This is a genomic window from Streptomyces sp. NBC_00285, assembly GCF_036174265.1.
Taxonomy (GTDB): Bacteria; Actinomycetota; Actinomycetes; order Streptomycetales; family Streptomycetaceae; genus Streptomyces.
Genome location: NZ_CP108055.1, coordinates 5,652,731 through 5,768,073, shown reverse-complemented (window position 1 = coordinate 5,768,073; position 115,343 = coordinate 5,652,731). Strand labels below are relative to the sequence as shown.

Sequence of the window (115,343 nt, the reverse complement as noted above, 5' to 3'; positions counted from 1 at the left end):
CACCCGGGGCGCGCCCCGGTGCGGGACGAGCATGGACGCGGACTTGTCGCCGAGCAGGAACTCCATCCGGCGGTACATCGCCGACTGGAAGCCGGAGCCCTCGCCGAGGGCACTGCGATACGAGTTGAACTGCGCCGGGGTCAGCTGGCCGAGCGGCTTCCAGGAGGCGGTCAGCGCCTCCAGCTCCCGCACGGAACGCTTCAGCGCGGCGACCGCGGTGGGCACGTCGTCGGAGCGCAGCGCACCCGCCGCGGTCTCCCACTCGTGGACGATGACGGTGAACCACAACTCCATCACCTGGGTCGTGACCAGGAAGACCATCTCTCCGGGATCGTCGGAGAGGGTGTGCTGGAGGTGGGTGAGCACGTCCGCCTTGACGTAGTCCTCGTACGGCGTCGTGCCTTGGAAGTCGAGATGCGGGGTCTCGGGCTCCTGCGGTTCCTGAGCCTCATGGGACGACATCGCTGTCTCCTGCATTACTCCGGGTAGCGGTCCGCCCCTGCCGTTGTCGGCAGGACGCCCCGGTCCCCGCGGCAAATCCTCTTCGATGGTCCCGCGAAAACGCAAGGCCCGCCCGGTCACATCGGACGGACCTCACATCACGGCCTCAGGACCGGGGCGGTCAGCCCAGCGTCTGGGCCGCCTCCGGAGAGGAGTCCTTCAGGAACTGCGTGCAGCGCTCGTACTCCGCCTGCTCGCCGATGGCTCCGGCGGCCCGGGCGAGGCCGTGCAGGGCACGCAGGAAGCCGCGGTTCGGCTCGTGCTCCCACGGGACCGGCCCGTGGCCCTTCCAGCCGCTGCGGCGCAGCGAGTCCAGGCCGCGGTGATAGCCCGTGCGGGCATAGGCGTACGACTCCACGACGCTGCCCCGCTCGAACGCCTGGTCGGCCAGCTGGGCCCAGGCCAGCGAGGAGGTCGGGTACTTCGCGGCGACATCCGCGGGCGCGGTGCCGTTCGCCAGGAGCTCACGGGGCTCCGGGTCGTCGGGCAGGTGGGTCGGGGGCGGGCCCCCGAGAAGGTTCTCGTGAATCGACATGGGTCCAGTTTCCCTCGCGGACGGCAGTGTTTGTTCCGCGGGCCGGTGGGGGCCGACTACGACACCCCCCGCCCGCACCCGCTCAGGGGCGCGGGGAACGGCGCGACCAGCCCCCCACGCACCCGCACCCGCCGTCGCACCCGCCGTCGCCCTCGCCCTACGACAACCGCTTCCGCACCGGCGCCCCCTCCAGCGGCGGCGCCATCACCGCCCCGTGCGTCCGGCACTCCGGCCGTCGGCACCCGGGCGGCAGCGGCCGTACGGTCGCGAAGGCCACCGCCGCCCCCACCACCAGCACCCCCGCACACACCGTCATCGCCCGCCCGAAGGCGTCGTCGAAAGCCGAAGCCGACCGGTACGCCTCCTCGCCCATCCCCGTGACCAGCGGCAACGCGGCCACCGCGATCAGTCCCGCCGCCCGTGCCGCCGCGTTGTTGATCCCACTCGCCAGCCCCGCCCGAGAGGCGTCCACCGCCCCCAGCACGGTCGCCGTCAGCGGCGCGACCAGCGTCACCAGGCCCGCCCCGAGGACCAGCAGCGCGGGCACCACGTCGACGGGATACGACGCCCCCGGCCCGACCCGCAGCATCAGCAGCATCCCGGCGGCGCACAGCAGCGGCCCGACGGTGAGCGGGATCCGGGGGCCGATCCGGTCGGCCAGCGCGCCCGAGCGGGCGGAGAACAGCAGCATCAGCACGGTCGTCGGCAGCAGGGCCGTACCCGCCTGCAGCGCCGAGTAGCCGACCACGACCTGGAGCTGGAGCACGGCGAGGAAGAAGAAGCCGCCGAGGGCCGCGTACACGCACAGCGTGACGACGTTGACCGCCGCGAACTGCCGGGACGCGAAGATCGCGGGCGGCATCAACGGATCGGGCCGCCGCTTCTCCACCGCCACGAAGGCCACCCCGGCGGCCACGCCCGCGACCGCCGTGACCGCGACGAGAAGGGAACCGGAACGGGCCTCGATCAGCGCGTACGTCACCAGCGCGAGCGCCAGCGCGCCCAGCACCGCGCCGAGCACGTCGAAACGCCCGTGGTCCGCGCGACCGTCCGCAGACTCCGGCACATGCCGTACGGCGATCGGCACGCACAGCAGCGCCAGCGGGACGTTCAGCAGGAACACCCACCGCCAGCCCGGCCCGTCCACCAGCCAGCCGCCCACGAAGGGCCCGACCGCAGCCCCGACGCCGCCGAACCCGGACCACAGGCCCACGGCACGGCCCCGGTCGTCGGGATGGAAGGAGGACTGGATCAACGCCAGCGACCCCGGCGTCAGCAGGGCGCCGCCCACCCCCTGGAGGGCCCGGGCGGCGATGAGGACACCGGCGTTCGGGGCGAGACCGCACAGCAGGGAGGCCGCCGCGAACCAGACGACCCCGACCACGAACACCTTGCGACGGCCGTACCGGTCCCCGAGGGAACCGCCGAGCAGGATCAGCCCGGCCAGCGTCAGCATGTACGCGTTGACCGTCCACTGCAGCGCGCCGAGGTCCGCGTCCAGGTCACGGCCGATGCGCGGCAGGGCGACGTTGACGACGGTCGAGTCCAGCAGGGCCATGCTGGAGCCGAGGACGGTGGTGAGGAGGATCCACTTGCCTTGCGGTGAGGCGATCCGGACATCGGGCATGCCCCAGATATACAGCGAGCCCGGTGCCGTGGCACCGGGCTCGCCGAAAACGCGGGAACCAGCGGGAACTACTTGATCCGCGTACCCGCCGAGCGCAGGTTCTGCGTGGCCTCCACGACACGGGCGGCCATCGAGGCCTCCCCGAGCTTGCCCCAGGTCCGCGGGTCGTAGGTCTTCTTCGAGCCGACCTCGCCGTCGACCTTCAGGACACCGTCGTAGTTGCGGAACATGTGGTCGGCGACCGGACGCGTGAAGGCGTACTGCGTGTCGGTGTCGATGTTCATCTTGACGACGCCGTTCTCCAGCGCGGTGCGGATCTCCTCCTCCGTGGAGCCGGAGCCGCCGTGGAAGACGAAGTCGAACGGCTGGGAACCGGCCGGCTTGCCGAACTTGGCGGCCACGCCGTCGTTCAGCTCCTTCAGCAGGTCGGGGCGCAGGACGACGTTGCCCGGCTTGTACACACCGTGGACGTTGCCGAAGGAGGCGGCCAGCAGGTAGCGGCCCTTGTCACCGAGACCGAGCGCCTCCGCGGTACGGATCGCGTCGTCGACCGTCGTGTACAGGGAGTCGTTGATCTCGTGCGTGACACCGTCCTCCTCGCCGCCGGTCGGGGTGATCTCGACCTCGAGGATGATCTTCGCGGCGCGGGCGCGCTCCAGGAGCTCCTGGCCGATGGAGAGGTTGTCGGCGAGGGTCTCCGCCGAGCCGTCCCACATGTGGGACTGGAACAGCGGGTTGCCACCGGCCTTCACGCGCTCCTCGGACACGGCGATCAGCGGGCGTACGTACCCGTCGAGCTTGTCCTTGGGGCAGTGGTCGGTGTGCAGGGCGACGGTGACCGGGTACTTCTGGGCGACGATGTGCGCGAACTCGGCGAGGGCCACGGAACCCGTGACCATCTCCTTGCTGTACTGACCGCCCAGGAACTCGGCGCCGCCGGTCGAGATCTGGATGATGCCGTCGCTCTCGGCCTCCGCGAAGCCGCGCAGCGCAGCGTGCAGGGTCTGGGTCGAGGTCACGTTGATGGCCGGGTAGGCGAACCTGCCTGCCTTCGCCCGGTCGAGCATCTCGTTGTAGACCTCGGGGGTTGCGATCGGCATGTGTCCGCTCCTTGGGTGTGCGGGTTGGCGTACGGCGTGCTTACGGCCCTGACCTAGACCTTGTGGGGGGCGACATCATCGTCGGCCCCATCTTTCCAGACTCGGCCGGATGGTCCATCCTGCGGTCAGTCCAGGCCCAGCTCGTCCTTGGAGAACGCGAAGCGGTACGGCACTCCCGCACCCTGCTCGATCTTCTCCGCGGCGCCGGTCGCCCGGTCGACGATCGTCGCGACGGCGACGACCTCGGCGCCGGCCTCGCGCACGGCCGCGACCGCTTCGAGCGGGGAGCCCCCGGTGGTGGAGGTGTCCTCGACGACCACGACCCGGCGGCCCGCGATGTCGGGGCCCTCCACGCGCCGCTGCATGCCGTGTGCCTTGGCGGCCTTGCGGACGACGAAGGCGTCCAGGTGCTTACCCCGCGCGGCGGCCGCGTGCAGCATGGCGCCGGCGACCGGGTCGGCGCCCATGGTCAGCCCGCCCACCGCGTCGAACTCCAGGTCCGCGGTCAGGTCGAGGAGCACCTGCCCGACCAGCGGGGCGGCCGCGCCGTCGAGGGTGACGCGGCGCAGGTCGACGTAGTAGTCGGCCTCCAGGCCCGACGACAGGGTCACCTTGCCGTGCACCACGGCCTTGTCCTTGATCTGCTGCAGCAGCTCGCCGCGTACGTCCGTCATGACGGTCAGCTTAGAGGTGGCGCCAAGTCCACGTGGTGGCGGCTTCCAGCGGCTCCAGCGGGGTGACCAGGCGCGGGAGCGTGTTCAGGCCGTTGGGCGGCCCGGTCTGGGGCTCCACGCAGACGGCGGCCTCCTGCTCGTCGTACACCACGACCCACTCCTCGCGGCTGGCGACCTTCAGCTCCAGCCGGCCGGGCCAGGTGAGCGTGACGTCGACGCCGCCGGGCATGCCGAAGCAGTCGTCCCAGGGGCTGGGCCCGGGGTCGATCCGGTTGCCGGTGGGCAGGTGGTCGTCGCCGCGCTCCTCCTGCCAGGCGGCGGTGAAGTCGAGCCGCACGGGTTCGCCGCCGTCGAGGGTGCGGTTGAACCACGGGTGCCAGCCGATCTGGGCCGGGAACGAGGAGTCGTACGTCTCCACGGACATCGTGAGCGTCAGGGTGTCCTCGGTGAGGGCGACGACCTGGGTGACACGGCCGGGGTAGGGCCAGGGGTCGACGAGGTCGTACGTGAGGACCGCGGAGTCGCTCCCGCTGCGGGCGACGGTCCACGCGCCGTCGCGTGCCGTGCCGTGGATGGCGTGCGGCGGGGAGTTGAGGGGCATCTGACGTACCGTCGCGCCGTCGCGGAAACGGCCGTCCCTGGTACGGCCGCACCAGGGGACCATCGGGAAGCAGCCGAAACGGTCGCCCTGGCGCAGGAGTTGGGTGCCGTCGACCTTCAGGCCGCCGATTCGTCCGCCGTTCTCCGGCTGCACGATGACTTCCGCGGTGCCCGCGGTCAGCGTGATGTGTTCATGGCTCACGGGACGACCCTATGCCGTCACCGTGCGGTCCGGAGGGGCTGGTCGCGCCCGCGCCGGCGGGGGGGTGCCGCTCAACGGCGTTTGCGCAGGGCCCTTCCCACCACGATCGCCGAGGCCAGCACCACTGCGGCCGCCGGGGCCGCCCAGCGCAGAGCCGCTCCTGAGGCCACCGTCTGGGGGGCGGGGACGGGGGCGTAGCGGCCCCTCGGGGGCGCGTGGTCGACCTCTTCCGCGCTGCGGCCGATCATCGTGCGCCGGGCGTGGGCCGCCTCGGCCGGGGGGCCGACCGGCTCGGTGAAGTCCTCGATGAGCGGCACCGGGGGTTCCTCGGGAATCTCCACGACCTCGGGAGTCTCCAGGGGCTCGGGAGTTTCTACGGCCTCCGGTGTCTCCACGGCCTCAGGAGCCTCCGTCTCCCCCGAAGCCCCCGGGGTCTCTTCCTCCCCCTCGGCCAGCGCCTCCGCGAAACGGTTCAGCAGGCGTACGACCGCGGCGCCCACCGCGTCCTGGGGGAGTTCCGTGACGCGGCCGTCCGCCGTCGCCGTGGCGTCGAAGGCCAGGGTCGCGCCGCCGTCGGCGTCCCGCGGGCGGAGGGTGAGAGTGAGTTTGACGGAGCCGGTGCCGCGGGCCTCAGTGGCGTCCGCCTCGACGGCGTAGGAGCCGTCGTCGTGGCCCAGGACGCGGACCGCGCCCCGGTAGGTGACGGAGTGGCTGCCGACCCGCACCTTCAGGCGCCCGGTGCCGGGTTCCGCGCCGGCGTCCTGCTGGAACCCGGGAACCGCCCGGGCGACCCTGACGGGATCTCCCAGGGCCTCCCTCAGCCGCTCGACCGGAACCGGAACGAACACCTCATGCTCCATGGTTGCCGAGCCTACCCAGGGGCGACGGTCGCGCACCCCCGTTGGTGGAAAGTGACCGCGCCCTTCGGTGTCAGTAGCGCGGATGAACCAACGTCGATGCCACCAGGCCGCTGACCCTCGTCGCCTGCGCCGCCCGCCGCGCCGCCCGCAGTGATTCCTCCGTCAGGGTCGTCGGCCGCGGCTCGCGGGGATCGAGGCCGAGTGCCGGGCGCGCCGACTGCGACGCCAGCACGAAGCCCCAGTCGTCCGGGGCGCGGGACGCGCCGGCCGTGCGGTCGGGGCCCGCGGCGAAGCCGGAGTCCCGGCCGCGGACCCGGTAGGGGGTGGTGAGGAAGCCCGCCGCACGCATCGTCGCCTCCACGGTCCAGAAGGCCCGGGGGCGGGAGGAGACCGGCCCCGCGTGCACGACGAGACGCCCGTCGGGGGCCAGGACGCGGCGGACCAGGCCGTAGAACTCCTGCGAGTACAGCTTGGTGCTCGCGGTGATGCCGGGGTCGGGGAGATCGGCGATCACCACGTCGTACGACGGCACGGGCGGCGCCGTCCACAGTCGGCGGAACGCGTCGTCGGTGGTCACATGGACGCGTGCGTCGCCGAGGACATGGCCGTTGAGCCGGGAGAGTGCCGGGTCGCTGCGGGCCAGGTCCACCACCGCGGGGTCGAGCTCGACGATGTCGACCCGCCGTACACCGGGATACCGCAGCACCTCGCGGGCGGCGAGGCCGTCGCCGCCGCCGAGGACGAGCACGCGCGCGTGGGGGCCGTTCATCGCGGGGTGGACCAGTGCCTCGTGGTAGCGGTGTTCGTCGCGGCCGCTGACGCGCAGACGGCCGTCGAGGAAGAGGCCGAGGGGACGGCCGTGGGTGCCGCCGGTGAGGACGACCTCCTGGACGCCGGTCTGGAGGGCCACGCGCACGTCGTTGCCGTAGACCTCCTCCCGCGCGGCCCGTTCGAAGTCGTCGACGAGGACGGCGGCGGTGGCGAGGACGCCGAGCACGGCGAGGTTGGCGCACACCAGCAGCCAACGGGCGCGGCGGGTCAGGTCGCGGCGGAACAGACCGAGGACGAGAGCGGCGCCCGCGGCCACGTTGACCGTGCCGGTGAGCATCGCGCCGGTCAACTGGCCGAACTGCGGCAGCAGCAGGAAGGGAAAGGCCAGGCCGCCGACGAGCGCGCCGACGTAGTCCGCGGCGAACAGGTCGGCCACCGCGCCGCCCGCGTCCTGGCGGCGGATGCGCTGGATCAGCTCCATCAACAGGGGGACCTCGGCGCCGATGAGCAGGCCGATGGCGAGGGAGAAGGCGACCAGGAGCCAGCGCGGGCCGCTGGCCCACAGGCCGCCCCAGTCGCCGGTCCACGCGAAGACGGCGTACAGCGCCATCGCGCTGCATCCGCCGACCAGGGCGAGCAGCGCCTCCAGCACGCCGAACGCGGCCGCCGCCCGCCGGCGCAGCCCCTTGGCGGCGAGTGAGCCGATGCCCATCGCGAAAACCATGACGGACAGCACGACGGAGGCCTGGGTGACGGAGTCGCCGATCAAGTACGAGGCGAGGGCGACCAGTTCGAGTTCGTACACCAGTCCGCAGGCCGCGCAGACGAACACACAGGCGAGGACGAGGAACCGGCCCGTACTGGGGCGGACCGGCAGCCGCGCAGGCCCGGCCCACGACGGCGGAGCGCCGGGAGGGGCGGGGGCGTGCGGCTCGATCACGCTGCGACGTTACGTCACTGAAGAGTCACGATTCGTCACCCACACGTGTGGAACTCCGGGTCAACCACGCCCCGCTGGTTTACCTCAACGAGCCGATGGCGCCCCCGCCGTGACCCGGGCCCCGACCCTCGTCCGGGTCGCCACCAGGTGCCCGTCCTGCGGATACGCGTGCCAGGTCCGCCATTGCACCTGGCCGTCGTACCGCTGGGCCAGCATCGCCGTGAACGCGTGCGGACTGCCGGGGAAGACCCCGGCCAGCCCGTTCGGATGATCACAGACGAGCGCCAGCAACTCCTGTGCCCGCCCGGCGAACTGGCCCGGTGACAGTGCCTCCACGCGCGCGGCGAACTCGTACTCCCAGTCGCCCACCCGCTTGGCCACGCCCAGCGGCAGTGGGGTACTGCTGCCGGCGATGCACGCCACCGTCTCCGAACAGGTGCCCCGCTCCTCCTCCAGGAGTACCTGGTGGGACGCGCCGAGGAGTCTCAACTGAAGCTTGGCCCGGCCGAGTTCGAGGTCGAGCGTGGCGAGGGCGGGCAGCGGCTCGCGCCCCAGGGCCCAGGCGAGGTCGGCCGCGCGCGTGTCGGTGTACGAGGTGTTCAGGGTCGTGAGCATGGATCGGCTCCGCTAGCACGCAAAGAAAGGGTGGTGTGGGGTTCCAGCACGCCCGGGCGACGGTGGGGGGATCTGCCCGGTCAGCCCAGTCGGGAGGTCAGGAGGTGTCCGTAGGACGTCCGAGGGGCTGTGTTGGTGATTTAGAGGGAATCATGAACAGTGACGCCACCACAGCGTTTTTACCCAACTTCGTGGGGTTTCCATCCCTCCGTGGGCTCCCCAGCTCAACTGTTCAACCACGGCGCGCGCCACGGCGGGCGGCGCGTATGCCGGAGCGCGGGAGCACCGGAGTGAAAAAGCGACAAGCGGGGGCGTGGATCCCGACCCAGGTCCGGACTCACGCCCCCGCTTTTCCCCGCCCCCGTCTGCGGATGCGGTTCCCCCTGACGGAGCTCAGCTGCCCCGTGTCAGCTGCCTCCCCCGCATCCGCCCCCACCGCCGCAGGACGACCCGCCACCACAGGACGACCCACCGCCGCAGGAGTGCCCGCCACCACAGGAGTGCGAGTGGCCGCCGTGATGTCCGCCGGAGTCCCCGCTGGAGGTGCTGCACGAGGAGGCGGCCCCGGCCGACCCGGCCACCCACCAACTGTCGCTGCTGCTGCCGCTTCCCCTGCTGCCGTGCCGCTTGCCGAGCATGTTCGCCCTGACGGGCCTGCGGGCCTTACGGCCGGCGGCCGCGAGTCCCGCCACCGTCAGAACGGCGATCACGGCCAGAGCCAGGATGATGCCGATACCCATGGCGCCACCCTCCTTCCAAGTCCCCCGAAGCGACCCCCCGTGGGCGCCTCGCCGGTTGCGTGAGCTGGAGATGCCCTTCCGTCTCACGGGCCAAAGCAGAGTTGAGGAACTCCAGAGCTTGGGCGCAGGATGACCGGCATGACCTCCAGCGCGCGTCCCCTGCTCAACCGCCGTCTCGCCGAGTTCGGGACGACCATCTTCGCCGAGATGTCCGCCCTGGCACTGCGGACCGGTTCGATCAACCTGGGCCAGGGTTTTCCCGACACGGACGGTCCCGAGGAGATCAGGGAGGCGGCCGTGCGGGCGTTGCGTGACGGGCGCGGCAACCAGTACCCGCCGGGTCCGGGCGTCCCGGAGCTGCGCACGGCCGTCGCCGCGCACCAGGAGCGCCGTTACGGCCTGTCCTACGACTCCGACGCCGAGGTCCTCGTCACGGCGGGCGCCACGGAGGCCATCGCCGCCGCGTTGCTGGCCCTGGTCGAGCCCGGCGACGAGGTCGTCGCGTTCGAGCCGTACTACGACTCCTACGCGGCCTGCATCGCGATGGCGGGCGGCACCAGGGTCCCCGTGACCCTGCGCCCGCACGAGGGCTCGTTCCGCCTCGACCTCGACGAGCTGCGCGCCGCCGTCACCGACCGGACCCGGCTCCTCCTGATCAACACCCCGCACAACCCGACCGGCACGGTCCTCACCCGCGAGGAGCTGACCGCGATCGCCGAGCTGGCCGTGGAGCGGGACCTGCTGGTGATCACCGACGAGGTGTACGAGCACCTGGTCTTCGACGACGCCGAACACCTCCCCCTCGCGACCTTCCCGGGGATGCGGGAGCGCACGGTCTCGATCGGTTCCGCCGGCAAGACCTTCTCCTTCACGGGCTGGAAGGTCGGCTGGGTGACGGCGGCACCCGCGCTGGTCTCGGCGGTCCGCTCGGCGAAGCAGTTCCTGACGTACGTGGCGTCGGGGCCCTTCCAGTACGCGGTGGCGGAGGCCCTGGCTCTCCCGGACACGTACTTCGAGGCGTTCCGCGCCGACATGCTGGCCAAGCGGGACCTGCTGGCAAGCGGCCTGACGCAGGCCGGCTTCAAGGTCTTCAGGCCCGCCGGCACGTACTTCATCACCACCGACATCCGCCCCCTCGGCGAGACCGACGGCTTCGCCTTCTGCCGAGCCCTCCCGGAACGAGCCGGCGTCGTCGCCATCCCGAACGCGGTCTTCTACGACCACAAGGACGCCGGCGCCCCCTACGTACGCTTCGCCTTCTGCAAGCGCACGGAGATCCTGACGGACGCGGCGGACCGACTCCGCAAGGCCTTCGCGCGCTGACCGCTGCCCTGAAGGAACCGGTCGTCGCATTCCTCTGTGAGCACGACCGTCCCGAAGGCCGCCGAGGGGGCCTGACCGAAGAGTCAGGCCCCTGGAACCTGGAACACTCAGGTGTCGCAGACGGTGGAGCGATGCCCGACGTGTACGGCCCACACCACCAGCTCGCCGTTGTCGATTGTGTAGATCACGCGGTGGTCGCCCACCCGTAGACGGCGCCGGTCGGGCTGGGAGACGAGAGCCGTGGTGTTGAACCCCAGCGGGTCGCTCTCCAACTCGATCCATCGACTCGACACCGGAGTTCCACGGTCCCGCAGACACCACCGCGTGATGCTCGCTTATGACTTGTTTCTTATGCAATGTGCTGATGTGACCCATGCCAGCACGCAGGCCCGCCCCCACGTCGGCACTCTCGCGCGGCCCGGCACCCACGGCCGCACCACCCCCTGGTACCCCCTCGCGGCGGCGCTCGGCCTCTTCGCCGCCGCCCGGCTCACCGGGCTCGCCGTGCTCGCGGTCACCGCCTGGGCCACCGGCCACGGGCCGCTCACCTTGCTCGGGCGGTCCTGGGACTCACGGTGGTACCTGGGGATCGCCGCACACGGTTACGTCCGTACGGTGCACGTCCGGCCGGGTCTCGTCTTCGACGATCTGGCGTTCTTCCCGCTGTACCCGACTCTGGTCCGGGCCGTGACGGCGACGACCACGCTGAGCGGTGGCGCGGCCGGCCTGCTGGTGTCGTGGACCGCGGCCGCGGTGGCCGCCGCCGGCATCCACGCGGTGGCCCTGCGCCTGCACGGACGGGCCGTGGCCGTCGCCGTGGTCCTCCTCTGGGGCCTGCTGCCGCACTCGGTGGTGCTGTCGCTGGCGTACACGGAACCGGTACTGACCGCCTTCGCCGCCTGGTCGTTGTACGCCGTGCTGAGCGGCCGCTGGGTGTGGGCGGGGACTCTCGCCGCCCTCGCCGGGCTGTCCCGGCCCAACGGCTTCGCGGTCGCGGCGGCGGTCCTCGTCACGGCGGCCCACGAGATCGTGAGGCGGCGCGGAAAAGTTACCCACAGGCTGTGGACGGGCGTGGCGCTCGCCCCGCTCGGCTGGCTCGGGTACGTGCTGTGGGTCGGTCATCGCAAGGGCGACCTGCTGGGCGGCTACTTCGAGGTGCAGCGCCGGTGGGGCTCCCGCTTCGACCTCGGCCGGGGCTCGCTGGGATTCGTCCGGCATCTGGTGCTGCAGAGCGACCGTCTCGTCTTCCCGATGGCGATACTGCTGGTCGCCGCCGCCGTACTCCTGTACGCCCTGCTGATCGCCGACCGTGCTCCGCTCCCCCTGCTGGTCTACAGCGGGGTCCTCCTGCTGGTCGCGCTCGGCGGCTCGGGGTTCTTCGCCTCCAAGCCCCGCTTCCTGCTGCCCGCCTTCCCGCTGCTGCTGCCTCTGGCGCGGGCGCTGGTGCGGACGGCGAGAGCCCGGCCCTGGCACGCGGCCGTGGTGGCCGGTGCCCTGGCCGGGCTCTCGTTCGCCTACGGGGCGTATCTGGTCGTGATCGCCCACACGCCCCTGTAGCGCAGGTCCTGCCGCCTACTCGTCGCCCTCGGGCTGCTCAGGCTGTTCGGCGTCGCTGACGTTCTCCTCGATGCCGAGCGTCTCGACGAGCCACTTGTCGAACTCGATGGCGGCCCGCACCCAGCTGACGGTCGAGGAGACGAAGTGCTCCAGGCTGACGCCGGTGCCGATCAGCATCTGTGCTTCGCCGATCAGGCGGACGGTGCCGTCGTCGTGGGTGTGGCTGTAGACCTTGGGCCACAGGGTGCGCCGGTTCCAGTCGTCGATGGACTCCAGCAGCAGAGGCTTCTCGTCGATCTTGTGGGGCCGGTCGTAGAACGTCCGCACCGAGAAGACCTGCTGGTCACCCTCGCCACGGAACATGAAATACGTACGGAACTGCTCCCACGGCGCCGCGAGGTCTCCCTCGTCGTCGACGACGTACTTCAGCTCCATCTGGTCGAGGAGCTGCTTCACAAGATCCTGATCCGGGACGACGGGGCCCGCCGGTCCTTGCTGCGGCTCGGGCTGGCCCCCGAAGTTCGGAATCGAGGACGGGTCGATGGTCACCGTGAATTTCCCTTCGTACGGATTCCGCCATCCTCCCCCATCCGGGGAGGGGGGTGGCAAGCCCCGGCCGACCCTGTCCTCCCAGGGCTGACATGATCCGGTCAGCCACGGAAACAGGTACCGAGGAAGCGGGGAGCACATGACGGACACCCAGACCGGAACGGCGGCGGAGCAGACCGTGCGGGGCAGGACCAGATGGGGCGTGTTGGCGGCCATCCTGGCCGTGCCGACCCTGGTGGTGGCGGGGCTGATCGCGCTGCTGGTCGCCTGGCTGTTCACGGACGACTCGGTCGACTCGGGCTTCCGGTCCGTCTCATGCGCGAAGGCGCTGTCCTACGGCGGGGCGCAGCTGCCGGACGGGGCGTACGACACCGCCTGCAGCCAGCAGGCCGGCCAGAAACCCCGGTACGAGGTCCTCTTCCGCATGCCGCGCGACGGGGTCCGCGACTGGCTGACGGCCACCTACCCGGACGCGACGGCGCTGCGGGCCGATCAGTGCCGCAGCGGGATCAGCCAGTGCCTGACCCCGGATCCGGCCGCCGCGCAGGGCGCCTCCGTACAGGTGGAGATCACCGACAACGGGAAGAACTGGTCCGATGTGCGGTTCGTGGCGTCCGCACCGTGACCCGTGACCGGCGGTGACGGCCGTGACGAGGGGGGCGGTGCCCCCACTCGTCACCGTCCCCTCGTCGCAACCCCCCTCAGAGCGTCTTGCCGGTGGCCGGTCCCACGATCAGGCCGTCACCGAAGGTGTCCACCCGGACCGTGTCGCCGTCCTTGACCTCGCCGGACAGGATCTCCTTGGCTAGCCGGTCGCCGATGGCGGTCTGGACGAGGCGCCGCAGCGGGCGGGCGCCGTAGGCCGGGTCCATGCCCTCGTCGGCGAGCCAGGCCAGGGCCTCCTCGCTGATCTCCAGGGTGAGCCGGCGTTCCGCGAGGCGCTTGGCCAGCCGGTCGATCTGGAGGCGGGCGATCCGGCCGAGCTCGTCCTTGTTGAGGGCCGAGAAGACGACCAGGTCGTCGAGCCGGTTGAGGAACTCCGGCTTGAAAGAGGCCCGCACGACCTCCAGTACCTGCTCCTTCTTCTCCGCCTCGCTGGTGATCGGGTCGACGAGGAACTGGCTGCCCAGGTTGGAGGTCAGCACCAGGATGGCGTTGCGGAAGTCGACCGTACGGCCCTGACCGTCCGTCAGCCGCCCGTCGTCCAGCACCTGGAGCAGAATGTCGAAGACCTCCGGGTGGGCCTTCTCGACCTCGTCGAGGAGCACCACGCTGTACGGCCGCCTGCGCACCGCCTCGGTCAGCTGGCCGCCCTCCTCGTAGCCGATATAGCCGGGAGGCGCGCCGACGAGCCGGGAGACGCTGTGCTTCTCGCCGTACTCCGACATGTCGATGCGGACCATCGCCCGCTCGTCGTCGAAGAGGAAGTCGGCGAGGGCCTTGGCGAGTTCGGTCTTGCCTACGCCGGTGGGGCCGAGGAAGAGGAAGGATCCGGTGGGACGGTCCGGGTCGGCGATCCCGGCCCTGGTGCGCCGTACGGCATCGGACACGGCCTGCACGGCCTCCGTCTGCCCGATCAGGCGACGGCCCAACTCGTCCTCCATGCGCAGGAGTTTCTGCGTCTCGCCCTCCAGCAGGCGGCCCGCGGGGATGCCGGTCCAGGCGGCGACGGTGTCGGCGATGTCGTCGGGGCCGACCTCCTCCTTGACCATGGTGTCCTTGGAGGCCTCCTCCTCGGCCTGGGAGGCTTCCTCCAAGTCCCGTTCCAGGGTGGGGATCTCGCCGTAGAGCAGCTTGCTGGCGGTGTCGAAGTCGCCGTCGCGCTGAGCCCGTTCGGCCGTGCCGCGCAGTTCGTCGAGCTTCTCCTTCAGCTCACCGACGCGGTTGAGGGACTCCTTCTCCTTCTCCCAGCGGGCGGTGAGGCCGCGCAGCTCCTCCTCCCGGTCGGCGAGGTCGCGGCGCAGTCGCTCCAGGCGTTCGCGGGAGGCGGGGTCGGTCTCCTTCTCCAGCGCGAGCTCCTCCATCTTCAACCGGTCGACTCCGCGCTGGAGTTCGTCGATCTCGACGGGCGAGGAGTCGATCTCCATGCGGAGGCGGGAGGCCGCCTCGTCGACGAGGTCGATGGCCTTGTCGGGCAGGAAGCGGGAGGTGATGTACCGGTCGGAGAGGGCCGCCGCGGCCACCAGCGCGCTGTCGGCGATGACGACCTTGTGGTGGGCCTCGTAGCGTCCCTTGAGCCCGCGCAGGATGGCGATGGTGTCCTCGACGGTCGGCTCGGCGACCAGGACCTGCTGGAAGCGGCGCTCCAGGGCGGGGTCCTTCTCGACCCGCTCGCGGTACTCGTCGAGGGTGGTGGCGCCGACCATGCGCAGTTCGCCGCGGGCGAGCATGGGCTTGAGCATGTTGCCGGCGTCCATGGCGGAGTCGCCTCCGGCGCCGGCGCCCACGACGGTGTGCAGTTCGTCGATGAAGGTGATGATCTGGCCGTCGGAGTTCTTGATCTCGGCGAGGACGGTCTTGAGCCGCTCCTCGAACTCACCCCGGTACTTCGCGCCCGCGATCATGGCTCCGATGTCGAGCGCGACGAGCCGCTTGTCCTTGAGCGACTCGGGCACGTCCCCCTTGACGATCCGCTGGGCGAGCCCCTCGACGACGGCGGTCTTGCCGACGCCGGGCTCGCCGATGAGGACGGGGTTGTTCTTCGTGCGGCGGCTGAGCACCTGCACGACGCGGCGGATCTCCTGGTCCCGGCCGATGACGGGGTCGAGCTTGCCCTCGCGCGCGGCGGCCGTGAAGTCGGTGCCGAACTTCTCCAGCGCCTTGTACTGCCCCTCGGGGTCGGCGGTGGTCACCCTGCGCCCTCCTCGGGCCTTCTGGAAGGCGTCCACCAGCTTTTTCGCGGTGACGCCCTGCTGTGTCAGCACGTCCGCCGCCGGCCCGCCCTTGGCGGCGATGCCGATGAGCAGGTGCTCGGTGGAGAGGTACTCGTCACCCAGGTCCCCGGCGCGGGCCTGTGCCTCCGCGATGACGGAGAGCAGGTCGCGGTTGGGCTGCGGGGGCGCGACGGTGGAGCCGGTCACGCTGGGCAGCCCGGCGAGCGCCTTCTCGGCCCCGGCGCGGACGGCGGCCTGGTCGGCGTCGACGGCGGCGAGCAGGTCGGTGATGTTGGCGTTGTCCTGCCCCTGGAGCAGAGCGAGGAGCAGGTGGGCGGGGGTGAGATCGGCGTGCCCCCCGGTCACGGCACGGTTGCTGGCCGCGTTGATCGCGTCCCGGCTCCGGTTGGTCAGCTCGGCATCCACGTTCGCGTACTCCTCCTCGGTCTCGGCTCGCCCTGTCTGACTCAGTCAGCGTATACAAAGTTGAGTCTATTCCACTCAAGGCGATCCCCGGGAGGGCTGAGGGACTAGCTTCCCGGTATGACCTCCTACGCCCAGGATCCGGGTGCCCCGGACGCGCCGTTCCTCAGCTTCTGGCGGGAACGGCATCTGTGCACGCTGACCACACCCCGCCCGGACGGCGGCCCGCACGTGGTACCCGTCGGGGTGACCTACGACCCCGAGGCCGGTCTCGCCCGGGTGATCGCGAGCCGGACGAGCGCGAAGGTACGGCACGTGCTGGCGGCCGGCGAGGGCGGGGCGGCGGTGGCGGTGTGCCAGGTGGCGGGGCCGCGGTGGGCGACGCTGGAGGGGCGGGCGTACGTCCGTGACGAACCGGAGCGGGTCGCGGAGGCGGAGCGGCGGTACGCCGAGCGCTACGAGCGGACGCCGTCACCGAACCCGTTGCGGGTGGTCATCGAGATCTCGCTGACCGGGGCGATGGGGCGCCCTTGAGCCGCGACCCGATCACCCCATGGCGGTAAATGTCGCCCAAAACTGCAGCGGCGTCACCGTGTTCAGGTCACGGTGACGCCGCTGCGGGGGGAAGCACCTGCGCGATCTGTTACGTCGGGGGAATCGCGTCAGGCACTGCGGGGGGTGGCTGAGATGGTCCGGGGGGTGGGGGTTTCCGGTTCCACCAGCCGATGGTCTCGTTGGTCCAGGTTCACAAAGATCATTCCGTACCGGATGGCACACCGGACAGGCTGCGGCGCCCCCCGAGGCCGCCGCAGACACCGGTACGCCCGCACGTCCTCGTCGTCGTCCCGCGTGACGACCACCGGTTCACCGAAGACCGTCACCATCAACGAGTCACCGGTGTGGGGGATCGCGGTGACCAGATCGATGAAGTGCCAGCCGGATCGGTAGGCGGTGGCCATCTCCCTGCGAAAGGAGCGGTCGTCAGGTGGAGTAGTCATGTCAGTCCCAGACGGTGTCAGCAGGGAATGCCTGCACCTCTTCGCCGACAACCACGGTGTCCGCAGCCTCGGCACCGCCTGCTCTGTGAACGTCGCCCTTCACGCCGGAGAGGCCGGCCAGTGCGCCGAAGGCCACAACGGTAGAGAAGGCGGCGACAAGCACCGAGCGAAGCATTTTGTTACGCATAGTCGGCTTCGTCCTCACTTGAAGGTCCCCTCTTCCCCCGTCGAGTAAGACGATGGCTCATTCGGGCACATCATGGCCACACGAACGGTGCATCATGTTCCTGCATGTTCAGGACCCTGGGGGGTGGAAATTTGGTATCGAATGGGACTAACGCGACACATCCCCACGCGGTGACCGAACTGTGTGACGAAGGCGGCCGTCTTTACGCCACCGCGCTGCGCACAGGACGGGTCTCCCGTGGGGACGCGGAGTCGATTCCCTGCCTGCTGGAGTTCGCTCTGCTGCACCCCGACCCGGACGACGCGAACTGGATGCTTCCGGTTCCGCCTTCGGTCGCGCTGGCTCAGCGGCTCAATCCCCTCGAACACGAGATCACCGAGCGCAGACGGCTGTCGATCGAGCTCGCGGACTCCTTCGAGCCGTTCATGGCGCTCAGCGCTCAGCAGATGGCGCCGGCGCACTCGATCACGGTTCTGGAGGGGCTCGACCGGATCAACGCCGCGCTCGACCTGGCGACGTCCCAGTGCCAGTCCGAGGTGCTCACCGTCCAGCCGAGCCGCGGCCGCCGCCCCGACAATCGGCTCATCGAGGGGCTGGAGCGCGACCGGACTCTCATAGACCGGGGCGTCCGGATCCGGACGCTGTACCAGCACGTCGCCCGGTACAGCCCCGAGCGGCTGGCCTACATGGAACAGTTCGCCGACGGGAAGGTGGAGTACCGCACGATCGACGAGCTGGTGGAGCGGCTCATCATCTGCGACGAGACCGTGGCCTTCATACCCGTCCGGGACGACCGGCAGGTCGCGCTGGAGCTCCGGCACCCGGGACTGGTCAGCTACCTGACCAAGGTCTTCGAGTTCATGTGGAGCCGGGCGGTCCCGCTGAGCGCCGGCGCTCCCTACGAGACCGCGCCGGACGGCATCACCGACATCCAGCACTCCATTGCCAAGCTCCTCGTCGAGGGGCACGTGGACGAGGCGATCGCCCGGCGGCTGGGCATGAACGTGCGCACCTGCCGCGCCCACATCGCCAAGCTCGCGACGGCCCTGGGCAGCGGCAGCCGCGCTCAGCTCGGCTTCCTCATCGCCCAGTCGGGGATCCTCGACCAGGGGCACGCGGCGGCGCAGGGGGACGGGCACCCGTGAGGGAGGCCTGGACATACGCACCCGCGCGCCGCGCGAAAAGCGGCGGCCGGGTGCCGGGGACGCGGACGGACCCCGCCACGAGGAGCGGCCGACGGCGATGAGCGGGCCACGGCCGGGAAACGCCGCCTGCGGCCCGGGCGCAGCCGCCCCCTCGGCCACCGCCGACCAGCCGTCCGTCGGCGCCCTGAGCCGCACGAGGGGGCGATGCCGGGGTGTGCCGCCGCGGCGGGCGGCCGCCGCACAGCGGAACCAGGAGTCCTTGAGCGGGAGGGAGTGACCGGGTGAACCCGGTGCCACATCCGGAGCACGGCGTGGAGAACCTGTGCGCGGCAGGGACGGAGCTGTACGCGCGCGCCCTGCGCGAGGGGTACGTGCTCGGCGTCGAAGCCGGCGCGGCGCCCTGCCTGCTCGACTTCGGGCTCCTGCATCCCGCCGTCACGGACCCGGACCGGCTGGAACCGGTCGCCCCGGTCGTCGCCCTGCACCGCATGCTGCGGATCGCGGAGGAGCGTGTCGCGGAGGAACGGCGGCGTGAGGCCCTGCTGGCCGAGACGTTCGAGCCCCTCATGCGGATCGAGGGCCGTCGCACGGGAGCCGAGGACTCGTCGATGATCAGCGTCCTCAGCGGGATCGACCTCATCGGCCGGGTCATCGGCCAGGCCGTGGCCGCCGGCTCCGAGCTGCTGTCCATCCAGCCGAACACCAGCGACAGACACGCCCAGCCGCCCCCGTCCGTGCATGTGGAGGCGTTCGACCGCGACCAGGACCTGCTGGCCCGGGGCGGCCGTATCCGCACGCTCTACCAGCACACCCTGCGCCACGCGCCCAGCGTCGTGGCCCGCTACGAGCGCCTGCACGGCGACGTGGAGGCCCGGTCCCTGGACGAGGTGACGGAACGCCTGATCATCGTGGACCGGACCGTGGCCTTCATCCCCGCCAACAAGGACCGCAGCCTCGCCCTGGAGGTGCGCCACCCGGCCCTGACCACCTTCTTCGTCACGACCTTCGACCGGCTGTGGCGGCTGGCCACCCCGATGCACCCCGAGGCCGTGCACCAGCCCACCCGCAACGGCATCACCCCCCGCCAACAAGCCATCGCCGCCCTCCTCGTCGAGGGCCACACCGACGCCGTGATCGCCGACCGGCTCGGCATGAACATCCGCACCGCCCGCGTCCACATCGCCAAACTCGCCGCCACCCTCGGCAGCGAGAGCCGCGCCCAGCTCGGCTACCTCATCGCGCAGTCCGGGATTCTTGACCGGGGAGCGTGACGGAGGGGACGGAGGCCGGGCTGCGGTCCAGGCCCACCTGCGCTATCCGGACGCCCAGCTGGGTACGGCTGGCCGCCCCCAGCGTCTCCGACAGCCGCGCGATGTGGGCCCGGCAGGTGCGCACGCTTATCCCCAGGCGCTCCGCGATCACCGCGTCCTGGTGGCCCTCCGCGAGCAGGGCCGCGATGGACTGTTCGCGATGGGAGATGCCCTCGATGCCGGTGTCGGGAAGGGGGGCCGTCAGCGGGATCGCCAGGCGCCACAGCCGCTCGAAGACCGTCACCAGGTACTCCACCAGCGCCGGGTGCCGCAGCTCCAGCGCGAGGGTGCGGTCGGCGTTCGCGGGGACGAAGGCGACCGTGCGGTCGAAGAGGATCAGCCGGTCGATGACCTCGTCGAGGGTGCGGGCCTGGACCGAACCGCCCATCAGTTCAAGGTAGTTGAGCAGTCCCTGGCCGTGCCGTGCCACATGTGTGTAGAGGTCCCGCATGCGTACGCCCCGGCCGCGCAGCGCCAGCGCCCGGTGCAGGCCCTCGGTCAGCTCGTGCTCGGGGCGGATGCCGCCGGGCTGCACGGTGAGGACCTCGGTCGTGCACGCCTCGGTCGCCTCGTCCATCGCGGCCTGGATCCGGGAGAGGCCGTCCAGGACGCGGATCGCGGTGCCCTCGCCGGCGCCCGCGACGACACTGGGCCCGAGCCCGGCGAACCGCTCCACCGCGGCGACCACCGCCCCGACCCGTCGCTGGCTCGCGCTGACGTCGTCGTAGACCCCGCGCAGCAGCCGGGTCATGACCTCCTGCGGTGCCGTCGGCACCAGCCAGTCCATGTCGTCGGGGTCCGGGTGCAGCAGGGCCAGCTCCAGCAGGCAGGGCACCGGTTCGGCGTCGGAGCGCGGCACCCGGCCGCGCCGTACCGCCCGGGAGTACACGTGGTCCCCGGCTTCGCACAGCCGGTCAGCGCCGTGTGGATGGTCGTCCGCCGTGTACCCGGCCATTGCCCATCCCACCCCCGGTTCCAGCGTCTGCCGCCCTCTTGCACTGCTTCCCGCAGGGGCGTCGAAGTTCCCTGGGCTCCGCAACTATGCGCGGCCCGGACGGGCTCCGCAACACGGCTCCTGGAGCCAGGATCCCGGAAAGCTGCCGGTATGCACCACTACATCCCGGCCACCCCTCGCCCGGCCGCACCGAGCCGCGCCCCCCGTACGGCCGGGGCCGGCCCCGTGCGGAACAACCCGCTCCGCGTGTCAACTCCCGGAAACCACGCAGTGATCACCCCGTTACGTGCCGCACTTAACGTCAGGTCATGGCGGACATATTTGACGCATACGCGTTGGCCGACGCGTGGGACGAGATGTTCGAGCGGCCGGGTGAGGTCAGGACCGCCTACGAGCCGGTGCTGGCCGCACTCCAGCCGATCGAACCGAGTGAACTCAGGTTCCGGGCCGACCAGATGGCACGGGCGTTCACCGACAGGGGTGTGACCTACGCCTTCGCGGGCGAGGAGCGGCCCTGGCCGCTGGACCTGGTGCCGAGGATCCTCGACGCTCTCGAATGGGATCTCATCCAACGGGGAGTCGCTCAGCGGGTCAGGGCCCTGGAGGCCTACCTCGCCGACGCCTACGGTCACGCCCGGGCCTTCGAGGACGGCGTGGTGCCCTGGCGGCTGCTCCTGAGCTCCCCGCACTTCCACCGGGCCGCCCACGGGATCGAACCGGTCAACTCCGTGCGCATCCATGTCGCCGGCATCGACCTCGTACGCGACGAACAGGGCGACTTCCGGGTCCTGGAGGACAACGTCCGTGTTCCCAGCGGCGTGTCGTACGTCATCGAGAACCGGCGCGCGATGACCCGCGTCTTCCCGTCCCTGTTCGCCGAACAGCATGTGGTCCCCGTCGACGGATACGCGCAGAAGCTGCTCGCGGCCCTGCGCGCCGCCGCCCCCGACGGAGTGAAGGATCCCCGGGTCGTCGTCCTCACCCCCGGGCCCAGCAACGCCGCCTACTTCGAACACGCGCTGCTGGCCCGGCTGATGGGCGTACAGCTGGTCGAGGGGCACGACCTGGTGTGCCGCACCAACCGGGTGTGGATGCGGACCACGCGCGGCGAGGTGCCCGTCCATGTCGTATACCGGCGCCTGGACGACGACTTCCTCGATCCGCTGCACTTCCGGCCCGACTCGGTGATCGGCTGCCCGGGCATCATGAGCGCGGCCACGGCGGGCCACGTCACCCTCGCCAACGCGGTCGGCAACGGCATCGCGGACGACAAGCTGCTCTACACCTACGTCCCGGACCTGATCCGCTACTACCTCTCCGAGGAACCGATTCTTCCCAACGTGGAGTCCTTCCGGCCCGACGAGCCGGGGCAGTTGGAGGCCGTCCTGGACCAGATCGACCAGCTCGTCGTGAAACCCGTCGACGGATCCGGCGGCCAGGGCATCGTCATCGGGCCCAAGGCCGACCGCGAGACCCTGGAACGCACCCGGAAAGCGGTCAGGGCCGACCCCCGCGGCTTCATCGCCCAGCGCCCGGTCGCCCTGTCCACCTCCCCCACCCTCGCGGGTGACCACATGGCACCCCGCCACATCGACCTGCGCCCCTTCGCCGTCAACGACGGCAACGACATCTGGGTGCTGCCCGGCGGCCTGACCCGGGTCGCCCTCCAGGAGGGCAACCTGATCGTCAACTCCAGCCAGGGCGGCGGCTCCAAGGACACCTGGGTGCTCGCCGAGGGCCCCGCCGAGCCGCCCACGCCCGCGAACGGGACCGCCCGCTTCGACATCGCCCCACGTCAGCACGGTCCAGACGGCACCCCCACCGTCGCGCAGGAAGGGGCGCAGCAGCAGTGAACGACGTGATCCTCTCCCGGATAGCCGAGGCACTCATCTGGACCGGCCGGTACGTCGAGCGGGCGGACGCCACGGGCCGGATCCTCGACGCCTACCTCCACCGGATGCTGGAGGACCCCTGGCGCGACCAGGACGTGGCCTGCCGGTCGCTGTACGCGATCCTCGGCGTCGACGCGGGCGGCACCCGCGTGGACATGCAGCAGGTCCTCGACCAGCTCGCCTTCGACGCCCGCTCGACCTGCTCCATCGAGGGCGCGCTCGGCGCGGCCCGGCTCAACGCGCGCAGTGCCCGTGAGGCGGTCTCCTCGGAGATGTGGGAGTGCCTGAACTCCACCTGGCACGCCCTCGCCGACCAGCGCCTCGCGGCCCGCCGTACGGGCCCCTACGCCTATCTGGAGCTCGTACGGCGCCGCTCGGCGCTCTTCTTCGGGCTCACCGACTCCACCATGAGCCGCGACGACAGCTGGCGTTTCGTGGTGCTCGGCCGGAGCCTGGAACGGGTGGACATGACCGTGCGGCTGCTGTCGGTCCGGGTCCTGGACGCGGACCACGCGCCCGACTGGCCGACCCTGCTGAGCGCTTCGGGCGCCGACGAGGCGTACGCACGCGTGTACAGCGGTTTCGGCGACACCCCGCGCGTGGCCGAGTTCCTGCTCCTGGACCGGGACTTCCCGCGCTCCGCGCTGCACGCGCTGACCACGGCCGAGGAGTGCCTGACCGCGCTCGGCCGCCCCCGCCAGGACCCCGCGCGCCGCCCGATCGGCCGGATGCGCACCCGTCTCGAATACCTCGACCTGCACGCCCTGGAGGATCAACTCCCCCTTCTGCTGGGTGACCTGCAGACCGCCTGCATGGCCTCCGCGGAGGCGGTCGCGGAGCGGTTCTTCCCGTACCAGGGGCCCGTCGAGTGGGCCCAGGAAGGAGCGTGAGCATGACCAGCCGCCTCCGGATCAATCACGTCACGAACGTCTCGTACGCCCAGCCCGCGGCCTCGTCCCACAACGAGGTCCGCATGACCCCGCTGACGCTGCCCGCCCAGACCACCCTGGACGCCCGGGTCACCGTCAGCCCGGCGACGCCCACCTGGTCGTACTGGGACTACTGGGGCACCCAGGTCACCGCCTTCGACCTGACGGACCCGCACGGCCATCTCACCATCACCGCCTCCAGCCTGGTCGAGACGTCCCGTCCGGAACCGCTGCCGGCCCCGCCCACCTGGGACGAGGTGGCCGAACGCATCGCGCGGACCCGCCTGTTGGAGTTCGCCGGCCCGACGGGCCGTACGACGGTCCCGCCGAAGCTGGTCAAGAAGGCCCGGAAGGCTGCGGCCGGCCTCGACCCGCACGAGACGGCGGTCGCGGTGTCGGAGCTGGTCGCCGACCGGGTGACGTACCTGCCCGGCGCGACCAGCGTGAACACCTCGCCCGCGGAGGCCTGGGAGCAGGGCGCCGGCGTCTGCCAGGACATCACCCATCTCACCATCGCCCTGCTGCGCGGCGCCGGCCTCCCGGCCCGCTATGTCTCCGGCTACCTCCACCCGGAACGCGACGCCGAACTCCACCGGCCCGTCGCCGGGGAGAGCCACGCCTGGATCGAGTACTGGGCGGGCGACTGGTGCGCCTACGACCCCACCAACCGGGTCCGGGCCGACGAGTCCCACGTGGTGGTGGCACGGGGGCGCGACTACGACGACGTGACGCCGCACAAGGGCATCTACCGGGGCGTGCCGGGAGGACCGCCGGAGGTGACGGTGGAGTTCACGCGGGTGGCCTGACCGGGACTGCGGAGGGGCTCCGGGGTCCCCCTCCGCCCCGGCGGGGCTACTTCAGGCCCGCCGCCGCGCAGGCGCTCTTGTACTCCGCGGTGCAGATGTCCTTGATCGTGTAGATGCCGTCCTTGACGACCGTGCTCTTGATGTTGTCCTTCGTCAGGGCGACGACCTGGACGAGCTGCGCCGGGATGTCCTTGTTCGTGGGGCTGTCGACGCTGTCCGTGGCGAGCGCGTCGAACTGGATCGACTTGCCCTGGATCTTCATCACGGCCATCTCGGCGGCGGCCTCGGCCTCGCCCGGGTACGGCTTGTAGACGCTCATGTACTGCTCGCCCGAGAGGATCCGCTGCACCGCGGGCAGCTCCGCGTCCTGGCCGGTGATCGGCGGGAGGCTGGTCATGCCCGCGGCCTCCATCGCCTGGATGGCGGCGCCGGCCATGGCGTCGTTGGCGGAGTAGACGGCCTTGATGTTGCCCTTGCCGAGCGCGCTGATCGCCCGGGACATGTCCTTCTGGGCGATCTCCGGCTTCCAGCCGTCCACGTCGTACGACTCGGCGATCGTCACCTTGCCGTTGAGCTCGGACATCGCACCCGCCTTGAACTGTCCGGCGTTCGGGTCGGACGGCGAGCCGTTGATCATGACGATCTTGTCGGAGGTGTCGATGTTCGAGCCGATCGCCTCGACGAGGGAGCGGCCCTGCACCTCACCGACGAGTTCGTTGTCGAAGGAGACGTACGCGTCGATCGGACCCTCGGCGAGCCGGTCGTAGGCGATGACCGGGATGCCCGCGTCCTTGGCCTTCTTCACCATGCCCGCGATGGCGTGCGAGTCCACCGCGTCCAGCAGGATCACGTCGACCTTCTCGTCGATCATCTGCTGCATCTGCGTGGCCTGCTTCTTGGCGCTGGCCTCGCCGTTGGCGTAGATGGTCTTGCCCTGCTTGTTCGTGAGCTGGGCGACCTTCTTCTGGATGATCGGGTAGTCGAACTCCTCGTAACGGGTGTTCGTCTTCTCCGGCATCAGCACACCCACGGTGACGTCGTTGCCCTTGGTCGGGCTCGCCTCGCTCCCGCTCGCGGCGCCGAGCGCCCCGCAGGCGGCCAGCGAGAAGGTCATCGTGGACGCTGCCACGGCTATGGCGATACGACGCATGGGGCTGCTCACTTCTGGTGCTTTAAGGACGTGGGCGCGGCGTTGCGGCCCATGTGACTGAAAAGCCAACGCGGCGGCGCCCACCGACGTCAAGCGGAATCACTTAACGAGTGCGCAACGCCACTCTCCGCCGATGGTGTGAAGAATTGGCACGAACACTAGTACAACCAACTTCACACCTCGCGAGTCGTGATCACGGCAGCCCCACAACTGCTGCTCCCCGTACGACCAGAGGACCGAATGAAGTCAGCCAGACGCACGGCCCCGGCGACAGCCGCCGCCGTCGTGCTCGCCACCGCCGGCAGCCTGCTCGCCGTGACGACGGCCCCCGCCTCTGCGGCGGTGTCGTGCGCCTCCCCGGTGTTCAAGCGTCAGTTCTTCGCGAACACGTCCTTCTCCGGCACCCCGAAGAAGACCGACTGCGACAACGCGGTCGACGAGAGCTGGAGCGGCGCCCCCGCCTCCGGCCTCCCGAAGGACAACTTCGGCGTCCGCTGGACCGTGACCCGCGACTTCGGCTCCGGCGGCCCCTTCGCGCTCAGCGCCACCGGCCTGGACGGCATCCGCGTCTACGTCGACGGCGTCCGCAAGATCGACCTGTGGAAGAACGTCTCGGCGACGGTCAAGAAGACCGCCAACGTGACGATCCCCTCCGGCAAGCACACCCTGCGCATCGACTACGCCAACTGGACCGGCGCCGCCAAGGCCAAGGTCACGTACACGCCCCGCACCACCGCCGACGTCGACAAGGTCAAGCCCCTCGTCCCGACCGGCACTTCGGTGACGTACGACCAGCCCACCGGCAAGGCGAAACTGACCTGGGCGAAGAACAAGGAGATGGACCTCGCCGGGTACAAGGTCTACCGGCGGCTCAAGGGCACCTCCTTCCCGGCCACTCCGCTCACGACGACCACCTCGACCTCGTACACCGACACCCCGCCGCCGACCGGCGCCACATACTACTACGAGGTCCGCGCCCGCGACAAGGCCGGCAACACCTCGGGCGGCACCGCCGACCAGCCCGTCACCACCGCGGACACGACTCCGCCCGCGGCGCCGTTCCTGGAGATGGACGCGTGTCCGGTGGACCAGCCCTACGCGGCCCCGGAGCTCGTCACGACCTCGGAGAACGCCGCCGACATCGCCCTCTACGAGATGCAGCGGCTCGACCCCGTCAGCCGCACCTGGGCCACCGTGTACACCGGGACCAAGGGGGCGATCTGCGACACCGGTTACGCCGCCGACGGCAGCAAGGTCACCTATCGCGGCCGGGCCCGGGACGCCGTCGGGAACTGGTCCGCGTACTCGGCGGCCACCACCTTCTCCACGTCCGACCTGACACCGCCCGCCACCGCCGCCGACGCGCGCGTCGAGTACCGGTCGGGCGTTCCGCACGTGGTGTGGTCGGCCGTCGACGGGGCGGCCTCGTACCAGGTCCTCCAGTACGACCGGGCGACCGGCGGCTGGCTCGACGCGCTGCCCCGCGCCGCGGGTGGCAACACCCCGGCCACCACCACGGGGACCGACACCGTGCCGCGCCAGCTGCTCGCGGTCGCCGACGGCTACCGGTACGCGGTGCGCTCGGTGGACGCCAAGGGCAACGCGGCCGCCCCGGTGGAGGTCACGCTGACGATGGCCGACCGGCCCGAGGCGATCGCGCCGTTCAGCACCACCGCGAGCAGGTTCGACGAGGGGGTGATGATCGAGTGGAGCAGCGCCGATCCGTGGACCTTCGGCGAGGACAAGCCCCTGCTCACCTACCGGATCATCCGCACCGACAAGGCGACCGGCGAGAGCAGCGTGGTGGCCGCCTGCAAGCCCAACAGCTCGCAGGACCTGCCGCTGACGGACCCGGAGACGTACTGGACCTGGAACACCGGCGACGCCCCCGACTACGCCGGTGCCCGGCAGATCAACGGCGTCTGCTGGGACGTCTCCGGTGCCTCCGAGACGACGTACGACTACACGGTCGTGACGATCGACCCGTACGGCCATGAGTCGCAGCCCGGCCCCGCCGCCACCGCGACCACGCCGGACACCGAGCGCCCCGCCCCGGTGGAGAACCTGGCCGCCGAGCAGATCCCGCTCGGTGTGCGCCTGACCTGGACACCGCCCGCCGACGACGACGTCACGGGCTACAAGGTGTGGCAGGGCGTCACGGACCCGGAGACCGGCGAGACGGTCTGGGACCAGAACTGCTGGACGGGCGACTCCCTGGCCGACACCGAGATCCTCTGCCCGACGGTCCCCGACGGCGCCACGCACACCTACAAGGTGGCCGCCACGGACGGCTCCCCCTTGATCCACTCGTACGACGGCCCCGAGGCCTTCCACCCCGCCGAGCTCTCCGTCACCCTGCCCGACACCCGGCCGCCGGGCTGGACGGGGACCGAGATCCGTGAGGACCAGTACCCGGAGCTGTACGTCGGCTGCTCGGAGAGCTCCGGCCTCGGCGACTGCGGCCGGTTCGCGAGCTACCGTGTGGAGCGCTGGGACCCGGCTTCGGCCGCCTATGTCACCCTCACCGAGGGCACGATGTACGACGCCGTGTTCTTCATGGACAGGACGGTCCACGAGGACGCGCTGGGCCTGTACTACTACCGCGTCGTCCGTCTGGACGCCGCCGGCGCCGAGGCCGCGACCACGCCGATCGCGTACGGCGTCTGGGACTCCTGGATCTGAGCCCGCACGGACGGAAGAAGGGGCCCGGAGAATCCTCCGGGCCCCTTCTCCTCTGCTGCGCCTAGTCCTTCGCCTTCTTCGGTCGCCACACCACCAGCGCGCTGGTGTGCTGGACCTCCTGGTACGGCACCAGGTCGCGGCGGTACGACGCGTGCACCGCCGCCTCACGCTGCTGGATGGCCGCGGCCGCGCCCTCGACGGCGGCCTGCAGTTCGGCCACCCTCGACTGGAGTGCCACGACCTGGTTCTCCAGCTCGATGATGCGCTTGATGCCGGCGAGGTTGATGCCCTCGTCCTGCGACAACGCCTGCACCTGGCGGAGCAGTTCGATGTCGCGGGCCGAGTAGCGGCGGCCCCGCCCGGCGGTGCGGTCGGGAGAGACCAGGCCGAGACGGTCGTACTGACGCAGGGTCTGCGGGTGCAGGCCAGAGAGCTGGGCCGCCACCGAGATGACGTAGACCGGGGTCTCCTGCGTCAGTTCGTACGGATTGCGTCGACGGCCGTCCATCTCGAATCAAGCTCCCTTCGCGGCCTGGAACAGCTCCGCCCGCGGATCCTCACCCGCGGTCGCCTCGCGATACGCCTCCAGCGCGTCACGAGCCTTCCCCGACAGCTCGGTCGGGACACTCACCTCGACGGTGACCAGCAGATCGCCCCGGGTGCCGTCCTTGCGGACCGCGCCCTTGCCCCGCGCCCGCATGGTGCGGCCGTTGGGGGTGCCCGGCGGCAGCTTCAGCGTCACCGCCGGTCCGCCGAGCGTCGGGACCCTGACCTCGCCGCCGAGCGCCGCCTCCGTGAAGGTCACCGGGACGGTCACCGTGAGGTTGTCGTCCTTGCGGCCGAAGACGGGGTGGGCGTCGACGTGCACCGTGACGTACAGGTCGCCCGCGGGTCCGCCGCGCTCGCCCGGGGCGCCCTTGCCGCGCAGCCGGATCCGCTGGTTGTCGGAGACGCCCGCCGGGATGCGGACCTGCATGGTCCGCGAGGACTTGGCGCGCCCGGAGCCCTTGCAGATCTCGCAGGGGTTCTCCGCCATCAGACCGCGGCCCTTGCAGTCCGGGCACGGGTCGGTCAGCGAGAAGCCGCCGCCCGAGCCGCGGGCCACCTGTCCGGTGCCGACGCACGTCGGGCAAACGCGCGGGTTGCCGTTGGCGTCGCCGGTGCCCGAGCAGGCCTTGCAGGGAGACTGCGAGGACATCCTGAGCGGGACCGTCGCGCCCTCGATCGCCTCGGTGAAGCTGAGGGTGACCTCGGTGTCGATGTCCTGGCCGCGCCGGGGCTGCACCCGCGTGGTGCCGGAGCTGCCGCGGTTGAACAGGCCCCCGAAGACGTCTCCGATTCCGCCGCCGAAGCCGCCGGCGCCCTGGCTCCCGCCCTGGGCGCCGCCTCCGAAGAGGTCGCCCAGGTCGAAGTTGAAGGAGCCGCCCGCGCCGCCCTGCGCCGGACGGAAGCCGCCGTTGCCGAAGAGGGCGCGGGCCTCGTCGTACTCCTTGCGCTTCTTGGGGTCACCGAGGACGTCGTTCGCCTCGGAGATCTCCTTGAAGCGCTCCTCGGCCTTGGCGTTGCCCTTGTTGGCGTCCGGGTGGAACTCGCGGGCGAGCTTCCGGTACGCCTTCTTGATCTCGGCCTCGGTGGCGTCCTTGGGGACGCCGAGGACCTTGTAGTAGTCCTTCTCGATGAAGTCCTTGGTGCTCATCCCCGACGCGCCCCCTTTCCGGTTTTGGTGTTCGGATCACTTTCTACGACGTCAGCCCTCCTCAGGGCCGTTGTCCTTGTCGTCGCCGGCCTCGGAACCGTCCTCGGCCTTGCCCGTCTGCGCACCCGGCTGCGGTTCGGCGACGGCCACCCGCGCGGGGCGGATGGTGCGTTCGCCGATGCGATACCCGGGCTGGAGGATCGCCACGCACGTCGTCTCGGTGACGTCCGGCGCGTAGCTGTGCATCAGGGCTTCGTGGATCGTCGGGTCGAAGGGCTCGCCCTCCTTGCCGAACTGCTGCAGGCCCATCTTCGCCGCGACGGTCTCCAGCGACTCCGCGACGGACTTGAACCCGCCGAGAAGTTCACCGTGTTCGCGCGCGCGGCCGATGTCGTCGAGCGTGGGCATGAGCTCGGTCAGGAGGTTCGCGATGGCGACCTCCTTGACCGCGACCCGGTCCCGCTCGACCCGGCGGCGGTAGTTCTGGAACTCGGCCTGGAGCCGCTGGAGGTCCGCGGTGCGCTCTTCGAGCGCCTTGCGCACCTGGTCCAGCTGGGCCGTCAGACCTGCGATCTGGGCACTTGCGTCCCCGGCCGGGGCCGCCCCTTCCTGCGGGGCGGCCTTCGGTTCGGCGTCGTCGGTGGCGCCGGAGGGGACGTCGGGCTTCTCGTCGAAGCCCGGGGTCTCCTCCGTCACGCGGCACCGTCCTTGCGCTCGTCGTCCACGATCTCGGCGTCCACGACGTCGTCGTCCGCCTTGGGCGCCTCGGCCCCGGCCTCGTCACCGGCGGCCTGGGCGGACTGGGCGTCGGCGTACATGGCCTGGCCGACCTTCTGGGAGACCGCGGCGACCTTCTCGGTGGCGGTGCGGATCTCGGCGGCGTCCTCGCCCTTGAGCGCGGCCTTCAGCTCCTCGACGGCGGACTCGACCTCGGTCTTGATCTCGCCGGGGACCTTGTCCTCGTTGTCCTTGAGGAACTTCTCCGTCTGGTAGACGAGCTGCTCGCCCTGGTTGCGGGCCTCGGCGGCCTCGCGGCGGCGGTGGTCCTCGTCCGCGTACTGCTCGGCCTCCTGGCGCATCCGGTCGACCTCGTCCTTCGGCAGCGAGGAGCCGCCGGTGACGGTCATCTTCTGCTCCTTGCCCGTGCCCAGGTCCTTCGCGGTCACGTGCATGATGCCGTTGGCGTCGATGTCGAAGGCGACCTCGATCTGCGGGACACCGCGCGGGGCCGGCGGCAGACCGGTCAGCTCGAACATCCCGAGCTTCTTGTTGTACGCCGCGATCTCGCGCTCGCCCTGGTAGACCTGGATCTGCACGGACGGCTGGTTGTCCTCGGCCGTCGTGAAGATCTCGGACCGCTTGGTCGGGATCGTGGTGTTGCGCTCGATGAGCTTGGTCATGATGCCGCCCTTGGTCTCGATACCGAGGGACAGCGGGGTCACGTCGAGGAGCAGGACGTCCTTGACCTCACCCTTGAGCACACCGGCCTGCAGGGCGGCGCCGATGGCGACGACCTCGTCCGGGTTGACGCCCTTGTTGGCGTCCTTGCCGCCGGTGAGCTCGCGCACGAGCTCGGCGACGGCGGGCATACGGGTGGAGCCACCGACGAGGACGACGTGGTCGATCTCGTTGATGGAGACGCCGGCGTCCTTCATGACGTTGAAGAACGGGGTCTTGCAGCGCTCCAGGAGGTCCGCGGTCAGCTGCTGGAACTGGGCGCGGGTGAGCTTCTCGTCCAGGTGCAGCGGGCCCTCGGCGGAGGCCGTGATGTAGGGCAGGTTGATCGAGGTCTCGGTGGAGCTCGACAGCTCGATCTTGGCCTTCTCGGCGGCCTCACGGAGGCGCTGGAGGGCCATCTTGTCCTTGGCGAGGTCCACGCCGTGACCGGACTTGAACTGCTGCACCAGGTAGTCGACGACGCGCTGGTCCCAGTCGTCACCACCGAGGTGGTTGTCACCGTTGGTGGCCTTCACCTCGACGACGCCGTCGCCGATCTCCAGGAGCGACACGTCGAAGGTGCCGCCACCGAGGTCGAAGACGAGGATCGTCTGGTCGTCCTTGTCGAGGCCGTACGCGAGCGCGGCCGCGGTGGGCTCGTTGACGATGCGCAGGACGTTCAGGCCGGCGATCTCGCCGGCCTCCTTCGTCGCCTGGCGCTCGGAGTCGTTGAAGTACGCCGGGACGGTGATGACCGCGTCGGTCACCTTCTCGCCCAGGTAGGACTCGGCGTCCCGCTTCAGCTTCTGCAGGATGAACGCGGACATCTGCTGCGGGTTGAACGGCTTGCCGTCCAGCTCCGTCTTCCAGTCCGTGCCCATGTGACGCTTCACGGACCTGATGGTCCGGTCCACGTTCGTGACCGCCTGGCGCTTGGCCACCTCGCCGACGAGCACTTCACCGTTCTTGGCGAAGGCGACGACGGACGGCGTGGTCCTGGCACCCTCGGCGTTGGTGATGACGGTGGGCTCGCCGCCCTCCAGAACGCTGACGACGGAGTTAGTTGTGCCCAGGTCGATGCCGACCGCACGTGCCATGGTGATTTCCTCCAGCTGACTTGAGTGGAACAGGCTCAAGTGTGCACGACGTCCGCGGCTCGGTCAACAGACCTGAGTCACCGAGACTCAACTCTTATCCGTTCCTTACACGCAAGCTGGCTCTGACCTGGGTGTTCGCAACGCGCCGGGAGTCGAACCGAGCGTCGGCAGGGAGGCCGGGCCGGGGGATGTGCGGCTTGACGCGGAGCAATCCGAGCACGAAGACCAGCATTCCCGCGTCCACCCACCACACTGCGCTCCCCGCGATCCACCCCAGATGCGCGAGGACCCCGACGAGTACCCCGGAGAACGCCGCCGCACCGAGCACGACGGTCGCCCCCTGCGGGGTGAGCCCGAGGCGGCGCAGCCGGTGCGCGAGATGGTCGGGACCACCGCGCAGCAGCGGCCGCCGGGTCAGGACCACGAGCAGGACGTCCGCCGCCACGACCGCCGTCAGCGCGAACAACTCCCCCGCGCCGGAGCCGAGTTCCTGTCCCGCGCGGGTCGTCACGGCCGCCGACGCGAGCACGAACCCGGTGAACAGCGCCCCGCACGCGCCGAGTCCCGCCCGCGCGGGATGCCAGTTGTGCATCAGGAACCCGGTCAGCGCGGCGGCCAGCACGCTCAGCAGCACGGCGAGCCCGTCCATCACCTCGGCCGCCGCACAGGCCCCCACCCCGAAGGCGGTGACGACCCCGACGGTCCCGGCGAGCCCGTCGGCATGGTCCAGCGCCTTGAACCCGAGGGCGACGAAGACGATCCAGCCGACGGCGAGGAGTCCGGCGAGCACGCCAGTCTCCTCGTACGGCACCACACAGGCCGCCGCCATGGCCGTACCGCCGACGAGAAACCGCGCCTTCACCCGCCGCACGTCGGCGACGAGCCCGAGGAGGGCCACCGCGCCCCCCGCGACGAGCAGCGCGCCGACGTCGGGTTCGAGTGGTGTGACGCCTCTCCAGTCCCCGACGACCGCCACAAGACAGGTGGCCGTCACCACCGCCACCCCGCCCGACAGCGGCACGGGCCGCCGCCGACGCCGGCAGACGATCCCGAGGCGCAGGGCGGGCAGCCGCAGCAGCCCGGCGAGTACGGCGGCGAGGAGCAGGGCGGAGGTGGCAGCGAGAATCCCATAGAGCACAAAGCCAAATTAGCGCCGTATGTACCAATTCAGCACGAATAACACGATCGGGTTTTAAGGTAACCCTCAGCGATTCAGATCACCCCGCGTCCGGTTACAGTGCGGCGGAGGATAGGGGTACTCTCGGACAGACGTAAGTTACCGCTTAGTAATCTCGCTCGAAGTACCCTCGCAGGCCCGAGGAGCCCCCAAATGCAACTCGCCGCGATCATCGTGTCGCTGGTTCTGATCGTGGTCGGCGTGGCCCTGTTCGCCCGCGCCCTCCTCCAGATCTACACCTTCATGCGGCTCGGCCAGGACGTGCCCGCGGGCACCCGCACCGACGAGCCCGGCCGGCGCACCGTCACCGTGGCCAGGGAGTTCCTCGGCCACACGAGGATGAACCGCTGGGGCGTCGTAGGTGTCGCGCACTGGTTCGTGGCGGTGGGCTTCTTCTCGTTGCTGCTGACGATCGTCAACGCCGTCGGGCAGCTGTTCCAGGCCGACTGGCTGCTGCCGGTCATCGGCGAGTGGGCGCCGTACAACGTCTTCGTCGAGTTCATCGGCACGATGACGGTGCTCGGCATCCTGGTGCTGATCGCGATCCGCCAGCTGAGCCACCCGCGCAAGCCGGGCCGCAAGTCCCGCTTCGCCGGCTCCAACTTCGGCCAGGCGTACTTCGTCGAGGCCGTCATCCTCATCGTCGGCGTCTGCATCTTCATGCTGCACGCCCTTGAGGGCGCCCAGCACCATGTGGACTCCTACGAGGCCTCGTTCTTCATCTCGTACCCGGTGATCTCGGCGCTGGAGCACCTCGACGTCTCCACGCTCCAGAACCTCACCTACTTCTTCGCCGGCCTGAAGATCGCGACCTCGTTCATCTGGATGATCACGGTCGCCCTGAAGACCGACATGGGCGTCGCCTGGCACCGCTTCCTGGCCTTCCCGAACATCTGGTTCAAGCGCAACGCGGACGGCGCGACCTCGCTCGGCGCCCTGCTCCCGATGACGAGCGGCGGCAAGCCGATCGACTTCACCGACCCCGGTGACGACGACGTCTTCGGCGTCTCCCAGGTCGAGCAGTTCTCCTGGAAGGGCCTGCTCGACTTCTCCACCTGCACCGAGTGCGGCCGCTGCCAGTCGCAGTGCCCCGCCTGGAACACCGGCAAGCCGCTCTCCCCCAAGCTCCTGATCATGTCGCTGCGCGACCACGCCCACGCCAAGGCGCCGTACCTGCTCGCGGGTGGCGGCAAGTCGATGGAGGGCGAGGAGAAGGCGTCCGAGGAGGCCCTCAAGGATGTTCCGGCCGCCGCTCTCGCCGAGGCCGAGCGCCCGCTGATCGGCACGCTCGAAGAGAACGGCGTCATCGACCCGGACGTCCTGTGGTCCTGCACCACCTGCGGCGCCTGCGTGGAGCAGTGCCCGGTGGACATCGAGCACGTCGACCACATCGTCGACATGCGCCGCTACCAGGTGATGATCGAGAGCGCGTTCCCGTCCGAGGCGGGCACGATGCTCAAGAACCTGGAGAAGAAGGGCAACCCTTGGGGCCTGGCGAAGAAGCAGCGCCTCGAGTGGCTCAAGGAGCTCGACTTCGAGGTGCCGGTCGTCGGCCAGGACATCGAGGACCTCACCGAGGTCGAGTACCTGTACTGGGTCGGCTGCGCGGGCGCGTTGGAAGACCGCGCGAAGAAGACCACCAAGGCCTTCGCCGAACTCCTCCACATCGCGGGCGTCAAGTTCGCGATCATGGGCGGCGACGAGAAGTGCACCGGCGACTCCGCCCGCCGCCTCGGCAACGAGCCCCTGTTCCAGGAGCTCGGCATGGAGAACGTCATGGCACTGAACATGGCGTTCGGCGAGGAACTGGACGACGACGGCAAGGTCGTGGCCGAGTCCGCGAAGCCGAAGTCGGCCAAGAAGATCGTCGCGACCTGCCCGCACTGCCTCAACACGATCGGCAACGAGTACCCGCAGCTCGGCGGCGACTACGAGGTCATCCACCACACCCAGCTGCTCCAGCACCTCGTCGACGAGGGCAAGCTGGTCCCGGTCACGCCGGTCGAGGGCATCATCACCTACCACGACCCCTGCTACCTGGGCCGCCACAACAAGATCTACACGCCCCCGCGCGACATCATCGCCAGCGTCCCGGGGCTGCGTAACGAGGAGATGCACCGCCACAAGGAGCGCGGCTTCTGCTGTGGCGCCGGTGGCGCGCGGATGTGGATGGAGGAGCGGATCGGCAAGCGCATCAACAACGAGCGTGTCGACGAAGCTCTCTCGGTGAACCCGGACATCGTGTCGACTGCCTGCCCGTTCTGCCTGGTGATGCTCACGGACTCCGTGAATGGCAAGAAGAACGACGGCAAGGCCAAGGAGTCCATCCAGGTCGTCGACGTCGCCCAGCTCCTGTTGCAGTCCGTGAAGACCCCGGCCGAGGACGAGCCCCCGGCGGGCGAGGCGGAGACGGAGAACGAGGCGGAGCCGCAGCCGGTGAAGTAGGCGGCGAAGCAGGCGGTTTTCCGCAGGTGTGTCGAGGTGCCCCCGGTCTGGGAAGGGCCGGGGGCACCTCTGCGTTCGGAAATACGTGGCGGTCCCGAAGATTCGGCGCAGCCGGGCCAGCTCGTGCCGGTCGCGTTCCGACGGCTCGTATCCCTGAGGGAGTCGACCTGCTGCTCGGCGCGGAGACCCGGCACGGGCCCGCCGTGGCTGGTCCCCGTCACCAGCCACGAGACGGGGTGGACGCACGGGCGCTCCGAATCGGGCGAGGCCTGGAGCGCCGAGCCGCCGTCGGCGAAGACCAGGGGGTGCGGGTCGGCCTCCCGTCCGGGCGGTGACCACGAACCGGACCGGCCGCCGGTCCAGGCTCTCGACGAACCCGCCCCCTGGTGGTCCCGGGCCCGCTCGCCGATCAGGGCGTCGATCCCCCGGCCGCCACCGCTCCAGACCTCGCCCTCCGCCCTCCGCAGCAAGCCGAGGCCGTGCACCACGTCGTCGGCCGACATCATCCGCCGCAGGTACGAGGTGCCGCCTTCAGTCGGCGACTGATGAAAACCTTACCGAACTCACGTACAACCATTACCTGTCGGCGCGGGTCTCATGATCGCCGACCGCCGTGTGTGCTTCCCCGTACGACCGGTGGTCCGCTCCCATCGACTGGGGAGGCCCGTGAGACGCGGGCGTCCCCGCGTGCCGCAGGAGAACACCGCATGCGCCAGTACCTCAGGCCGACTCTCGCGACGGCCGTCACGGTCGCTCTGTCAGGTGGTCTGCTCACGTTCGTGGCAGCCACGCCGGCGACGGCCGCGAGCGGCCAGTACACGGCCGACTTCAACGGCGACGGCTACAAGGACGCCGTCGCCACCGCGCCCCAGGCCGCCGTCGGCGGCACCTGGTGGGCGGGCGCCGTCGGCATCGTCTACGGCTCGGCGGCCGGCGTCGGCCGGGCCGCGTCCGTCAGCCAGAACACCGCCGGTGTGCCCGGCGCCGCCGAGGACTACGACACCTTCGGCGAGGCGGTGGCGGTCGGCGACCTCAACAAGGACGGGTACAGCGACCTGGTGGTCGGCGTCCCGAACGAGACGGTCGGCAACGACGTGGAGGGCGGTACCGTCGTGATCGTCTGGGGCTCCTCCAGCGGTCTGAAGGGCGCGACCACCGTCCAGGACCCGGCCCCCGGCAAGCACGACCGCTGGGGACAGGCCCTGGCCGTCGGCGACTTCACCGGCGACGGCAGGCCCGACCTCGCCGTCGGCTCCACCGGCACCACGCAGTACATCGTCAAGGGCGGCTTCACCAAGGCAGGTGCGACCGGCGCGAAGCTCACCTACACGACCTCCTGGACCGGCAGCAAGGGCGTCACCCGCCTCACCTCCGGCAAGGTGAACACCGACGCCAAGGCGGACCTGGTCATCGGCGGCAGCGTCACGACCGGCTCCGAGAACCACCTCGACCACAACTACCTCTACCTCGGCACGAGTTCGGTCCCGTCGAAGAAGACGAAGCTGCCGTACGGCACCCAGACCGCCCTCGCCGACCTCGACAAGGACGGCTACGGCGACGTCGTCACCGGGTGGACGCAGACCGAGACCGGCGGCTCGCTGGAGGGCAACGGAGCGGCGATCGTGTCGTACCTCACCTCAACGGGCGCCGTCTCCTCCTCGCTGCAGCTCCCCTGGCCCGGCATCCCGTCCGTCGGTGACATCAACGGCGACGGCCGCAAGGACCTCGTGCTCGGCGACCCTGACTACTCCGCGGAGGCGGCCGTGGCCGGCGCGGTGCACCTGTACTACGGCACCGCCTCCGGTCTCGCAACGGACGCCGTGACGCTCACGCAGGACAGCGCGGGGGTCCCCGGTGCCGCCGAGACGAACGACTTCTTCGGGGAGGGCGTCCTGCTCGCCGACCTCACCAAGGACGGCAAGGCGGACCTGCTGGCCGGGGCGAACGGCGAGAACGACGCGGACGGCCTCGTCACCCTTCTGAAGGGATCCGCCTCGGGCCTCATCACGTCCGGCGTGAAGACCTACGGCCCGAGCGCGTTCGGTATCCCGACGGCGGACGACCCGCGGCTGGGCTCGATCCTGGCGGGCTGAGCGGCGGTCGTACGCCACCGGCCGGGGATGCCCGCCGGGCATCCCCGCATGCCGCGGGAGACCCCGCGCGCACGCCCTCACCACGGCCACCGCCGCCGCATCCACAGGCGCAGGCGGACTTCAACGGCTACGGCTACGGCGAGCCGGCTATCGGCGTCGTCTCCGAGGACCTCGCCACGACCGGGGACGCGGGCGCGACGACCCTGCTGGACTCGGTCAGGACGCCGGTCGACCCCGCGGACGCGGCGGAGTCGGAGAACGAACCGGAGCCGGAACCGGTGAAGTAGCTTCCCCACGCCCCGAACCCGAACCGCACCCCCGACCCCCACACGGGCCGGGGGTGCGGCCGTATCCGGAGCCCTACGCCACCACCGGCTCAGCGCGCGGCCGGAACCGGTGAAGCACTTCCCTACCACCGGAACGGCACCCCAACCCCGGGGGCCCACCCGCACCCCGAGCGGCGTCAGCGTGCGCGGCCGCCCGGTGAAGCACTTCCCTACGCCCCGAACGCCACCCCCGCCTCCACACACAAGCCCGGGAGTGCACCGGTACCCGGAGCCCTACGCCACCCCCACCCCCGCAGCCCGCCGCAGCACCGCCGCCCCGAGCGGGGTCAGGGTGTGCAGGACCGTCGGGCCGATCTGCTGGCTGGTTGTCAGGCCGGCGTCCCGCAGCACCGTGGCGTGCCGGCTGGCGGCGGAGAGGGAGACCCCCGCGGCCTGCGCGAGCTCCCCCGTGGTCAGGCCGTCCGCGACGCACCGCAGGACCCGCGCCCGCGTGCCGCCGAGCAGCGCGCGCAGGGGCACCGCGTCATCGGGGAGCGCGTCCTCGGGCACCGTCGGACGGCTCAGCGGATAGGAAAGGGTGGGCGGGAGATCGGGGTTGGCCAGGGCGACCGGCGTCCCCCACGAGAAGTACGTCGGCACGAGCCGGAGCCCACGGCCCCGGAGGTGGAGGTCACGGTCCGTCCGGTAGTCCACCTCCAGGACGGGCCTGCGCCAGCGCACCCGCGGTCCGAGGTTCGACAGCAGCCCCTCCACCCCGTCGGCCAGCAGTACGCGCGCGAGCAGACCCCGGTGCGCGACGATCCCGCTGTCCATGCGCTCGCCGAAGGGGGCCACGGCGACCGCGTGGAAGCGGCTGATCAGCTCGGTGAGTTCCCCGCGCTCCTCCTGCTGCACCAGCCGCGGGGCCCAGGCGGGCGGGGCGTGGAACCGGTGGAGCAGCTGCAGCTCGGTGAGGATCTCCCGGCGGGGGAGGCGCAGGATGCCGTCGAGGCCCGCGTCCAGTCCGTCCTCGGACTCCGCCGGTGTCAGGAAGTCGGGCAGGTAGGGCCCGAGGGGGTACAGGGCGAACAGCACCTCCCGCACGGGCCTGGCCAGTCCCGCCGCGTGCAGGCCGGCACGCGTCGTGCGGTACCAGGCGGCGAACTGCCCACGGCCGCCGCGCGACTGGAGCCGGTGGAGGGTCGAGAGCACTTCCCACATCGGATCCGGCTCCCTGGCGACGCGGACCCGGGCGAGATCGACTTCGGTGAAGTGAATACGGAGCACGTGATTCCCCCCGCGGATCTCCACATTTGCGCTGTGCCGCAAGAGTGTGTCGCCGCTGACGAGTCCCTGCCAAGGTTCCGCCAGGCCAACTGGTCACAGTGGCCCGAATCCGACGGTCCGCCGTCACCCGAACCAGGAGGAACTGCCGTGACTTCGAAGAGATCCAGGCTGGCCGCCTGCACGATCGGCGCCCTGACGGCCGGCGTCCTCGCGCTGAGCGCCACACCGGCGTCGGCGAGCGGGTCGTACAGCGGGCTGGCCTACGTCTACGGCGGCGGCGTCTTCGCCGACGACTGGGACAACGAGGGCATCGTGGACACCAGCCACAACAAGCAGTCCAACGCGACCTGCCTGTGGCAGAAGATCCTGTGGGCCGACGGCGAGCTCGCCGCATCCGGCATCGACGGTGACTTCGGGAGCAACACCGCGGCCGCGACCGCGAGGTGGCAGACCAAGTTCCAGGTGCCCAGCGACGGTTCGGCCGGAAAGCAGACCTGGACCGCGGCCGGCAACTGGCTGCGCAACTCCAGTTGGCTACCGGACGGCAGCACCGTGGCCCACTACATCGGCACCAGCTATTCCCTGGATCTCAGCCGCGACAGCGACGGCTACTACCACTTCACCGACGGCGACGGCAGCGGCCGCATCGCGGGCTACAACTACCGCACCTGCAGCTAGAGATCGACCGGCGGCCGTGCGTGCACAGGACCACTCCTCTCGCGCACGGCCGGCACCGCCCAGGACTGTCGCCCCGCCTCGAACATGTGCATGATTGACCGGTTGTTGTCAATGATGCCGACGAGGTGAACGGTGCGCGCGCACAGAGGTGTTGTGGGTACGGCGGCCCTTTGCGGCACCCTTCTCCTGGCCGCCTGCGGCCCCACGCAACAAGCCGGTTCCCCGGACCGCGGCCCGCTCCGGATCGCCGATGCCCCGGCCCATCTGCCCGTCCCCCGCGGCAAGGGCAGCAAGGTCCCGGACGACTTCAACGGCGACGGCCACCGCGACCTCCTCCTCGGCGACCTGGTCAAGGCCCAGGCCCACGCCGACGACCCCGGCATCGGCATCGTCTACGGCGGCGCACGCGGACTCGTCCCGGGCGCCCGGCAGTTGGTCACCGCGAAGGGACAGGGCGCGGCGACCGAGGGCCAACTCCCCGCGGTCTTCGACGCGGAGGCCACCTGCGACCTGGACGGCGACGGCTTCACGGACCTCGTCGTCTCCACCGACCCGCCCTTCGACGGCCAGGGCCGACCGCCGGTCCCGCTCCAGATCCTCTTCGGTTCCCCGACAGGCCTGACGGGCAAGGCAGTTCACCTCACCGTCCCGTCCGTCGCCCGCGCCGGCAACGACTGGCCCGACCAGCCGGTCTGCGGCGACTTCGACGGAGACGGCGCGAAGGACCTGGTCCTGCACGCGACCGGCGGCAAACTCACCTACCTGCGCGGCCCGTTCACGAAGAAGGGCGCCCCGAAGGCGGCCGGCGCCCCGCTCCGGTCACCGGGCGAGGTCCCCACGGGCCCGGCCGCCGACGTCGACCGCGACGGCTACGACGACCTCGTCGTCCGTACGGCCCAGGGCACCGGCCCCTCCGCAGTGGTCCTGGGCGGCCCGGCGGGCCCGACCCGCACCGGAACCGTCCTGCCGTCCGGAATCGATGTGGCGCTGGGAGCCTTCGGCAAGGGCCGCGCCCTGGACGCGGCGGTCGGCGCCATGGGCGGAACGTCTCTGCGCTACGACCTTCCCACCGCCGTACGCGGAACCCTGGACGCGGCGGGCTCGGTCCTCGACGCCGCCGACTTCGACGGCGACGGCCTGTCCGAACTGGTCTCCAGCGGATCGCGCCTGCGGATCTTCCGGGGCCGCACGGCAGGCCCCTCCCCGAAGGCCATGGTGACCGTCGAACCCACCGCCACCGGCACCACCCGCGTCCTCACGGTCGCCGACTTCGACGGCGACGGCCGCGCCGACCTGGCGATCCGGACGTACCGCGGCGAGACGAAGGACACCGTCGCGGTCTACCCGGGCGCGAGGAAAGGCCTGGTCGCGGCGGAGCCGTCGGTCACCTTCTCGACCTCGGTGTTTCTGACCACATGAGCGCTCCCCGTCAGGCCTCTCGGCTCCTCTCGGGGGTCCCTCCGGGGTCCCTTAGGGGTTGCCAACCGCTGCGGGATTCATCTGCGTCTCTCAACTTTCATCGCGTTTTGTCTTGCGCGGGGGGTGTTGGGCCCGCCATGCGTCGAGCTGGTCGGCGGGCCAGAGGAGAGTGCGGCCGATGCGGGTGGGCTGGGGGAAGCCGTCGAGGCGGCGGGCGAAGGTGTAGACCGACTCGGTTTTCACGCCCAGTCGCTCGGCGGCCTGTTCGGTGCTGAGGAAGCCATCGATGTTCATAGTGACTATGATATGCATGCTAGGTTATTCACAGTCACTGCGAACAGGGGAGGTCGGGGTGAAGAAGTTCCAGGCGCAGCCCGGTTTCGTGGTGCAGGCGTACAAGTTCGCACTGGACCCGAACGCCACCCAGGAAACCGCCCTGCGTTCGCACTGCGGCGCGGCACGCGCCTCCTACAACTGGGCTGTCGGCTGGGTGTCAGCATCATGGTGGCAGCGCCGCGCCGAGCAGTCGTACGGCATCGGCGAGGCCGGGCTGACGCAGTGGCGGCCGTGGTCGCTGCCGTCGCTGCGCAAGGAGTTCAACCAGGTCAAGCGCACCGATCCGAGGTTTGCCTCCTGGTGGGAGGAGAACTCGAAGGAGGCCTACAACACCGGCCTGGCCAACGCCGCTGCCGCGTTCGACAACTACGCGAAGTCGAAGCAGGGCAAGCGCAGGGGCAAGAGCAAGGGCAAGCAGGTCGGGATGCCCCGCTTCAAGTCGAAGCGGAAGGCACGCCTGTCCTGCCGATTCACCACCGGCGTGATCCGAGTCGACGCGGACGGACGCCATGTCACGCTGCCCCGCCTCGGCACGATCCGCGTCCACGAGCCCACCGCCAAGCTCCTCGGCCGCGTCCAAGCCGGGACAGCCCGCATCCTGTCCGCCACCGTGCGGCACGAGCGGGGCCGCTGGTTCGTGTCCTTCCAGACCGAGGTGAAGCACGAGATCCACCGCGTCGCCCGCCCCGGTGTCGCGGTCGGCATCGACCTCGGGATCAAGACACTCGCGGTCATGGCCGACAGCACCGGGGAGATCCGTCAGGCACCCAATCCCCGACACCTCGACAGCGCCCTCAAGCAACTCCGCCGGGCCTCCCGCGCCGTGTCCCGCCGCCAGGGCCCCGACCGCAGGACCGGACAGAAAGCGTCGAAGCGCTGGGAGCGGGCCAACGCTACCCGCAACAAGGTCCACCATCGGGTCGCGAACCTCCGCGCCGACGCCCTGCACAAACTGACCACCGCCGTGACGGCCGAGTACGGCACGGTCGTGGTCGAAGACCTCAACGTCGCCGGAATGCTCCGCAACCGGCGCCTGGCCCGGCACATCGCCGACGCCGGGTTCGGCGAGATCCGCCGCCAGCTCACCTACAAGACCCGCCGGAACGGTTGCCGCATCGTGGTCGCCGACCGCTGGTTCCCCTCCTCGAAGACCTGTTCCGGGTGCGGCGCGGTGAAAGCCAAACTGCCGCTGCACGTCCGGACCTATGAATGCGACACCTGCGGCCTGGTCATCGACCGGGACGACAACGCCGCACTCAACCTCGCCACACTCGCGGCAGCCGCAACAACTGGTACCGGAGTGGCCGGAGACCAGGACACCCCCAAGGTGTCGAAGCCTCGTGGAGCCGACCACAAGACCCGCACCACCCTCCCCCGCCGCAAGACGGGGACGGGGCGGGCAGGTGGCGCAACCCTGCCGCACCAGCGGCAGACAGAAGCGAGAGACCGTACTCAAACCGCAGCCCTCACGCTCTGGTGACGAGACGGACCATCCGGGCCGAAACGCCCGGATTACTGAGAGCTGTTGAGGCTCCCAGCAACGGATGTCACAGCTCGGCAGCAAAGCCGTCCCCGAAACGCCCGGCCCCGCACGTAGCTCTCCGGGACCAGGTACGTTCGAAGACGTGGCTGGATTCAGGATCGGACGCGGCCGGGACAACGGCGCTCCTCATACGCGACCGCAACAACCTCCGTACGGGCAGCAGGCGCCCCAGGGACAGCCGTACGGCTACCCCCCCGCGCCCCCGCAGCCCCAGCCCTACGGCGCTGCAGGCGCCCAGGGCCAGTGGACCCAGGGCGGTGGTGGGGGCTACGACGAGCCGGAGTACTTCGGCGCCGGCGCGGGTGCCCCGCACCCACAGGGCGCCCCGGACCCGTACGCGGCCGACAACCCGGGCCACACCCAGGCCTTCTCGGTCGGCGAGGACCCCTACAACCCGGGCGGCACCTACCGGGCGGGCTCGACTCCGGCGCCCCCGGCAGGCCCCCGGCTGCACTGGAAGGCCCTGCTGAGGGGAATCTTCATCTCCCCCAACCAGACCTTCCTCCAGATGCGGGACTACTCGATGTGGGGCCCGGCCCTCGTCGTCACCTTCCTCTACGGCCTGCTCGCGGTCTTCGGCTTCGAGGGCGCCCGAGAGGACGCGATCAGCGCCACCCTCTCGAACGCGATCCCGATCGTCCTCACGACGGCCGTCGCCATGGCACTGTCCGCCTTCGTCCTCGGCGTCGTCACCCACGCCCTGGCCCGCCAGCTCGGCGGCGACGGCGCATGGCAGCCCACGGTCGGTCTCTCCATGCTGATCATGTCCCTCACGGACGCCCCCCGCCTGGTCGTCGCCATGTTCGCCGGCGGCGACGCGTCCTTCGTCCAAATCCTCGGCTGGGCCACCTGGGTGGCCGCGGGCGTCCTCCTGACCCTCATGGTCAAGGCGTCACACGACCTCCCCTGGCCCAAGGCACTGGGCGCGTCGGCGATCCAGCTGATCGCACTGCTGTCGATCGTGAAGCTGGGGACGTTCTAGGGTCTGCAAGCCCCTGATCCCCTAACTCAGAGTAAGAGATCCCGCGAGCACTAATCGGACAAATGGGTGACTTACCCCCACGCCTCACCCATATCGCTACCGAGAGTCAGTTAATGTGACCGCTCCCGCACCCTCTGCAAGGAGCGCTCAGTGTTCGCTGGATCTCGTTCTGGTAGGAGCTGGAGAAGCGTGCTCGCGGCCGCTCTCCTGGCCGCCCTGTTCGCCGCGATCCTCCCGGGATCGGCGGTCGCCGACGGGGGCGACGGCAGTACCCCGGATCACTGGGGCGTGATCGCCCGCAACACGATCGGCTCCCCCGTGGCCGAACTGCGCAACGGCCCGTACGTCTCGGGCGTACCGGCCTCCGTCGCGAAACCGCCGTTCGGGCGGGGGAGCCTCGGTATCGAGGTGGCGAACAACTCCACCACGCTCACCCCGCCGAGCGAGAAGGTCGACTTCGGCAACGAGGTGGACTTCGTCGGCAACCGGATCCTGACGCTCCGTCAGGTCGGCTTCCGCGTCTTCCAGACGGGTGAGAACGTCGTCTACGGCGGCGCGACGAACATGCCGAACATCAGGTTCGAGATCGACCCGAACGTGCCGTCGGCCCCCAACGACAACTACTCCACTCTGGTGTGGGTACCGCCGGGGATCTCGGCCGTCAACGCCAACCGGTGGAGCCCCTACCTCGACGCCACCACGACCGGCACCTGGTACCTCACGGGCGGCGAGACGGCGTGCACCTCGTCGTCACCGTGCACCTTCACCCAGCTGCGGACCTCGTTCACCAGCGTCAGCGCGACACCGACGGTGTTCTCGGTCGCGGTGGGCAAGGGCCGCGACAACATGTGGGTCGGCGCGATCGACGGCCTCCGGCTCAACGGCCGCATCTACGACTTCGAGCGGGACGGCGTGCGGCGTCTGCGCGCGAGCTGAAACGGTGCCACGCGCAAGGCGGGTACGCCACCGGACCGGAAGACCTCCGTGCAGGTCGCGACGGTGTCCCCCGCCTTGCGCACCACGACACCCCGCGCCCACTCGGTCAGACCGCTTCCCTGTTCACCTTGGGCGCCCCGCCCGACTTGTGATGGGAGCCGGGGCGAGTGGTGGGTAGGCGCGAGTGAGATCATCACGTGTGGCGCTGATTAAGTACATGACAAAGACCAGAGATGAGCGATGGTGGATACAAGGTCTCGGGCTCATGGCCGGAGCGGCGTGGGCTGGCTTCCGCGCTTCGAGTAACGGACGACCGCTACTACTGAGGGTGGGACTTGGCGTAGCGGCGATCTGCTTCCTGGCTGGAACTGCAGGACTCATCATCGGCCAAATTCGGGCAGCCAGGCGAGGCCGCGGAGGTTCCTCGGATGACACTGCCGCAGGCGAGTCGCAGGAGCCTTGATCGATGCCGGTTCGAGGGGGCCGCGAAGCCTGCCACTCTCGTGCCAGAACGGACGGGGACTCACTGGGAACCGGGGTTCGCAAGGGTGAGCCCGCCAGGCTCTGCCCAAGCTAGGGAATCCGCAGGTCAAGCCTATGATCGCCCAACCTCGCTCCTAAAGTGGTGGGTCTATTCGTCCGCCTGACCCACATCGAACAGGCCACCAATGAGGCGGCTACCCCTGAACGGGAAGATCAGGATGGGTTGCCAGAAAGATCATGTAGGTGATTGCCGCTGCCGCCCCCAAGAGGGACAACGCGCCACCCACTACAGCTCGCGTCCTGTTCGCTCGCCCCGACTTTGATGCGCGGTACTCGACAAAGGCCCGCACCAGGCCAACGAGCGCCAGAGGCAGCGCGATGAAGCTGACCAGTATCCAAAACGGACAGCAGAACCAGCACGCCAAGGACGCTCCGCCGAACCCGACCGCAAGCTCTGCTTTCTCTTGCGTCTCGTCCGGGGTGCCAACAGAAATCATGGGCCGATCCAAGCAGAGCCCTTCCTGGCGTACAGCAGGGAGGTACAGCAACCGTCGCGACCCGAGTCGACCGTCAGCAGCCACATCCGATCGTGTGACCAGCCGAGCAGACCTCAGGGACCGTCGTGCCCATAGTTCGCATCGAGATGGTCACCGGTTCGGGAAGCCACCGGCGGTGGTCAAGAACCGTCCTGGCGATGCCACGTTGGTCGTCGGCGGTCGAGCCTGGCCATCACTTGCTCTGAAGGCCAGATCAGGTACCGCACGACCACGTTGTGGACTACGTACCAACCGGGGTTCACCCAGCCACGCTCCTTGTCCACAAGCCCTGGGCCTCCGTTGCTGTAGACGTACCGCAAGTAGCAGCGGAGGAGAGGGCCGCCAGCCACGAGAAGGATCGGAGCGAGCGCAATGCCGCCGACCGTAGCGCAGAGACGAGCTGTCCAGGAGGTCACAACGCCAATCCGCATGGCCGCATCCTGGCATCACGCCATTGCCGGCGGAAGCGGACCCGACGAGAGAGCGGCTACGAGCGGTCATCACACCCGCAGGTCAGAGCGCTTCCTTCGACGGAGTGATCGGCTCGCCCGACTTACGTACTACAGGCAGAACGCTCCACGGAAAGTTGATCCAGTCGTCCGTGCGCTTCCAGACGTACTCGCACTTCACCAGGGACTGGGACTTCTCGTAGATGACCGCGGAGCGGACCTCGGCGACGGCGTCGAGGCAGAAGTCGCGCACCAGCTTGAGCGTCTTGCCGGTGTCGGCGACGTCGTCGGTGATGAGGACCTTCTTGTCGGAGAAGTCGATGGTGTTGGGGACGGGGGCCAGCATGACCGGCATCTCCAGGGTGGTCCCCACGCCGGTGTAGAACTCCACGTTCACGAGGTGGATGTTCTTGCAGTCGAGGGCGTACGCGAGACCGCCGGCGACGAAGACACCGCCGCGCGCGATGGAGAGAACGACGTCGGGCTCGTACCCGTCGTCAGCGATGGTCTGCGCGAGTTCGCGGACGGCGGTGCCGAACGCCTCGTAGGTGAGGTTCTCCCGTACGGCGCTCACACCTGGGTCCGGTGGAAGCTCAGGAAGGAGCGGGAGGCCGTGGGGCCGCGCTGGCCCTGGTAGCGGGAGCCGTAGCGCTCACTGCCGTAGGGGAACTCGGCCGGCGAGGAGAGCCGGAACAGGCACAGCTGGCCGATCTTCATGCCCGGCCAGAGCTTGATGGGGAGCGTGGCGAGGTTCGACAGCTCCAGGGTCACGTGCCCGCTGAACCCGGGGTCGATGAAGCCGGCGGTGGAGTGGGTGACGAGCCCGAGCCGGCCGAGGGAGGACTTGCCCTCCAGGCGCGAGGCGAGATCGTCGGGGAGGCTGATGACCTCGTACGTCGAAGCGAGGACGAACTCGCCGGGGTGGAGGATGAACGGCTCGTCACCCTCCGGCTCCACGAGCCGGGTCAGGTCGGCCTGCTCCACGGAGGGGTCGATGTGGGGGTACCGGTGGTTCTCGAACACCCGGAAGAAGCGGTCGAGGCGTACGTCGACGCTGGACGGCTGCACCATGGATTCGTCGTATGGATCGATCCGCACTCGCCCGGCATCGATCTCGGCCCGGATGTCCTTGTCTGAGAGAAGCACGCCCCGAGGATACGCAAGGCGCGCGGACCGACCACAATCGGACGGACCCGCGCGCCTGGTACCGATCTTTCAGTGCTTCTCCAAGGTCACCTGAACGACACTGCGAAGCCGCGCACAGCGAGGACACCGGACGAGTCGTCCGGGACCCAGGCGCTCGGCCTGCTGCATCGGAAACGAAGCGGTGCTGAACACGTGCCCATCGGCACAACGGACGACGGTGCGCTCCATCAAGTCCTAGAGTCCCTTCCCCAAGAGCCGCGTCGGGCTGCTGCTCACCCGACGACAAAAGGCACATTACGGGATGGACGGGGCGAGCTTCCAGGCGACCCTCCGGTCCCGCCCGGACCCTCTTCCCCGCCTCCACCGTACGCCCCAACTCCCGTCCCCCGCAGCCCCGTCCCACCTCCGGGAACGCACACAGGCCCCACGGCTTCAGCGCCGGGAGCCTGGGATGATGTAGGGTGACATTGCATTTCAGCACCGGTCCGACCGGCGCTCACGCGGGTGTAGTTTAGTGGTAGAACATCAGCTTCCCAAGCTGAGAGTGCGAGTTCGATTCTCGTCACCCGCTCCAGGAGAAACCCCCAGGTCGATGACCCGGGGGTTCTTTGTTGTCTAGTCCATTTTTGTGGGTGGCGCACCCTCAGCAACCGGGCCCCAGATTCTCTGCTTCTGTAGGCGCCACCGAGGGGAGCCGTCTGGACAAGTCACCTCGCCTGTCCGACCGAACTGCCATGCTTCCTGGATGGCCAGTAGGAACAAAGGACGGCGAGAGCGGCCCGCCGTACCCGTGCGCCGAGGCGATCCGACCAGTGGCCCCGCCGAACCCCTGTGGACGCAGACACGATCGGGGGCACGAGCCGGTCGCGGGTTTCACTACCAGGATGCCGTCGGAGCATGGCTGTGCGGCCGGGTCCTGTCCGGCCAGCTCGTCATCGATCGCATTGTCCCGGAGGGGTTTGAAGATCTCTCTTGTGAGGGCCCAACATCCTGGCATGTCCAAGTAAAATCACGTCAGGAACGGGTAGGTGATTTCACCGCTGTCGATGTGGCTGGGCACCTCGTCACCATGGCCAAGGCGCATGCCAGGCGGGCAGCGGCGGGAGTGACCGATCGCGCGATCCTCATTCTCGAACGGCCAGTGGCAGGAGAGCTGTTCACTCACTGGGATCGTCCGTTGAGCGCTCTCCCAACAGGCCATCCCGTGCTGCGGGAATTCGCCACGAAAGGTGCGCACGCCGGTCTGAACAGGGACGAGATCGACACCTGGTGCGAGGCTGTCAGCCTTTACGTGCTGCCATGGGGCGCCGCAGCAGAAGAAACCCGGGCCGCAGTGGTACAGCGCTTCGGGCTGCTTCCTGTGGCCGCCGAACCTATTGTGCTGGCCCTACGTGACAAGGTGGCAGGCAAAGCGGATGCCAACGCAGAGGCAAGTCTGGGCGAGGCAGCCGGGCTCGCTCGAACGAGCATCGAGCGCATCGCTCAGGAGGTCATGGAAACCATCGATCGCGAGTCACTGGAAGAGGCCCTGTCGTCAGGTGCCTGCGAGCCGGTGGACTTCGACCGACCTCTTCTGCCAACCGGCTTCTACGAAGGCATCGACGTGCAGCCCGGCCACATCGCAGCCGGCCTGCCCGCACCCAGGAAGGCTCTGACCGGCCAGGTGGTGACGGCGATTGACCGCGAAGAGAGCATCCTCATTGTCGGCCCGTCAGGAGTGGGCAAGTCGACTGTCATGTGGACGGCCGCCTACGTGACCAGGCATGTGCTCTGGTATCGGATCAGGCGTCTCCGAGACGGGGACATCGCCGCGTTGGTGCGGCTGGCAAGAGCACTGCAACCCTCGACACGCTCGCCGGTCGGATTCCTGGTGGACGGCATCGGAATCGGCTCGGCCGAGGCTTGGGACGCCCTTCAGCGAGAACTCGCCCCGATTCCCGGAGTCCTGCTGTTGGGTTCTGTCCGCAGTGAGGACTTGCTGCCCCTGCGGAGCCGGGCCAGGTGTACGCAGATCGCGGTGACACTTGACGAGGACGTCGCGAAGGAGATCCACACCGGGCTGACCGCCTCCGGTGCCACGACGACACCGCACTGGCGGGAGGCATACGAGGCAGCCGACGGTCTGACTCTGGAGTTCACTCACCTTCTCACCAAAGGAAGGCGGCTCTCGGACGTTCTGTCGGAGCAGGTCGACCGGCGGGTAGTCGAAGAACGACAGACAGAAGTCGACATTCTGGCCAGGATCTCGGTGGCCCATCGATGGGGCACCGATCTGCCGGTACGGGCGCTCCAGCGACAACTCGGCATTGAGGACGTGGAACTCCGCGCCGCGCTCTCGCGTCTGGTCCACGAGCACCTCGTTCACGAGCGGCTCGGGCACCTGTCCGGACTCCACCAACTGCGCTCGGGCAGATTGGCGGACGCCGTACACGCGGTACCGCCACCCGTACTCGACGAGACCGTCATCGCGGTCATGCGGATGCTGACGGACGAACAACTCCAGCCGTTCGCGGCCGGCGTCCTCACGGACTGCCCCGAGCTCGATTCCGTCGTACTGGACCAGATTGTCGTCGAAGTTGGGCAAAGGCACGGAACGACTGCGGTCATCGGTGTCCTCCAGGCGCTCCGGCTGGTCGATTTCACTCGTTGCGCCACCGACTGGAAGCAGATCCTCGACCGGCATCAAGTAGCGCTCGCACACCGTCGAACCCTTCTGCAGTTCGCGCTGCTCGACGGGGATCCACTGCCCAACCTGCAACCCGAGATCGCGGCGGCCACAGCCGAGATCCGCGCGTACCTTCCGCTGAGCTCGCCGCTGCGCGACACCCTGGTGGAACGGCTCGGGACGGCCCAGTTGGCCCAACTTCTCGCCCAGTGCACGGAACCGACCGAGACACAGAGGGTCCTGGCCGTCCTGACAGGAACAGACCTGGATCTTACGAACTGGGCTCCAACACTCGCGGATTCTCCGTTCGGCCGACTGCTGACCGGTTCATCGATTGAGTCGCTGGGGGACCTTCTCACAGCGGCGCGAGCCGTGTCGTTGGATCTGGCGAACAGCCTGCTGGAACTCGTGGGCGGAGAGGAGGCTGTTCTGACGAGACTGAGAGCCCACTTTCCGTGGTTGTACGAGGTATCCGTCGTAGAGCGGGAAGGCCGACAGGTTGCGTACGCCCGTCTTCTGCACGTGTCCGATCGGGCTCAGCCGGAGGCGGAACAAGCGATCCGGACCTTCGGGCGGATCCTGCTGCGCTGCCTCCCTCACTGCGAGAGCGTGGACGTTCAGAGCCTTCTGCCCGGTGGCATTCCCCAAACCTTCGGTGACTTCACAGCTGGGATCAGCCGTCTGGAGCGTCAGTACGATCGCTCACCCACCCAGGTGGCATGGACTCGCGCGCAGAGCCTGATCGCCACCACCCTGGCCGGCACCACTGACCGGACCAGCAGGACCGTTGCGGCAAGCGCCCTGCTCCCCGAGCTGTACAAGTACTTGATTGATCTGACCCGAGTCTGGCTCACCGGACGCAGCCAGCCCCGGGACGTCGCCTTGCTTAAGACGGTGCAGGCCGACCTGTACAAGCAGGCCACCGCGCTGACACTGCCCATGGACAATACCCACCTGTCCTCGCTGCCTGCCGATGACGCGGTCCCGGGTGGCGGAGCGGACCACTTGCAATCGCTCGCACACGGGATCGCGGACAATCTGACACGACGGATCTTCGATCCCGAGGAGTACAGATCACTCGCCGGGTACGTCCGAGACTCGCTGAGGAATAGCGCGTTGGGCGTGCGGGACCAGGAGCAATGGCACCTCGTCGACCAAGAACCGCCAGCTGTCCTGGACCAGTTGACGAAGGCTCTCACCGACCTTCACGCCGTTCTCGCTGAGCTTACGTGGGGCACCCTCGGCCTACAGGCCATCAGGACCGCGGCACGATCAGGGCCGTCCGGCGTCGCTCTCGCCCGGGCCGCGGACGTTGCCCGCACCGCCGCCGACGCCAGAGCGCCCGCCGCACAGCAACAGCTCCAAGCCGACGCTGAGGCCGAGGGACTCTCCGTTCAGCTCTTCACCCGCCCTCCCGCCGATCCGAACGCGATGGAATGGCCAGCTGTTGAGTCGGCGGTGGGCGTGTACCTCGATGACGTCATCGGATGGTCAGCGGCGGTGGACGAACTAAGCGCCTTGATGCACCACGATTATGTGTCGCAGGGATACCGGGGACCCGTCCTCCTCATGCCACTCATCGACGGCAGACCGGTCCGCCTCCTGACCCAGCAGCTCCAGACCACATTGTGGCCGGGAGTCGACCTCTTCGACACCTGGAGTGCGGCCCTCCCTGAGGCCCACCCGACCCCGCTCACCAACGCGGTCATCGACGCCCATCAGGCTCTCCAATGCCTCTCTGGTCTGGCGCACCTGGCGACCTTGCGGGATATCGCTCCACTGCACCAGAGCGTCGCCGACGAAGCCGCGACGCTATTCCAGGAGACACATCGCATCATCACGGAACTCCGTCCCGGAGACCTGGTCATCAGTAAGATCGTGGACTTCCTCGGCACCCTGACCCTCCGGGTGCAGAGCGAAATCGACACGGGCACAGCGGTCCGAGACCCGGGCGTACCGAATCTCGCCGTCGCCATTGCTGAAGGCGCCACCGGCCAACCGACTGACGACTTCCAGGAGATGGAATTCCTGATCATGGTCGCCCTGCAGTGGGACCTCTCCCCCGAACGTGCGGCACAGCTCCTTACCGCAGCCCATGGCTAAGGCACCGGTGTCGGTCGACGAGAACACCCACCCTGCTCTGCCGCAGAGTCTGATCTTCATCGAGGCGAGGCAGTGAACAGCCCGGTACGGACGAACCAATACGCGGGCCGCTGTGCCCGGTGCGGCGCAGACGTCCCGGCAGAGGCCGGGGTGCTGCTCCGAAGTGTGTGGGGTGGCTGGGTGACCTATCACCCAGCTCACGCGGCGACACCCGATCCGGACGGCACCACGTCTGACTCGTCCGCGATGCGCCCCAATCAGAGAGAGGGGGAGTGCGAGACCTGCGGCTCGGTCGTTCCGGCCGGGCTGGGGGTGCTCGTGAACACCGGCTTCGGTGGGTGGGACGTCTACCACCGTGAACACGTCCGTGAGCCTGCTCCGCCACCACGCCAGCACCATCCGGGCTGGCACCGACGCCGCCTCATGGCCCTGGACATCGCGACCACGGGCAACCGTTACGGTGTCGACCGCATTCTCGGCGCGGCGGTACGCACCACTGACGGAAGGAATCGGTTCTGGCTCATCGATCCCGGCCCCGGCCCGTTGTCCGTCACGCCTCGTAAGAATCACGGCATTTCAGTGGAGCATGCCCGTGCCCACGGAACGCCTGCCATCGAGGCTCTGGAGGAATTGACGACTGTGCTTGTGGGGCAGTTGGCAACCAAGGAACCGATGGTGGTCTGGTATGCCCAATTCGTGCTGACCACGTTGGAGAGTGAACTGCTCCGGCACGGACTCACACCACTGTCCGATCGCTTGGCCAACGGCATGTCACCGATCTGCGACCCACTCGTTCTGGACCGGCACGCCGAGCCCTTCCGCTCCGGCGGACGCGCCCTGGAAACGGTCGCCAAGTGGTACGGCATCCCGCATGAACGCCCGGGTGACCCCTCCTTCGACGCCGAAACCACGCTCGTCCTCGCGCAGGTCATCGCGGCCTGCCACCCCGCCGTAGGCCGCTTGTCCCGCCCCGCGCTCCACCGGGAACAGGTCCGCTGGCACGAGCAGTACGTGCAGGAGGCTGAGGCTCGGCGTCCTAGCAGGGACAGGGATCGTCGTTGGCCTTTGGAGACGGTTCGGGCGCTGGACTGGAAGGAGCACGATCTCGTCTGACGCACGGCATCAGTGATCATACGGAGGCGTACGAGTTCGACGTCCCAACTCTGCTGCGCTTTCATTCACGGGACCGGATGCCGGCCGCCACGCGCACGCTGTGGCGTGGGTCGCGGGCAAGGAGTTCCAGTACGGCTCTCGCCGTTTCGGATCGCTTGGGGTCAGTCTGAGCAGCTGCTTCGGCCAGTGTCTGACGGACTCTGTGCTCACTGTCCTTGGCCAGGCGCATCACGGTATCCCGGTAGCGATCGGGATGCCGTAGGCACAGCACCGCGCAGGCTTGACGCACATTGATATGCCGGTGTGCCGCCAGAAGGTCGGCGTCGACATCAGTGGTGATGCCTTCCGAAGGTCGGCTGAGCGCGACTGCCGCAGCATGAAGGTGAGCGGTGTCCTCGCTGGAGAGCAGACCGATGGCCTGCCCGCGAACCCATGCATGTTCTTCGGGGGTTGTGGCCGACGCGGCTGCCAGAAGTAGAGCTTCTCCTCGCAGAGACGCCGAGCCCCCAGAGATCTTGAAAGAGCTAAGCGGGTGAGGGGTGCCGGTCAGCTGGTCGTCCAGGTGACTGCCGTCCTGGTCGCCGACCGCAAAGCCCTTCGCTGTACCGAACACCTGTCGCTGGACGTCGACGGGCAGGTCGGCCACCAGATTACGGATGCCGATGAGCGCGTCCTTCCTGGTTGTGGCCACTTCACGTACGTCATTCGCGATGCTCATGAGCTTGTCGAGGCATTCCGCGCGATTCTCCTCGCCAAGCTTGCCTGCCAGGTAGGAATCGGAGACCAACCTGGTTCCGAGCTCCGCTACGCCAGGTATCGGTTCGGGGTGTTGAAGAATGCGGGTCCGTGCCTGCTCCGCTCGTTCGCGCACCGCGACGTGGTCGGGGTCGATCAGAGCCCGTGCGACGTCGGCCAAGTAGAGGCCGTTGTCGTCGAGGCGGCCGACTCTCGCCCGGAGCCGGATGAGGTCGTCCTCAGCCAGTCCGCCCGGGACAACGGAGCCTGCTCGGGGTTCCGTTTCCGCTTGCCGCGCTTGCAGAAGGCTGATCACCTCCTCATCCACGACGAGTTCAAGCGCCTTATGCGCCCTTCCGTCTGCCAGATCGAAGAGTCTGGTCAGAGCTGTCATCGCGATGGCCCCATGGGTTCTGGCGATGGCTACGCAGGCGGACGCATGGCAATCGTCCGAGTGGTGGTACTGGTTGGGCCCCCGTGGGACATCAGGTGCCAAAAGATCGAGAACAGCGAGAGCTTGTTCCCGTGTTCCCCGTGCCGCGAGGACGCAGGCGCTGCGGGTGGCCTGATGTGCGAGGTTGCGGAAGGGGGAATCCGCCACTTCGCCCGCTCTGGCCCGTTGAGCCAGAGCAGTCAACTCGCCGAGCAGATCACCAGCCGTCTCGTCGGCGATCAGGTCCGCCTGCGCCTCAACGATCGTGGTGCGGCAATGGAGTACCCACCAGGGAGCATCGGAGAGGGGGCCGAGTGGCAACGTGAGGTCGCCAACGGCAGTAGCGAGTTCCTTGAGCTTCTTCGTCCTTCCCGCGCGTTGGTAGTACTGGGCGGCAAGGGATGATTCGTGACTCTCTCGATACAAGTCCCCCAGAAAATCAAGTGCCTCGAACTCGCTGCCCCAGTCTCCAGTGGTCACCGCGTCGGTAAGCCAGCGTCGGGCGGACAGGACCGCCTCGACGGGTTTGCCGTTCACCTTGGCCGACAGAGCCTGTTCCCGGAATGAGCGCACGCGGTCAAGCAGACGTCCCGTACCGGTTGCGCGGAGCGCCTGCGCGAGCCGATGCTCGTCATCGATGAGCGAGGTCAGAGGACCGTACTGGGCGTTCACTGCCCGGATCGCGTAGAGCCAGTCCGCGGCATCCTCGGTCATCCCGGCATGGATGGCGTCGTAGACCGCATCGCGCCAGGTCTCGACTGCCTCCTCCGCTCGGCCCTCAAGGGCGCAGAGCCTGGCTTCGCGTGCGTTGATCAAAGCTGCCTGTCGACCGGACACCCGGTGATGCCGCGCCAGCCGCTTGAGCTCCGTGCGCTCGGCGAGGTCGTACTCGGCGCGCACCAAACGCAACCGGATGACAGCGTCCTCGGCGACCCGTCTGATCAGCTCCGTGTCCGCTCGGGAGATGGCTGTAGTGATGAGCCCGTCCAGGTTTTCGAGTCGGTCCGGGTCCAATGCCAGCAGATGTTCGGCGAACATCAGCACCAGCAACGGCTGGTAAACCGGCTCTTCCGCAGCAGGTGCCTCCAACGCGGCACGCATTGCAACGAAATGACCGAGAGGATGGAGGATGCTCTTGACGGCGGCACCGACCAATTGGAGGTGACGTTGCGCGAGTGCTGTCTGCGTCCACCCGGACACCTTCTCGTCGGCGGTCAGTTGTTCGATACGGCGCAACAGTCTCGGGGGTTCGTCGCGATCCCCGAAGTGCAGTGCGACGACCGCGAGATGCGCAGCCAAATCGAGGGCTTCATCAACGAGTTGGGCGTCCACCAGTGCGTCGAGTTGCTTGCCTCGCATGGTGACCGCATGACCGCGAAAACCGGCGTCGTCGAGCCGTTCGGCCAGTTCGCCGTACAGTCGGGCGGACTCCTTCGGCGCGGTCGCTCGGTGGGCGTCCGCTCGTCGCAGAATCGGAGCCACGTCGTTGGTCTGCAGCGGGCCGACAAGGATCCTCTCCGCCTGCTCCTGCCGATCGGGCAGTGGTACGGGAACTCCTTGTGGGGGAGCGCCCGTACAGAATGTCGTCGCCGTCTCGCGGGTCCAGAATCGGGTGACCACATCGCCTTGGAAACGCAGGTACTCATTGATCTGCTCGGATCCCCACAGGTCCAGCTCGAGGTCGGAGTGTGCGTCCTGGAGTCTGGCAAGTTCATCAACGACCTGAGTGGGCTGTGTGGTGGCCGAGGTGGCAATGATTAGATGGTGCGCGTCGAAGGGGCGCCTACCACGTGTGAAAGTCTCCACGGCTGCTCGCAGGTCGCCAGCAGTGAATGTCTGATAGTCCTTGCACTGGACAACGGTGTAGTTGCCGTCCGGCTCACGGCCGGCAAGGTCGATGCCGTGCTGCGCCTGCCCCTGCGTGCCGTAGCGGCGAAACTTCACACCTCTCAGACCGAGCACGCCGCGTGACAGTGCCAGGACGAGCTTCTCGAAACGATCCCAGCCGATGTGCAGATCAAGGTCCTCGCCCGGTGGGACGTTGTCTGAGGCGCCAGGCTCGGGCGTAGCGCTGAGATTGGGATCCGCGGTCCACGGCTCCCACGGGTCTTCTCCACCGGCGGATACAGCTCGTTGCGAGGTAGTGTCGATCACGCCTCAATATTACATCGCGACCGTGCATAAATTCCTTCAGACCAAAGAACTCACCCTCCATAGCGACTTCCCGTAGCGCTCGGTACATGGCACTTGAGGGTTGATCGCCAACTTACCTTTCTCATTCCGGCCGAAGCATCAAGTTGATCACCGGGGAGTCCCGTGGCGTGACGCCAACTGTGCTGGGTGTATCAGAGATTGCGAGGCTCGACAGTTGCGTGCGCACCTCTATTCATCTGTCTTACTCGGATGCCCAAGCAAGAGCTGTCGTGAGAAACTCGGATTACTTAGCTCTGTTATTTGCATGTATCTCGTGACGGGATCCTGCAAACCGCGAGCGTAGCCAGATGCTCGACGGTATCCGAATAACCGACACCTTCTTGCGGCAGCTCATCTTCACCGTATGAGTCTGCAAAGGGCCCCTTCCAACGGTCCAATCGAACCTTCGCGATCGTCCAGCAGGGCGGCCTGCTGCCGGCCCCGCACGGCGGCGAACTGGTCGGCCCGGCCTTCTCGGGCGGATGGCCTGCACAGGGACGGACGCGACACTGCTGGAGGGGCTCGTGGTGAACGCCGATCTGATACGGGACCTCGGCAGGCCGGACCGGCACGATGCAGCAGCAGCCGCGTTGGTGACGCTCGGCGCCGTCGGGGTGGAGCAGTTGGTGCGGGAGGTGATGGACGCGGAGTCTCCGGTGGACTGGCGGCCGATCACCGCCGTACTCGGGCAGATCGGGGACGCGGGGTTCGAAGGTCTGCTCCAGGGGCTCGTCTCCGCGTCCACCGAGGAGTCCCGCAAGCGAGTCGGCTTCGCGTTCGCCAGGCTCGGTGTGGCCGTTCTCGACCGTTACGCCGCGGCCCTCGCCCATCCCGTGCCGCTCGTGCGCCGTCAGGCAGTCCGTGGGATCGAGCACTGCGGCGAGGCCGGCCGGTCCGCCGCCGCCCTGGTGCCGCTGCTCGGCGACCCGGACCAGGAGGTCGCCAGGCAGGCCCAGGACACCCTGATCCGCACCGGCGGCGAGCACGTGATTCCGCTGCTCCGGCGCGTCCGGGAACGGGGAGCGGGCCGCCAGCGGGCGCGGGCGTTGACCGTACTCGCCGAACTCGGTGGCGAAGCGGCTCTGTCGCGCGCCGACACTGCCGCGATCGAGCGACTCATCCGCATCAAGCTCCCGGAGGATCGCCCCGAACCGCTGTGGGCCTGCTGGAACCACTGGATGGCCGTCCCCGGCGGAGACCAGGCCGGGATCATGCGCACCCTCGGTCTGAGCAACCCACGACCGGTGACCTTCGCGCTCGGCAACGACATCGTCGACGGCGACGGCTGCGACACGGACGAACACACCGGCTACGAACGGGTCTTCGTCACCCCCGAACTCGCCGGCTGGACCCTCGTCCTCGGCGCCTGGTGCGACCCGCACGGCCAGGAGCGCCGCGAGGACGTGCTGCGCCTGTGCACCGAGCTCAGTGGCCGCTACGGCCGGGCACAGGCGTACTACTACGGCGGCCAGGGCGACAGCTCCGCCTGGCTCGTGGCCGAGCACGGCACGGTGATCCGGCGGTACGGCGAACCCGGCGAAGCGGAGGACGAGTTGCTGACCATCGGGGAGCCGCTGCCGTACGAACGAACACGCCGTACGGAACTGGGTCTGCACCCCGACTGGGACGCCGCACAGGAGAGCGAGGACGACGAGGACGAGTGGCGGTGGACCGCACACGACCTCGCCCCGGACATCGCTCGTTCCCTCGGCGCCGCGATCCCTCTCGACCTCGCTGCGGACACACCGTCACGCGGCACCGGCGTCATCGCCCTGACTACGTACGGCGTCGCCCATGGCGTACCGGCGGGCGCCTACCGCATCTGAGCCACGGCGGCGAGTATCGCCGATGCTCCGTACTCGACAAGCACTGCCTTCGATGTGCTCCCGCAACGGCACCCTTCCGGCCGGTGCTCGCTTCCCGTGCTCGGCCGCTCGCCGACCACCTCGAAGCGATCTGCACGTCTCGGAGTCGACGGCGTGCCCATAGCGTGCCCTTAAGACCGGTAAACCACGGTCGACAGCGGTGCGAACCCGGCACTCCCAGGCGCCGCACTACATGATATACGCCCAGGTCAGAAGCCATCTCGCTGGCCAAGCGCCGTCGCTTCCCAAGCTGAGAGTGCGAGTTCGATTCTCGTCACCCGCTCCAGAATTTGCCCCCAGGTCAGCGGCCTGGGGGTTACTTGTTGTCTAGTCCAATTCGAGGGTGGCGTGCCCTCCGCGTGCCCTAAGTGCAGGTGAGAGGCGCCGCCGGAGTCTCCTTGGGCTCGATTTTCGAGGCACCGCGAACTCCTGACCCGCGCGCAGCGCGAAGGTCTGCTCGCCCCCGACGCGGACCTGGAGTGGACAGGGCAGGTGTACTACGCCCTCATGAACGAAGCCCTCAACCGGCCCGGCGCCGATCAGGACCCAGCCGCGTACGACCCGGACGCGCTGGTCGCACTCGTCACCGGCACAATCCTGCACGGCGCAGGACCGCACGACTGAGCCGGTTCACCCGGTTCGTGGTACGGGACGGGTCTCATCCCAGCAGTACCAGGCTCGGCTCACACGGCACCCGGCGAGCAGGCCGGCCGAGCCCCCCGTGGACGGCAATCGTTCATGCCTCACGGGCACTCTGCTGGGATGCCGCGGCTTCACGGAGTTGGGCACGTACCTCCGCGTCGATGCCGTGAGCAAGCCTGCGCTGGTGCTTCACCGTCGAATGCTGGTAGATCAACTGGGCCTTCTCCGAGGACTGGCCGGCGCGGACCATGAGGTCCTTCAGCTTGGCGCCGGTGTCGGCGGCCATGGTGACGGCGGCAGGCGGCTTCAGGCGGCGTCGATCAGGGCCAGGTCCATCGGTACGAGCGTGGTCGACGCCAACAGGGCCCGGATCAGGTGGTCGTTGAGCGCGTTGCCCACCGGCTCGCCGAGCTCCTCGCGGGTCAGCCAGGGCACCCCGTCGCGGGACAGCCGGGTGCGCACGCCGTTGACCAGGTGCTCGACGCGCTTGTCCGTCCAGCCCGCGTGCGGCTGCGATTCGGCGAGTTCGGCGGCGGTCTGCCGCCAGGTCAGCGGCTGTGGCCGGGGTTCGTGCAGCAGGTAGCGCCGGCCGAGGACGACGAGGGCGAGCTTCTCCTGTTCGGTGAGCGCCCATACCCGGGGCGGACGGGTGACGTCCTCGTGCCGGGGCTGCGGCCGGTCGCCCTCGGGGCCGGTGACGAAGACCTCCAGCAGGTGCTCGCGCCCGTGGGAACCACCGACGAAGAGCGGGGTGTAGCCGGTGTCGAGCGGCAGTGACTCCTCGTCCCGGAACAGCAGCCGGGCCCCCGCACAACGGATCGGCAGCCGCCCGGAGTTGCTCACCCACCAGTGGCCGTCCCGGTGCGTGAGCGTGCCCTGGTGGCGGCTGACCTGGGGGTCGTCCTCGCCGAGGCAGACATGCACCTCGGGGCGGTTGCGGCCGAACAGGACCTCGCGGCCCTCCCCCGGCCCCAACGTCATACCGCCGGTCAGCGCGAGCACGAAGACGGTGCCGGGCAGCCGTGCGGACGCGCCCCGGGCGAGGCTCCCATGGGTGGCGGGCAACCGCCTGGCGCCTGTGCCGTCGGGAGTCACCGGCTCCGTCATGTCACGCCTCCGGCAGTCGCTTCGCGATGTTCCGCACGATGACGGCCGCGAACTCCGCCGCGCTGTCGCACAGTTGCCGGTCCGACTGCGGCGCGTACACGGTCAGCTGGACCAGTTCGGTCGTACGGTCGCCGACGGAGTTCGTGTACGTACGGTGCGGCGTCCGTACGGTGCAGCTGTCGGCCTCGGCCTCGGCCGCCACGTAGTAGCTCCGCCTCCCGGCGACGTCCACCGCCGTTCCGTCATCGGCGTCCAGCGAGTTGTCCCGGCTGAACTGGATCTCCACCTCACGTGTGCCGTCATCGCTCGACCAGTCGCAGGACCAGGAACCGAAGCCTCGGTCCCGGTTGTCCGCCTCGACGCCGGGAAGCCGCTTGAGCGCGGTGGCGTCGAGCAGGGTGCAGGTGTCCAGCAGGGCCAGGGAGTTCGCGGCCGGCGACGACGAACGCCGGGGCACCGGGCCGTCGGCCAGCACGCCGACCACGCGGTCGGTGGCGGCGTCGGCCATCTGGCACGGGTCGGGCGCCACTTCGGCGAGCTGCTTCCCGATGACGCGGATCTGCTTGCCGTCGGCGGTCAGGACGGCCCGCTCGCAGGTCCTCCCGTCCCGTTTGATGTTCACGACCGTGAGACCGCCGGCGAGGTGGGTGGATGCGATGTTGTCGAAGTCGTCCCGGTCCGAGTCGAGGTTGACCTGGACGTCCGCGTTCTCGTCACCGCTGTTGTTGCGCACCAGGACGTCGCAGCGGTCGAACTCCCCGTAGTCCGGGTCGAGTACGGCGGCGCCGAAGCGGCTCAGCGAGGCGGCGTCGAGCAGGCCGCAGGGGTCCGCCGTGCGCTCGTCGCCGATGGCACCGGCCTGCGCCGTGGCCGAGGGTTTCGCATCGGTCGCGCCCTTACGGCCGTCCTCGTCTCCCTCGTTCTTCGAGGACCACGGGCCGAAGACGACCAGCCCGGCCGTGATCGCGCCCGCCGCGGCCAGCGCCACCGCGGCGATGGCCAACCGGCGTCTGCGTAGGGGCTGTTGCGGCTGCGGCACGAAGGGCGTGGAGTCCTGCGCTCGGCGGACGAGTCGACGCAGCCGGAGGGTGGGGGACGTGACGTCCCGCATACGGCTGTCGTGCAGCTGCTCCGCTATGTGCGGGGGCGGTGGTGCGGCGCGCGTCAGCAGCTTCTGCGCCCGGGCCGCGTCGGGCCGGCGCCGGGGCTCCACCTCCAGCAGGGCGGTGAGCGGCTCCGCCAGCGGGCCGGTCCGGTGCGCGGGCTCGATGTGTCCCTCGACGGCCCGGGCCAGGTAGGCCATGGGGTGTTCGACCTCGCCGTACGGCGACCGGCCCTCGACCGCCATGTACAGGGAGGCGCCCAGGGAGAACACGTCGGACTTCTCGCCCGCGGGCAGCCCCTTGGCCAACTCCGGGGCCAGATACCGGGGTTTTCCGCCCACACTGCCCGTCCCGCTGTGGGTGACGTCGCTCCACAGGGCCCGCGAGATCCCGAAGTCGGTCAGTCTCGCGACGCCTTCGTCGGTGACGAGGATGTTCTCCGGTGTCACATCGCCGTGCACCACGCCCTCGTGGTGGGACTTCGCCAGCGCGGCCGCGATCTGGCAGCCGATCGACCCGGCCGCCTCGGGCGTGAGCGGACCGCTCTCCGTCAGGATCTGCGCGAGGCTGCGCGAGGGGACGTACTCCATGATGATCCAGCAGGTGGCACCCTCGTCGACGAAGTCGAAGACGCCCACGATGTTCGGGTGGTGCAGCCGCCCGGCGTTGCGCGCCTCGCCCATGAGCCGTCGCGCGGCCCGATCGTCGTCCAGGCGTGCGCACTTGACCGCGACCCGTCGTTCGAGCCGCTCGTCCCAGGCCAGCCAGACGACGCCCATCCCGCCTCTGCCGATGGGCTCCCGCAAGAGGTACCGGCCGGCGATCCTGTCCCCGGCCTCCGGCGTCACCAGCACCGCCCCACTCCTCGCCCCACCGCCGACGGTCCTGCCAGACGACGGAGTGTACTCAGCCCGCACCTGGCGGTGATCTCTTTCACCGGACTTCGGGCGGACCCTCCCACAACCCCCACAGCACGGCCGGTTCACGGTCCGCCCGGGACCCCTCCCGGGAACGGCGCCGCACCATGCGCGCACCAGACCTGTTCGTGACCGAGACCGGGGGAGATCAGGATGAGCGACCCGACGTACGCCCTGCCCACCATGCCGAGTTCCGCGCCCGACGAGCCCAGGGCGCCCGACCCGATGGCCGTCGCCCTGGGCAATGCCTCGCTGCTCGGTGTCGGCTATCTGATGCTGCGGCGGCGCGGGCTCGCCCTCGCCGCCGTGGCCGGCACGACCGTGCTCGTGTGGCGGCTGGTCACGACCACCTCGCCGTCGTACGAGGTGGCCTTGCTCGGGTGGTGGGCGGCCGTCGTCGCCCATGGGTGGTTCCTGGCACGCGGAGGCGGCGGCAGCCGGGGGGCCGTGCGCAGACAGCGTCTGGTCGCGCTCGGCATCACGCTGCCGGTGCTGCTGGCGGTGGGGCTGCTGCGCTTCGACGCGTCCAGGATCGGCCGGAGCGTCACCGAGGCACGCGAGAGCGGCGACTGCGCACGGGTGTCGGACGCCCAGGACCGCGTGTGGTTCGGGCCCCGCCTCGCCGACGCCCCGCTCACCGCCCGCGGTGACGAGGCCGTGGCGGCGTGCGACCGGCTGCGGACGGCCGGGGCCGAGCTGAGCACGGCGCTGACGGGCGACACCGAAGCCCTGACGGAAGGCTTCGACACACTCGCTTCCGTACTGGCCGAGGACGGCAACGAGAAGACGGCCGAAGCGACCTTGAACGGATTCCTCGGCGGGCTGCCCGCCAAGGACCCCTGCGACACCGCGACCGTCACCGACTGGCTCCGCGACCGGAAGTGGAGCCACGACCTACTGGAACGGACCGCCGACGCCGCCGGGAGGACCGAGCCCGCGGCACTCGTCGGGTGCGGTGACGACCTCCTGGCGGACGGCGACTGGGAGGAGGCGCGCACGGACTACGACCGTCTGCTCAGCCGGTATCCCGGCAGCGGCCTCGCGGACCGGGCCCGGAAGGGAGCCAGGAAGGCCACGCTGAGCATCGAGTTGGCGAACGTCCGCGGCCTGCTCCATTCGGAGACCGGTACACAGCCCGAGTACTGCTCGAACCCGGCGCAGTACAGCGGTGCCAAGCCCATGGGCAAGGGCACCAACCCCGCGCTGTTCTATACCTCCGACCAGTACGGCACCACGTCCGACTACCCGAAGCGGTTCCCCGGCTCCTGGAAGGCGGGGGATGCCACCGACGCGGTGCTGGTGGTCTGCATGGGTGAGGGCGCCTCCGGGGATTCCGTCGAGACCTGCCCGTACCGGAGCGAGTCCACCGACAACGTCGGGTACGTGAGCTTCCACAAGATCGAGATCCCGGTGAAGGTCTACGAGCTGCGCACCGGCAGACTGGTCGCCAACCGCAAGATCCAGATCAGCGGTACGAGCTGCCCCGCGACCATCTACACCGCGGAGACCACGGTCTCGGTGTACGTCGACCCCTCCAAGTCCGATGTACGGTCCGCCTTCCGCCCGCTGGTCGTCCGGTGAGCGGCGGCGCGGAGCGTGGCCTCGGCGGGATCATCGCCGGGCGGTACCGGCTCCAGGAGCGGCTGGGTTCCGGCGGTGGCGGACATGTGTGGCTGGCCGAGGACGAGGACCTCCAGGTCCGGGTCGCGGTCAAGGAGATCGCCGTTCCGTACGAGTCGGACGGACCCGGCGACGACCCTGTCCACCGCGGGCGCAGGGAGGCGCTGAAGGCGGCGCAGCTGCGCGAGCACCCGAACGTGATCACGGTGTACGACGTGGTGGAGGCCGACGACCGCCCGTGGATCGTGATGGAGTACCTGCCCGGCACCCGGGATCTGCGGGCCGTGGTGGAGGACCGCGGGCCGCTGCCGAGCGAGGAGGTGGCCGGGATCGGGGCGGCCACCCTCGACGCGCTGTCCGCCGGGCACCGGCTGGGCATCATCCACCGGGACGTGAAGCCCTCCAACGTCCTGTTGGCGCCGGACCCGTCCGGCGCCGCCGATCGACGGGTCCTGCTCACGGACTACGGCATCTCGCTGTGGCCCCGGGAGACCCGGGTCACCCGGAGCGGCATGGTGGTGGGCACCCCGGGCTACCTGGCGCCGGAGCGACTGTCCGGCGGCGAAGCGACGGAGGCGACCGACCTGTTCTCGATCGGTGCCACTCTCTACTTCGCCGTCGAGGGCGCCTCCCCCTTCGAGCGGGACACGCTCGACGCCTCCCTCATGGCGGCGCTGACCGCGGAACCCGCCGTACCTCAGCGGGCGAGCGACCCGCTGAGCCGCGTGATCATGGGGCTGCTGGCCAAGGATCCGGCGGAGCGGATGGGGGTGGAGCGAGCGCGTGAGCTGCTCGCGGAGGCCGGGGGAACAGGGAGAACCGGGGGAACCGGGACTCCCCGTACGCCGCTGCCCGCGCTTCCCGGAACCGCCGGGGAGAGGGCCGACTCCACCGCCGGTTCCGGGGCCGACTCCACCGCCGGTTCCGGGGCCGATTCCGCCGCCGCGACCGGCTCCGGGAGCGCCTCGGGCGGCACCGCTCGTCGAGTGCCCGGCCGCCGAACGTCCGTACTGCTGACGCTCGTTGCCGTGCTGACGGCGGCCGGCGGATTCGCACTGGGCGCCACCACGTACTCAGCGGAGAGGACCGGGGCGAAGGCTCCGAAGGCCGGCACGAAGGTGGGCGCGAGCCCTTCCCCGACCGTCACCCGCAACGCGTACCCGTACAGCCTGCAGGCGGGGCTGCGCGACGAACTCACGCCGGGACAGTGCGTCGACGCCGACTGGAAGGAGGGGGAGTTCAAGGGGTTGCCCAAGGTGAAGCTCGTCGACTGCTACGACGACGATCCCGAGGGCCAGGTCATCACGACCGTCACAGCCGACGGTGCGCGGGCGGCCCGGGACGAGTGCACCCGGCGCACCGCCAAGCTCCGGGCCACCATGGCCGACCCGGTGCTGTACGTCCTCACGCCCGGCACCGGGCAGAGCGAACCGCCGCCCTCGGCCTGCCTGCTCTTCCTGAAGCACGCCACCGCGGGCGGGCCGCTCGGCGACTTCCGCAAGTTCGGCAACAAGCTGTCCGTCACGCAGCTGAGCCCGGGTGACTGCATCGACTCCGCGAAGGACGAGGACGGCACGTACACCACCACCCTGGTGAACTGCGACGGGCCGCACTCCGAGCAGATGGTGGGCTGGGTCTGGGCCTCGGGCGACGGCTCCAGGGACAGCGTCGACACGAACGACCTCTGCGACGAGAAATACGGCGTCAACTGGGCCCGCGGCCGGGGACACGAGATGTGGGGCTGGTACTCCTCGAACGAGGAGTGGGACGCCGGGTACCGGTGGGTGCTGTGCAGCGTGGCCCGGGAGGACGGGAAGAAACTCCCCGGCGGAACGCTGAAGTCGGCGTACTGACTCACCCGAAAGATCACCGGCGCCATCGAAGCCGCCTGACGGGACTCGGGGGCCGGAACTCTTCCAACCGGCCCCCGACCGCTCATGGTTGCTGCCCGACGTCCTTCACCGAGGTCGGCCCCAATTGCTTGGCACTGGCGTACGCCGGCATCGTCATGGGCTTGTCGAACAGGAAGAACGACTGGTTCGTGCCAACCGTGAACTCCATGTACGCGCCCGTCGTGGCGTCGAAACCGTAGTAGGCGTTGCAGGTGGAACCCGACGAATACGTGCCGTCCATGCCGGGCTGCGCGAGGACTGCGACGCCGTTGGAGGAGGACTCCACCCTCTCCGTCGGAGTGAGCATCTTGCAGCGCGGAACCGGCAGGCCCTTCATGATGAAGTACCCGTACTCGCCGTTGGCGTTCTGGATGTAGACGTACGAGAGTTTGCCCCGCTTCCCCCACGTCCTGATCCACTGGTTGATCGCTTCGCGGGTCGGCGAGTACTCCATGCGGCCCGCCGGCTGCTGGGCCACGAGGTGGTCGTAGTTGTCCTGCTTGGCCTTGTTCTCCTTGTCCTGGCTGGAGTCGGTGCAGGACGTCAGGGCAAGGCCCACAACGAGCGCGACTACGGTGGCCAGGGCCATGCGTGCGAACTTCTTCATGCGGTGCTGCCCTCTTCCCGGAATGAGATGGGATCAGTTGGTGCACGTGGTGCGCTCGGCGGTGGCATCCAGCCGGTACGGCAGGTCCTTGTCGCGGAAGGGTGCGCGGTGCTCCTGGGCGGCCTTCGAGTTGTAGGCGTTGACCGACTCGATCCGCATGGCCTTCAGAGCGGTGATCGACTGATCGATCTGCGTCGTGCGGGTGTCCGAAGCGGCCACCCGCTCCTCCTGGAGCGCTTGGATCGTCCCTTCGGCGTTCTGCACGGCCTCGCACAGATCGAAGAACTCCTCGTACGTGGCCTGACGGAACTCGCCCGAGCCGACGGTGTTCTGGCGCTTGTCCGCCTCACCGCGGAAGTGGGCGGTGATCCACTCCGCGCCGCCGAAGGCGAACACCCCGATCACGTACAACACCGCCAGGCCGATGACCCCGCTGACGGCCCAAGCCGCCAACCGTGCACCCTCGCGTACCTGCCCCACGGTCATCCCCCTTCACCGGTGTCTCCAGCACACACCGCATCGGTAATGAAGACCGGGCGGGCTTGCGCGTACCGGACCTGAATCGTTGGTTGCACGCGAGGCACTTGACTCCGATGGAGGCCGGTCGTGGGTGCTGCCCGCAGCTGATGTCCGATGCTAGGACGAGCATCCGGGACCGGTCCCGCGAGCCGTCCACCTGCGCAGCGCACGACGCCGGAGCACAGCTCCCGCTGCCGTCGCTCGCCCCCTCCCGCCTCGGCGGGAACGCCCGCGCTGCGAACACCGGTCCGAAGCGCTCCCATTCGACGGTCGGACAACCGGCTGGTAGCCGCGGAAGTCGCCCGACCGGCGCAAAAGGTCGCATGCGCGATGACGTGTTCCGACCATCACGATGCCCGGAAACAGCGACGGCTCTTCCGGCCCGCCCGCGGCTTCTCCTGCTCCGCCCCGAAGGCCGTGCCCACAGCGTGCCCGTGAGGGCGGACAACTACGGTCAGCAGCGGTGCTTTGCGGTGGTGGCGGCCAAGAACGCCGGGGCCCGTGACCGCTGCCGCCGGGATGTTGCGAAGCGGCTCACACCCCGTCTGAGCAGGTCGCATGTTGTCTGAGCGTGCACCCCACGCATGGGCAAAGTTTCCCGGGCCGTGGGGCAAGAAACGCAAAAATCGGCTTCAATAATGCGCAGATCGAGTGCATTTGCCCCGGAGGAGACGTCCACTGAGTGGCGGGACTCCACCGGCCCACCAGCGGACCACAGGAGCGACATGAGTGAAATCGTAGGATAGGTTCGCTTTTGCGGCGCGAGCGCCGTCGTCAACGAGTCGTACTCCTTCGTCTGCACGCGTTGCGGGCACGGCTGGGAGCCGGCCTTCGAGATGACCACACCGAGGTCGACAGCGTCGCCGGCCACGATTTCGTGCTCAACGTGGCGCACGGGCGAGTCGTACTGCCGCTGCTGAGCCGCCCCGCGTGCCAGAACTGCGACGGGCACGTCGTGCGCATCATGCGGGCCGGGCAGATCTGCTCGGTGCTCAGTGTCTCCTGTCAGCACAAGGTGCCCCCGGCCGGATCAATGGAGGTACCGGTGGCGGCGGCCGAGGGACAGCCCGACGGGCCGACCCGGGCGCAAGGCGAGGCGCGCCCACCTGAGCCACCTCTTCCCGTACTGCCCGGACAGCCCGGTGTGGACCGGTGCCGACCCGCGCTCAAGAAAGAGAACCGGATGACCGCCACCGAGCACGGGAATCTGCCCTCCCCCTTGACCACTTTCGTGGGCAGGCGGCAAGAGATCGCCGAGATCCGCCGCCTGCTCCGGACACGGCGGTTGGTGACGCTCACCGGCATGGGCGGTGTGGGCAAGACACGGCTGGCACTGGAGGTGTCCGCCGCGGCCCGGGAGTCGTTCCCGGACGGGGTCTGGCTGGTGGACCTCGCCCCGGTGAGCGGCCCCTCAGCGGTGATAGCCAGGGCGGCCGGCGCGCTGCGGGTGCCCGACCTGGACCGTCTCACCGGCTACCTGGCCGGACGGCGAGCCCTGCTGGTGCTCGACAACTGTGAGCACCTGATCGACGCCTGCGCCGAACTGGCCACCACGCTCCTGGCAGCCGCTCCCGGACTGAGCATCCTCGCCACCAGCCGTCACATCCTGGACGTCCGGGGCGAGCAGATGTTCGCCGTCGCGCCGCTTCCGGAGGCCGAGGCGGTGGAGCTCCTGCTGGACCGTGCCACCGCCGTCCGGCCGGACTTCCGGGTCGATGAGGCCGACCGGCCGGGGCTCTCCCGCCTGTGCGCGGACCTGGACGGGCTGCCACTGGCGATCGAGCTGGCCGCGTCCCGGCTGCGCACGCTGTCCGTCGGGCAGCTCACAGAACGGCTGGAGAACCGCTTCGCGCTGCTCACCGGCGCCAGCCGGACGGCCCCGGTCCACCACCGCACCCTGCGCGGGGTGATCGACTGGAGCCACGAGCTGTGCACCCCGGCCGAGCGGCTGCTGTGGGACCGCCTGACGGTCTTCGCAGGCGGCTTCAGCCTGGAGGCCGCCGAAAGCGTCTGCTCCGGCGACGGCATCAACGAGGCCGAGGTGCTGGACCTCCTCGACCGGCTGGTCGCCCAGTCCGTCGTCCTGACCTGCGCAGTCGACGGTCTGCCGCGCTACCGGCTGCTGTCCACCATCCGGGAGTACGGCCGGGAGCGGCTCAGGGAGTCCGGCGAGCAGGACGAACTGCGCCGCCGCCACCGCGACTTCTTCCTCGCCCTCGCTCAACGCGTGGACCAGAGCTGGTACGGGCCCGGCCAGTCCGAGAAGCTGGCCCGACTGCGCGCCGAGCACGCCAATCTGCTGGCCGCCCTGGACTACGACGGCGATCCGCGGGCCCGGTTCGCCCTGGCCGCCTCGCTGTGCTGGCACTGGTCCACCGGCGGCTTCCTCAGCGAGGGGCGCCGCCAGTTCGAGCGGGCGTTCGCCGCCTCGCGCGAGCCCAGCCCCGAGCGTGCCCGCGCGCTCCTCGCCGCCGCCTGGGTGGCGCAGACGCAAGGCGACCTGGCGACGGCCGACGGCTGGCTGGACGAGGCCGACGCGCTGGGCGAGTCGTTGGGTGACGCTTGGGTGCGGAACAGGGCGAGCGGACTGCGCGGCGTCTCGGCGCACTACCGGGGGCAGTTCGAGGAGGCCATCCGCCGGTACGAGAATGCCTTGTCCGCCGCGACGGCGCTGGGTGACGAGCACGAGGCGACCACCTGGCGGCTCGCGCTGGTCAGCGGCCAGACGTACGCCGGCGATCCCCGGGCGACGGAGACCGGCGAACGCGTCGTCGCCGCCTCCGAGGCGAGCGGCGAGCGGTGGGGCCGGGCCCTGACTCTGATGGCCCTGGGCCACGACGCCTGGGCCCGCGGTGACCGAGAGAGGACCAAGACCCTGGTCAGGGCTGCGCTGGAGAGCATGCGGGGTTTCGACGACCACGCGATGGTCGCCACGATGCTGGGGCTGCTCGCCTGGGCCACCGCCGAAGGCGGCACCCACGAGCGGGCCGCCCGGCTGCTTGGTACGGCGGACGTCCTGTGGCGCGACGCGGGCAGCTCGCTCTCCGCGTTCGGGCCGCAGATGGCCGAGCAGCACGCGCGGTGCGAACGGGCCGTCATCGACGCGCTGGGCGAGGCGGCATACACGAAGGCCTTCGCCGAAGGCAGGGCGCACGACACCCCCGGCCGGGCCGTCGACTTCGCCCTGACCGCCGAATCCGACGGTGGCACCGAGCCCGAGGAGAGCACCCCGCCCGTCCCTGCGGAGCCCGGCCACCAGGTGCGGGCCGCCGACGACCAGCGGCCCGGCATGTTCCGATTCGGCGACGTGGTCTACTGCACCGCGTCGCTGGAGGTGTACCGGAGTGGGGAACGCCTCCACCTGACCACGACCGAGCTGAAGCTGTGGCGCGAGTTCGCCGCCTCTCCCGGCACGGTGCTCACCCGGGAGATCCTGCTGGAGCGGGTCTGGGACCACGCCTGGGTCGGCGACACCCACGTGGTGGACGTCCAGGTGATGCGGCTGCGCGCCAAGATCGGCCGAGAGCGGATCGAGACGGTCCGCGGCTTCGGCTACAAGCTACGCACCTGAGCCGTGGACGGCCGTCACCGCCCGGCTGCCGCCATGCGCCGCCCAGGTGGTGAGCGGCCTCGAAGGCGCCGGGACGGGCACGATGCCTTCGCCCGGCAGCGCTCTCTGCCCAGACCCGGCCGGTATCCGTCGGCCGGCGTCCTGCGCCGGACCCTCGCCCAGGAACTGCCGCGTATCGCGGACATGCCGCACGACCCACCGCGGAGATGCTGCCCGGCCACGAACCGGAAAGGCCGCACCCGGAATCCCTGGGTGAGCCGGCCCTGCAAAGGGCTCGCAGCCCGATCGACAACGAGGGGAGGGCCGAGCAGGGCTCGGCCCTCCCGTCCGTTGGCGTCAGTGACGGCCCATGTAGTGGAAGCTGCCGTAGTGGTCGTCCGTCCAGAACACGTCGCCGGTCCGGATGTTCCGGACGATCCGGTTGGCGTCGCGCCTGGGGATGGCGGAGTTCACCTGCTGGTGGTACACGGTCGTGTTGTGATGTGGTGTTCGCCGAGGACGCCTCCACCGTCCACACCGGCAGCGCGCCGCGGGCGATGGCCGCTCTGCGGAACCTGGCCATCGGCAGACTGCGGCGCTGGGAGCGGACAACATCGCCAAGACCACCCGAGCGATCCGGGACGCACCCGAACACGCCATCTGGATCTGGGGCATCACCGACAGCCCGCTTCTACCGGGAACTTGAAGCCGCCCTGACCGGGGTCAGGGCGGTGGCGTGGTGTTCGCCTTTGCCGGCGTCCAGGCCGAGGAAAGCGCCGATTTCGCTGATGTCGATCACGTGCACTCTCCGGTCGTACCCGTCCCGGCCTCACCTGCGGCACCAGCTGCCGGCATCCACATTACGAAGAGCCTCCCAAGTCCCAGAAGAACCGGTGGTCATGCCCCTAGTCAGCGGTCTGCCAGCGCCCGGCACCGGTGACACCACCCCCAGATCATGATCGACAGGGGGGAGCAGTCATGCCGGGCCCGGAGGCCGGGAACCCCATTGCGGGGCCGAGGAAGACGGCGATGGGGGGCGGTACTACTTCCGCAGGGGTCTTTCGTGCCGTGCGTGTGTCGACTGTCTCGCAGTGTCGGGCAGGAGGTTGTCCACACCAATCGGCAGGGGATAGCTGGACAATTGCTCGGATGTGAGGATTTGCCGTAAGCCGCCGAACACGGCGGAACGGCAAGTGAAAGAGAATCCGATCAGCATGAAGAACCTCGTTGTCAAGAGCAGGCGTGCGTTCGCCGTGGGCTTCGTCGCCTCCACGCTCGCCCTGGGAATAGGTGTCGCCGCCCCCGGTGTCGCCTCCGCGCAGCCGGCGCCGGTCGGGGGTAGTGCCCAGCACACCCAGAATCCGCCGAGCAACATGGAATTGGGCATCGACTTCTGGGAGAATATGGGATGGCCGAACTGGCGCAACCTCGGTGACCGGGAGTGGATCGAGGCGGCCCACTGGACTGACAGCAACGGGGTTACCCACTCCGACTTCGTCTTCACCGGCGGCCGGTTCTACGACCGCGACCAGGGCCTCATCAACTTCATGAACGGCCCGGACGCCCCCAGCTCCAGCCATGGGTACACGGGGACCTTCCAGGAGTACAACACGACCATCTACGACCGTCAGCGGGACGACGTGGTTCCCCGGCGTGACGCCAACCGGATCGTCAGGGCGATCGGTACCGGCGACCTGTTCTGGACCAACGACCACTACTCGACGTTCCACTACGCGGGACGGAGCTAGCACATCTGAAGGGGGTGTGACCGCCGCACGGCGGTCACACCCCCTTCAGCTGCGTCTACGCGTTGTGGTCACGCGGCGTGGCGGTGCCCCTGAGCGTGGCGGGAAGCGGTGAGGAACTCGCGTTCCAGACCGGTCAGCTCGTCGGGTTCCTGACAGCTGAGGAAAAGGCTTTCCGCGATGGCGAGGCGCTTGCCGCGATAGAGGTCGCACTCGTCGTGACCGAGCTCCTGCCAGGCTCCCGCCGCCTCGGTCAGATACCGGTGGTGCAGCAGGCGCTCGCGGTCCTCCTCCAGCCACCGACGCAGCCTGGGAGACTCGCTGATCACGGCGTCGTGGGTGAGCTCCGCGGAGTTCTCGCCGAGTGTGACGAGCCGGGCGCCGACCAGCGTGTTCAGCACCGGCCGCGTCTCCCGGTCCTCGAACGCGCGCAGCTCGGACGGCCGCACCGGCCGGCGCACGTAGGAGCGGTTCTCGTCGGGGGCGACAAAACGGCGCAGCACCCTGCGCGCGGTGAGCCGCTGCCGGGCGCACAGCCGGTCGAACATTTCCTCCGCGGTGGTGGCGAGGGAGCCTTGCACCCCGCCCGTCTCCTCGTAGTCGGTCAGGGTGAGCACCCGGCCGCGTCGGCGGCACCAGACGCGCAGCAACGCGTCCGAGAGCATGGGCAGCATGGTGGGCTGCCCGAGGAAGTCGTCGATCAGCCGGGCCGTGAGATCACGTTCCACGGCGAGCCCGGCAGCCGCCGCCGGGCGGACGATCGCCTCGCGCAGCTCCGCCGACGTCATCCCCGGCATCCGCACGGTGCAGTCGGTCAGTGCGTCGAGCCAGGGTGTCCGACGCGGGCACCACCACAGGAAGTCCGGCCTGAGGTTGAGGACCACCCTCAGCCGCGATTCCGGTCGCCGCGCGGCCACCAGCAGCTCGACGAACCGCAGCCGCTCGTCCAGGTCCGGCACCGGCGTGCCCAGCTCGTGGGACTCGTCGACGACGATCCAGCGTTCCGGGTCGTCGGCGCCGGGCGACAGCAGCTGCTCGTACGTGGTCGCCGGCCGCGGTCCCGGCGTGATCAGGTGGACGGTGACCGGGTGTCCGGCGCACCGCGCGGCATCTCGCAGGACCGGCAGCAGGCCGGCGCGCAGCAGCGAGGACTTCCCGCTGCCCGACGGTCCGGACAGCGCGGCGAACCGCTTCGTGCGTATGAGGTCGAGCAGGCTGTCCACCACACGGTCGCGCCCGAAGAACAGGTGCCGCTGCTCACTCTCGAACCGCTCCAGCCCCCGGTAGGGCGACAGGGCGACGTCGTCGTCCCGGAACGCGGCCGACTCCTCGGCGGCCCGCGACCACCGTTGCTGCCATTCGTCCGGATTCCCGCCACAGGCCCGGGCGAAGGCCACGACCACGGCCAGGGACGGCAGCCGGTCGCCCGCGGCGGCCTGGGCCAGCGCGGTGGGGGAGTAGTGGGCACGGCACGCCATCGAACGGTAGGTGGGGCTGCCGGCGTCGCTCCGCAGCGCACGCAGTTCGCTCGCGAAGCGCTGAACGGGACCTTCGCCGGGATCCAGCGGTTTCTCGGGACGACCCATCTTTCCTTCTCTGCCTGGGCACGCGCCCTGCACGGGGATGCGCCTCGGCCGGGACGCACGTTGCCCGGGGGCGCATGTCCGACGCTGCCGGTACCGGCCGGACGGAACAATGGGGGCCGCTTAGAGTGGGTATGTACGCCGCCAGGATGGGTATTGGCGCACGGCAGCAGTGTCCGTGGAGGACAGTGACGGGATGGCCGGGACGGCTGACCAGTGTGGTGCTGCGGGCTTCGGACGGGGTTTCGCGTTCGTCGGACGCCGCCACGAACTCGATCGGCTGCTCAACGCCGTTCGGCGGCCACCAGCTGTGGTGATGGTGAAGGGGGCCCAGTTTCGCCAGGGCGGCAGGGAGGATGGAGCGGCAGGCACGGGACCTCGATGTGATCAGCTGGCGTAGACACCCTGATGATCACCGGTCTCGTGCCTGTGCTGTTGCTGCGTCAACTCCCGCTCAACGCGGACGATCCACCCAATCCCGGAACTTGCAACCGCCCTGGCTCAGGACAGCACGCTTGCCGTTGGCGGACTTCTCGGAGAAAGGAGACACAGTTCACTCCTGTTGTTGTGAGACGGGTTCCAGACCTTGTGTCCCGGCGGCGTACTCGACGCCGGACGACGTGGTCGCGGGTTGTTCCTCGGAGCAGCGTTTGTTCACCGACCGCAGACGGCCGGGAAACCCTGCTCGTTGGCTCATTCCGGTTCCCGGGGCCATTCGCCCCGGTGCCACCAAGAAACCGGTCGTCCATGGCAATGGCCTCACAGCCGGATCACAGCTGTCCGACAGACGGAAATGACACCCGACTGTGAGAAAGTCCGCCCAAGTGGCCACCGGCGAACCCACGGTCTGTGCCGCTCGCGGTCGGTGAACACGTCGCACAAACACCACAGGCACACACCAGCCCCGTGACCTGCGGTGTCAGGATGAAGACCAAGAGTGGCCTGTATGACCGCCACTGACCGATCTCTCCAGAGCTACGGATCAGAAGGCATAACCTGTTGAGCGGTGAGGTCGTCCGCACGGTAAAGGCCGCGACCCGGGGTGCGACAAGGGTCGGCTGCCTCGCCACTCAGAGCCGTGCCAGATCCGTGCCAGGTGGAGCGGGGAGCCGCCGGGAATGGCGGGTAGTGAACGCCGACGTTGAAGCAGTCCCGCACAGTCGTCCGCAGGTCAGGCGCCCAGCAGGCCCAAAACACCTCAGCTTCCCAAGCTGAGAGTGCGAGTTCGATTCTCGTCACCCGCTCTTCTTGAGCCCCAGGTCAGCGACCTGGGGCTTGTCTGTTGGCGGGGACTTTCCGGCGGAGACCTGTCTGAAGACGCACGAAGATCGGGCACGTGGAGGGCACGAGTTCTCGGTGGCCATGGCAGGCTCACCGTTTCGGACCCCGAAAGGTGCCATGGACCTGCGATTTCGCTGTGCCCGCCCCATCGGCCACGTCAGTGAGCCCTCAGCTTGTCCGTCCCCTCGGAGAGACGGATGGCGTTTACGGACGCCGCAGCCCTACCGATTGCCGAACTCCTGCCCAGCAGGCAGGACTTCGCCGAGCACGCCATAGCGGAAAGCGACGGATCGGGCGGCACCCGGGCGATGCTCCGTGTTCTCCGGCATGACGACATGGTCCGCCATCCTCGCCTGACGCAGGCACGGTGGAAACCTCTCAGGCGATGTCGTGGATGTTGTGCTCGGTCAGGTCGGATGCGTGCCGGGCAATGGCGCGGTAGTCGGCATCGCCGTGCAGGACAGCCAGTCCGTGATGGGCTGCGGTCGCGGCGATGACGAGGTCCACCGCCGAGGCACTGCGATGCCCTCCGGCCCGGGCCATACGGTGCTGCACCGCGCCGATCCAGCGCCCCGCGTTCTTCGGTACGGCCGCATCGGGGTAGAGGTCGGTGAACATCTCCGTGATCTCGTCGTACTCGCGTCCGTTCCGGGCGCTGTGGAGGAACTCGGCGCGCTGCACATAGCAGGATGCGATGACCCCGGCGTCGATCGCGTCGTACCAGGCCGACTGCAGTTTCGGATCGCGGAGCAGCCGCACCAGGCCGGAGGTGTCGAGCAGGTAGATCACGAGCTGTTCTTCTCCGCCCGGTGCAGACGCTCCGCGTCCTCGACGGCACCCCATTCACGCGCACGCTCAAAGTGGCGGCTGATGCGCGCCGCACGCTCCTGCTGTTCGGCATAGAAGTGCAGGGCGAGGTTGACTGCCTCCTTCTTGGTCCTGACCTTGGACAAAGCCATGGCACGTTCCAGCGCGTCGTCGTCGATGTCGATCTGGGTCACGGACACGCGGCACCTCCTGCACGAAGTGGGTGATGTTGGTTATGTACAAAGAAGAATACGCCACCAACATTCGCGCGGCCACGGTCCGCGCCCATCCCTTCCCAAGCTGCGAGTGCGAGTTCGATTCTCGTCACCCGCTCTTCTTGAAGCCCCAGGTCTTTGGCCTGGGGCTGTTGCAGGTCAGAGGTCTCTGTCGCGTTTTCCGGCACGCAAGGCGACCGACGTTCGGGCACGCTGAGGGCACGAGTGTCTGGTGACCGTTGTTCCTCCGCCACCCCACTTGTCACAGTCCTCGCCGACCTGCAGTTTCCCTCCAGCCGTTGGCACCGGCAGGTCGTCTGAGCTCTCAGGCTGCCCTGTCCAGCACGACGGCGGCACCGCCTCGACGAATGCCGCTCCAACGCATTGCCTGAGCGGCGCCCAGGGGTACTCCCTGATCTCCGGCACAACGACCCGGCCGCGGCGCATCCAACTGCCGCGCCGAGTGTGCGAAGCACTGCAACAACGACCGCGCCCCAACAGTCCGGCAACACCAGCAACCCGTGCGGATTCGCTTCGGCTCAGCTGCGGGTGCTGGACGGCCCCGAGCGGTTGGGTCTCACGAGGGGCTCCCGGGGCGGACCGTCAGGTAGGTCCACTGGCTCCATGCGCTACCGGTTTGTGCGCCCCTGGCCGGCGGCGTGTAGTGAGCCCGGATGCGGTAGTGGTCCTTGCTCACGAACAGCTTCAGAGCCCGGCCGTAGCCGTACCAGCCGTCGGCATACAAGGGCACGCAACTCTGCGAAGTCACCTGGTGCCAGGCTCCCGAGTAGTAGTGCTCGACGTACACCGACGTGCAGCCGCCGGACTGATGGGGGGTGACCTGGACGTTGAACCCCATGTTGACTTCGGACTTGTAGAAGACCTGGTAGGTGGTGGCTCCGATGCGGGTGGTCCCCGTCGGCCACTGCATCTGTGTCCGGGTCGTCGGCGTGAGGATCGCACTGGTGGTCACCGTGCGGGGCTCGTAGCGGTAGTCACCGGCGAAGGCCGCGCTGAGGACGGTGTTGCGGGTGATCTTGAAGTGCGCGACCAGGTTCCCGTGCGCGTCGACCTTGCCGGTCCTGAGCTGTGTCCGCGACTTGCCCGCAGGCTGGTCGTACAGCGTCACGAGGCGTGAGTTGTACGTCGTCCCCAGATGCGCGGTGACCTTGACCGTCGCGCCGGAGTGGTACGACTTCGCGTCGGTCGCCACCCTCAGGCTCGGAGTGGCTCGGGACACCTGTACCTTCGCCGACGCCGTGACCGGGAGGTAGGACGTGCCGCCGTCGTAGGTGAAGGCGTATGTGTTCGCGCCGCCGGTCTGCGGGGTGTCGTGGAAGGTGAAGCTGCCGTCGGCGGCGACGGGCACGGTGCCCACCGAGTAGCCGACGGGGTGTGCCAGGTCGGTCTTGACGACGTGGACCGCGCCGGTCGCCACGTGCGCATGCGGCCAGGTGAGTTGCCCGGTGACGGTCATCGGTGTGGCACGGCCGCCGACGGAGGGAGCAGTCAGCGCCATCGTGGGCGCGTACTTCGCGACGGGGATGTCGAAGGTCTGGCTTGCCGGGGCGTAGTGGTCGCCTCCGGAGTAGTCGACGCGGAAGCTCAGCGGGCCGGTGAGGGGAGCGGTGCCGGCGACGTAGTAGGAGCCGAAGAAGTCGACCGGCGCGCGTGCCGGGGTGGTTGTCGGGTCCGGGATGAGCACGCCGTCCGGATCGGCGTCGTCGTAGCGGGTGATCCGTACCGTGCCCGGAATCATCGTTTCTCCGGCACTGAGGCTGAGGGGAGAATCGAAGCCCGCCCGGAAAGAATAGGCCTCGCCGGGTGCCGGCGCAGTGGTGGTCGAGCTTCCGAGGAGACGGACCCACGCGGTTTCCGGGGTGCGAGTGATGTGGAGCGTCGGTGATCCCCCGGAGGCGTCCACGGCAACGCCGTAGACCCGGCTCTCGTCCGGTGCCCAGGCAAGGCCGTGTGCGGCCAGGCGCAGCGGATCGGCGTAGCTGTACTCGGTGTAGTCGCCCTTGCCCGTTTCCGGAAACGTGTACAGGCCGCGGTCGCCGCCGGCCATGGTCCCGTCCGGGGCCACGGCGACGGTGGCGTGCATCCAGTCGGCGAACTGCCCGTCCGCTGTGAGATCAGAGGTTCGGAACCGTTGGGTGCTCGCGTTCGGGTGCTGCTCTGACGAAACCGCCAGATGCTGCCCGTCCGCGGTGACCGCGAGGTCGCTGAGATCGGGGAAGGGCAGCGCCTTCGCGGCTTGCCGGGTCAGCGCACCGCCCTCGGCCTGGTACGTGACGAAGGCGGAGGTTTCGCCCGTCTGCGCGGCGGCCGCGAGTACACCGGAGGGCGTCGGGGTCGTCGCCAGCATGGGCGGTGCTGCCCAACTGCCAGCACCCTGCCGCAGAGTGACCGTGCCGGCCCCGTCGACGGATCCGATGCCGCCGACGCCCGCCGTGCCGTACCCGAACCAGAGAGTGCCCCCGGCGACGGCCAGCGAGTCCGGACGGGTGGCCGCGCCCGTGCCGTAACGAGCAGCCTCCGTCAGGTTGTCCGTGCTGATCGCCGCGATCGTGTCCTGATCCGGCAGAGCCGCGTACAGAGCGGATCCGTCGTCGGAGAGGGCAAGACCGGTGACCCCCGGCTCGCCACTGATCATCGTCGGGTTCCCGCCGTCGAGGTCGGTGACGAGAATGCCGTCGGTGCCGGAGCCGCCGCTGATGAACAGGTGTCCGTGCGGAGCATCCACCACCATGTGCGCGAAGTGCGCGATCGGCAGTGGCACATCCGACGCCGCGTACGAGTCGACCGCGCCTGGACCGATGGCAATCGTCAGTCCCAGGAACAGCGCTGCGGCGGTTGGCGGCGAGAAACGCGCCAGCTTCATGAAAGGCCCCCACATAACCTTCACGATCAAGGGGCGCAACGTAGCACGGGAAGGTCGGGCGTCGCCCGGTGGGTTCCCCGGGGCCAAATGAAGCGCCGTGCGGGTGGGAGCGGCGTCGGCCCTGGGCGGACGCCGCTCCCACACGCACGTACGCGCGGGAGGGCCGCCGCCCAGGCCCTGGAGTAACCGGCGACCATCCCTTGGTGATCGCCAGGAGAGGCCAGGAAAGGCCAGGAAAGGCCAGGAAAGGCGTCGACCGACCGCCTCACCGGCCCGGTTCCGGCGCGCCGACGCCCCGTCAGGACGCTACGGGCCAGGGACGCTTGCGTCCAGGCGATCTCTCTTCCAACCCCCGTGACCTGCGGCGAAAGTAGTCACTGCCACCGGGCGTCACACCCCCGACATCCTTCACAGCTGCACCTGCAGGGCAGCTGTCTGGGCCAGGGATGTGCCTTCGCCCGCTCGACTTCCATGCCGCAGGAGAGACTCATGAAGCTGAGCAACACCATCCGCCGTACATCCGCCGCGCTCGCCGTCGGCGCGATGTCCCTCGGGCTGGTCACTGTCTCCAGTGGAGCCGCGCAGGCCGTCGCCTCGTGCACCGGCAACGTGTCGATCTACGGCACGCTTTCGGACGGCAAGCTGACGTACACGCAGGTCGAGCCGAACACCGGGGACCGCGTCAAGACGCTCATCGGCCCGAACCTCGGCTTCACGCCCAAGGCGATGGCGACCCTCAACTTCAACACTGTGCTGGTCACTTCGACTGCCGGTGACCTCTACCGCGTCGACGTCCAGACCAACAACACCTCCCTCACGGTGGCCGGCGTCGCCAAGATCTGGGACGGCGGCTGGACCTTCGACAAGATGGTCTACGACGGCGCCGGCCACCTCTACGGCACGGTCGACGGGCAGCTCCACCAGTACCTGGTGTCGCAGGACAAGCCCACAGGGCCGGCCCACATAGGCCAGCACGTCGTGATCGACACCGGCTTCGTCCTCAAGACGCTGGCCGCCGCGGGCGACGACCGCATCATCGCCACGACCTCGGACGGCCGCCTGCTCAGCTACAAGATCAACGGTGTGAACGACTGGGACCGCTCGGTCCTGAAGTCGAGCGGCTGGTCGGGGGTGGACTCGCTCTCCTCGCCGGGCGGCGGCCTCTACTACGGCCGTACCAACGGCGGCATGTACTGGTACCACGACTCGGACCCGACCGACGGCGACGGCAGCGACATCGCGTACCACCCCAGCGACCCGGTGGACGCGTCCGGCTGGACCCAGAGCCTGCTGTCGGCCTACGCGGACAACTGCGCCTACGTGGCGCCGGCCCCGCCGAAGTCCGTCCAGGGCGGCACGATCTACCGCAACGAGGTCATCGACCGAGCCAAGAACTGGTACAGCCGCAACGTCCAGTACAGCCAGAGCGCCTACGCGAGCGACGTCGACGGCGACCACTCCTACCGCACCGACTGCTCCGGCTTCGTCTCCATGGCCTGGCACCTCACCACCTCGCTGACGACCCAGTCCCTCCCCAGCGCGGGCACGCAGATCTCCAAGGCCGACCTCCGGCCCGGTGACGCGCTGAACTCCAGCAGCGAGGGGCACGTGGTCCTCTTCGCGGGCTGGAAGGACCAGGACGCCGGCTCCTTCTACTACTACTCCGAGGGCAGCCCGTCCTCGGACATGAACTACTCGACCGCGAACGTCTACAGCGGCACCATCGACAGCCACCCGGCCTCGTCCTACATCGCCCTGCGCTACGACAAGATCGCCTGACGCGCCCCCACCACCTGCCTCGAAGGCCCCGCCGATCCCGGCGGGGCCCTCTCGCGTTTCCCCTACCGTGCTCGCGGTCCGCCCGTCCAGGACCGGCGTCGGCTGCCAGACGTGCGCGTGCGCACCGCCGACGAGGACGCCCAGGTCGTGCTGGTGTGACGTACACGGAGAGGGCCAGGGCGGCTTCGGCACCACCGCGCACGTCACGGACCGCGAGTACGGGGCGGCGGCCGGCACACCCGACGACGGCACCCGGACGTGCGACGGCACCGTCCGGACCACCGTGAGCAGTGCGGTCGAGTCCAAGGGCTCGCCGAGGACCGACTGCGTCCAGGTCCAGGCGGACCGAATTCCCGTCCGCCTACGCCTGCACCTACGCGAAATGGGCGGTGCCCCCTCGGTTCGAGGGGGCACCGCCCATTTCGCGTCCGCCGGTATCAGTACCAGTTGTTCGCCTGCCAGAAGTTCCAGGCGTTGCACGGGGAGCCGTAGCGGCCGTCGATGTAGCTCAGACCCCACTTGATCTGGGTGAGGGGGTTCTGCTTCCAGTCGTCGCCCGCGACGTCCATCTTGGTGGCGGGCAGCGCCTGCGGAACGCCGTAGGCACCGGACGACGGGTTCGTCGCGTTCCAGCGCCAGTTGCTCTCGTGGTCCCAGAGCGTCTCCAGGCAGGCCCATTGCGCGGAGGTGGCCCAGGAGGCGTCCTTGTTGTTCATCAGCTGCCGGCCGGCGGCCTTGACCTCGGTGATGTTGTCGCGGTCGACCGTGTCCGTGGGGGTGGTGCAGGTGTAGGTGCCCGGCTGGGCGGACAGCAGCTTCTGCCTCCAGCCCCGGGTGTTGACCGGGTCGTCGAGGTGGTACGAGATGTCGGAACCGGAGCCGTCGGTCGGGTTGGCGTCCTTGTACCAGTACAAGGCACCGGTGGACAGGCGGCCGTAGTAGAGGCACCTACGGGCGGGCGTTGGTGCACGAAGGACCGTTTGGGGTGAGGGGCGGTCGCGAGCGGACTACTGCCAGCCGGCATCCGCCGGAGTGACCTGCCAGCCGGCGTCAGCCGGGGCGACCTGCCAGCCGGCGTCCGCGAGAACGGAGGAGGTCGCAGCCGCGTCAGCCTCGGACGGGAACGCGATGGCCGGGCCGGTGAGTGCCGCCACGATGACGAAGGAGGCGACCGCGGCGGCCTTGGCGATGCGGGTGCGAAGCATGGCTGTTTCCATTCCTTCCGGAGGTGAACTGCGGTGTCCGGTCTGCCTCGCGTCCCGCGGTGACGCTTCGGCCGGCCGGTGATCGATAGCTTCGTCGCAGCTCAGGCCTGTGAACAGAGTTCAGGGATGGACGGAAAGGGCCTTGGACTCATGTGTCCACACGGGCCGCTTCAGTCGACCGGCTGCGGCGCGAAGGCCAGCGGCATCAGCGGCACCCCGGCCCCGGTCAGCCGGGCCGTCGCCAACTGCGGTACCTCTCGCAGGAGTCGGTCGCAGACCCGAACCGCCCGCTCCTCCGCCTCCTCGAGCCCACCGGCCAGCACGTAGAAGCCGAGCGTGAGTCCGGACCCGGGACGGATGTGTACGGCGACGTGCTCGACACGGTCGCCGGCACTGATCGCGGAGCGCACCAAAGCCGCGATGTCCGGGGGCAGTTGTTCACCCGGAGGCAGAGCCAGGTGCGCGTGGACGAGGTACATGGGCTCCAGAGTCTCAGCGGTTGCTGTCGGCCTGACAGTGCCGCGGCAGGCCGGTTGCGGCCGGGGCCCGTTCCGTCCTTCCCTGGTGACGATCCCGCACCCCTCTGCGAAGATCTCGTTCGAACAAGGGGATGTTCCGTTCAGGAATACTGGGGGACCGCATGCTGACCACACTCGGACTCGACTCCGTCGGCGAGACGGTGTACCGCGCCATGCTCAGACAGCCGGCCGCCGGTGTCGCGGCCCTCGCCGATTCCGTAGGGGTGCCAGAGGAACAGGTGCGAGAGGCGCTCGACACACTGAGTGAGCTGGCTCTGGTGCGCCCCGCCGCCGGAGACGCGGGTCGGCTCCGGGCCGTCTCCCCGGACATCGGGATGGAGATCCTGATGGCCCGGCAGCAGGCACAACTGGCGGCCCACCAACAGCGCCTGGAAGCCTCGCGGGCCGCCGCGGCCCAGCTCATCTCCGAGTACGCAGAGCTCCGTCCGGCCACCAGCCATCCCGACGTGGAGCAACTGGTCGGCCTCGACCACATACGCGACCGGCTGGCCGTGCTCACCCGTGAGGTGAGCGAGGAATTCCTGGCCTTCGCCCCGGGCGGGCCGCAGACCGCCGAGAACATGGCCGCTTCACGGCCGCTCAACCAGGATCTGCTCGCCCGCGGGGTACGCATGCGCACGATCTACCTCGACAGCGTCCGCACCAGCCGGCCCACCGTGGAACACGCCGACTGGCTGGCCCGGCTGGGTGGCCAGGTCCGCACGGTGCCGTCGCTGCCGACACGGATGATCCTCATGGACCGGCGGATCGCCATGATCTCGGTCAACAGCGACGACACCGCCGCCGGCGCGGTCCTCCTGACCGGGCAGGGCACACTCACCGCGCTGTGCGCGCTCTTCGAGGCCACCTGGGAGGCCGCCCAGCCGCTCGGGCAGGTCGTCCCCACCGATCCGAACGGGCTCACCGGCCAGCAGGCGACCGCCCTGCGCCTACTGGCCGAGGGGCACACCGACGAGGCGATCGCCAAGCGGCTCGGGGTGTCGCATCGCACGGCCCGGCGGATCGCCTCCGAACTGATGGACCGCCTCGGCGCACGCAGCCGCTTCGAGGCCGGCGTACGCGCCGTTCAGCAGGGCTGGCTCCCGACCCGGCCTTGACACCGGGTTCCCGGACGGACTCCTTCGGCGACACCTGAGAGGAGCACGCCGGCCGGCCGGTGAGGACCTGGCATGGCCGGTGGTCCTCCGTGAGGTGTGCGCGGTTCAAGGGGGTGGAGCGCGGGGGATTCCACCGCGGAGAGTGGTCAGGTTGGTGGGTTCGGGACCGAACCAGCCAGTTCCATTGACGAACCCTCAGCCGACATTTATCTTCTGCACGAACCTGCGAACGGCGTTCGATTTTTCGAACCATGGCTGGTAGAAGGGGTGGCCCGCGCTGAACGCCCGTCGCCGTCGCACTTCTGTGACAGCCCTGTCGGCCCTCTCCGCTGTCTCGTCACCCGGCCCGCCGTCGCGGGGTTCCGGCCCCTGCCGCGCCCACGCGAAATCCGCGACCCCTCGGCCCCTGACCACGCAGCTCCACACGACGTTCCACACCCCCGGAGCCGGTACCTCCCCACCGGCACGGACGCCGGGCCCCACCCGCCACCTCACCTGCGTCCCATCGCTGCTCTGCTCTGCACTGCACTCAGAACAGGAACGCATATGCCTGCAGTTCTCTCCCGGCTGGCAGCGATATTCGTCGCCGCCTGTCTGCTCTTCGCCGCCCAAGTCGTGACCACACCCCAGCGGGCTGCCGCCGCTGACCCGGGGTACCTGATGACGCACTTCATCGGGGAGGGGTCGACCGGTCAGCAGATGTACTTCTCGTACAGCGCGGACGGCCTGAACTGGTCCGACCTCAACGGCGGTGGGATGACACTGCGTTCGACCGTGGGCACGCGTGGGGTGCGTGACCCCGCCCTGGTCCGCTCTCCCGACGGGAGCAGGTACTGGATCATCGCGACCGACCTGTGCATAGGCTGCGGGCAGTCGTGGCCGGACTCCATGTCCAACGGCAGCCGCAACCTCGTGGTGTGGGAGTCGACGGACCTGGTCACGTGGTCCCAGCCGTGGCTGCTCAATGTCGCCGGCGCCATCCCCGACGGGCGCAACGCCTGGGCCCCGGAGGCGATCTGGGACCCGGCCACCAACGACTACGTCATGTACTGGGCGACCAACGCCACCCTCAACGGCGTACTGAAGCACCGCATCTACTACGCCCGCACCTCCGACTTCCACACCATCACGACCCCGCAGGTCTACATCGACCGCCCCGGCACACAGGGCATCATCGACACCCAGATCGTCGAGGTCCCCTCCGGCACCGGTGCCTACCGCTACGTACGCGCCTCCGGCGACGGCCAGATCACCCTCGAAGGCAGCAACTCGATCCTCGGCACCTGGACCACCATCGGCAACCTCTCCGGCATCGGTCTGACCGGCTCCCAGGTCGAGGGCCCGATGTGGATGAAGTTCCGCGACCGCAACGAGTGGACGCTCTACCTCGACCAGTACGCGGCCGGAAAGGGATACATGCCGGTCGCGACGACCAACCCGTCCGCCGTCGGCACCTACCACCTCCCGACGTCGGGCACCTACTCCATGGGCGGCACCAAGAAGCGCCACGGCTCGATCCTGAACCTGACGGCCGCAGAGGACGCCCGGATCCAGGCCCGCTGGGCCAACGTCCCGGCCAAGCGGCTGCAGTCCTTCAACTTCCAGGACCGCTACGTGCGGCACACCGACTTCGACGTCCGCATCGACCAGAACGTCACCGACGACGACGCCAGGTTCCGGCCGCGCCCCGGCCTGGCCGGCTCCGGCACCGTCTCCTTCGAGTCGGTCAACTTCCCCGGCCACTACCTGCGCAGCGACGGAGCCGACTTCCAGCTCGTGCGCAACGACGGCACCACCCGGTTCGCCGAGGACGCCACCTTCCGGCAGGTCGCCGGACTCGCCGACGCCACCTGGTCCTCGTACCAGTCGTACAACCACCCCGACCGCTACATCCGCCACTACGCCTTCCAGCTCAAGCTCGAGACGATCACCACCGCGACGGGACGCAGCGACGCCACCTTCCGTCTGACGAGCTGACCCGACCGGGCTGTCGGAGAGGCCCCGGCGAGTTCACCCTTCGAAGCGGTAGCCCATGCCCGGCTCGGTGATCAGGTAGCGGGGGTGGGCGGGGTCCGCTTCCAGCTTGCGGCGCAGTTGGGCCATGTAGACGCGCAGGTAGTTGGTCTTGTTGCTCTGGGAGACGCCCCAGACCTCCTGGAGCAGGTGTTTCTGTGTGATCAGGCGTCCCGGGCTGGTGACCAGGATCTCCAGCAGGTGCCATTCGGTCGGGGTGAGGCGTACGTCGCGGCCGCCCCGTACGGCCCTCTTGGCGAGCAGGTCGATGACGAAGTCCGCCGTCTCGACGAGCGTCGTCCCGGCGCCGAGCGGCACGTCCTCGGTACGGCGGACCGCGGCCCGCAGCCGGGCGAGGAGTTCGTCCATGCTGAACGGCTTGGTGACGTAGTCGTCGGCGCCGGCGTCCAGCGCGGCGACCTTCTCCTCGGAGCCCTGGCGGGCGGACAGCACCAGGATCGGCACCCTGGTCCAGCCTCGCAGGCCCTTGATGACCTCCACACCGTCCATGTCGGGCAGACCCAGGTCGAGCATCACGACGTCGGGTTGCCGGGCGGCCGCGAGCCGCAGCGCGGTGGCGCCGTCGGGGGCCGCGTCGACCCCGTACCGGCGTGCCCGGAGATTGATGATGAGGGCCCGTACGAGCTGCGGGTCGTCCTCCACCACCAGCACCCGTGTCATGGACGTGCGCCTTCCTGTCGTGCGCGGCGGCGGGAGCCGACGGCACCGGTACTGTCACCGGCCGCCGGCTCCCGCGCGGGTCGGGTAACGCCATCAGCTCTTCGCCACGAGTGCCCGGAGCGCGATGTCGAGTTCGAGCACGTTCACCCGGGGCTCCCCGATGAAGCCGAGGGTGCGGCCGTCGGTGTGCTCGTCGACCAGGTTCTGCACCTGGGCGACGGTCAGGCCGTTCCTCTCGGCGACCCGGTGGACCTGGAGGTCCGCGTAGGCCGGGGAGATGTCCGGGTCCAGGCCGGAACCGGAGGACGTCACCGCGTCGGCGGGCACCTGGGAGGGCCTGACCGGGTGGCCGGCGGTCGAGTTGTCCTTGACCACGGCGGCCTTGGCGGCGGTCACCCAGGCGATGAGGTCCTTGTTGTCGGCGGACCGGTTGGTCGCGCCGGACAGGATCAGCTTGTACCGGGTGTTGACGCTGTTGGAGCCGAGACCGTTCTGCGGGCGGCCCTGGAACCACTTCAGGTCGGGTGCCGGCGTCTCCTGGCCCTTCTTCAGCGGCAGGTTGTACGCCTGGCCGATGAGTGAGGAGCCGACGACCTTGCCGTTCGCCCTGATCTCGGAGCCGTCCGCCTTGTCGCTGAACAGCCCCTGGGCGACGCCGGTGACGACGAGCGGGTAGATCACCCCGGTCACCAGGGTCAGCACGAGGAGGGCGCGCAGGCCCGCCCCGAGCAACCGGACGGTGTTCATGACGGAGTTGTTCATGGCGGTCAACCGATCCCGGGGATGAGGGAGATGAGCAGGTCGATGATCTTGATGCCGACGAAGGGTGCGATCAGGCCGCCGATGCCGTAGACGGTGAGGTTGCGGCGGAGCATCCTGTCCGCGCTGACCGGCCGGTACTGCACGCCCTTCAGGGACAGCGGCACCAGCGCGATGATGATCAGCGCGTTGAAGATGACGGCCGACAGGATCGCGGAGTCCGGCGAGGACAGGCCCATGATGTTGAGCTTGTCCAGGCCCGGGTAGACGGCCGCGAACAGCGCCGGGATGATCGCGAAGTACTTCGCGACGTCGTTGGCGATGGAGAACGTGGTCAACGCGCCCCGGGTGATGAGGAGTTGCTTGCCGATCTCGACGATCTCGATGAGCTTGGTCGGGTTGGAGTCGAGGTCGACCATGTTGCCGGCCTCCTTGGCGGCCGACGTACCGGTGTTCATGGCCACGCCGACGTCGGCCTGGGCCAGCGCGGGTGCGTCGTTGGTGCCGTCCCCGGTCATCGCGACGAGCTTGCCGCCGGCCTGCTCCCGCTTGATGAGCGCCATCTTGTCCTCGGGAGTGGCCTCCGCGAGGAAGTCGTCGACGCCGGCCTCCTCGGCGATGGCCTTGGCGGTCAGCGGGTTGTCACCGGTGATCATGATCGTCCTGATGCCCATGCGGCGCAGCTCGTCGAACCGCTCCCGCATGCCCTCCTTGACGACGTCCTTCAGGTGGATGACGCCCAGCACACGGGCGCCCGCGGTGTCCTCGACCGCGACCAGCAGCGGGGTGCCGCCCGCCTCGGAGATCCGGTCGGTGGCCGCTTCCGCGTCGGCGGAGACCGTGCCGCCGCGTTCCTCGACCCACCTGACGACCGAACCGGCCGCGCCCTTGCGGACCTTGCGCCCGTCGACGTCCACACCCGACATACGGGTCTGTGCGGTGAACTCGATCCACTCGGCTCCCGCGAGCTCGCCCTGGTGGCGCTCGCGCAGTCCGTACTTCTCCTTGGCGAGTACGACGATCGAGCGGCCCTCGGGTGTCTCGTCGGCCAGTGACGACAGCTGGGCGGCGTCGGCGAGTTCGGCCTCGGTGACCCCGCTCACCGGCACGAACTCGGCGGCCTGGCGGTTGCCGAGGGTGATGGTGCCGGTCTTGTCGAGGAGCAGGGTGGACACGTCACCGGCGGCCTCGACCGCCCTGCCGGACATGGCCAGTACGTTGCGCTGGACCAGCCGGTCCATGCCCGCGATGCCGATCGCGGAGAGCAGGGCGCCGATGGTGGTCGGGATGAGGCAGACCAGCAGGGCGACCAGCACGACCATCGTCAGGTGGGTGCCCGCGTAGTCGGCGAACGGCGGCAGGGTCGCCACCGCCAGCAGGAAGACGATGGTGAGGGACGCCAGCAGGATGTTCAGCGCGATCTCGTTGGGCGTCTTCTGCCGGGACGCGCCCTCGACCAGGTTGATCATCCGGTCGATGAAGGTCTCGCCGGGCTTCGTCGTGATCTTGATGACGATCCGGTCGGAGAGGACCTTCGTACCGCCGGTGACAGCGCTTCGGTCGCCGCCCGACTCCCGGATGACCGGCGCCGACTCCCCGGTGATCGCCGACTCGTCGACGGAGGCGACGCCCTCGACGACGTCACCGTCGCCGGGGATGATGTCGCCGGCCTCGCAGACGACCAGGTCACCGATCTTCAGCCCGGTTCCGGGGACTTCGGTGCCGTCCAGCAGACGTGCCACCGTGTCCGTCTTGGCCTTGCGGAGCGTGTCGGCCTGCGCCTTCCCGCGCCCCTCGGCGACCGCCTCCGCCAGGTTGGCGAAGACGACGGTCAGCCACAGCCAGACGCTGATGGTCCAGCCGAACCAGTCGCCCGGGTCCTTGAAGGAGAACACCGTGGTCAGCACGGACCCGATCCACACCACGAACATCACGGGCGACTTGACCATCACCCGCGGATCGAGCTTGCGGAAGGCGTCCGGCAGCGACTTGAGGAGCTGCTTGGGGTCGAAGAGGCCCGCGCCGACACGGCCCTCGGGGGCCTTGTGCCCCGTCGGCGCGTCCTGGTGGGGCGCAAGGGTGGAAGTGGACATCGAGCCCTCGTGTAGGTCGGAGGTCATGACGCCAGCCCCTCGGCCAGCGGTCCCAGCGCGAGGGCCGGGAAGTAGGTCAGACCGGTGATGATGAGGATCGCGCCCACCAACAGCCCGGTGAACAGCGGCTTTTCGGTGCGTAGGGTGCCGGCGGTCTCCGGCACCGGCCGCTGCTCGGCGAGCGATCCGGCCAGCGCCAGCACGAACACCATGGGCAGGAAGCGGCCCAGCACCATGGCCAGGCCCAGCGTGGTGTTGAACCACTGCGTGTCCGCGTTCAGCCCCGCGAAGGCCGAGCCGTTGTTGTTGGCGGCCGACGTGTAGGCGTACAGGATCTCGGAGAAACCGTGCGCGCCGGAGTTGGTCATCGAGTTGCCGGGCGTCGGCAGGGCCATCGCCGCAGCGGTGAAGACGAGCACCAGGGCCGGGGTGATCAGGATGTAGCAGGCGGCCAGTTTGATCTCACGGGTGCCGATCTTCTTGCCCAGGTACTCGGGCGTACGGCCCACCATCAGACCGGCGATGAACACCGCGATGACCGCCATGATCAGCATGCCGTAGAGGCCGGAGCCGGTGCCGCCGGGCGCGATCTCGCCCAGCATCATGCCGAGCATGGTGACGCCTCCGCCGAGCCCGGTGAAGGAGGAGTGGAAGGAGTTCACCGCGCCGGTCGAGGTGAGCGTGGTCGCCACCGCGAAGATCGACGAGGCGCCGACCCCGAAGCGGGTCTCCTTGCCCTCCATCGCGCCCCCGGCGATCTGCAACGCCGGTCCGTGGTGGGCGAATTCGGTCCACATCATCAGGGCGGTGAAGCCGACCCAGATCGAGGCCATGGTGGCGAGGATCGCGTACCCCTGCCTGACCGAGCCGACCATGATGCCGAAGGTGCGGGTCAGCGCGAACGGGATCACCAGCAGCAGGAAGATCTCGAAGAGGTCGGTGAACGGCGTCGGGTTCTCGAAGGGGTGCGCCGAGTTGGCGTTGAAGTAACCGCCGCCGTTGGTGCCGAACTCCTTGATCGCCTCCTGCGAGGCGACCGCGCCGCCGTTCCACTGCTGCGAGCCGCCCATGAACTGGCCGACCTCGTGGATGCCGGAGAAGTTCTGGATGACCCCGCAGGCCACCAGCACGATCGCCGCAATGAACGCGCCCGGCAGCAGGATGCGGATCACCCCGCGCACCATGTCGGCCCAGAAGTTGCCGAGTTCACCGGTCCGCGAGCGGGCGAAGCCGCGCACCAGCGCCACCGCTACGGCGATACCGACGGCCGCCGACACGAAGTTCTGGACGGCCAGCCCGGCGGTCTGCACGACATGGCCCATGGCCTGTTCGCCGTAGTACGACTGCCAGTTGGTGTTCGTCACGAAGGACACGGCGGTGTTGAACGCCTGGTCCGGGTCGATGGCCTTGAAGCCCAGCGAGCCCGGCAGCACACCCTGGAGCCGCTGCAACAGGTAGAGGAACAGCACGCCGACCGTGGAGAAGGCGAGCACCCCGCGCAGGTACGCGGGCCAGCGCATCTCGGTGTCGGGGTCGGCCCCGATGCCCTTGTAGATCCACTTCTCGACGCGCCAGTGCCGGTCGGTGGAGTAGACCTTGGCCATATAGGTGCCAAGGGGAATGTAGGCGAGTGCCAGCGCGCCCATGAGGGCGAGCAGCTGGAGAGCGCCGGCGAGTACGGGACCCATCTGTGACTCAGAACCTCTCCGGGAAGATCAGGGCGAGGACGAGATAGCCCAGCAGGGCGACGGCCACGATCAGGCCGACGATGTTCTCGGCGGTCACAGCTTCGTCACCCCCTTGGCGACGAGGGCCACCAGCGCGAAGACCGCGATCGTGGTGACGACGAAGGCCAGGTCGGCCATCGCGAACTCCTAGGAGAGGTTCGGAAGAGGAACGGACAGGTAGAGGAAACCCCGCCCCGGACGGGAATCGGCCGGCCGTTGACGAGTCCCTTACGGCGGCGCCCACACCTTTGACGGGGTCCATACGGCCGCCGTCCCCGCAGCCCTCACAGCAGGCGGAACCGCAGCCGGCAGATGACCGCGTCCGTCTCCCGCCGTACGGCATGCGCGACGACCGCGCCCCGTTGGTTCTGGAGCAGCCGCTGCCACAGCCGCTCCGGCTCCGTCTCCGCTATCAGCACCGTCACCCGGGTGGCGGGCTCGGCCGCGGCGACCTCACGGACGTAGGCGGCGATCGGACGGCCCAGGGAACGCCGCTCGCAGGACAACCGGACCAGCTCGACACCCGGATCCCACTCGGCCCAGGAGCGCTCCAGGGCGTGCAGGGCGGCCCGGTCCTCGGGGTCCGGGTAGCAGACGGTCACCGCACGCACCTCATCGCCTAGGGACGCCGCCGCGGTCAGGGCCTCCGACGTCAGCCGGGACAGCGAGGAGACGGGCACGATCACCAGCGAGCGCTCACGGTGCGGGGGCTCGGGGATACGGCCCAGACCGAGCCGCTCGCCGATGCGGCCGTAGGCACGATGGACGGCGAGGAACGCCGCGACCAGCAGCGGCAGCGCGATCACGACCAGCCAGGCGCCCTCCCGGAACTTCTCCAGCGTGACGACGACCGCCGCCACGCCGGTGAGCGCGGCTCCGAAGCCGTTCAGCAGCGCCTTGCCCCGCCGGCCACGGCTCCCCTCCTCCCGGCGTTCAAGGCGCCAGTGCCGGACCATCCCGACCTGCGCGATCGTGAAGCCGACGAAGACACCGATGGCGAACAGCGGCACCAGGGTGTTGGTGTCGCCGCCGGAGAACACCAGCAGCGCGGCGGAGACCGCGGCCAGGGCCAGAACACCGTGGCGGTGGACCTGGCGGTCGGCCTTCAGTGCGAAGACATGCGGCAGGTAGTTGTCGCGGGCCAGCAGTTTCAGCAGCACCGGCAGCCCTCCGAAGGAGGTGTTGGCCGACAGCGCGAGCAGGATCATCGTCGCGAACTGGATGACGTAGAAGCCCCAGTTGTGGCCGAGCGAGGCGTCCGCGAGCTGGGCGAGGACGGTGACGTCCTCGACCGGCTGGAGGTGGAAGCGGCCGATCAGTACCGACAGGCCGATCAGCATCACACCGAGCACCGCCCCGAGGGCGACCTCCGCACGCTGGGCGCGCCTGACCCGTGGGCGGCGGAAGGACGGCACCGCGTTCGCGATCGCCTCGACGCCGGTGAGCGCGGCACATCCGGAGGCGAAGGCCTTCAGCAACAGCAGTGCGCCCACCGAGGTGGCGTTGTCGGCGAGCACGGAGGCGTGCCCGTCGGCGGTGGCCGTGCTCACCGGCCCGGACCGGAACAGGCCCACCGCTATGAGCACGAGGACCGACCCGACGAACACCACGGTCGGCACGATGAAGACCCTGGCCGACTCGACGATGCCCCGCAGGTTGACGCCCGTGATCAGCACGAGCACCACCAGGCACAGCCACAGTCGATCCCCGTACAGGCCGGGAAAGGCCGAGGTCAGCGCGGCCACACCCGCCGTGACGGCGACGGCGACGTTCAGCACGTAGTCGAGGACCAGCGAGGCGGCGGCCACCAGGCTCGTGCGCGCGCCCAGATGCGTCCTGGCAACGGCGTACGACCCACCGCCGTCCGGGAAGGCGGCGATCACCTGACGGTACGAGGCGACGAGCACCGCGAGCAGGGTGGCGATGGCCAGCGTGACCGGGAGCGTGAAGCCCAGGCCGTGCGCCCCGGCCGCCGCCAGCACCAGGACGATCGCCTCGGGCCCGTACGCCACCGACGCCATCGCGTCCAGGGACAGGGCGGCGAGGCCCGTGACTGCGGTCAGCCGGTGGCGTTCGCCGGTATCGGGAGGCTCTTCGTCGGCGGGGGCCGCGCCCGGCTCGTGGGTCAGGACGGACATCGGTGCGATCTCCTTCTTCCTTCGTGCCGCGCACGCGGGGAGAACCGTGCGCGGTGCACTCAGGGTGTGTCCGACCCCGGCCCGGGCCGCCTCCTCTTAGCGGCTTCTTCGCGCCGGACCGGCCGACTTTGACGGATCCTTGACGGGGGTACGGCCGATCCGGGCGCCCCTGCCGCCGGGGCCCCGCAGCCTCGAATGGCCGAGCCCTCCCCCGCCGCACCGGAACATCCCTCCCTGATGCGCCGCCAGTGCGCCGCCGGTGCCGTCGCGGCCGGTCTTAACGCAACCCTGACGCGAACGTGTGATCCATCCCTCGGCCCTCAGGTCACTGTCTGCATACGCTGATGCCGCCGTCTGTGTGATGGCCGGATCCCGCACTGCGCCGCACATCAGGAGAGCCGCCCGATGGTCACCACCGAACACCCTCCGCAGAGCCGTCTACGGACGTGGATGCTTCAGGGCCTGTCCGACATGGGCAGGAGCGGCGGCCACACGGGCCCGCACGCCGAACCCGAGCCGCCGCACAAGGGCCAGCCCTGGTACCGGGTGATGTGCCTGACCGGCGTCGACTACTTCTCCACCCTCGGCTACCAGCCGGGCATCGCCGCGCTCGCGGCCGGACTGCTCTCCCCCGTCGCGACCATCGTCCTCGTCCTGGTCACCCTGGCCGGCGCGCTTCCGGTCTACCGCCGGGTGGCGGAGGAGAGCCCGCACGGCGAGGGCTCGATCGCGATGCTGGAGCGGCTGCTGTCGTTCTGGAAGGGCAAGCTGTTCGTCCTGACCCTGCTGGGCTTCGCCGCCACCGACTTCCTGATCACCATCACGCTCTCGGCGGCCGACGCGTCGACCCACCTGGTCGAGAACCCGCATCTGACCAGCACCCTGCACGACCAGCGGATGCTGATCACCCTCGTCCTGGTCGCCCTGCTGGGCGCGGTGTTCCTCAAGGGCTTCCTGGAGGCGATCGGTGTCGCGGTCGTCCTCGTGGGCCTCTATCTCACGCTGAACGTCGTCGTCGTGGCCGTCGGCCTGTGGCACGTCGTCACCGCGGGTCACGTGGTCACCGACTGGTCGAACGCCCTCACCGCCGAGCACGGCAACGTCTTCGCCATGGTCGGCGTGGCGCTGCTGGTCTTCCCCAAGCTCGCCCTTGGCCTGTCCGGCTTCGAGACCGGCGTCGCCGTCATGCCGCATGTGAAGGGCGACGAGGGCGACACGGAGGAGAACCCCCGTGGCCGTATCCGCGACACCAAGAAACTGCTGACGGCCGCCGCTCTCATCATGAGCGTCTTCCTGATCGCCACCAGCTTCATCACCACCCTCCTGATCCCGGAGAAGGAGTTCGAGTCCGGCGGACAGGCCAACGGCCGCGCCCTCGCCTTCCTGGCACACAAGTACCTGGGCGGCGTCTTCGGCACGGTCTACGACGTCTCGACCATCGCCATCCTGTGGTTCGCCGGCGCCTCGGCGATGGCCGGTCTGCTCAACCTGATGCCGCGCTACCTGCCCCGTTACGGCATGGCACCGCACTGGGCCCGGGCCGTCCGTCCGATGGTCATCGTCTTCACGCTCATCGGCTTCCTCGTCACGTGGGTGTTCGACGCGGATGTCGACGCGCAGGGCGGCGCGTACGCCACCGGCGTGCTCGTCCTCATCAGCTCGGCGGCGATCGCGGTGACCATCGCCGCGCGCAAGGCCGGCCAACGGGGCTGGACGATCGGCTTCGCCGTGATCTCGGCGGTGTTCCTCTACGTCACCGTCGCGAACGTCATCGAACGCCCCGACGGCGTCAAGATCGGCGCCTGTTTCATCGCCGGCATCATCCTGGTCTCGCTGCTCTCCCGGCTGGCCCGCGCCTTCGAGCTCCGCGTGACCAGCGTGACGCTCGACGACATGGCGGAACGTTTCATCCGGGACATCGCCAGCCGCAAGATCCGCTTCATCGCCAACGAACCCGACAGCCGCGACAAGGCCGAGTACCGGGACAAGATCGAGCAGATCCGGGCCGACAACGACATGCCGGAGCAGGAGGACTTCGTCTTCGTCGAGGTGACCGTGACGGACCCCTCCGAGTTCGAGGCGAGCCTGACGGTCCGGGGCGAGGTCCTGCACAGCCGCTACCGCGTCCTCACCCTGGAGTCCTCCTCCGTCCCCAACGCCCTGGCCGCCCTCCTCCTCCACGTCCGCGACACCACGGACTGCACCCCGCACATCTACTTCGAGTGGACCGAGGGCGGCCCCTTCGCCAACTTCCTGCGCTTCTTCCTCTTCGGCCAGGGCGAGGTCGCCCCGGTCACCCGAGAGGTCCTGCGCGAGGCGGAACCCGACCGCGCCCGCCGCCCCCGCGTCCACACCGGCTGAACCCGGCGCCCGGCGTAAGGATCCCGTCAGGAATCACCCGCACGGCGTCAGAACCCCGTCAGGGGCAGCCGCCGGGCCCCGCACGGCCGCCTAACGTCAGCGGCATGCGACGTTCCGACGACCGGTGGGACCGGGCCGGTGACCGCCACTGGCGGGGCAGCGCCCGGCTCGCGGCGAGCTGCACCACGCTGTTCGGCGCCATGTGCCTGCTGGTCGACTGGGACGCGCGCAGCCTGTCACCCCTGCGTGTCGTGCTGTGGCTCGGCATGTCGGCCGCCCTCTTCACCGTCCTGCTCCCGCCCCGGGTCACGGCAGGCACCGGCTGGCTGGCGGTGCGGGGTCCCTGGCGCAGGCGCGTGGTGCGCACGGACGCGCTGACGACCGTACGGCGCTACGACGGCGTCTCGTCCCAGCTGGTCCTGCGCGACGCCTACGGCCACCGCGTGGAACTGGACCCGCACGTCCTGGCCGCCAACCCGCTGGTCTGGCACGAACTCGACACCGGAGTCCGCCGCTCCGTCGAGCGCGGCACGCTGCTGCAGGGCGCGGACGTGCTGGAGCGGCTCGGCCACAGCATCGACGACGAGACCGCGCGAGCGGTACTCAGGGCGTCCGGGCTCTCCTGATCGCGACGGCGGGTCTCTTGCCGACCGGATCGATGTACGCCGTCACCTGCGTGTCCTGGCGGTGGGGGTGGGCTCCGGGCCGTCGGCGCGCAGCGGGGCGTGACCGGTCTTCGGCGGGTCGGCGACCACCGAGCCCGGCTTGTTCCTGTGGTGACGGGGCACGACGTCCTGGGGGAACGTCAGCTGCTGGCTCATCCACTTCAGGGCGGGGGGCATCTCCTGTACCCAGGTCGGGAAGTTGTGGCTGCCGTGCTCGGGCTGGATCGACACGACACGCATGGGTGCCCTGACGGCCTTGATGAAGGCCTTCGTCTGCGGATAACCGCGCTCGCCGTGCTTGCTCTCGGCCACCAGGACGGAGACCTGGGGAACGGGCAGGTTCTTGAGCCGCCACATCAGATCGTGGCCGTTGCTCCGCTCGGCGCGTCCGGGGCCGCTGCCGAAGAGGCTGCCGGTCGTCGGGTCGTCCTTGACCTTGTAGTCGGGCGACAGTGCGGCGGCCGTCGTGTACGCGTGCGGATCGCGCATCGTCAGCTGAAGGGCGCAGCTGCCGCCGGAGGAGTAGCCCATGACACCCCAGGCGCTGGCGTCATGCCCCACCCGGTACGCGGACTTCAGGGCGTCGGGGAGGTCCTTGGCCAGGAAGGTCTCGGTCTGCGGACCGCCCGGTACGTTCACGCACTCGGTGTCGCGCGGCGGGGCGATCGTCGGCCGGATCATCACCATGATGGTCGGCTGCATCTGGCCGCTCTTCTGCAGTTCACCGGCGATCTGGGGGACCTTCAGATGCTGCGCGAGGTTGAAGATGCTGCCCGGGTAGCCGCTGAGCGCGACGATCACCGGGAAGCGCTGCCGCTGGTACGCCTTCTGGAAGTACTGCGGCGGCAGGTAGACGAACGCCGGGTCGACCACGCCCGTGCGGCGTCCGACGACCTTCACGGACTCCACTCGCCCGTTCACCGCGGCGGGGCCGGTGGGCAGTCCGCTGACCTGGTTCAGCTGCCCGTAACCGGCCGGCTGAACCAGCGACCCCTTCAGGGCGGCGCCGTTCACCGTGCCGACGCCCTCGACTGCTCCGCCCGCCTGTGTCACTCCGACGGGGGCGGTCTCGACCTGGCCGAAGAGTTCGCCCCACGATCCGAAGAACTGGTACGACGAGTTCAGCCAGCACGCGAACGCGGCGATGATCACCACCTGGGTCGTCCCGATGGCCACCAGTCGTCCCAGCACCTGCCACAGTCCCTGCCGGGCGAACCGTGGCCACAGCCAGACCAGCAGTGCCACACCCACGGCGGCAAGGGTCGCCATCACATACACGGTCGTCTCGCTCGTCAGACCCATACCGGTTGATCCCCGATTTCCTACCTGTGCGGTTTCCTTCATACAGAAGGAGGGCTCTGGAATCCTCCGCGTTCCGCATTCAGCGCAAAAGGGGTGCAAGAACAGCCCACTCGGACGCGATCCGGGTGGATCCGGCCACGGGCCGCCTCGACGAGTACGGCGGGAGCGGCGCCGTACGAGGGGGCGGTGGACGGCGCCGGGACGCCCGCCGGTGCCCTGCGCCCGCCCCGGCGAATCCGGCGGGTGAAGCGGGTGAAGCTTGGGCCCGCCCCGATGCCGCGGGGCATGCATCAAGATCCCGGCCGTATCCGGACGAGTCGGTGGACACGACGCGCCGGAGGCGAGAGATGAACCCACGAGCCGACCAGACCGACCCTTCCGACCGGACCGGACCGTCCGGCACAGCCGACCCGTCAGACCCGTCCGGCCCCTCGATCCATCGGGTCCCGGTCCTCATCGTCGGCGGTTCCCTCGTCGGCCTGTCGACCTCGCTGTTCCTCGGCCGGCTTGGCGTACGGCACATGGTGGTGGAACGCCACGCCGGCACCTCCATCCACCCCCGCGGCCGCGGCAACAACGTCCGCACGATGGAGCTGTTCCGCACGGCCGGCGTCGAGCCGATGATCCGTCAGGCCTCCGCCACGCTGGCCGGCAACCACGGGATCCTGCAGACGCCCACCCTGGTCGGCGACGCGGGCGAGTGGCTCTTCAAGGAGATCGACCCGGGCGGCGGACTGGCCCGTTTCAGCTCCAGCTCATGGTGTCTGTGCAGCCAGAACGACCTGGAACCGGTGCTGCTCGAACACGCCACACGGCTCGGCGGCGACCTGCGGTACGGCACCGAGCTGATGTCGTTCGACAGTGAGCCCTCCGGCGTCAACGCGGTGGTCAAGAGCCGGGAGACCGGTGAGCACACCACCATCCGCGCGGACTACCTCGTCGCCGCCGACGGTCCCCGCAGCCCCGTCCGTGAGCAGCTCGGCATCGGCCGCAGCGGTCCCGGTGACCTGTTCAGCAACGTCAGCATCACCTTCCGTTCCCGCCGTCTCGCCGATGTCGTGGGCGAGCGCCGGTTCATCGTCTGCTACCTGACCGACCCGGACGCCGACGGTGCCCTGCTGCCCGTGGACAACCGGGAGAACTGGGTCTTCCACGCCCCCTGGCACCCCGAACTCGGCGAAACCCTGGAGGAGTTCACCGACGAACGGTGCGTCGAGCACATCCGCCGCGCGGTCGGCGTCGCCGATCTCGACGTGGAGATCACCGGCAGGGCTCCCTGGCGCGCCGCCCAACGGGTCGCCCGGAGCTACCGGTCAGGACGCGTCTTCCTGGCCGGCGACTCGGCCCACGAGATGTCCCCCACCGGGGCGTTCGGCTCCAACACCGGCATCCAGGACGCGCACAACCTCGCGTGGAAGCTGGCCGCGGTGCTCGGCGGCTGGGCCGGTGAGGGCCTGCTGGACACGTACGACGCCGAGCGCCGCCCGGTCGCGGAGGCGACCAGCGCCCGGGCCGCCGCACGGTCGGTGGAGCACAGCCATCCCGGTTTCGCCCCGCCGCCCGGCGCGGGCGGTGGCGGTGGCCCGCAGCGCGGCATCCTCAACGTGGCCCTCGGCTACCGCTATCCGCAGGGCGCCGTCCTCGGCACCGACCCCGCTGCCGCAGTCGTCCCGGAACGCCTCGACCTGTCCGGTGAACCCGGCAGCAGGGCACCCCACATGGCGGTACGGCACCGGGGTGAACCGATCTCCACTCTGGACCTCTACGAGCGGTCGTTCGTCCTGCTCAGCTCCGCCGACGACCCGGCGGGCTGGCACGAGGCCGCCGTCCGCCTCGCCGACGGGACGTCCGTGCCCCTGACCTCGTACCGGGTGGGTGCGGGGGCCGACGCCGAGCTGACACCCGAGGGTGATGCGGACTGGTCGGCCGTCCACGGCACGACGCCCGGAGGGGCCGTACTCGTCCGGCCGGACGGGTTCGTGGCCTGGCGGTCGTCCGGGCCGGTCCCGGACGCCGGGACGGCCCTGCGTGAGGCCCTGGCCACGCTGCTGGCAGCGGACTGATCCCGGCGGGCGGCGCGGGTCCCGACGCGCACGGGTGACACGGGACATGAGCGGGGAAGGGCCGGAGCGACATCGCTCCGGCCCTTCCCCGTTCCGGCCGGCGTGAACTCGCCTGTTGCGCAAGCCCGTTGTGTCGCGGGGGTGCCCGGCTCCGCACCGGTTCTGCCGGGTCGTCAGCAGGGTGGGTTCACCCGGGTGATCGTCTTGAGTGGTGGGAGACGGGCGTCTGACTGACGGTGGATCACGTCGGGGGTGGGCCACCTCAGCTGACGAAGCACCAGCTGCCCGGCCTCCGGCGGAAGGAACGTCAGATGCATTCTGCTCGCACCCTCCTGGCCATCGCGGCGGCTTCGACCGTCCTCGCTCTCGGCGCCCCCGGCGCCTACGCGGCGGCCGGAGACGACAGCGACCACACGGGTTCCGGCTACAGCAAGGAGCACGGCAAGGACCAGGGCAAGGAGACCGGCCAGGAGAACGGCCGGGAGAACGGTCAGGAGCACGGCAAGGGCAGCGACCACGACGCCCCGCACGGTGGCATGCACACCGGTGGCGGTGCGCTGACCGCGGTGAACGAGGACGACTGGGGCACCGCCAAGGACCCGAAGTACGACCCGGACACCTACAAGGACAAGGGCGACCAGGGCAAGGAGACCGGCACCGGCAAGCAGGACAGCGGCTCCTGGAGCGGCAAGCAGGACGGCGGTTCCTGGAGCGGCGACCACGAGAAGCCCAGCGGTGGAATGCACACCGGTGGCGGCGCGTTGGCCTCGCCGGCCATGACCGCGGGCGGGCTCGCCGTCCTGGCGGTCGCCGGAACGGGGCTGTACGCGGCGCGCCGCAAGAAGTTCGCCGGAAGCGTGGCCTGACCCATGCCGGGTGACATAGCCGCTGTGGCCGCCACGCGCGCGCCGCGTGGCGGCCCGGCGGGCCTGTCCTGTCCCTCTTCCGATTTGCTGCCGTGTCCCGGTGAGGTGGTGTCCGATGGCAGTTCGTCCTTCTTTTCCCGCAGACAACCCCGGCGGCCACGAGCCGGCCCCCCTGCAGCGGGGATCCAACACCAAGCTGGTCGTGGGTGCCGTGGCGCTCCTCGCCCTGGCGGTGAGCCTGTTCGGCGGCCACGACACGTCATCCGACGCCCCCCGCCCGACGCGGGCCGTCGCACCCGCCGCGTCGGTGCCACCGGCCGGACAGCCGGCGGAGAAGCCGACGGTGCGACCCCTGCCCAGGTCAAGGCCCGTGCGCCTGCTCATCCCGAAGATCTCGGTCGACGCCCCCTTCACCGACCTCAGGATCGGCCCCACGGGACAGCTTGAACCGCCCCCGGCCGCCGACACCAACCTCGTCGGCTGGCACATCAACGGAGCGTCCCCGGGCGAGGCGGGCACGTCGGTCATCGCCGGGCACGTCGACACGAAGACCTCGGCAGCCGTGTTCGCGGATCTCGGCGAACTGCAGCAGGGGGACGTCTTCTACGTCGACCGGGAGGACGGGCGCAGAGCGTCCTTCGTGGTCGACAGCGCGGAGACCTTCGCCAAGGACGACTTCCCGAGCGACCGTGTGTACGCCGACACCGCGCAGTCCCAGGTCCGGCTCATCACCTGCGCCGGTGACTACGACCGTACGGTCCGGGACTACACGGACAACCTGGTGGTCTTCGCCCATCTCACCTGAGCCGGCCCCGGCTTACGAGCCGGCCGGTCACCCGCACGGTGCCTCCGAGTCGCGCGCTCCCGGGAGCCGGATCAGGATCGAGGCACGCCGACGTCGCCCCCCATGTGGCCGATGCCGGCCCGCGGCCGGGTCACCCTCGGCCCTCACTCCCCCCGCCCCGCCCCGCCGAGGAGATGTGCGCAGGATGACCACCACGTCGGAACGTGTTTCCCAATCGCTCGCGCAGCAGGCCTCGCAGCGTGTTTCCCAGTCCGTCTTCGACGGCTCCAGGCTCCGTGTCGTCCTGCTGGTGGATGTCTACGACGGGGCCCAGCAGCAGTTCCTGGAGGCGTACGAGCAGCTGTGCGCACAGGTCGCGTCGGTTCCCGGGCACGTCAGCGACCAGCTGTGCCAGTCCATCGAGAACCCCTCCCAGTGGCTCATCACAAGCGAGTGGGAGAGCGCCCCGCCCTTCCTCACCTGGGTGAACAGCGAGGAACACGTACGGATGGTGGAGCCGCTGCACAGCTGTGTCCGGGACACCAGGTCGCTCCGCTTCCACGTGGTCCGCGAGACCGGCGGCCCGGCCGTGGAGACCGAGCCCGGCGGCCGCCGGCTGCAGACGTCACCCAGGATCGGCGACGGACTGATCCGTCACGCGCTCACCTTCACCGTCAAGCCGGGCAGCGAGGAGACCGTCGCCAAGATCCTCGCCGACTACGTCTCACCGGAGCCGCGGGTCGACGACACCACCCGGCTGTGCCGCACCTCCCTGTTCATGCACGGCAACCGGGTGGTCCGGGCCATCGAGGTGCGGGGCGACCTGCTCGCCGCGCTGCGCCACGTGGCCCGGCAGCCCGCCGTACGAGCCGTCGAAGAGGCGATCAACCCCTATCTGGAGCAGGACCGGGACCTCGACGACCCCGAGTCCGCCCGGGTCTTCTTCACCCGCGCGGCACTGCCCGCCGTCCACCACGTGACGACGGGCCGCAAGAGCCCGGACGCGGTGCGGCACGCGTTGTACTACCCGGCGCGTGAGGGACAGGGCATGCGGCTGGCCGAGTTGCTGGCCCGGCAGGACGAGGCGGCGGCCGACGATCCGCAGGGACCGGTGCTGCGCAGCACGATCTTCCAGCGCGACGACGTCGTGGTGCGGCTGGTCGACGTGAGCGGCGGCCTCGACAGTGACCCCGGCCCCGTGCTCGGTCTCACGGACCGCGCTCGCGCGGCCGAGCTGACGGCGCTCCTCGACGGCGAGGCCCTCGGAGTGGAGGGCCCGGGGCTGGACGAGGGTGCTCCCACCCGCCTTCTGTCGGTCTCCCGCATGGACCTCGTCACCGACCGTCGCGCCCCCGACGCCTGACTCTCCGGCACTCCCTGCCGGCCACGCCCCTGTTCGGAGGAACGCCGTGATCAAACGTCATCCCGGAATCGTGGATCTCAGCGAGGTCGAGCCCAACACTCGGCGCGGTGGCGATCTGCGGGCCCTGCTCACCCCGGCCACCGTCGGTTCCACCAGCGGTTTCATGGGCGTGGCCATCGTGCAGCCCGGCGACCGCATCGCCGAGCACTACCACCCGTACTCCGAGGAGTTCATCTACGTCGTCTGCGGGCAGCTGGAGGTGGACCTGGACGGTGAGCCCCACCCGCTGCGGCCCGAGCAGGGGCTCATGATCCCCGCCCATGTGCGGCACCGGTTCCGCAACGTCGGCGAGGTGGCGGCCCAACTGGTCTTCCACCTGGGCCCGTTGGCCCCGAGTCCGCCGCTCGGCCATGTCGACACCGAGGACGCCGACGGCGTACCGATCGCCGTGGAGCCGGCCGAGCGAGACCGGGTCCGCTCATGACGAGGCGCGTGGCGGTCACCGGCATAGGTGTCGTCGCCCCGGGCGGCATCGGCGTCCCGGCGTTCTGGGACCTGCTGACGAACGGCCGTACGGCGACGCGCGGGATCACGTTCTTCGACCCGTCGGGGCTGCGTTCACGGATCGCCGCCGAGTGCGACTTCGACCCGGCGGCGCACGGACTGGACGCGGAGCAGATCGCCCGGTGCGACCGGTACATCCAGTTCGCGCTGGTCGCCGGGGACGAGGCGATACGGGACTCCGGCCTCGACCTGGCCGGGGAGAACCCGTGGCGCGTCGGGGTCTCCCTGGGCACCGCGGTCGGCGGAACCACCCGGCTGGAGCAGGACTACGTCCTGGTCAGCAACGGAGGGCAGCGCTGGGACGTGGACCACCGGGAGGCCCGAGCGCACCTGCACCGGGCGTTCTCGCCCAGCACCCTCGCCTCGACGATGGCGGAACGGTTCGAGGCCCGCGGGCCGGTGCAGACCGTGTCCACCGGCTGCACCTCGGGGCTCGACGCGGTCGGGTACGCCTTCCAGACGATCGAGGAGGGCCGGGCCGACGTGTGCATCACCGGCGCCTCGGACTCGCCGATCTCCCCGATCACCATGGCCTGCTTCGACGCGATCAAGGCCACGTCCCCGAACAACGACGACCCGGCCCACGCCTCACGCCCCTTCGACGCCGACCGCAACGGGTTCGTCATGGGAGAGGGCGGTGCGGTCCTCGTCCTGGAGGAACTGGAACACGCCCTGGCCCGCGGCGCGCACGTCTACTGCGAGCTGAGCGGCTACGCCACCTTCGGCAACGCCTACCACATGACCGGTCTGACCACCGAGGGGCTGGAGATGGCCCGGGCCATCGAGGACGCCCTCGACCAGGCCCGGCTCGACGGCACGGCGATCGACTACGTCAACGCGCACGGATCGGGCACCCAGCAGAACGACCGGCACGAGACGGCCGCGGTCAAACGGGTCCTGGGCGCGCACGCGTACGACACGCCCATGAGCTCCATCAAGTCCATGGTGGGGCACTCCCTCGGCGCGATCGGGGCGATCGAGGTCGTCGCCTGTGTGCTCGCCCTGGCCCACCAGGTCGTCCCGCCCACCGCGAACTACGAGACCCCGGACCCCGAGTGCGACCTGGACTACGTCCCGCGGGTCGCGCGGGAGCGACGACTGGACAGCGTGCTCTCCGTGGGCAGCGGGTTCGGCGGTTTCCAGTCCGCGGTCATCATGAGCCTGCCGAGGGAGACGACACGATGAGCGCACCGCGTCCCCGGCGCGCGGCCATCACCGGAATCGGCGTGGTCGCGCCCAACGGAACCAGCACCGAGACCTTCTGGAAGTCCACCCGGGAGGGCATCAGCGTCCTGGACCGGATCACCCGCGAGGGCTGCGGGCACCTGCCGCTGCGGGTGGCCGGAGAGGTCCGGGACTTCGACCCCCCGTCGGCGGTCGAGGAGCGCTACCTGGTGCAGACCGACCGGTTCACGCACTTCGCGATGGCCTCGGCCGACCAGGCACTCGACGACGCCGGCCTCGACCGGTCCGACACCGACGCGGCGCCGTTCTCCGTGGGCGTGGTCACCGCGGCCGGTTCCGGCGGCGGTGAGTTCGGGCAGCGGGAACTGCAGCAACTGTGGGACAAGGGCAGCCGCTTCGTCGGCCCGTACCAGTCCATCGCCTGGTTCTACGCCGCGAGCACCGGCCAGATCTCCATCCGCCGCGGCTTCAAGGGCCCCTGCGGTGTCGTCGCCGCCGACGAGGCCGGCGGCCTGGACGCCCTGGCGCACGCGGCGCGGGCCGTGCGGCGCGGCACCGACGTGATGGTGGCCGGCGCGACCGAAGCGCCGCTGGCCCCCTATTCGATGGTCTGTCAGCTCGGCTACGAGGAGCTGAGCACCGTCGGCGAACCGGACCGCGCCTACCGCCCGTTCACCGACGCGGCCTGCGGTTTCGTGCCCGCCGAGGGCGGTGCCATGGTCGTCGTGGAGGCCGAGGGCCGCGCCCTGGAGCGGGGCGCGAAGGTGCGGGCCACGCTGGCGGGGTACGCGGCGACCTTCACCGGCGCCTCCCGCTGGGAGCAGTCCCGGGAGGGACTGGCCCACGCCATCCGCGGCGCCCTGCACGAGGCCGGGTGCGCTCCCGAGGAGATCGACGTGGTCTTCGCCGACGCGCTCGGCGTACCGGAGGCGGACCGTGCCGAGGCGTTGGCGATCGCGGACGTCCTGGGCCCGCGGGCCGGCCGGGTCCCGGTCACGGCGCCGAAGACCGCTGTCGGCCGGGGCTACAGCGCGGCGCCCGTGCTGGACACGGCCGCGGCGGTGCTCGCCATGGAGCACGGTCTGATCCCGCCCACCCCCAACGTCTTCGACGTCTGCCACGACCTCGACCTCGTGACCTCCCGTGCCCGTGCCGCCGAACTGCGCACGGCGCTGGTCCTCAGCCGGGGACTCATGGGATCGAACTCGGCGCTGGTGCTACGGCGCGGCGCCGGCGACGCCTCGTAGCGGGACGTCGCGGACACACCACCACCCAGCAAGGAGAGGAACCGTATGAGCGACCGAATCACCGTGGAGGAGCTGGCCGGCCTCATGAAGAAGGCCGCCGGAGTCACCGTCGCCCCGGCAGAGCTCCAGCAGCGGTACGACTCCGGGTTCGACACGTTCGGCATCGACTCGCTCGGTCTGCTGGGCATCGTGGGCGAGCTGGAGAACCGGTACAACGCGTCGATGCCTCCCGACACGGAGAAGAGCCGCAGCCCGCGGCAGTTCCTCGAACGCGTCAACAGCGCGCTTCTGACGGGGGCCTGACATGACGGGACACACACAGAACGAGGTCACCATCGCCGCGCCGGTCGACCTGGTCTGGGACATGACCAACGACGTCGCGAACTGGACCCAGCTGTTCACCGAGTACGCCTCCGTCGAGATCCTCTCCGAGGAGGGGAACTGCACGACGTTCCGGCTCACCATGCACCCGGACGACAACGGCACGGTGTGGAGCTGGGTCTCGCAGCGTGAGACGGACCGCGACGCACTCACCGTGCGGGCCCGCCGCATCGAGACCGGGCCCTTCGCCCACATGAACATCCTGTGGCGGTACGAGAAGGTGCTCGAGGGCACCCGGATGGTGTGGACCCAGGACTTCGCGATGAAGCCGGACGCACCGGTCGACGACGACTGGATGACGGACAACATCAACCGGAACTCCAAGGTCCAGATGGCGTTGATCCGGGACCGTATCGAGCAGGCCGCCACGGAACGCCGGCCCGCACCCATGCTGTCCGACTGATCCGCCGACTGATCCGCCGACTGATCCGCCGACTGATCCGCCGACTGTTCCGGACGAAGGACGCAACGATGCACCAATCCCTGATCGTCGCCCGCATGGCCCCGGGGTCGGCCCAGGACATCGCCAAGGTGTTCGAGGAGTCGGACCGCGGAGAGCTGCCGCACCTCGTCGGGGTCTCCCGGCGCAGCCTCTTCCAGTTCGACGACGTGTACCTGCACCTCATCGAGTCCGAGCAGGACCCCGGGCCCGCCATCGCGAAGATGGCCGGACACCCCGAGTTCCGGGACATCAGCGAACGGTTGTCGGCGTACGTCACCGCGTTCGACCCGGCGACCTGGCGCTCGCCGAAGGACGCGATGGCGCACCGCTTCTACCGCTGGGACCGGAACACCGGCTCCTGAGCCGGTCGTTGAAACGCCGGCGACCGGGCACGCGAGTCTCGCGTGCCCGGCCGCCGGCGTTTCACAGGGCTGCCGTCACTCGGGGACGGTGCAGTCGAACGCGTGCAGATAGGGGTTGACCGGGCGGACGTCGTCGATGACCAGACCCGCTCCCGTCAGCCTGCCGACCATGCTCTCGGTGGTGTGCTTGGCCCCGCCGACGTTGAGGAGCAGCAGCAGGTCCATGGCCGTGCTGAACCGCATCGAGGGCGTGTCGTCGACGAGGTTCTCGATCACCACGATCCGCGCGCCGGGGCCGCCCGCCTCGATGACGTTGCGCAGGGCGCGGGTGGTGCTGTCGTCGTCCCACTCCAGGATGTTCTTGATGACGTACACATCCGCCTGGACCGGGACGGCCACCCGGCAGTCACCGGGCACGAGACTCATCCGGTCCGCGAGCGCGCCTCCCGGACGCAGCCTCGGATCGGCGTTCTCCACCACCCGCGGCAGGTCGAGCAGGGTGCCGTGGAGCCCGGGGTACTTCTCCAGCAGGCTCGCCACCACATGGCCCTGGCCACCACCGATGTCGGCGACCGACTTGCACCCCGACAGATCGAGGAACTGCGCCACGTCCCGCGCGGACTGCACGCTGGAGGTGGTCATGGCGCGGTTGAAGACGTCGGCCGATTCGGGGGCGTCCTCGTTGAGGTAGGGGAAGAACTCCTTGCCGTACAGGTCCTCCACGACGTTACGGCCGGAGCGCACCGCCTCGTCCAGCATCGGCCACGCGTCCCAGGTCCACGGCTCGGTGCACCACAGCGCGATGTCGCGCAGGCTGCTCGGGTCGTCCTCGCGCAGCAGCCGGGACATGTCGGTGTGCGCGAACGTCCCGTCGGGCTGCTCGGTGAAGATGCCGTAGCAGGTCAGGGCCCGCAGCAACCGCCGCAGCGGCTTCGGTTCGGCCTTCACCGCCGTCGCGAGGTCGGCCGCGGCCAGCGGGGTGTCACCGAGGGCGTCCGCGACACCCAGTCGCGCGGCCGCACGGAGGGCCGCCGCGCACGCCGCCCCGAACACGAGCTCCCTGAAACGCATCGACGGCGGAGGGACGGTCTGAGCGGTTGTCATGTGCCGCCTTCCTTCTTGGAGTTGTGAGAGATCACGGCCCGGTCAGCACATTCCCGCGGGCCGGGACGCCCGGCAGTGGTTGCCGTCGAAGGTGTTGCCGGTGCCGGTGTCCGCGTTGACGAGGTCGGCCGGGGCGTTGCCCTCCAGCACGTTGCCGGTGATCCGGTTCCGCTCGCTGGTGGTGCCCACGAAGCTCTTGAACAGGACGATGCCGCCGGACATCGGGGAGGTGCCGACGTTGCCCGTGATGCGGTTGTGCGTCACCAGGGTGTCCTCGGCGCCGGTCAGCACGATGCCGGAGCCCTGCAGCGCGTCCAGCCGTGCGGTCTTCGGGCAGGACTTGTTGTTCCGCGCGATGTGGTTGCCGCGCAGGGTCATCGCGCCGGCCTTGGGCTTGTTCTCGTCGCCGACGACGAAGACGCCCGCGCAGTTGCCGGTGAGGTGGTTCTCCGCGACGGTGAGGTTCCTGAGGCGCCGGACGGTGATGCCGATCCGGTTGTCCTCCAGGCGGTTGTGTTCGACCAGCGTCCCCTCGGTGTCGGCGGCGCCCGCCTCCTCCTTGATGGTGTTCGCGAGGAACAGGCCGGCGTCGCCGTTGTCCCGGGCGGTGTTCATGCGGAACACCGAGCGGACCGAGCGTTCCGCGGCGATCCCCCACACCCCGTTCTTCACCGCGGTCACGTTCCGCACGGTCAGTCCGTCGGTCGCCATCCCGAACACTCCGGTCCTGGCGAAGCCGGTCACGGTCAGGGAGGCGACGGTGACGCCCTTGACGTCGTGGTCCTTCGTCCCGACCACGCAGATGCCGTTGCCGCCCTCGGCACAGCTGTTGGCGGCCTTCGTGGTGCCCGGCTCGATGACGGTGCTCTCGCCACTGCCGCGCAGGGTGATCCCGGGCGTGGTCACCTTGACGCTCTCGTGGTAGGTGCCGGGGGCCAGGAAGACGGTGTCCCCCGGCCCGGCGGCGTCCACCGCCCGCTGGATCGACTCCCCCGGGAGGACCACGTGGGCCCTGGGGAAGGCTCCGGCTCCGGCGGGCGGGGCGGCCCCGAGGCCCACCGCCAGGAGCGCTGCGGCGCATACCAGGTAAGCAATGCGAGCTTTCATCATATTCATGACGGTATGACCATGAAGGCGGCGAAAGGCCCGGATAGACCATCTGATGGCGTGTCATCCATCGTCCACAGGCAGTGACCTGGTGCCCGCACCGCTCGTTCGCTTGTCCGGGAAACACCCCGGGATTGTCCTTGATCAGTAACGGACGCATCCCGCGGCCGCCTTCCGTCGTCCTGTCAGGTGGTCGCGAGGTGACCAGGGGATCAGCGGGAACTGCGGGAAAGCGGGGCGGACATGGCACGGCACGGCGGCGGGCGCGGCTGGTACGGCAAGGTGCTCGGCGCGGCACTCGGGGTGACGTTGCTCGCCGCCGGAGCCTCGGTGTGGACCGCCCAGGCCGGCGCCCTGGGAAGCTCGTCGCCGAAGACGAAGGTGTCGGCCGCGCCCGGCAGCACCGTCAAGCAGGTCGCGATGACCATCGTGCACGCCTCGGACAAGGGGCCGCGCGGCGTCAACATCACCATCGACGACGGCCCCGACCCCGAGTGGACCCCCCAAGTGCTCGACGTACTGCGGGAGTACGGGGTGAAGGCCACGTTCTGCATGGTGGGGACGCAGGCGCAGGCCCACCCGGACCTCGTGAAGAAGGTCGTCGCGGCCGGACACCGGCTGTGCGACCACTCGGTGTCCCACGACACCACCATGGACAAGAAGTCCGAGGCCTACCAGTCGCGGGAGATCCTCGACGCCGAGCGCATGATCATCGAGGCGTCCGGGGGCGTACGGCCGATGTACTACCGGGCGCCCGGCGGCGCCTTCACCCCGTACAGCCGCAAGCTCGCCGCCTCCCACGGCATGCGCCCGCTGGGCTGGAACGTGGACACCAAGGACTTCGAGCGGCCGGGCACCGACGCCATCGTCGCCACCGTCGAGCGGGAACTGCCCAACGGGCCGACGCTCCTCTTCCACGACGCGGGCGGCGACCGCTCCCAGACCGTCGAGGCCCTGCGCCAGGTCCTCCCCCGCCTCAAGGAGCAGGGCTACGCCTTCGGCTTCCCGGTGCGCTGAGCCCGCGACCCGGCTGCCTTTCAGTCCCGCCCGGGGATGGCGGATGATGGCCGGCATGCGCATCCGCATCGACGCCGTCGATCTGCCCGGGCTCACCTGCCCCGGCCCCGCCGACGGCAAAGTACCCGTGTACGACAACGTCCACGTCGCCGTGCAGCGGCGGGACCGCCCGGCCGAGCTCCTCGATCCGCAGCCCGGTGACGCGCCCTCCGCGACCTGGAGCCTGGAGTGCACCACGAGCACCTCCGCGGACGGCACCGAGATCAAGGGCCCGTACGTACAGGACCGTCTGGGCCGGCGGTTCGTCTACCTGTCGTGGGGCACGGTCGACGAGGCGGGGACGTTCACGATGTTCCGCCGCGCCAAACTCCTGCTCGACGTCATCCCCGCCGACGTGCTCGCCGCCGCCGCACGCGACGGGCTGCTGGTGGGGCGGCTCGGCCTGACCGACCCGCAGGGCGGACCCCTGTGCGCGCGGGTCGAGCCCCCGCACATCACATGGACGGCGGCGCACGCCGGCTCTCCCACGCCGATGTGACCTTCATTGCGTCAGCGGGGTCCCGGAGCGTTCACCGACGTCCCGGCCGGCGATGGCCGCGGGTGCCGCGAACGGCCCATCGACCGAGGTCATGGCGTTGCGGCCGTACATGTCCGGCGGGAACACTGCATCCGCGCGGAGCAATATCTGTGCTCGTCGAGTGAGAAATAGGTGCGGTGCCCGGCGAGTATTCCTCGATCACCGACCCAATGTGGAATTCCGCACCGGACGTGGCCGATCCCGCCATGCTAATGTCACTGTCAGTTGCAGGTGTGGTTGCCAGAAGGTTTATTTTTCCGACGGGTTAATCAGCACGGCACGCGGAATCCGCACAGGGCGAATTCCGGGCATCGTCTCCGAAGGAGAAATAACATGGCTACTGGCACCGTGAAGTGGTTCAACTCGGAAAAGGGCTTCGGCTTCATCGAGCAGGACGGCGGCGGCCCCGACGTCTTCGCCCACTACTCGAACATCGCCGCCCAGGGCTTCCGTGAGCTGCTGGAAGGTCAGAAGGTGTCCTTCGACATCGCGCAGGGCCAGAAGGGCCCGACGGCCGAGAACATCGTTCCCGCCTGACACCCGCAGCATCGCGTACTTCGCAGCTGGGGCCCGCACCTTGGGGTGCGGGCCCCAGCTCGCTGCATTTCCGGGCGCGTGCCGGACGGCCGCCCACCGCTTCCGACTCAGCGCCCATCGTCTCCGGCTCGTTCTCGCGATTCCCTGCGCAGTTCTCCTGCCGCGGAAATTCCTTGCTACGTGCCTATGTGCCAACATCGAGGAAGGTTCCGCTTGAACCGCGCACGCACCGAACGCACCACCCGCACAACCCGCTCCCACGACCGCTCCTGGAACTCCGCCCCCGTGCGCTCGGGGGCTCCGCGGCGTTCCAAGGGCAACGACCGTCGACAGGCCGCCCCCCAGGGCGAGTTCGCACTGCCGGTGACGGTCACACCCGCGCTTCCCCCGGTCGAGTCGTTCGCCGACCTCGACCTGCCGGCGCCCCTGCTGGCCGCACTCGGACGCGAGGGCATGTCGGAGCCGTTCCCCATCCAGGGGGCGACGCTGCCGAACTCCCTCGCCGGACGTGACGTGCTCGGCCGCGGCCGGACCGGCTCGGGCAAGACCCTCGCCTTCGGCCTCGCGACCCTGGCCCGTACCGTGGGCCGGCGCGCGGAGCCCCGGCAGCCGCTCGCCCTGGTCCTCGTCCCGACCCGCGAGCTCGCCCAGCAGGTGACGGACGCGCTCACCCCGTACGCCCGCTCCGTGCAGCTCCGGCTGGCCACCGTCGTCGGCGGCATGTCGATCAGCCGGCAGGCGAACGCACTGCGGACCGGGGCGGAGATCGTCGTCGCGACCCCGGGACGGCTCAAGGACCTCATCGGCCGGGGCGACTGCCGGCTGGACCAGGTCGCCATCACCGTTCTCGACGAGGCCGACCAGATGGCCGACATGGGCTTCATGCCCCAGGTCACCGCGCTGCTCGACCAGGTGCGTGCCGATGGGCAGCGGATGCTCTTCTCGGCCACCCTGGACCGCAACGTCGACCTGCTCGTGCGCCGCTACCTGAGCGACCCGGTGGTCCACTCCGTCGACCCGTCGGCGGCCGCGGTCACCACGATGGAGCACCACGTGCTCCACGTGCACGAGGCCGACAAGCACCGGACGACCACCGAGATCGCCGCACGGGACGGCCGGGTGATCATGTTCCTGGACACCAAGCACGCCGTGGACCGGCTGACCAAGCACCTGCTGAGCAGTGGTGTCCGCGCCGCGGCTCTGCACGGCGGCAAGTCCCAGCCCCAGCGCACCCGGACACTGGCCCAGTTCAAGACCGGGCATGTGACGGTCCTGGTGGCGACCAACGTGGCGGCCCGCGGCATCCACGTCGACAACCTCGACCTGGTCGTCAACGTGGATCCGCCCACCGACCACAAGGACTACCTGCACCGCGGCGGCCGTACCGCACGCGCCGGCGAGTCCGGCAGTGTCGTCACCCTCGTGACGCCCGGCCAGCGTCGGAGCATGAGCCGGCTGATGACCTCCGCCGGCATCACCCCGCAGAACACCTCCGTACGGTCCGGTGAGGCGGAGCTGGCCCGGATCACCGGTGCCCAGGCCCCCTCCGGTGTCCCTGTGGTCATCACGGCACCGGCCGCGGCCCGTCCGCGGCGCGCCCCGTCCTCCGGGAGCACCTCGTCCCGGGGCGGCCAGGGGCGTGGCGGCAACGGACGTCCGGCGCGGCGCCGTCCGCAGCGGTCCGCCCTCGACTCCGCGGCCTAGAAGAGCCGGTCAGCAGTCCACCCATCTCCCAGGAGGCACCTTTGACACCGTTCCGGACACACCGACGGCACGCGGATCTCTCGCCCATGCACATGGGCCACGCCATGGACGCCCACGGACCCCGGGTCCGGGACGACATGACCGTCGAGGTCGCGCTGTCCGTCATGACCGGGGCCGGTGTCGAGTACCTCCTCCTGTGCGACGGGGACGACCAGTGCACGGGCTCGGTCACCCGGGCCGAACTCGCGGTTCACCGCGACAGCTCCATGTACACGGACCGCATCCGGCTCCGGGACGTCCTCGGTGGGGCGTTCACGTCGACCGCCTCTCGGTGCGTCGCCGTCGGGTAGCTCCGCCGGACGGATGAGAAGGGGGCGGTTGTCTGAGACCGCCCACAGGAACAGCGATGAGGGCCCTGCCGACGCGCGTCGGCAGGGCCCTCATCGCTGTTCCCTGACGGGTACGGTCCCCGTCGTCGCAGGTCAGGCTATCTACTCCCCCAGAGGGCTGAAATCTACTCTTGCCAGAGTAGACATTGGGCTCCGGCATGGTTAGTCTTCTTCGCATAGACACCGGTCGAGCAGGACCCGGCAGACACGAACTGCCGGGTGGCAGTACAAGAAGTTCGCAGGTCAGTCCAGCAATGACTGGTTGGTTCAGAGGAAGAACGGAGGAGCAGACGCCATCAGGATCGCCCGGCCCGAGAGGCCCTCGGCCCGGGTACCGCAAGACCCCGGATTGGAAGGTGGTCCCCGGTCAGGCAGCCGCGATCCCCGTACCCCCCTTCTGCAGGGCAGGTAGCGGAAACAGAAGGTCGGCGGAGCACAAGAGCCGACAGATGGTGTTGAATTTCCTTCGGGGCCCTGGTGCCGTACAGCACCGGGGCCCCTCGACGCGTTGCACCACTACGAGGTGACATGACAGCAGATATTCCTCTCGGTGATCGTCTGGACGACGATGACTACCCCGCGTACACGATGGGGCGGGCCGCCGCGATGCTCGGCACCACGCCGGCGTTCCTCCGCGCCCTCGGTGAGTCCCGTCTGATCACTCCGCTGCGCTCGGAGGGCGGGCACCGCCGGTACTCCCGCTACCAACTGCGGATCGCGGCGCGTGCCCGCGAGCTCGTCGACCGGGGCACCCCGATCGACGCCGCCTGCCGCATCGTCATCCTTGAGGACCAGCTCGAGGAAGCCCAGCGCATCAACGCCGAGTACCGCCGCTCCGCCGGGCACCAGACGCCCGACAGCTCCGTCCGCGGCACCGGCTGACCACGAGCGGGGACCGGCCGACAGCACCGAGCCGCCGGGATTCCCGCCGACGGATCACCAACTGACGGCGTCGTCCATCGACTGCTGCCAGTACGTGACCTTGAGCGAGTCGTCGACGTAGACGCCCTTCGCGGGCAGCGACGGGTTCGCGCCCCTGCCGACGCTCTCGTTGCCGGAGCGGCCGTGGAAGTAGACGGCCAACGACTTCGCGGTGTAGCCGTTCCCGCCGCTGCCGTCGGTGGCGGACAGGGCCACGGAGGCGTAACCGGACTGGCCCGGCTCGAGCGTGACGACCGCCTGCGGCTGCGAGTCCTCGATGACCGGCGGCACGGACTGGGCCTCGCCGAACCTGACGGCCGGGTAGGTGTACAGGTAGCAGGTCCTGCTGCCGGTGTTGGTCACCGTGAGCAGCATGTGGTTCACGGGACGGTTCAGCGGGGCGGCGACCGTCTTGGTGTTGGAGCCCTCGCAGGTGACCGGCTTGTCGGCGACTGCGGGCGCCTTCACCACGGGGGTCCGCGTCGAGCCACCGACGGCCGACGACTTCGTGGCGCCGGAGGTCCCCGACGTCCCCGACGTCGCCGAGGGATCCGCGGAGTCGGAGGCGGTGGCGGAGGAAGAGGCGGTGAGGGAAGGGCTCTTGGTCACCGCGCTGCCCTCGTCCTGAGTGCCCGTCGCGTCGCCGCACGCGGTCAGGGACAGCGCGGCGAGGACGGTGGTCGCGGCGGCGGCGACGAGACGGGTGCGGGAGGTGCGGAGGTCGGACATGCTGCTGAGCCCCTTGAGTGTTCGGGTGGCGGTGGTGATTGGATGACCGAAGCTTGTGAGGCGATCCGTCCCGACCGCCAGACTCCATGGGCAGTTGGGGACGCTGGAACGCC

At 69.6% G+C, this 115,343-nt stretch carries 94 protein-coding genes, 1 tRNA gene and 3 pseudogenes (1 of these 98 cut by a window edge); 46 read left to right on the top strand and 52 right to left on the bottom strand.

The window, feature by feature from the left end; all coding sequences use genetic code 11:
* The 10 genes from OHT57_RS26505 to OHT57_RS26460 all read right to left on the bottom strand — a co-directional run.
* On the bottom strand, positions 1–462 hold the 5' portion of the coding sequence (locus tag OHT57_RS26505; protein WP_328749005.1) for a tryptophan 2,3-dioxygenase family protein. 381 nt of this gene lie to the left of the window's left edge; the window shows 462 of its 843 coding nt (coding positions 1–462); the start codon lies at positions 460–462; its stop codon lies off the left edge, out of view.
* 160 nt (positions 463–622) lie between these two features.
* The gene (locus tag OHT57_RS26500; protein ID WP_328749004.1) at positions 623–1,036 is read right to left on the bottom strand and encodes a DUF3151 domain-containing protein; all 414 of its coding nucleotides are present in this window, start codon (positions 1,034–1,036) and stop codon (positions 623–625) included.
* A gap of 157 nt (positions 1,037–1,193) precedes the next feature.
* The gene (locus OHT57_RS26495; RefSeq protein ID WP_328749003.1) at positions 1,194–2,663 is read right to left on the bottom strand and encodes an MFS transporter; all 1,470 of its coding nucleotides are present in this window, start codon (positions 2,661–2,663) and stop codon (positions 1,194–1,196) included.
* 68 nt (positions 2,664–2,731) lie between these two features.
* The gene (gene fbaA / locus OHT57_RS26490; RefSeq protein WP_328749002.1) at positions 2,732–3,763 is read right to left on the bottom strand and encodes a class II fructose-bisphosphate aldolase; all 1,032 of its coding nucleotides are present in this window, start codon (positions 3,761–3,763) and stop codon (positions 2,732–2,734) included.
* 125 nt (positions 3,764–3,888) lie between these two features.
* A complete protein-coding gene (gene pyrE / locus OHT57_RS26485; protein WP_328749000.1) occupies positions 3,889–4,437 on the bottom strand; it encodes an orotate phosphoribosyltransferase in 549 nt (182 codons plus the stop codon).
* 10 nt (positions 4,438–4,447) lie between these two features.
* A complete protein-coding gene (locus tag OHT57_RS26480) occupies positions 4,448–5,239 on the bottom strand; it encodes an aldose epimerase family protein (protein WP_328748998.1) in 792 nt (263 codons plus the stop codon).
* Between the two features lie 71 nt (positions 5,240–5,310).
* Entirely contained in the window at positions 5,311–6,099 is a 789-nt protein-coding gene (locus OHT57_RS26475; protein ID WP_328748997.1) for an SRPBCC domain-containing protein, read from the bottom strand.
* Between the two features lie 70 nt (positions 6,100–6,169).
* Positions 6,170–7,810: a polyamine aminopropyltransferase gene (locus OHT57_RS26470; RefSeq protein ID WP_328748996.1), complete on the bottom strand. Its 1,641-nt coding sequence runs from the start codon at positions 7,808–7,810 to the stop codon at positions 6,170–6,172.
* Positions 7,811–7,894: 84 nt separating this feature from the next.
* Complete coding sequence (locus OHT57_RS26465; RefSeq protein WP_328748995.1) at positions 7,895–8,425, bottom strand: DUF2617 family protein; 531 nt, start codon at positions 8,423–8,425, stop codon at positions 7,895–7,897.
* A gap of 407 nt (positions 8,426–8,832) precedes the next feature.
* Positions 8,833–9,165, bottom strand: coding sequence for a hypothetical protein (locus tag OHT57_RS26460; RefSeq protein WP_328748994.1), 333 nt, complete (start codon positions 9,163–9,165; stop codon positions 8,833–8,835).
* Positions 9,166–9,294: 129 nt separating this feature from the next.
* Between OHT57_RS26460 and OHT57_RS26455 the strand changes: the two genes are divergently transcribed.
* Positions 9,295–10,488, top strand: coding sequence for a pyridoxal phosphate-dependent aminotransferase (locus OHT57_RS26455; protein WP_328748993.1), 1,194 nt, complete (start codon positions 9,295–9,297; stop codon positions 10,486–10,488).
* Positions 10,489–10,595: 107 nt separating this feature from the next.
* Here OHT57_RS26455 and OHT57_RS26450 read toward each other — a convergent pair.
* Positions 10,596–10,766 (bottom strand): annotated as a pseudogene (locus OHT57_RS26450) (type II toxin-antitoxin system RelE family toxin); the annotation flags it as partial.
* A gap of 88 nt (positions 10,767–10,854) precedes the next feature.
* Between OHT57_RS26450 and OHT57_RS26445 the strand changes: the two are divergent.
* A complete protein-coding gene (locus tag OHT57_RS26445) occupies positions 10,855–12,045 on the top strand; it encodes a hypothetical protein (protein WP_443053489.1) in 1,191 nt (396 codons plus the stop codon).
* A 15-nt stretch (positions 12,046–12,060) separates the two neighbouring features.
* Here the strand turns inward: OHT57_RS26445 and OHT57_RS26440 are convergent, their stop codons facing one another.
* The gene (locus tag OHT57_RS26440; protein WP_328748992.1) at positions 12,061–12,594 is read right to left on the bottom strand and encodes a YbjN domain-containing protein; all 534 of its coding nucleotides are present in this window, start codon (positions 12,592–12,594) and stop codon (positions 12,061–12,063) included.
* Between the two features lie 139 nt (positions 12,595–12,733).
* Here OHT57_RS26440 and OHT57_RS26435 point away from each other — a divergent pair, with 139 nt between their 5' ends.
* A complete protein-coding gene (locus OHT57_RS26435; protein WP_328748991.1) occupies positions 12,734–13,219 on the top strand; it encodes a hypothetical protein in 486 nt (161 codons plus the stop codon).
* 76 nt (positions 13,220–13,295) lie between these two features.
* Here OHT57_RS26435 and clpB read toward each other — a convergent pair whose 3' ends face one another.
* Entirely contained in the window at positions 13,296–15,893 is a 2,598-nt protein-coding gene (clpB, locus tag OHT57_RS26430) for an ATP-dependent chaperone ClpB (protein WP_328748990.1), read from the bottom strand.
* Positions 15,894–16,010: 117 nt separating this feature from the next.
* Here clpB and OHT57_RS26425 point away from each other — a divergent pair, with 117 nt between their 5' ends.
* Entirely contained in the window at positions 16,011–16,424 is a 414-nt protein-coding gene (locus OHT57_RS26425; RefSeq protein WP_328748989.1) for a pyridoxamine 5'-phosphate oxidase family protein, read from the top strand.
* A gap of 128 nt (positions 16,425–16,552) precedes the next feature.
* On the opposite strand, the gene OHT57_RS26420 is transcribed toward OHT57_RS26425, so the two are convergent.
* Complete coding sequence (locus OHT57_RS26420; protein WP_328748988.1) at positions 16,553–16,888, bottom strand: hypothetical protein; 336 nt, start codon at positions 16,886–16,888, stop codon at positions 16,553–16,555.
* 1 nt (position 16,889) lies between these two features.
* Entirely contained in the window at positions 16,890–17,075 is a 186-nt protein-coding gene (locus tag OHT57_RS26415) for a hypothetical protein (RefSeq protein ID WP_328753541.1), read from the bottom strand.
* Positions 17,076–17,179: 104 nt separating this feature from the next.
* Between OHT57_RS26415 and OHT57_RS26410 the strand changes: the two genes are divergently transcribed.
* Entirely contained in the window at positions 17,180–18,220 is a 1,041-nt protein-coding gene (locus OHT57_RS26410; RefSeq protein ID WP_443053488.1) for a helix-turn-helix transcriptional regulator, read from the top strand.
* A gap of 281 nt (positions 18,221–18,501) precedes the next feature.
* Positions 18,502–19,491: a helix-turn-helix transcriptional regulator gene (locus OHT57_RS26405; protein ID WP_328748986.1), complete on the top strand. Its 990-nt coding sequence runs from the start codon at positions 18,502–18,504 to the stop codon at positions 19,489–19,491.
* On the opposite strand, the gene OHT57_RS26400 is transcribed toward OHT57_RS26405, so the two are convergent.
* Positions 19,454–20,485 (bottom strand): helix-turn-helix transcriptional regulator, encoded by a 1,032-nt coding sequence (locus tag OHT57_RS26400; RefSeq protein WP_328748985.1) that lies wholly within the window; start codon positions 20,483–20,485, stop codon positions 19,454–19,456. The genes OHT57_RS26405 and OHT57_RS26400 overlap by 38 nt on opposite strands.
* A 308-nt stretch (positions 20,486–20,793) precedes the next feature.
* On the opposite strand from OHT57_RS26400, the gene OHT57_RS26395 reads away from it, so the two are divergent.
* Genes OHT57_RS26395 through OHT57_RS26385 form a run of 3 tightly spaced genes read left to right on the top strand, consistent with a single transcriptional unit; the run spans position 20,794 to position 24,112 of the window.
* Complete coding sequence (locus OHT57_RS26395; protein ID WP_328748984.1) at positions 20,794–22,338, top strand: circularly permuted type 2 ATP-grasp protein; 1,545 nt, start codon at positions 20,794–20,796, stop codon at positions 22,336–22,338.
* On the top strand, positions 22,335–23,267 hold the full coding sequence (locus tag OHT57_RS26390) for an alpha-E domain-containing protein (protein WP_328748983.1): 933 nt from the start codon (positions 22,335–22,337) through the stop codon (positions 23,265–23,267). Before OHT57_RS26395 ends, OHT57_RS26390 begins: the two co-directional genes overlap by 4 nt.
* Before the next feature lie 2 nt (positions 23,268–23,269).
* Entirely contained in the window at positions 23,270–24,112 is an 843-nt protein-coding gene (locus tag OHT57_RS26385; RefSeq protein WP_328748982.1) for a transglutaminase family protein, read from the top strand.
* 46 nt (positions 24,113–24,158) lie between these two features.
* Here OHT57_RS26385 and OHT57_RS26380 read toward each other — a convergent pair whose 3' ends face one another.
* Positions 24,159–25,262 carry a sugar ABC transporter substrate-binding protein gene (locus OHT57_RS26380; RefSeq protein ID WP_328753332.1) on the bottom strand — a complete coding sequence of 368 codons (1,104 nt, stop codon included), beginning with the start codon at positions 25,260–25,262 and terminating at the stop codon, positions 24,159–24,161.
* A gap of 240 nt (positions 25,263–25,502) precedes the next feature.
* On the opposite strand from OHT57_RS26380, the gene OHT57_RS26375 reads away from it, so the two are divergent.
* Positions 25,503–27,944 carry a PA14 domain-containing protein gene (locus OHT57_RS26375; protein ID WP_328748981.1) on the top strand — a complete coding sequence of 814 codons (2,442 nt, stop codon included), beginning with the start codon at positions 25,503–25,505 and terminating at the stop codon, positions 27,942–27,944.
* Positions 27,945–28,005: 61 nt separating this feature from the next.
* Here OHT57_RS26375 and OHT57_RS26370 read toward each other — a convergent pair whose 3' ends face one another.
* The 5 genes from OHT57_RS26370 to OHT57_RS26350 form a co-directional block, all read right to left on the bottom strand.
* Positions 28,006–28,452: a heat shock protein transcriptional repressor HspR gene (locus tag OHT57_RS26370; protein ID WP_328748980.1), complete on the bottom strand. Its 447-nt coding sequence runs from the start codon at positions 28,450–28,452 to the stop codon at positions 28,006–28,008.
* A 6-nt stretch (positions 28,453–28,458) separates the two neighbouring features.
* Positions 28,459–29,640 (bottom strand): molecular chaperone DnaJ, encoded by a 1,182-nt coding sequence (gene dnaJ / locus OHT57_RS26365; RefSeq protein ID WP_328748979.1) that lies wholly within the window; start codon positions 29,638–29,640, stop codon positions 28,459–28,461.
* 51 nt (positions 29,641–29,691) lie between these two features.
* The gene (grpE, locus tag OHT57_RS26360; protein WP_328748978.1) at positions 29,692–30,336 is read right to left on the bottom strand and encodes a nucleotide exchange factor GrpE; all 645 of its coding nucleotides are present in this window, start codon (positions 30,334–30,336) and stop codon (positions 29,692–29,694) included.
* Positions 30,333–32,174, bottom strand: coding sequence for a molecular chaperone DnaK (gene dnaK, locus OHT57_RS26355; RefSeq protein ID WP_328748977.1), 1,842 nt, complete (start codon positions 32,172–32,174; stop codon positions 30,333–30,335). Before dnaK ends, grpE begins: the two co-directional genes overlap by 4 nt.
* Positions 32,175–32,268: 94 nt before the next feature.
* The gene (locus OHT57_RS26350; RefSeq protein ID WP_328748976.1) at positions 32,269–33,312 is read right to left on the bottom strand and encodes an MraY family glycosyltransferase; all 1,044 of its coding nucleotides are present in this window, start codon (positions 33,310–33,312) and stop codon (positions 32,269–32,271) included.
* A 192-nt stretch (positions 33,313–33,504) separates the two neighbouring features.
* Here OHT57_RS26350 and OHT57_RS26345 point away from each other — a divergent pair, with 192 nt between their 5' ends.
* Entirely contained in the window at positions 33,505–35,796 is a 2,292-nt protein-coding gene (locus tag OHT57_RS26345) for a (Fe-S)-binding protein (protein WP_328748975.1), read from the top strand.
* 221 nt (positions 35,797–36,017) lie between these two features.
* On the opposite strand, the pseudogene OHT57_RS47500 reads toward OHT57_RS26345, so the two are convergent.
* Positions 36,018–36,299: pseudogene (locus OHT57_RS47500) on the bottom strand (nucleotidyltransferase domain-containing protein); the annotation flags it as partial.
* 204 nt (positions 36,300–36,503) lie between these two features.
* On the opposite strand from OHT57_RS47500, the gene OHT57_RS26340 reads away from it, so the two are divergent.
* Positions 36,504–37,889: an FG-GAP-like repeat-containing protein gene (locus OHT57_RS26340; protein WP_328748974.1), complete on the top strand. Its 1,386-nt coding sequence runs from the start codon at positions 36,504–36,506 to the stop codon at positions 37,887–37,889.
* 133 nt (positions 37,890–38,022) lie between these two features.
* On the opposite strand, the gene OHT57_RS26335 is transcribed toward OHT57_RS26340, so the two are convergent.
* The gene (locus OHT57_RS26335; RefSeq protein ID WP_328748973.1) at positions 38,023–38,205 is read right to left on the bottom strand and encodes a hypothetical protein; all 183 of its coding nucleotides are present in this window, start codon (positions 38,203–38,205) and stop codon (positions 38,023–38,025) included.
* 244 nt (positions 38,206–38,449) lie between these two features.
* Positions 38,450–39,442: an ArsR/SmtB family transcription factor gene (locus OHT57_RS26330; protein WP_328748972.1), complete on the bottom strand. Its 993-nt coding sequence runs from the start codon at positions 39,440–39,442 to the stop codon at positions 38,450–38,452.
* A gap of 147 nt (positions 39,443–39,589) precedes the next feature.
* Here OHT57_RS26330 and OHT57_RS26325 point away from each other — a divergent pair, with 147 nt between their 5' ends.
* Together OHT57_RS26325 and OHT57_RS26320 are read left to right on the top strand one after the other, a co-directional pair.
* Positions 39,590–40,120 carry a peptidoglycan-binding domain-containing protein gene (locus tag OHT57_RS26325; protein WP_328748971.1) on the top strand — a complete coding sequence of 177 codons (531 nt, stop codon included), beginning with the start codon at positions 39,590–39,592 and terminating at the stop codon, positions 40,118–40,120.
* A 132-nt stretch (positions 40,121–40,252) separates the two neighbouring features.
* On the top strand, positions 40,253–41,539 hold the full coding sequence (locus OHT57_RS26320; protein WP_328748970.1) for an FG-GAP repeat domain-containing protein: 1,287 nt from the start codon (positions 40,253–40,255) through the stop codon (positions 41,537–41,539).
* Positions 41,540–41,629: 90 nt separating this feature from the next.
* Here OHT57_RS26320 and OHT57_RS26315 read toward each other — a convergent pair whose 3' ends face one another.
* Entirely contained in the window at positions 41,630–41,833 is a 204-nt protein-coding gene (locus OHT57_RS26315) for a helix-turn-helix transcriptional regulator (RefSeq protein ID WP_328748969.1), read from the bottom strand.
* A gap of 58 nt (positions 41,834–41,891) precedes the next feature.
* Here OHT57_RS26315 and tnpB point away from each other — a divergent pair, with 58 nt between their 5' ends.
* The 3 genes from tnpB to OHT57_RS26300 all read left to right on the top strand — a co-directional run bounded on the left by tnpB (position 41,892) and on the right by OHT57_RS26300 (position 45,336).
* The gene (tnpB, locus tag OHT57_RS26310; protein ID WP_328748968.1) at positions 41,892–43,355 is read left to right on the top strand and encodes an IS607 family element RNA-guided endonuclease TnpB; all 1,464 of its coding nucleotides are present in this window, start codon (positions 41,892–41,894) and stop codon (positions 43,353–43,355) included.
* Positions 43,356–43,419: 64 nt separating this feature from the next.
* Positions 43,420–44,400, top strand: a complete 981-nt coding sequence (locus tag OHT57_RS26305; RefSeq protein ID WP_328748967.1) for a Yip1 family protein — start codon at positions 43,420–43,422, stop codon at positions 44,398–44,400.
* Between the two features lie 189 nt (positions 44,401–44,589).
* Entirely contained in the window at positions 44,590–45,336 is a 747-nt protein-coding gene (locus tag OHT57_RS26300) for a hypothetical protein (RefSeq protein WP_328748966.1), read from the top strand.
* A gap of 1,532 nt (positions 45,337–46,868) precedes the next feature.
* On the opposite strand, the gene OHT57_RS26295 is transcribed toward OHT57_RS26300, so the two are convergent.
* Positions 46,869–47,378: a phosphoribosyltransferase gene (locus OHT57_RS26295; RefSeq protein ID WP_328748965.1), complete on the bottom strand. Its 510-nt coding sequence runs from the start codon at positions 47,376–47,378 to the stop codon at positions 46,869–46,871.
* A complete protein-coding gene (dcd, locus tag OHT57_RS26290) occupies positions 47,375–47,950 on the bottom strand; it encodes a dCTP deaminase (protein WP_328748964.1) in 576 nt (191 codons plus the stop codon). Before dcd ends, OHT57_RS26295 begins: the two co-directional genes overlap by 4 nt.
* Before the next feature lie 500 nt (positions 47,951–48,450).
* Here dcd and OHT57_RS26285 point away from each other — a divergent pair.
* From OHT57_RS26285 to OHT57_RS26275, 3 genes are all read left to right on the top strand, one after another.
* Positions 48,451–48,524: transfer RNA gene (locus OHT57_RS26285), tRNA-Gly, on the top strand.
* A gap of 495 nt (positions 48,525–49,019) precedes the next feature.
* Positions 49,020–52,718 (top strand): hypothetical protein, encoded by a 3,699-nt coding sequence (locus OHT57_RS26280; protein ID WP_328748963.1) that lies wholly within the window; start codon positions 49,020–49,022, stop codon positions 52,716–52,718.
* A 180-nt stretch (positions 52,719–52,898) separates the two neighbouring features.
* On the top strand, positions 52,899–53,831 hold the full coding sequence (locus OHT57_RS26275; protein WP_328748962.1) for a hypothetical protein: 933 nt from the start codon (positions 52,899–52,901) through the stop codon (positions 53,829–53,831).
* Positions 53,832–53,892: 61 nt separating this feature from the next.
* Here OHT57_RS26275 and OHT57_RS26270 read toward each other — a convergent pair whose 3' ends face one another.
* Positions 53,893–57,153 (bottom strand): hypothetical protein, encoded by a 3,261-nt coding sequence (locus OHT57_RS26270; protein ID WP_328748961.1) that lies wholly within the window; start codon positions 57,151–57,153, stop codon positions 53,893–53,895.
* A gap of 521 nt (positions 57,154–57,674) precedes the next feature.
* Here OHT57_RS26270 and OHT57_RS26265 point away from each other — a divergent pair.
* Complete coding sequence (locus OHT57_RS26265) at positions 57,675–59,018, top strand: HEAT repeat domain-containing protein (RefSeq protein WP_328748960.1); 1,344 nt, start codon at positions 57,675–57,677, stop codon at positions 59,016–59,018.
* 775 nt (positions 59,019–59,793) lie between these two features.
* On the opposite strand, the pseudogene OHT57_RS26260 reads toward OHT57_RS26265, so the two are convergent.
* The 3 genes and pseudogenes from OHT57_RS26260 to OHT57_RS26250 form a co-directional block, all read right to left on the bottom strand.
* Positions 59,794–59,988: pseudogene (locus tag OHT57_RS26260) on the bottom strand (tyrosine-type recombinase/integrase); the annotation flags it as partial.
* 17 nt (positions 59,989–60,005) lie between these two features.
* The gene (locus OHT57_RS26255) at positions 60,006–60,806 is read right to left on the bottom strand and encodes an FHA domain-containing protein (protein ID WP_328748959.1); all 801 of its coding nucleotides are present in this window, start codon (positions 60,804–60,806) and stop codon (positions 60,006–60,008) included.
* Position 60,807: 1 nt separating this feature from the next.
* Positions 60,808–62,763, bottom strand: coding sequence for a serine/threonine-protein kinase (locus tag OHT57_RS26250; RefSeq protein WP_328748958.1), 1,956 nt, complete (start codon positions 62,761–62,763; stop codon positions 60,808–60,810).
* A gap of 216 nt (positions 62,764–62,979) precedes the next feature.
* On the opposite strand from OHT57_RS26250, the gene OHT57_RS26245 reads away from it, so the two are divergent.
* Both OHT57_RS26245 and OHT57_RS26240 read left to right on the top strand, forming a co-directional pair.
* Entirely contained in the window at positions 62,980–64,407 is a 1,428-nt protein-coding gene (locus OHT57_RS26245) for a tetratricopeptide repeat protein (protein WP_328748957.1), read from the top strand.
* The gene (locus OHT57_RS26240) at positions 64,404–66,299 is read left to right on the top strand and encodes a serine/threonine-protein kinase (RefSeq protein ID WP_328748956.1); all 1,896 of its coding nucleotides are present in this window, start codon (positions 64,404–64,406) and stop codon (positions 66,297–66,299) included. The genes OHT57_RS26245 and OHT57_RS26240 overlap by 4 nt, the downstream gene beginning before the upstream one ends.
* Positions 66,300–66,381: 82 nt before the next feature.
* On the opposite strand, the gene OHT57_RS26235 is transcribed toward OHT57_RS26240, so the two are convergent.
* Both OHT57_RS26235 and OHT57_RS26230 read right to left on the bottom strand, forming a co-directional pair.
* Positions 66,382–66,945 carry a hypothetical protein gene (locus tag OHT57_RS26235; RefSeq protein ID WP_328748955.1) on the bottom strand — a complete coding sequence of 188 codons (564 nt, stop codon included), beginning with the start codon at positions 66,943–66,945 and terminating at the stop codon, positions 66,382–66,384.
* Between the two features lie 33 nt (positions 66,946–66,978).
* Positions 66,979–67,431 carry a hypothetical protein gene (locus OHT57_RS26230; protein WP_328748954.1) on the bottom strand — a complete coding sequence of 151 codons (453 nt, stop codon included), beginning with the start codon at positions 67,429–67,431 and terminating at the stop codon, positions 66,979–66,981.
* Positions 67,432–68,350: 919 nt separating this feature from the next.
* Between OHT57_RS26230 and OHT57_RS26225 the strand changes: the two genes are divergently transcribed.
* Entirely contained in the window at positions 68,351–71,035 is a 2,685-nt protein-coding gene (locus OHT57_RS26225) for an ATP-binding protein (RefSeq protein WP_328748953.1), read from the top strand.
* 336 nt (positions 71,036–71,371) lie between these two features.
* On the opposite strand, the gene OHT57_RS26220 is transcribed toward OHT57_RS26225, so the two are convergent.
* Positions 71,372–71,503 (bottom strand): ribonuclease domain-containing protein, encoded by a 132-nt coding sequence (locus OHT57_RS26220; protein ID WP_328748952.1) that lies wholly within the window; start codon positions 71,501–71,503, stop codon positions 71,372–71,374.
* 725 nt (positions 71,504–72,228) lie between these two features.
* On the opposite strand from OHT57_RS26220, the gene OHT57_RS26215 reads away from it, so the two are divergent.
* Complete coding sequence (locus OHT57_RS26215; protein ID WP_328748951.1) at positions 72,229–72,762, top strand: hypothetical protein; 534 nt, start codon at positions 72,229–72,231, stop codon at positions 72,760–72,762.
* Between the two features lie 68 nt (positions 72,763–72,830).
* Here the strand turns inward: OHT57_RS26215 and OHT57_RS26210 are convergent, their stop codons facing one another.
* The 4 genes from OHT57_RS26210 to OHT57_RS26195 all read right to left on the bottom strand — a co-directional run bounded on the left by OHT57_RS26210 (position 72,831) and on the right by OHT57_RS26195 (position 79,529).
* Positions 72,831–74,345 (bottom strand): helix-turn-helix domain-containing protein, encoded by a 1,515-nt coding sequence (locus tag OHT57_RS26210; RefSeq protein WP_328748950.1) that lies wholly within the window; start codon positions 74,343–74,345, stop codon positions 72,831–72,833.
* Positions 74,346–76,001: 1,656 nt separating this feature from the next.
* Positions 76,002–76,412 (bottom strand): PIN domain-containing protein, encoded by a 411-nt coding sequence (locus tag OHT57_RS26205; RefSeq protein WP_328748949.1) that lies wholly within the window; start codon positions 76,410–76,412, stop codon positions 76,002–76,004.
* Complete coding sequence (locus tag OHT57_RS26200; protein WP_328748947.1) at positions 76,409–76,630, bottom strand: type II toxin-antitoxin system VapB family antitoxin; 222 nt, start codon at positions 76,628–76,630, stop codon at positions 76,409–76,411. The genes OHT57_RS26205 and OHT57_RS26200 overlap by 4 nt, the downstream gene beginning before the upstream one ends.
* A 592-nt stretch (positions 76,631–77,222) precedes the next feature.
* Positions 77,223–79,529: a hypothetical protein gene (locus OHT57_RS26195; protein WP_328748946.1), complete on the bottom strand. Its 2,307-nt coding sequence runs from the start codon at positions 79,527–79,529 to the stop codon at positions 77,223–77,225.
* Positions 79,530–80,018: 489 nt separating this feature from the next.
* Between OHT57_RS26195 and OHT57_RS26190 the strand changes: the two genes are divergently transcribed.
* Complete coding sequence (locus OHT57_RS26190) at positions 80,019–81,308, top strand: hypothetical protein (RefSeq protein WP_328748945.1); 1,290 nt, start codon at positions 80,019–80,021, stop codon at positions 81,306–81,308.
* A 437-nt stretch (positions 81,309–81,745) separates the two neighbouring features.
* On the opposite strand, the gene OHT57_RS47495 is transcribed toward OHT57_RS26190, so the two are convergent.
* From OHT57_RS47495 to OHT57_RS26175, 3 genes are all read right to left on the bottom strand, one after another.
* Entirely contained in the window at positions 81,746–82,222 is a 477-nt protein-coding gene (locus OHT57_RS47495) for a transglycosylase SLT domain-containing protein (protein WP_443053487.1), read from the bottom strand.
* Between the two features lie 93 nt (positions 82,223–82,315).
* Positions 82,316–82,513 (bottom strand): hypothetical protein, encoded by a 198-nt coding sequence (locus OHT57_RS26180; protein ID WP_328748944.1) that lies wholly within the window; start codon positions 82,511–82,513, stop codon positions 82,316–82,318.
* A gap of 170 nt (positions 82,514–82,683) precedes the next feature.
* Complete coding sequence (locus tag OHT57_RS26175; RefSeq protein ID WP_328748943.1) at positions 82,684–82,992, bottom strand: hypothetical protein; 309 nt, start codon at positions 82,990–82,992, stop codon at positions 82,684–82,686.
* A gap of 161 nt (positions 82,993–83,153) precedes the next feature.
* Here OHT57_RS26175 and OHT57_RS26170 point away from each other — a divergent pair, with 161 nt between their 5' ends.
* Together OHT57_RS26170 and OHT57_RS26165 are read left to right on the top strand one after the other, a co-directional pair.
* Positions 83,154–84,149, top strand: coding sequence for a helix-turn-helix domain-containing protein (locus OHT57_RS26170; RefSeq protein ID WP_328748940.1), 996 nt, complete (start codon positions 83,154–83,156; stop codon positions 84,147–84,149).
* Positions 84,150–84,695: 546 nt separating this feature from the next.
* Positions 84,696–86,126, top strand: a complete 1,431-nt coding sequence (locus tag OHT57_RS26165; RefSeq protein ID WP_328748938.1) for a glycoside hydrolase family 43 protein — start codon at positions 84,696–84,698, stop codon at positions 86,124–86,126.
* Positions 86,127–86,159: 33 nt separating this feature from the next.
* Here OHT57_RS26165 and OHT57_RS26160 read toward each other — a convergent pair whose 3' ends face one another.
* The 6 genes from OHT57_RS26160 to OHT57_RS26135 form a co-directional block, all read right to left on the bottom strand.
* Entirely contained in the window at positions 86,160–86,843 is a 684-nt protein-coding gene (locus tag OHT57_RS26160) for a response regulator (protein ID WP_328748937.1), read from the bottom strand.
* A gap of 93 nt (positions 86,844–86,936) precedes the next feature.
* Positions 86,937–87,605, bottom strand: coding sequence for a potassium-transporting ATPase subunit C (locus OHT57_RS26155; RefSeq protein ID WP_328748936.1), 669 nt, complete (start codon positions 87,603–87,605; stop codon positions 86,937–86,939).
* Between the two features lie 5 nt (positions 87,606–87,610).
* Positions 87,611–89,722 (bottom strand): potassium-transporting ATPase subunit KdpB, encoded by a 2,112-nt coding sequence (gene kdpB / locus OHT57_RS26150; RefSeq protein ID WP_328748935.1) that lies wholly within the window; start codon positions 89,720–89,722, stop codon positions 87,611–87,613.
* The gene (kdpA, locus tag OHT57_RS26145; protein WP_328748934.1) at positions 89,719–91,383 is read right to left on the bottom strand and encodes a potassium-transporting ATPase subunit KdpA; all 1,665 of its coding nucleotides are present in this window, start codon (positions 91,381–91,383) and stop codon (positions 89,719–89,721) included. The genes kdpB and kdpA overlap by 4 nt, the downstream gene beginning before the upstream one ends.
* A gap of 7 nt (positions 91,384–91,390) precedes the next feature.
* Positions 91,391–91,480: a K(+)-transporting ATPase subunit F gene (gene kdpF, locus OHT57_RS26140; RefSeq protein ID WP_037659531.1), complete on the bottom strand. Its 90-nt coding sequence runs from the start codon at positions 91,478–91,480 to the stop codon at positions 91,391–91,393.
* A 226-nt stretch (positions 91,481–91,706) separates the two neighbouring features.
* Positions 91,707–93,560 (bottom strand): APC family permease, encoded by a 1,854-nt coding sequence (locus OHT57_RS26135; RefSeq protein WP_328748933.1) that lies wholly within the window; start codon positions 93,558–93,560, stop codon positions 91,707–91,709.
* A gap of 405 nt (positions 93,561–93,965) precedes the next feature.
* On the opposite strand from OHT57_RS26135, the gene OHT57_RS26130 reads away from it, so the two are divergent.
* Together OHT57_RS26130 and OHT57_RS26125 are read left to right on the top strand one after the other, a co-directional pair.
* Complete coding sequence (locus tag OHT57_RS26130) at positions 93,966–95,921, top strand: APC family permease (RefSeq protein ID WP_328748932.1); 1,956 nt, start codon at positions 93,966–93,968, stop codon at positions 95,919–95,921.
* Positions 95,922–96,025: 104 nt separating this feature from the next.
* The gene (locus OHT57_RS26125) at positions 96,026–96,547 is read left to right on the top strand and encodes a hypothetical protein (protein ID WP_328748931.1); all 522 of its coding nucleotides are present in this window, start codon (positions 96,026–96,028) and stop codon (positions 96,545–96,547) included.
* A 42-nt stretch (positions 96,548–96,589) separates the two neighbouring features.
* Here the strand turns inward: OHT57_RS26125 and OHT57_RS26120 are convergent, their stop codons facing one another.
* Positions 96,590–97,888: an alpha/beta hydrolase gene (locus tag OHT57_RS26120; RefSeq protein ID WP_328748930.1), complete on the bottom strand. Its 1,299-nt coding sequence runs from the start codon at positions 97,886–97,888 to the stop codon at positions 96,590–96,592.
* A gap of 347 nt (positions 97,889–98,235) precedes the next feature.
* Here OHT57_RS26120 and OHT57_RS26115 point away from each other — a divergent pair, with 347 nt between their 5' ends.
* From OHT57_RS26115 to OHT57_RS26070, 10 genes are all read left to right on the top strand, one after another.
* Positions 98,236–99,951 (top strand): FAD-dependent oxidoreductase, encoded by a 1,716-nt coding sequence (locus OHT57_RS26115; protein WP_328748929.1) that lies wholly within the window; start codon positions 98,236–98,238, stop codon positions 99,949–99,951.
* Between the two features lie 311 nt (positions 99,952–100,262).
* On the top strand, positions 100,263–100,817 hold the full coding sequence (locus tag OHT57_RS26110; RefSeq protein WP_328748928.1) for a hypothetical protein: 555 nt from the start codon (positions 100,263–100,265) through the stop codon (positions 100,815–100,817).
* A 115-nt stretch (positions 100,818–100,932) separates the two neighbouring features.
* On the top strand, positions 100,933–101,622 hold the full coding sequence (locus OHT57_RS26105; protein ID WP_328748927.1) for a class F sortase: 690 nt from the start codon (positions 100,933–100,935) through the stop codon (positions 101,620–101,622).
* A gap of 184 nt (positions 101,623–101,806) precedes the next feature.
* A complete protein-coding gene (locus tag OHT57_RS26100) occupies positions 101,807–102,964 on the top strand; it encodes a SchA/CurD-like domain-containing protein (protein ID WP_328748926.1) in 1,158 nt (385 codons plus the stop codon).
* A gap of 46 nt (positions 102,965–103,010) precedes the next feature.
* On the top strand, positions 103,011–103,448 hold the full coding sequence (locus tag OHT57_RS26095) for a cupin domain-containing protein (protein WP_328748925.1): 438 nt from the start codon (positions 103,011–103,013) through the stop codon (positions 103,446–103,448).
* Positions 103,445–104,713 carry a beta-ketoacyl-[acyl-carrier-protein] synthase family protein gene (locus OHT57_RS26090; protein WP_328748924.1) on the top strand — a complete coding sequence of 423 codons (1,269 nt, stop codon included), beginning with the start codon at positions 103,445–103,447 and terminating at the stop codon, positions 104,711–104,713. Before OHT57_RS26095 ends, OHT57_RS26090 begins: the two co-directional genes overlap by 4 nt.
* Positions 104,710–105,960, top strand: a complete 1,251-nt coding sequence (locus tag OHT57_RS26085; RefSeq protein WP_328748923.1) for a ketosynthase chain-length factor — start codon at positions 104,710–104,712, stop codon at positions 105,958–105,960. The genes OHT57_RS26090 and OHT57_RS26085 overlap by 4 nt, the downstream gene beginning before the upstream one ends.
* Positions 105,961–106,005: 45 nt before the next feature.
* On the top strand, positions 106,006–106,263 hold the full coding sequence (locus tag OHT57_RS26080; RefSeq protein ID WP_328748922.1) for an acyl carrier protein: 258 nt from the start codon (positions 106,006–106,008) through the stop codon (positions 106,261–106,263).
* A gap of 1 nt (position 106,264) precedes the next feature.
* A complete protein-coding gene (locus tag OHT57_RS26075) occupies positions 106,265–106,744 on the top strand; it encodes an SRPBCC family protein (RefSeq protein WP_328748921.1) in 480 nt (159 codons plus the stop codon).
* A gap of 68 nt (positions 106,745–106,812) precedes the next feature.
* Positions 106,813–107,145 (top strand): TcmI family type II polyketide cyclase, encoded by a 333-nt coding sequence (locus OHT57_RS26070; RefSeq protein WP_328748920.1) that lies wholly within the window; start codon positions 106,813–106,815, stop codon positions 107,143–107,145.
* Positions 107,146–107,220: 75 nt separating this feature from the next.
* On the opposite strand, the gene OHT57_RS26065 is transcribed toward OHT57_RS26070, so the two are convergent.
* Positions 107,221–108,249: a methyltransferase gene (locus OHT57_RS26065; protein ID WP_328748919.1), complete on the bottom strand. Its 1,029-nt coding sequence runs from the start codon at positions 108,247–108,249 to the stop codon at positions 107,221–107,223.
* Between the two features lie 42 nt (positions 108,250–108,291).
* Positions 108,292–109,359 (bottom strand): right-handed parallel beta-helix repeat-containing protein, encoded by a 1,068-nt coding sequence (locus tag OHT57_RS26060; RefSeq protein WP_328748918.1) that lies wholly within the window; start codon positions 109,357–109,359, stop codon positions 108,292–108,294.
* A 240-nt stretch (positions 109,360–109,599) separates the two neighbouring features.
* Here OHT57_RS26060 and OHT57_RS26055 point away from each other — a divergent pair, with 240 nt between their 5' ends.
* The 6 genes from OHT57_RS26055 to OHT57_RS26030 all read left to right on the top strand — a co-directional run bounded on the left by OHT57_RS26055 (position 109,600) and on the right by OHT57_RS26030 (position 114,462).
* Entirely contained in the window at positions 109,600–110,373 is a 774-nt protein-coding gene (locus OHT57_RS26055) for a polysaccharide deacetylase family protein (RefSeq protein ID WP_328748917.1), read from the top strand.
* A gap of 55 nt (positions 110,374–110,428) precedes the next feature.
* Positions 110,429–110,911 carry a DUF5990 family protein gene (locus OHT57_RS26050; protein WP_328748916.1) on the top strand — a complete coding sequence of 161 codons (483 nt, stop codon included), beginning with the start codon at positions 110,429–110,431 and terminating at the stop codon, positions 110,909–110,911.
* Positions 110,912–111,283: 372 nt separating this feature from the next.
* A complete protein-coding gene (locus tag OHT57_RS26045) occupies positions 111,284–111,487 on the top strand; it encodes a cold-shock protein (protein ID WP_006143946.1) in 204 nt (67 codons plus the stop codon).
* A 213-nt stretch (positions 111,488–111,700) separates the two neighbouring features.
* Complete coding sequence (locus OHT57_RS26040; protein WP_328748915.1) at positions 111,701–113,191, top strand: DEAD/DEAH box helicase; 1,491 nt, start codon at positions 111,701–111,703, stop codon at positions 113,189–113,191.
* An 86-nt stretch (positions 113,192–113,277) separates the two neighbouring features.
* Positions 113,278–113,541 (top strand): hypothetical protein, encoded by a 264-nt coding sequence (locus OHT57_RS26035; protein ID WP_328753331.1) that lies wholly within the window; start codon positions 113,278–113,280, stop codon positions 113,539–113,541.
* Between the two features lie 567 nt (positions 113,542–114,108).
* Positions 114,109–114,462: a helix-turn-helix domain-containing protein gene (locus OHT57_RS26030; RefSeq protein ID WP_328748913.1), complete on the top strand. Its 354-nt coding sequence runs from the start codon at positions 114,109–114,111 to the stop codon at positions 114,460–114,462.
* A gap of 54 nt (positions 114,463–114,516) precedes the next feature.
* Here the strand turns inward: OHT57_RS26030 and OHT57_RS26025 are convergent, their stop codons facing one another.
* Positions 114,517–115,230: a DUF4232 domain-containing protein gene (locus OHT57_RS26025; protein ID WP_328748912.1), complete on the bottom strand. Its 714-nt coding sequence runs from the start codon at positions 115,228–115,230 to the stop codon at positions 114,517–114,519.
* Positions 115,231–115,343 lie beyond the last annotated feature (113 nt).

Coding starts and splice junctions, on each gene's coding strand:
- OHT57_RS26500 (WP_328749004.1), bottom strand. CDS start 1,036: ATGTCGATTCACGAGAACCTTCTCGGGGGCCCGCCCCCGACCCACCTG.
- OHT57_RS26495 (WP_328749003.1), bottom strand. CDS start 2,663: ATGCCCGATGTCCGGATCGCCTCACCGCAAGGCAAGTGGATCCTCCTC.
- fbaA (WP_328749002.1), bottom strand. CDS start 3,763: ATGCCGATCGCAACCCCCGAGGTCTACAACGAGATGCTCGACCGGGCG.
- pyrE (WP_328749000.1), bottom strand. CDS start 4,437: ATGACGGACGTACGCGGCGAGCTGCTGCAGCAGATCAAGGACAAGGCC.
- OHT57_RS26475 (WP_328748997.1), bottom strand. CDS start 6,099: ATGGAGCATGAGGTGTTCGTTCCGGTTCCGGTCGAGCGGCTGAGGGAG.
- OHT57_RS26465 (WP_328748995.1), bottom strand. CDS start 8,425: ATGCTCACGACCCTGAACACCTCGTACACCGACACGCGCGCGGCCGAC.
- OHT57_RS26460 (WP_328748994.1), bottom strand. CDS start 9,165: ATGGGTATCGGCATCATCCTGGCTCTGGCCGTGATCGCCGTTCTGACG.
- OHT57_RS26455 (WP_328748993.1), top strand. CDS start 9,295: ATGACCGGCATGACCTCCAGCGCGCGTCCCCTGCTCAACCGCCGTCTC.
- OHT57_RS26435 (WP_328748991.1), top strand. CDS start 12,734: ATGACGGACACCCAGACCGGAACGGCGGCGGAGCAGACCGTGCGGGGC.
- OHT57_RS26425 (WP_328748989.1), top strand. CDS start 16,011: ATGACCTCCTACGCCCAGGATCCGGGTGCCCCGGACGCGCCGTTCCTC.
- OHT57_RS26420 (WP_328748988.1), bottom strand. CDS start 16,888: ATGACTACTCCACCTGACGACCGCTCCTTTCGCAGGGAGATGGCCACC.
- OHT57_RS26415 (WP_328753541.1), bottom strand. CDS start 17,075: ATGCGTAACAAAATGCTTCGCTCGGTGCTTGTCGCCGCCTTCTCTACC.
- OHT57_RS26410 (WP_443053488.1), top strand. CDS start 17,180: ATGTTCAGGACCCTGGGGGGTGGAAATTTGGTATCGAATGGGACTAAC.
- OHT57_RS26400 (WP_328748985.1), bottom strand. CDS start 20,485: ATGGCCGGGTACACGGCGGACGACCATCCACACGGCGCTGACCGGCTG.
- OHT57_RS26395 (WP_328748984.1), top strand. CDS start 20,794: ATGGCGGACATATTTGACGCATACGCGTTGGCCGACGCGTGGGACGAG.
- OHT57_RS26385 (WP_328748982.1), top strand. CDS start 23,270: ATGACCAGCCGCCTCCGGATCAATCACGTCACGAACGTCTCGTACGCC.
- OHT57_RS26380 (WP_328753332.1), bottom strand. CDS start 25,262: ATGCGTCGTATCGCCATAGCCGTGGCAGCGTCCACGATGACCTTCTCG.
- OHT57_RS26375 (WP_328748981.1), top strand. CDS start 25,503: ATGAAGTCAGCCAGACGCACGGCCCCGGCGACAGCCGCCGCCGTCGTG.
- OHT57_RS26370 (WP_328748980.1), bottom strand. CDS start 28,452: ATGGACGGCCGTCGACGCAATCCGTACGAACTGACGCAGGAGACCCCG.
- dnaJ (WP_328748979.1), bottom strand. CDS start 29,640: ATGAGCACCAAGGACTTCATCGAGAAGGACTACTACAAGGTCCTCGGC.
- dnaK (WP_328748977.1), bottom strand. CDS start 32,174: ATGGCACGTGCGGTCGGCATCGACCTGGGCACAACTAACTCCGTCGTC.
- OHT57_RS26345 (WP_328748975.1), top strand. CDS start 33,505: ATGCAACTCGCCGCGATCATCGTGTCGCTGGTTCTGATCGTGGTCGGC.
- OHT57_RS26340 (WP_328748974.1), top strand. CDS start 36,504: ATGCGCCAGTACCTCAGGCCGACTCTCGCGACGGCCGTCACGGTCGCT.
- OHT57_RS26315 (WP_328748969.1), bottom strand. CDS start 41,833: ATGAACATCGATGGCTTCCTCAGCACCGAACAGGCCGCCGAGCGACTG.
- OHT57_RS26305 (WP_328748967.1), top strand. CDS start 43,420: ATGTCACAGCTCGGCAGCAAAGCCGTCCCCGAAACGCCCGGCCCCGCA.
- OHT57_RS26280 (WP_328748963.1), top strand. CDS start 49,020: ATGGCCAAGGCGCATGCCAGGCGGGCAGCGGCGGGAGTGACCGATCGC.
- OHT57_RS26265 (WP_328748960.1), top strand. CDS start 57,675: ATGGCCTGCACAGGGACGGACGCGACACTGCTGGAGGGGCTCGTGGTG.
- OHT57_RS26255 (WP_328748959.1), bottom strand. CDS start 60,806: ATGACGGAGCCGGTGACTCCCGACGGCACAGGCGCCAGGCGGTTGCCC.
- OHT57_RS26245 (WP_328748957.1), top strand. CDS start 62,980: ATGAGCGACCCGACGTACGCCCTGCCCACCATGCCGAGTTCCGCGCCC.
- OHT57_RS26235 (WP_328748955.1), bottom strand. CDS start 66,945: ATGAAGAAGTTCGCACGCATGGCCCTGGCCACCGTAGTCGCGCTCGTT.
- OHT57_RS26230 (WP_328748954.1), bottom strand. CDS start 67,431: ATGACCGTGGGGCAGGTACGCGAGGGTGCACGGTTGGCGGCTTGGGCC.
- OHT57_RS26215 (WP_328748951.1), top strand. CDS start 72,229: ATGAAGAACCTCGTTGTCAAGAGCAGGCGTGCGTTCGCCGTGGGCTTC.
- OHT57_RS26210 (WP_328748950.1), bottom strand. CDS start 74,345: ATGGGTCGTCCCGAGAAACCGCTGGATCCCGGCGAAGGTCCCGTTCAG.
- OHT57_RS26195 (WP_328748946.1), bottom strand. CDS start 79,529: ATGAAGCTGGCGCGTTTCTCGCCGCCAACCGCCGCAGCGCTGTTCCTG.
- OHT57_RS26190 (WP_328748945.1), top strand. CDS start 80,019: ATGAAGCTGAGCAACACCATCCGCCGTACATCCGCCGCGCTCGCCGTC.
- OHT57_RS26180 (WP_328748944.1), bottom strand. CDS start 82,513: ATGCTTCGCACCCGCATCGCCAAGGCCGCCGCGGTCGCCTCCTTCGTC.
- OHT57_RS26175 (WP_328748943.1), bottom strand. CDS start 82,992: ATGTACCTCGTCCACGCGCACCTGGCTCTGCCTCCGGGTGAACAACTG.
- OHT57_RS26170 (WP_328748940.1), top strand. CDS start 83,154: ATGCTGACCACACTCGGACTCGACTCCGTCGGCGAGACGGTGTACCGC.
- OHT57_RS26165 (WP_328748938.1), top strand. CDS start 84,696: ATGCCTGCAGTTCTCTCCCGGCTGGCAGCGATATTCGTCGCCGCCTGT.
- OHT57_RS26160 (WP_328748937.1), bottom strand. CDS start 86,843: ATGACACGGGTGCTGGTGGTGGAGGACGACCCGCAGCTCGTACGGGCC.
- OHT57_RS26155 (WP_328748936.1), bottom strand. CDS start 87,605: ATGAACAACTCCGTCATGAACACCGTCCGGTTGCTCGGGGCGGGCCTG.
- kdpB (WP_328748935.1), bottom strand. CDS start 89,722: ATGACCTCCGACCTACACGAGGGCTCGATGTCCACTTCCACCCTTGCG.
- kdpA (WP_328748934.1), bottom strand. CDS start 91,383: ATGGGTCCCGTACTCGCCGGCGCTCTCCAGCTGCTCGCCCTCATGGGC.
- OHT57_RS26135 (WP_328748933.1), bottom strand. CDS start 93,560: ATGTCCGTCCTGACCCACGAGCCGGGCGCGGCCCCCGCCGACGAAGAG.
- OHT57_RS26130 (WP_328748932.1), top strand. CDS start 93,966: ATGGTCACCACCGAACACCCTCCGCAGAGCCGTCTACGGACGTGGATG.
- OHT57_RS26125 (WP_328748931.1), top strand. CDS start 96,026: ATGCGACGTTCCGACGACCGGTGGGACCGGGCCGGTGACCGCCACTGG.
- OHT57_RS26120 (WP_328748930.1), bottom strand. CDS start 97,888: ATGGGTCTGACGAGCGAGACGACCGTGTATGTGATGGCGACCCTTGCC.
- OHT57_RS26115 (WP_328748929.1), top strand. CDS start 98,236: ATGAACCCACGAGCCGACCAGACCGACCCTTCCGACCGGACCGGACCG.
- OHT57_RS26110 (WP_328748928.1), top strand. CDS start 100,263: ATGCATTCTGCTCGCACCCTCCTGGCCATCGCGGCGGCTTCGACCGTC.
- OHT57_RS26105 (WP_328748927.1), top strand. CDS start 100,933: ATGGCAGTTCGTCCTTCTTTTCCCGCAGACAACCCCGGCGGCCACGAG.
- OHT57_RS26100 (WP_328748926.1), top strand. CDS start 101,807: ATGACCACCACGTCGGAACGTGTTTCCCAATCGCTCGCGCAGCAGGCC.
- OHT57_RS26090 (WP_328748924.1), top strand. CDS start 103,445: ATGACGAGGCGCGTGGCGGTCACCGGCATAGGTGTCGTCGCCCCGGGC.
- OHT57_RS26085 (WP_328748923.1), top strand. CDS start 104,710: ATGAGCGCACCGCGTCCCCGGCGCGCGGCCATCACCGGAATCGGCGTG.
- OHT57_RS26080 (WP_328748922.1), top strand. CDS start 106,006: ATGAGCGACCGAATCACCGTGGAGGAGCTGGCCGGCCTCATGAAGAAG.
- OHT57_RS26075 (WP_328748921.1), top strand. CDS start 106,265: ATGACGGGACACACACAGAACGAGGTCACCATCGCCGCGCCGGTCGAC.
- OHT57_RS26070 (WP_328748920.1), top strand. CDS start 106,813: ATGCACCAATCCCTGATCGTCGCCCGCATGGCCCCGGGGTCGGCCCAG.
- OHT57_RS26065 (WP_328748919.1), bottom strand. CDS start 108,249: ATGACAACCGCTCAGACCGTCCCTCCGCCGTCGATGCGTTTCAGGGAG.
- OHT57_RS26060 (WP_328748918.1), bottom strand. CDS start 109,359: ATGATGAAAGCTCGCATTGCTTACCTGGTATGCGCCGCAGCGCTCCTG.
- OHT57_RS26055 (WP_328748917.1), top strand. CDS start 109,600: ATGGCACGGCACGGCGGCGGGCGCGGCTGGTACGGCAAGGTGCTCGGC.
- OHT57_RS26050 (WP_328748916.1), top strand. CDS start 110,429: ATGCGCATCCGCATCGACGCCGTCGATCTGCCCGGGCTCACCTGCCCC.
- OHT57_RS26045 (WP_006143946.1), top strand. CDS start 111,284: ATGGCTACTGGCACCGTGAAGTGGTTCAACTCGGAAAAGGGCTTCGGC.
- OHT57_RS26035 (WP_328753331.1), top strand. CDS start 113,278: ATGCACATGGGCCACGCCATGGACGCCCACGGACCCCGGGTCCGGGAC.
- OHT57_RS26030 (WP_328748913.1), top strand. CDS start 114,109: ATGACAGCAGATATTCCTCTCGGTGATCGTCTGGACGACGATGACTAC.
- OHT57_RS26025 (WP_328748912.1), bottom strand. CDS start 115,230: ATGTCCGACCTCCGCACCTCCCGCACCCGTCTCGTCGCCGCCGCCGCG.